Below are 112,870 nucleotides of genomic sequence, written 5' to 3'. Positions count from 1 at the left end.
AGGTCAAGTTCGCCGCCGGGCTGCAGGCCGAACTGGATGTCGTCGCGCACGGCGCAGGCGATCCATCGGGTGTCCGTCACCCGGGCGACGGCAGCAAAACCCATCCCGGTGACTTTGCATACGACCGACAGGATGGTGGGTACGCCATCGAGGCGGCCAATGGCCGCCACATCCGCCTGAAGCTCGCTATCGACTTCGTTGCCTGACACCGTGTCGCGCCTTCGCTGCTACGTAATTCACCATATTAGTGGATAACGTGAGTTTTTCGACCCAGGTATCTGTTTTGCGACGGCTTACCCCTCCACCCTCCCGGAGTACGGTCTGTGCCTTCAAAAACATCTTCCCGCAAGACCCGTAAGCCCGCTGCCGCGACGCGCGGCACTCGTAACGCCCGGTCCGGGCGCAAGCAACGCCACTCGACCGCGCATGCGGCCAGCCGGCGGACAGACGGCAAAGGACGATCCGCGACCAGATGGTCTCATCACGTGATGGAAACCAGCGACGCCATGGATCTGGAGCACGACATTTTCAAATCCGGTACGCCGGACGAGATTGCTGCTTCGCTCAAGAAGTCATCGAATGCCAGTCGCCGCCGCAAAGGCACGCCCTTCCAGTCAGCGATGTCCATGCTCAACTTCTACATCAATCGCGCCGGGCGCAACCTGCCCAAGACGCGGCGCGCAGAGCTGGACAAGGCCAAGGACAAGTTGCGCGAAGCGTTCGGCCGGCCACCCAGCCGGCCGCGCGCCAAGCCTCGCGCCAAACCGCAGGCCAAGGCCGCCGCGCATTAACGCACCGGCAGGAAGCGGAAGAACATGAAGTTCTGCGCGTAGTTGATGCCGATACGGCGGGTGTTCTCGCCCAGCAGGTTGGCGACCAGATCGAGCCGGCCGATCAGGGCGCCGAACTCCCGTTCGAAGCTCAGGTTCACGCCCCGGTCGGTCATTTCATTGGCCAGCAACAGCGGCTGCCCCGCGGCATCGCGCCGGGTGGCGAGCAGCCAGGCAGCAGCTTCGACGTTGCGCGCGGCGTTGGAGACACGATCGGCGTCAAGCAGGTCAAACGCGTAAAAGCGGGTCTTGCCATCGTGTGCGGCAATGATCGTGTCGGCCATGCCGTAGACGAACGCAGCCACCCGGTCGCCGGCATAATTCGGATCCAGCGCCGCCGCAAGCAGCTGGATGTCGCGCAGGCCTGCCACGCTGGGGGGCGGCGTGCGCGATTCGATCGAAAACCGCACGGCCGCGATCGCCTCTTCCAGACTGCCTTTGCCCGACTTTCGCCATTCGCGGGGATTTCTGCGATAGAGCTTGTTCATCAGGGTAACGAGACTGGACAGGTTGTCCCGCATCGCGATCGTCAAGGTGCGATTGAAATCCGTCTGCGCCATCTGATCCGAGCTCAGATCCTCGGCGCCGCGCACCGCCGGGTCGGACGGCAGGCTTGGGCGGGTCGACCCGCAGCCCGTGAGCAGATAAGCCGTCAGCACGCTGACGATCAGCGCACTGAAAGCCGGCAGCTGACGCGCACGCAAGCATCGCGTGGACGCGCGTCGCGGTGGTGGGCAGGACGCGCTATCGGACGAATCCGGTGCGGGGGTAAGCGTTAGCAAGGACGGGAACGTTCGGGTGGCGTGCAAAATTGCAGCCGTACGCTACAACAAAGCGCCCGGCGCGGGGCCGGCGCGGCAGAGCCGAGTTGTATCCAGGCGTTCCCGGCCCGGCGGCTCTCCTTTGCCAGGCCCGCGCCAGCGGCTTGGCCGCGACCGCTCAGTCTGTGTAGCGCTTGCCCAACGCCAGCAGTTCAGGCGTACCCAGCACCTCGTTCAGGCCATCGAAGTCCAGCATGCGCTCGCGAAACGGCGTGGTCGTCCGATGCGTTTTCAGGCTGCCGTAGTAGTCCTGCAGCGTGAAGGCCACCGCGCGCGCCGCGCCGCCCGGAAAGATGGCGATCCGGAAACCGTGGCGCTGCAACTGGTCCGCGTCCTGGATCGGGGTCTTGCCACCTTCGACCATATTCGCCAGCAGCGGCACGCGCGAAGCAAACCGGGCGCATGCGGCGTCCATCTGTTCCGGGGTGCGCAAGGCTTCAATGAACAAGGCGTCCACCCCGGCTTCCAGGTACTGTTCGGCCCGATCCAGCGCTGCGTCCAGCCCTTCGACCGCCACCGCATCAGTGCGCGCAAGGATCAGGGTGGACGCCGAATGGCGCGCGTCCACGGCGGCTTTCAGCTTGCCGACCATCTCGCCGGCCGGGATCACCGACTTGCCGTCCAGATGCCCGCAGCGTTTTGGAAAGCCCTGGTCTTCGATCTGGATGACCGCGGCGCCTGCGCGCTCGAAGCCCCGCACGGTGCGCATCACATTCAACGCGTTGCCAAAGCCCGTGTCGGCATCCACGATTACGGGCAACTCCACCCGTTCCGTAATACGCGCCAGGGTCTCCTCAACTTCGGAAAACGTGGTCAGGCCCACGTCCGACCGGCCCAGGCGCGTGTAGGCGACCGACGCGCCCGACAGGTACAGGGCCTCGAAGCCCGTCTGCGCGGCAATCAGGGCGGTAAACGCGTCGTAGACACCCGGCGCCAGCACGATATCGGGCGATGCCAGGCGGGTTTTCAGGTCATGAGGCATGACGGGCTGTCCTTGAAGAGTTGAGGCCTGCAACCACCTGGTCACAAGTCACGATGTCGGCCACGGTCGCCAGGTCGGTCAAGGAGGCGGCGTGCACCGGCTCCTTGAACGCCGCGCAGCCGTCCGACATGACCACCGTATGGAATTCGCGCATGTGGGCATCGCGCGCCGTGCTTGCGACCCCGCCGTTGGTCACGATGCCGCAAACGATCACGGTGTCGATGCCGGCATGCCGGAGCACCCACTCAAGCTGCGTGTTGAAAAAAGCCGAATACGCCACCTTGGCGAACGCCACATCCACCAGCCCGTCCAGTTCCGCCACATTGGCCTGCCCGTGGCTGCCGGGCGCGAAGTCGCCGCGCCGCAAGAAAGGCCGCAGGTGCAGCAGATGCGGCGCGATCATGGGTTCGCCGTGCGCGTCCGGCCACAAGGTGAACTGGCTGGCGACCACCATTCCGCCCGCGGCCTTGACGGCACGCGCCACCGTGGCGACCCGGGGGGGCAAGGCCGCCGCGGCGGCACTGGTCGCCCCACCGCGCGCGTAGGCGCCATCGGGAGCCAGGAAATCGTTTTGCAGATCCACGATCAGCAAGGCACTGCGGGCGCCGTTGAACGCGTGCGTGTCAGCCATGGGACGGCTCCTTGCCGTAACGGCGCGCCAATTGATTGAGGAGGCCACCGGCCTGGGCCATGTCCACCAGGAAAGACGGGATCGGTGCGCAGGCCAGACGGCGTCCGTCGGCGGCAATGATCTCGGGAAGGACCTGTCCGGAGGTCGCCGGCACCTGCAAGGCGATCGCTTCCCCCTCCTCCAGCACCATCGCGTCCTCACACGTCAGCAGCATCAACCCCAGGTTGAAAGCATTCCGGAAGAACAGCCCGCCGTACGACGGCGCGATCACCGCCGCCACGCCCAGGGTCACCAACGCACCCGCCGCCTGCTCGCGCGACGATCCGATCCCGAAGTTCGGCCCGGCGACCAGCACATCGCCGCGCTGCACGGTGCTTGCAAATTCGGGCCGCACCGACTCCAGGCAGTGGGTGGCGATTACGTCGATGCCGTGCTTCATCACATAGCCTGGCGCCAGCAGGTCCGTGTCGATGTCGGCGCCAAGCTTCCACACGCGGTGGCGCGCGCCGCGTGTCCTGACGTCGGCGCTTGCCGATACCGTCAATGATGGGGATGCGGAGGGTGATTCGGGGGTCATGCCAGCACCTCTCTCGGATCGGTCACCGTGCCACGCAGCGCCGATGCGGCCACGGTGTAAGGCGAAGCCAGATACACCTGCGCTGTCGCCGATCCCATGCGTCCCTTGAAGTTGCGCGCGGTAGTCGAGATCACCACATCGCCGTCATTCATCGGACTCCCATAGCCTGCACAGGCGCCGCACGAGGTCGGGTACAGCTCAGCCCCCGCGTCGCGCAAGATCTGCAGGTCGCCAGACGCCTGGGCCGCTTCCTGGTCGCGTTGGCTGGCCGGCGCCACGATCAGGCGCACGCCGCTGGCCACCTTGCGCCCGCGCAGCACGCGGGCCGCGGCCTGCATGTCTTCGCGTTTGGCGCCGGTGCAGGCGCCGATATAGGCGACCTGGATCGCCGTGCCGCGATGGGCCTCGACCGGATGGCTGTTGGCCGGACTGTGCGGCGCGGCCACCATCGGCGGCAAGGTCGACGCGTCAAAGTCGTGCCGCGTCACGCTTGCATTCGTATCGGTAAACCACGGACCGGTCTCGACACCCGGCGCGCCATGCGCCGCCAGCCAGTCCGCCGTGACGGCATCCGGCGCAATCAGCCCCACCTGCGAGCCCAGCTCGGCGCTCATGTTCGACAGCGTCATGCGTTCTTCCATCGACAGCGCAGTGACCGCGGGGCCGCAGAACTCGACCGCCTGGTAATCGCCGCCATTCATGCCGAAGCGGGCCAGCATATGCAGCATCATGTCCTTCGCAGTCACGCCCGCCGCCAGCGCGCCCGACCAGTGCATCTGGATCGTTTCGGGCACACGCAGCCAGATCTCGCCGGTCACCACGGCGCCCAGCATCTCGGTGCTCCCGACGCCGAACATATACGCGCCAAAAGCCCCGCCCGTAGGCGAATGGCTGTCACCCCCCACGCACATCATGCCGGGCCGGATGTGTCCGTGCTGTGGCACCACGACATGGCAGATGCCCATGCTGTCGTAGACATTGGGCAGGGCCTGCTCGATCGCCCACTCCCGCGCGATGCGCACGATGCGGCGCGAATCGTCATCGCGCTCGGGCACATAATGGTCCATGACCAGCACCACGCGCTGGGGATCCCAGATGCGGGCGCCCAGTTGTTCAAGCATGGGCTTGAGCCGCCGGGGGCCGGACGAATCATGGAACATGGCAAGGTCGACACGGCATGTGACGATGTCGCCGGGGACGACCCGATCGCTGTCGGCGGCGCGTGCAATCAGCTTCTGCGCCAGCGTTTGGCCGGCGGACGACGTGAGGGGCATGCTTGCCTCCTGGGAATCGCGGACGAGCCCGGTGCATTCCGGCGCACGCACGCAGGACCCGACCAGGCAACCGGCATGATGCCGGGCTGGTCATATTGTACTGTCAATAGAACAATTGTATTTCCGGACGGGGGCAGGGATTACCCCGCCCCGGGGTCGCGGATAACCGTGGCGCCTTGCTCAAGGCCTGTTTCGATCGCGCATGCGGTGCGCGGGCGTTCAATCCCGCCCGTTGGCCGGCGCCGACCGGTGATTCGCCACCCAGACCTTCGCGTCGATATCGCCCACGCGCGACAGGTCCATCTCGTATTCGTAGCGGTCCGGGCGGTACAAGCCCTGCAGCCACAACACGGGGCGCTCTTCATTGTCGAACACCACTCGGTTTACCGAGAGCAGCGCCGAGCCCAGGGGCACGTCCAGCGCCGCGGCAACGCCGGCATCGGCCTGCTTGGCAGAGATGCTCTGGGTTGCCCGGCCAATGTCCACCCCGCTTTCTTCCAGCAGCACCAGGATCGCCTTCTTTCCCAGTTGCTTGCGCCCCAGGCCGCGCGCCAGTGCATGCGGCACCCACGTCGTGATGTGGGACACGGGTCCGGCGCGTGTGCTGCGCACGCGCACGGCACGCAGCACCTGCGCCCGCGGCGGCACCTGCAGCGTCGACGCCACCGGGTCGCTGGCTTCCACGGTGTCGTGCTCCAGCACCTTGACCGTGGTGTCCAGGCTGGCCGCGACGATATTGTCGAGGAGCCCGGTCAGCCGGGACGTGCCGGCCTTGGTCGGCGCGGCGTCATCGGGCGCATGCACGCGCCGCGTGCCACGTCCCGCGGCCCGCTCGATCAAGCCTTCGGTGGACAGGTTTTCCAGCGCCTTGCGCATCGTGGCGCGGGATACGCCAAACTCTTCCATCAGTTCCATTTCGCCGGGCACGCGTGCGTCGTAGAGTCCGTCGCGCAGCCGTTCTTTCAACACGAGATACACGCTGTGGTACTTGGGGAGAGGCAGGGACTGCTGCATAGGAAATGGCACTCTGTCTTATTGTCTGTCTAATAGAACATTTGTCTTGACGCCGTGATGACACGTGGCCGACTATTTGCGTATTCCAAACAGCTGCGGGGCATCAGTCATGGGCAATCATAGTACAGGTGGGTGGGGCAAAATGGCGCTGACTGAACCCACGGCAAACGGCGCCCGACGCCGGGTATTCATGCTTTCAAGCCTGGCCATCACGGCGGCCATGACCCTGGGCGCAGGAACGGTTGCGCGCGGGGCCCAGCCCGTCTACCCGGACCGGCCCATCACCTTGATCGTGCCCTTCAGCCCCGGCGGGTCGACCGACATCATCGGCCGCCTGGTCGCGAATGGCCTGGGGGAAGCCCTTGGCAAGACCGTGGTGGTCGAGAACAAGGGCGGCGCCGCCTCCATCCTTGGGACCGACCTGGGCGCCAAGGCCGCGCCTAACGGGTACACCCTGGTCATGACCAATGGCGCAGCGATCACCACCGGCCCGCTGCTTGGCCAGAAGACGCCGTACAAGCCGATCGACGACTTCGCCCACATCATGCTGCTCGGCACGTTCCCGAACGGGCTGATCGTGCGGGCCAATCATCCGGCCAAGGACTTCAAGGAATTTCTGGACCTGGCCCGCAAGGCCGGCGGCAGCTACAACTACGGGTCGGCCGGAGTCGGGTCCGCCGGTTTCCTGACGGGCGAGCAGCTCAAGCAGCGCGCCAACATCCAGATGACGCACGTGCCGTACAAAGGCACCGGCCCGGCCATGAACGACCTGCTCGGCGGCCAGATCGATGCAATCTTCAACAACATTGCCGTGGCCTCGGTCCAGGCCCGCGCCGGCAATGTCCGGGTGCTGGCCGTCAGCGGCCCCAAGCGCGTGACGGCTTTTCCCGACGTGCCCACCATGGACGAAGTGGTTCCTGGCACGGTCGGTGAAGCCTGGTTCGGCGTCTCGGCGCCCGCCGGCACGCCGCAACCCGTCGTCGATACCTTGACGGCCGCGCTGACCAAGGTCATGGCCAACCCGGACTTCCGAGCCAAGCTGCTGGAACAGGGACTGGTGTCGGTGGCCGCGCCGCAAGCCGAATTTGTCCAATTCATCAAGGACGAAGAGCGCAAGTGGGCGCCCATCATCAAGTCCGCGAACATCAAGCTGGACTGATCGCCATGCCTGTCGAATACGCCCCCAAAGGCCTGATCGGGCTGCTGACGCCGCAGGCCAATACGACCGTCGAACCCGAATACGCGATCCTGCTGCCGGCCGGTTACGCGCACATCAACGCCCGCATGATGAGCGACAAGCCAAGCATCGAAGCGCGTCTGGTGGACTACGTGGACCAGCTCGACACGGCCTGCGACCAGTTCGCCAATGCGCCCATCGATGCGATTGCCGTCGGCACCACGGGCGCGTCGTACATGGTGGGCAAGGAACGCGAAGCCCGCGTGCTGGGCGAGATCGAAGCCAAACGGGGCGTGCATGCGTTCACCGCCGCCACGGCCGTGGTGGACGCGCTCAAGGAACTCGGCGCGACCCGCATCGCGCTGGCGTCGCCCTACCCCGCCACGCTGACGCAAGCCGGCGTGCGCTACTGGGAATCACGCGGCCTGACGGTGTCCAAGGTCGCATCAGGCGAACTGGATGACAGCCAGTTCCACCCGATCTATTCCATGAAAGCCGGCGCCGCGGGCGCCTTGCTGGACGGCCTGGCTGACGATGCCGATGCGGTGGTCATGCTCGGCACCGGCATGCCCACGCTCGGGCCGTTGCTGCAAGCCAATGCGCATTCCAAGGTGCCGGTACTGTCGTGCATGCTGTGCCTGGGCTGGAAGGCCGTGGCCGCACTGGCGCCCGAGCAGACCCGACTGGAAACGTGGATCCGCGGGGACCACTGGCGCGAGCGATTCGAGCGCCAGCAGGTGTCAGGCTGACCTGCAGCTGCGTTGGGCCTGGCCTGGCCTTTTTCACGCAGCCGGAATCATTCGATCGCGTTCGATTCCCTTAGCCCGGTAAGCATCGACGTCTCGAGCAGATACGCGCGCGCCTGCACCGGATCCGACGCCTTGCGCATCAGGCCGTGCAGCGTCTCGCGGCGCTTGTCTTCGCCCCGTTCCTGCATCCGCGCGCGGTTACGGCCTGATTGCTCCAGCACATGCTTGATCGCAATCGGGCGCCGCTGCCGTTGATACTGCTCCAGCAGGTCAGCCGACTCGCCTTCCAGAATGCGCTTGAGCTTCTCGCTCAGATTGAACGCATCGTGGATCCCGCCGTTCATGCCCATGCCGCCGCTCGGGCTGTTCACATGGGCGGCGTCGCCGGCAAGGATGATACGGCCATGCACATAGCGGTCCACCACACGCTGATGGATCCGGTAGGGGCGGATCTCCATCACGTTATACGGCACGTCGCGCGGGTAGATGTGCTGCAACTTGCGTTCGATCGAGGGCGGGGTGATTGCCTCTTCCAGCGTCTCGCCTTCCCACGGATACAGGCTGACGCGCCAGATGCCCGGCAGGCGAAGCAGACTGAACGTGCCCGTCTCGGCCCAGCAATAGTTGATGTAGGACAGCGTGGGAATGTGCTCGTGGAACGGGAAGTCCGTGGTGGCCAGCACCGTCGTTTCCGGAAAGGTATGCCCCTCGAACGACAGCGACAGCGCATCGCGCACCGTGCTGCGCGCCCCGTCGGCGCCCACCAGGTAGCCGCCGGTCAGCATACGCGGCGTGCCGTCTTCGGCCTGCACTTCGGCGGTGACCGACTCCGCATCCTGCGCCACCGACAGCAGCTTGCATCCCATCAGCAACTCGACGTTCGGCAGCGTCTCGCGGATGTGCTCGATCAGGAACTCGGCCAGCTTCCACTGCTCTGTCTGCAGCCGGTACGGGTGCGCCGTGTCGTCCTTCAACACCGACAAGTCGAACTCCGCGTACTCGCCGGTTGCATGCATGCGCACTTGCCAGGTCGGCGCCACCAGACCCGCTTCGATCAGGCGCGGCGTGATGCCATAGGCATCGAGCATGTCGAGCGTGGGCGGATGAAAGGTCGATGCCTTCAATGCCCGCGATACCGTCGCATCGGACTCGACCACCACCACGTCGATGCCAAAGTGCCCCAGCCGCATCGCCGTGACCAGCCCCACCGGGCCGCCCCCGACAACAATCACCTTGGGTCGGTTGGCCCCGCTCACGCCATGCCTCGGATCATCAGATTCTTCCTTGAAGCGGGCGCCCCGCCCATGCAGGATCACCCTGTCACGGCACTGCCATGACAGGGGCATTTCACATGCTTTTCAATTGACCTGTCAATAGGACAATTGCCCCCCCCTGGGCGCTGCGCGCCTCCCCCAGGGGCGACACTGGCGGACCGGCAAAGCCGGATCCGCCGTGTCCTTGCTTACACATGCGCTCCTGCGCGCGGTGATCGCCGGGCTAGACCGCGTATGGCAGGCCGGTAAAGTTTTCGGAGAAGGCCAGGCGGCCGGCATGGGTGCCGGTCAGGGTGTCCAGGTCGGCGCGTTGCAGGCGGCGTTCAAAGGCGCTCTGGCCGGGGAACTGGTGGACCATGGTGCACAGGCCGGCCGAGAAGCGCTGGACCAGCCACATGCGATGCAGGCAAAGCGCGGAGTATTGTTCGAGCAGGTCCGATGAAGAGCGGCGGTAGAAGTCGATAATGCCGCGGCTCAGGACGCGGATGTCGGCGACTGCGGCGTTGAGTCCTTTGGCGCCGGTGGGTGGGACGATGTGCGCAGCGTCGCCTGCCAGGAACAGGCGGCCGTGCTGCATGGGCTCGGACAAGAAACTGCGCATGCCCGTTACTCCCTTCTGGATGATGCGGCCCTCGATCAGCGGTGGCATGTCGTCGACATCCAGGCGCTCGTGCAGGGTGCTCCAGATCCGGTCATCGGACCAGTTTTCCGGCTTGTCATCGGGTACGCACTGAAGATAGAGGCGGCTGACCGTCGACGAACGGAAACTCAGCATGGCAAACCCCGATTCGTGGCAGCCCCACGTTACCGTGGGCGCGGCGGGTGGAACTTCTGCAAGGATGCCCAGCCACGCAAAGGGGTAGATACGATCGTAGCTGGTGCGCGCATCTGCCGGCATGGCTTCACGACTCAGTCCGCGAAAGCCATCGCAGCCCGCCACGATATCGCAGTGAAGAGCGCGCGGCTCGCCATCGACTTCATAGTGCACCACGGGCCGACTCGTCATCAGGTCGGCCACCCGTGTCACGGGCGTGTCGAACCAGATCTGGCCACCTGCCTCGAGCCGTGCACGGATCAAATCAGTGACCACCTCGTGCTGGGGATACACCATGACCTGCCTGCCGCCCGTCTCGTGCGTGAAGTCGACAGGATGTGATCGACGGCCGAACCGGAAGTCGATGGCCGTCTGCGGCATGCCACGCGCCGCCATCCCAGCGCCCAGTCCGGCATCGCGCAAGGTGTCCACCGTGCCCTGCTCCAGGACCCCGGCGCGCAACCGGCTTTGCACATGGTCCTGGCTCCGGTGTTCAAGCACCACCGACTCGATGCCGTCCAGATGCAGCAAGTGAGACAACAACAGACCCGCCGGGCCTGCCCCGACAATGGCGACCTGGGTCCGGTCTGTCCGCGCTGGCGTCATGGCCGATCCTCCAGCGTGATGAGGCCCATGCCGGTCGTCATTGGCGCGTAGTAGTTGCGGTGCACGCGCGAGGCGCCTGGCGACATCGCGCCGCGCATGACGAGCCACATGATGAGCTCGATGCCCTCGGCACCGAACCGCTCCATGAATTCCTGATGGGTCAACGCCGCCAGGCTGTCTGGATCGCTTTCGATGCGTTCCAGAAAGTCCCGGTCCCAGGCTTCGTTCATCTCGCCAAAGTGCTTTCCCGTCAGTTGATGGGACATGCCGCCCGTACCAAGGATTACAACCTTGATGTCCTTGGGGTAGGCTTCGACCGCCCGACGGATGGCTTGGCCAAGGCGCAGGCATCGTCGCGCAGTCGGCAGCGGGTGCTGAAGTACGTTGACCGCGATCGGCACCGACGCAACAGGCCAGCTGTCGTCGTGATCGAAACACAGATGCATCGGTACCAGAAAGCCATGCTCGACCCGCATTTCCTGGCATACCGTGATATCGAACTCGTCGTACACCAGCGACTCGCACAGGTGCTGCGAAAATTCCAGATCGCCGCGGATGGCAGGAAACGGCCGGGTGCCGAAGCCCTCGTCGGCAATGGCGTAGCTGTCTGCGGCGCCGACGGCAAACGTCGGATACTTGTCAAAAAAGAAGTCGGCGCCGTGGTCGTTGTAGACCATGATGGCGACGTCGGGTTTGAGTTCTCTCAGCCATTCCCGCACGGGCACGTAGGCGTCGAACAACGGTCGCCACGCAGGGGTGGCTTGTTTGCCACGATCATGCGCGCCGCCGATCGACGGGACGTGCGAGGTACCGATTCCAGCAATGAGGGTGCCCATGTCAGACCGCTCCGTGATCGTTGCGCGTGGCAAGAAACTGCTCGTAGGTTTCACCGCGCATGGACGCGCCCATGCGGTAAAGCCCGTTACCGGTAACGACGCCAAGCTTGAGCAGAAAGTAGATGTTGGCGCCCGCGTCGAGCAGCCCGCCGAAGTCGCGGGCCAGCACGAGCGCCTTCTGTTCCGGGCTCAGTCCGTAGGCCTCCAGATAGGCGTCTTCGTCGGCTTGGTACGTCGCCCGATTTTCTGGCGACGTCAGCGAGTTGCACATCTTGTTGATGCGATAGCCCGCCCACGACAGAGGCAGGTCGAACACCAGCGACTCGTTGATGGGCCGCGATCGATCACGTTGCGGTGTAGTCATGAAGCGCATTCTCCAGTGAAGGGCAAACAGCATCGTTTCAACAGGCAGGCAAGTGTCCGGATGGCGTTGTGCAAGGCGCGATCACGTCTTGCTGCTGCCAGGCTTTTTATGGAGAATGACTCTAGCGCCCTACCCATTGATTGTTCTATACAACTTCCGCCAGTCGGGGTCATGACCATGTCCTTCAAGCACCCCACCGTCTGCAATGATCTCTTGAACTATCGTTTGGCCCGCCTGCTCGGCAGCAGCGGCGCTCCGATCATCCGCATCTGCGAAGGGCGCTATGGCATCACACGCAGGGAATGGCGGCTGATTGCGATGCTTGCGGACTTCGGTCCGTTATCCCCTTCCGCATTGGCCGACCACGCGCACACCGATCGCCCGCTGGTGTCGCGCGCGATTAACGATCTGGTCGACAAGGGGCTGGTGTCACGCATCGTGGCACCCGACGACAAACGCCGTGCCAGCGTCGCGCTGACCGATAAGGGGCGCGAGCTACACGGCGAACTGTTTCCTCAAACGGCGAACATCAATGCAAGCGTGCTCGCCTCATTGAGCGAAGAGGAACTGCGAGTCTTCGACCACGCGCTCGATGTGCTGACCGAGGCGGCATCGCGCCTGAACCAGGAATACGCATTGACAGAGAAAGCCGACCGCCATCGCGGCGGCAGCCGCCGCCACCAGCACAATCACGCCACCGGGACCACCCTCAGCGACCTGTGGTAAGTCCTCGGACGGCGTTGCTCCTCGCTTCGTTGGCCGGTCATTTACCGGCGCCGGTTGCCTTGATCAAACGTCCCCATTTGTTTCCCTCATCCTTCTGAAACAGAGCCAGTTCGTCGGGCGTGGTCGCGGTCAACGTGACGCCGTCCTGGATGAAAGTATCGCGAATGGCCGGCTGCGCCAGCGCGCGCCGCATCTCCTGGTTGAGCTTCGCAACAATCGCATCGGGCGTTCCTTTGGGCGTGTACAGCGCAAACCACAGGGCGATCTCGTACCCTGGCACACCGGCCTCACCCATTGTCGGCAAGTCGGGCGCCGACGGCGAACGCTCCCGGCTGGTCACGGCCAAGCCCTTCAGCTTGCCTGACCGCACCAGGGGCATACCGATTGCCACCGAGTCGAACACCATATCCACATGGTTGCCCATGACATCGGCCAATGCTTGCGCCGGGCCCTTTGCAGGAACGTGGACCATATCGATACCCGCCAGCATCTTGAAGTATTCACCCGCCATGTGACCGGACGTCCCGACCCCTTGCGAACTGTAGTTGAGGGTTCCCGGGCGGCTCTTGGCCAGCTTGACCAGATCCTGCACCGAGTTCACCGGCACCGCGGGATTCACCAGCAGGACACTGGGCACGGTCGCAAGCAGCGTGACGGGCTTGAAGTCCTTTACGGCGTCGTACGGTAGCGGTTCAAGCAGGGTGACGTTGATGGCGTGCGTTGCGTGCGTGCCCATCAGTACCGTGTAGCCGTCGCCGGGAGCCTTGGCGGCAAGGTCGGCACCGATGGTGCCGCCTGCCCCGCCGCGATTTTCGACCACGACAGGCTGCTTCCACGACTCGGTCATCTCGTGCGCCAGGGCTCGGGCCAACTTGTCAGTCAGGCCACCCGCGGTGAAAGGCACGATGAACCGGATCGGCCGGGACGGATATTGGTCCGCCGTTTCTGCGTAGGCCTGTGGACAGGCCAAGGCCGCAACGATGGCGAGAGGCGTCAGCCAGCGCCGGGCGCGCGCCTGCAGTGCGACGTTCATAGGACAATGCGACATGATCTGCTCCTTGGATGAAACGACGAAAAATTGCGGACGTCGGGCAAATCAGGCCGGAACGCGCCGGGCCAGGCCAGCCTTGGCTTCGGCGTTGGCCCCAAGCTCGGCTTCGGCCAGCTGTTCGATCTTGCGGCGGGCACGCGTTGGTCCGGTATCGATGGCCAGCCAGGTGTGCTGACGCTTTCCGGTTGCGTCCTGCTCGCGCTGGATGGCGGACACGACGACGTTGTCTTCCTCGAATGTCGTGCTCATGGCGGCAACGAGCCGGGCCTCCAGCGCAGCATCCCCCACTCCGAAGTTCCGGACATGCATCCAGAAGAAGTGGGTCGACTGGTCGGACTCGGGGGTCAGAAATTTGTAGCTGTAGGCACGCAGCCCGCGGTCCATGTTCGACTCGGTATGCTGCTGTCCGGCATCCATCGTGACGACGTCTACCCTCGACACACATGGCGGATAGAAGATGTAGCGCTGGCAACGATCCGTCAGGCCGGCGAAGTGGCCGTTAGCGCGGTCCGCAGGCGGCGGCTCGGCGTCGACAGTCCAGCGATACGCAACGATGAAGTCGTCTTCTTCCTCGATCAGGATGGGGACGTCGCTTGAGGCCGGGTTGCCGATGGTGCGAGGGTGCACGAAGGTAGTGTGCGCAGGGTCCTGCAGGTTTTCTACGATGTTCAGGTAGTGCGATCCATGTCGTTGGTACTCGCCCCACACCACCGCCCATCCGTCTTCCTCGAAGCGCTGAACGGGAATGATGCGGTCAGAGTCCGCCAGATCCGGCTGGCCCATCCAGATCCATGTGGCTCCATAGCGTTCGACCAAAGGGAAGTGGCGTACACAGGCGGTTGCCGGAATACGCGACTGCCCGGGCACGTGCACACAGGCGCCCGTCGCGTCGTAGCGCAGACCGTGATATCCGCATTGAAGCGTATCGCCCACCACCTTTCCCATCGACAACGGAAGCAGCCGGTGCGCGCACCGGTCGAGCAGTGCGACGGGTGATCCGTCCTCTTTTCGAAACGCGACGATCGGCTCGTCGAGCACCCGGCGTGCCAGTGGCGTACGGCCAAGCTCGCTGGACCAAGCCAGCACATACCACGCATGTCTTACAACGCTCTCCACTTTCCCGCCCTCCCGATCTCTTCAGGTTCATCGGGCTGCCTCGCGGCGCTGGCAACCTTGAATGGCCGGACTCTAGCTCGTGGCTCGACGATTGTTCTATACAACTATCCGGCGCAGGAAAGCCGCGTTACGCAGGGGTGCATCAACGCACCAAAGATGTTCTAGGGCGCGCCGCAATTGGGCAGAAAAAGGCATCACTGACTGCAGTTGACCGGCATGCGCACCAGTGGCGTGCTCGACGCTGCGACCTCAACACATTGCTTGCCTGTGCGCCGGCAATGATCCTGCGCGCGCCAGTAGCTGCCGTGGCCGATGCAGCCGGTCTGGCAGATGACGAGGTCGGCCTGGATGAGGCTGGCTTCCAGCACGGCGGGGTCGGCGTCGTCGACGCCGTCGTGCTGCAGGAAGCGGCCGCCTGACGTTTCGATCCAGTGGCGGGTGGCCACGCCGTCGGCGGGGTCCTGGCCTATCCACAGCACGGCACGGCGGCGGACATTGAGGGCGGGCAGTGGCAGCGCCGGCCCGGACGCGCCGCGCGCGGCGCCCCTGGGTTGGCCCCATGCTCGCCCGCGTTCGCGAGTCAGAGCCTGGATGCGGTGCACGAGCATGTCGATGTGCCTTGCCAGCGCCAGGCGGCGCGGCAGGCCCGGGATGCTGTTGGCAAGCGCGGCGTGATCTTCGCGCGCAAAGGCCAGCGCCGTGTCGCGCGCGATCACGGCGGCGCGCAGTCGCATGATCTCGGCTTCACGATCTTCGATGGCCCGTTGCCGTTCCTGCAGCAGGCGCGAGCAGCGCTTTTGCACGCGGCCGTAATGCCGCAGCAGCCGCGCGTGTTCATCGATGATCCGTTCCATGTCGACGGTGATTGGCATGGTGCGCTCCCCAGGGTCAAGCCGCAAAGTATAAATGAGAATCATTATCTACACGGACCTGACGGACGCACCCCTAGTATCATCGCGGCTTACCCCGCTCTCCTCCTGGCACTGATACGTGGACACCCTGACCCAATTGCGCGCCGGCCAGCTTGCCGGCATCCAGCGTCTGAGCCTGTCGGCCGGCCTGACCGAGATCCCTGGCGAGGTCTTTGGCCTGGCCGACAGTCTGGAGATCCTGGACCTGTCGAACAACGCCCTGCGCGACCTGCCGCACGACCTGGCGCGCCTGACCCGGCTGCGGGTGATCTTCCTGTCGAACAACGCGTTCGAGCATGTGCCCGAAATTCTTGGGTCCATGCCTTCCTTGACCATGGTGGGCTTCAAGGCCAACCAAATCCGCCATCTGCCGGCCGCGTCCCTGCCGCCGCATCTGCGCTGGCTGATCCTGACCGACAACGAACTTGAAACCCTGCCCGACGCGCTGGGCACCTGCACCGACATGCAAAAGCTGATGTTGGCCGGCAACCGCCTGTCGGCCCTGCCGGACAGCATGGCCGCCTGCCACAAACTGGAACTGCTGCGCATTGCCGCGAACCGGTTTGAATCGCTGCCCGACTGGTTGTTCGACCTGCCGCGTCTGTCGTGGCTGGCGTACGCCGGCAACCCGTGCTGCCAGATGGATGATGCCGCCGTGGCGGCGCAGGCGCGGGTCGGTACGGTGTCCTGGCACCGCCTTGCCCTGAAGCAGATGCTGGGCCAGGGGGCATCGGGCGTGATCCATCAGGCCGACCTTCTGGCTGACGGCGGCTCGCCTGACAACACCGCGGGCGCCCTTCGCGACGTGGCCGTCAAGATCTACAAGGGTGCGGTCACGAGCGACGGCTCACCCGAAAGCGAAATGGCCGCCTGCGTCGCCGCGGGCGCCCATCCCCACCTGATTCCGCTCGAAGCGACGCTGGCGGATCACCCCGCCGGCACGCCGGGGCTGGTCATGTCCTTGATCGATCCAGGCTTTACCGACATGGCCGGCCCACCCAGCCTGGCCAGTTGCACCCGCGACGTGTACGCGCCCGGCACCGTGTTCAGTGCGGAAACCGCCCGCCGTATCGCCGCGGGCATTGCCTCGGCCGCTGCGCACCTGCATGCGCTCGGCATCATGCACGGTGACCTGTACGGTCACAACATCCTGCGCAACGCCAGCGGTGACAGCCTGCTCGGTGACTTCGGCGCGGCGTCGTTCTATGCCTTGACCGACACGGCGCGGGCCGGTGCCCTGCAACGCCTGGAGGTCCGCGCCTTCGGCTGCCTGCTCGAAGAACTGATCGCGCATGTCGACGATTCGGCCGCCGGGCAAGACGACGGCGGGTCCTCGCCACTCGCACGCATGGCCGCCCTGCGCGATGCCTGCCTGTCGCCGGTGCCCTCTGCGCGCCCCTTGTTTCCGGAAATCGCGGCGGCGCTGGCCGGGTAAATCGCAAGGCGGTGCGCGACGGGGCCGCGTCGTCACCGCTTGACGTGGCCTGCGTCTCGTCACGCGATCTCACCCTCCATAGCGTGCGGTCCGCGTGGGTTCAGCTCTTCATCTTGCATAGTCCCTGATAGGCGTCCTGATAGTCCTTCAGGGGCGTCGCCAGGGTCTTCAGTGAATTGCGGCCCTGGGCATCCTTGGCCACTTGCACGACGTGCATGGACTGCACCGGAAAGTGGTTGGCGCCGAAGCGGAAGTCGCCGCGCACAGACTTGAAGTCCGCCGCCTTCAGTGCCGCCGCAAAGGCCTTCTTGTCGTCCACCCTTCCGTTGACCTTCGCGATTGCCGAATCCAGCAGTTGCGCAGCGTCGTAACTCTGCGCCGCATAGTTCGACGGAATACGTTTGTACTTTGCCTCGAAGGCCTGCACGAAGGACTTGCTTGCAGCATTGTCGAAGTCCGGCGCCCAAAAAGTGCCGCTGACCATGCCCACTGCCGCGTCCCCGATCGCGGGCAAGGACAACGCATCTACCGTGAACACTGACAACAAGGGCAAGGTCTTCATGAGTCCCGCCTGCGAGTATTGCTTTGCGAACGCAATGCCCAGGCCACCGGGAAAGAACGCGAACACCGCATCGGGCTTGGCCGCTGCGACCTGCGACAGCTCGGCCGCAAAGTCGAGCTGCGACAACGAGGTATAGACCTCGTCGACGACGGGCGTGGTGTAGAAGCGTTTGAAGCCGGCCACGGTGTCCTTCCCGGCCTGGTAATTCGGAGCCATGGTCACCACCCGCTTGTAGCCCTTTTCTTGCGCGTACTTGCCGATGGCCTCGGCCGCCTGGTCGCCCTGCCACGACGTGATGAATTGATAAGGCGAGCACTGCGCCCCCGCAATCTGCGACGGCCCGGCGTTCGACCCGATCAGGAACACTTCCTTGTCGGTGATCGTTTTGTGCACCGCCATCATCACGTTCGAGAACGACACGCCCGTAATGATCGACACCCTCTCGCGCTCGATCAGCCGGCGCGCTACCTGGTTGGCGACTTCCGGCTTCATCTGGCTGTCTTCCTTGATCAGCTGGATCGGGTAGCCGCCCAGCTTGCCGCCATTGCGTTCCACCAGCAGGTTGAAACCATCCAGCTGGTCCTGGCCGACGCCTGCCGTCGAGCCCGACAGCTCGCCAATGAACCCGATGCGGATGGGCGCCGCAGCCGCGGACGGCGCCGGGGCTTGCGCCCATGACGCCGATGCCACACAGCCCATGCCTGCCATCGCGACAGCACCGATCGCCTTGTTCCACGTAATTTTCATACCTGTCTCCTGCCTGCCTGGTTGGCGTATTGCCGCTCGGTGGCGGTCATTGTTGTGATGTCGTGAAGTCGTGAAGAAACCGGTCAGGCGGTCTGTGCCTGCTTGGCGGACCCGCCTGATGTTGCCGGCTCACCGCTGGCAGCTGCTTCAGCCTGCAGCCTTCGCGTGATTGCGCGGCGCATGCGCACCGGGCCAAGGTCGATGCTGAGCAGCACCGGCTTCAACGACCAGAAGTCGGCATCGCCGATCGCTTCCTGCTGCGCATCGATGATGGGCTTGTCCTGCATCTCGAAGGCATAGCGGCGCAGCGCCCGGAACTTCTCTTCCGTTTCCGGGGACATGCGCGTGCCTATCGGCATGGCCGCTGCAAAGTGATAGTGAGTGGTGCGTTCGGTTTCGGGGGTCAGGATGTGGACGCCGTAATACCAGCCGTGGTCTTCGCGCTGCCCTGCGCCCGCTTCGTGCACACCCGAATCCAGCAGGAAACAGCTGGGCGGCATCCACCGCATGCGTGTCCACATGTCGACTGGCTTGCCGTCCTGCCGGTAAAGCATGTTGAAGATGCCAGGCGGCGTGACCGACGGCATCCAGCGATTGCACAGGATGTGGTCGCCCTCTTCTTCCACGACCTGGTCCGCGCCTGCCTGCTCGGGGCTGCCCAGGTAGCCGTCGTGCAGGTAGGTAATGTGGCTCAGGTCGAGCAAGTTCTCGCCCATCAGCTCGTAGTTGGCCTGGATGTGCAGATAGCCGCGGCTGGTGGTGAACGACCCCGTATCGTCCAGGACGCCATAGTCGGGAATCGTGCAGGCATCGGCCGGCGCATCGCCCATCCAGATCCACATCATTCCGTGCCGCTCGTGTACCGGGTACGCAGCGACCCGCGCCGCTTCGGGCACGCGCCCGTCGCCATGCGGATTCTTGACGCAACGGCCTGAACAGTCGAACTGCAGGCCGTGATACAGGCATTCGATACGATCGTCCACGATCTTGCCCAGGTGCAGCGGAATGAAGCGGTGGGCGCAGCGATCTTGCAGGGCGACGGGCGTGCCGTCGGCTTTGCGATAGAACACGACGCGTTCGCCAAGCAATTGCCGGTGGAACATTTCGCCGGCCTTGACCTCGTCGGCCCAGCCTGCCACATACCAGGCGTTCCGGATGAAAGCCATGTGTCACCTCCAGTAGAAGCTCCGGTCAACCGGAGCAATATCGTTATGTGCGGAAATCCTATCACATACAGAGTGCACGGTTTGTTATTTTGCGCATGAATCACGCGGTAGATACCCGAAGCCCTGCGGCTATACTCGCCGCATGCCCGCACAGCCTCAGCCCGCCCCCGCCACGCCCCCTCGCCGCAAGCAGGAAGACCGCACGCGCGAGGCCAAGGAAAAGTTGCTGACAGCAACCATCGACGTGTTCATGCGGTCAGGCTACAGCGGCCTGACCACCAAGGAAGTGGCGCGCACCGCGGGTCTGTCGAACGGCGCCTTGATGCATCACTACGCCAACAAGGCGGAACTGGTGGTGGCGGCCACCGCAGCGATCTATGACGAAGCGATCGTGCGCGGCCAGCGGGTGGCACGCAGCGCCGAAGCCGGCCGCAAGCCGATCGAGGGCTTCATTGCCGATTGCCTGAGCGTGTATTTCGACTGGCCCTTCATTGCCGCGCTGGAAGCCATCGTGGCGGCGCGGACCGACCCGGAACTGATGGCGCGCATTCTTCCGGTCATGGACAACTACCGCCAGTCCACCAACGCCTTGTGGCTCGAGGTGTTTCGCGAGGCGGGACTGACGCCGAAAGAAGCGCGGCTGGTGCTGAACCTGACGCTGAACATGATTCGCGGCATGGCCGTGAATCGCATGTGGCAACAGGACGAATCACACTACCGCGCCTACCTGAAGGACTGGGTCAAGCTGGTGCACGAGCGCTACCCGACGCTCGCCGCCAAGGATTCCTGAACGCGTCCCGCCCCGGAGCCCGAGGGCGTCCCGCAACAAAAGTCTCAACGCGCCCTACCCTTACTCCGCGTCGGGCTGGCGTGATGGATGGGCCTGCTGGAATGCCGGCACGGCCTCGCAGGCATCCACGATGGCCGTCACGGTGGGATACGGCGCCAGGTCCAGCGCAAACCGCTTCGCATTGAAGACCTGCGGCACCAGGCAGCAGTCGGCCAGGGTCGGGGTATCGCCAAAGCAGAAACGCCCGCGACGTGGGGATGCAGACAGTTCCGCTTCCAGCCCCGCCAGACCCAGACCCAGCCAATGATGGATCCACGCCGTCTTGGCCGCCTCGTCCAGCCCCAGCGTTCCGGTCAGGTACTTCAGCACCCGCAGGTTGTTGATCGGATGCATCTCGCATGCGATCAACATGGCCAGCTGGCGGACATAGGCGCGGTCGCCCAGGTCCGCCGGCAGCAGGGGCGGCTGCGGGTAGGCTTCTTCCAGGTATTCGAGCATGGCCATTGACTGATGGATCTCGTGCCCCTGATCGTTCAGCACCGGCACCAGCGCGTGCGGGTTCTTCGCCCGAAAGGCCGGCGCAAACTGTTCGCCGCCATTGCGGGTCAGGTGCACGGGCACGTAGTCGTAGGGCAGGCCCTTCAGGTTCAGCGCGATGCGGACGCGGTACGCCGACGAGCTTCGGAAGTAGTTGTGCAGCACACGGTCAGTGGCTGGCGTGGCGTTCGCCATGGTCAGACTCCAGAATGTTGGCGTGGTTTTTGGTCAGGGCAGCTCGACGAGCACCCTGCCGTCTTCGACCTTGATCGGATAGATCTTGACGTCTTCCGTCAGCGGCGCGCACATGGCCTTGCCGGTGCGGATGTCGAAGCGGCCCTGGTGCAACGGGCATTCGATCTCGTGACCTTCCAGGAAGCCATCGCACAGGCGTGCGTGGCCGTGCGTACAGATGTTGTCGGTGGCGTAGACCTCGCCGTCGACCCGGTACAGCGCCAGGCTCTTACCGCCCAGGTCGACGCCGATCACGTCGTCGTCGGGTATGTCGTCGCGTGCCGCGACATCCAGCCATTGCGTCATGAAAGCGTCCTCAAATGGGATAGATCAACGAGTTTGGAATCATTTCCGAGTCGTAGATGCAGAAGCGTTGTTCAAAGCGCAGACCGTCTTCGGTCGTGCGCAGGCGATCCAGGTAGCGGCCGACGTTGAAGACCGTCGACTCGCCATCGAGCTTGGTGCGGAACACGGCGTAGTTGGCTTCGCTGACGATCACGCCGTCTTCGGCGCTCAGGATCCGCGGCGCGGACACGATGTGCCGCTGGTAGTACGGGTCATGGAACAAGGTTTCCTTGATCCCGTAGCCGCGGTCGCGCAGCATGCCCCGGCTCAGGAACCACATGGTCGCCAGCGGAAATCCGCGCTCGAAATTTTCCCGCGGCTGCACCTTGTATTCGCAGGTTTCCAGGAACAGGTCGGCCCACGCGTCCCAGTCGTTGTTGTCGACGGCCGCGGTGTAATCGGTGTAGATATCCTGCACCGCAAGGAAGGTGTGCATCGGGTCCATCGTCATACCTCCATCACGCCGCGCCAGTAGCCATACATGCCGCGGATCAGCGTCTCGGTCACCATGTGGTCGGTGTTGCCCACCTCGGTGCCGCCCAGTTCGGCCAGCGCGCGGTGATAGGGCTTTTGCTCGAAGCCGCTTTGCGAGAACTCGATCACCTCGCCGTCATCGGCCGACACGAAGCCGGCCGGACCGAACAGGTTCGACTGGATCAGGCGGCGCTGGGTCATCTCGGCGGTGTCGTCTTCAAAACCGAAATGGGTCCAGACGAAGTCGAAGGCGCCGGTGCCGCTCGGCTGGATATGCCGGGTGGATACGCTGTTGACCTGCTGCTGGAAGATCACACTCGGGAACACGGTCATCATCACGGCGGTGGGCCCCTTCCACCAGTCTTCCTGCACGATGTCCAGCAGCCGCTTGTCGTTGATCTCCATGCTTTCCTTGAAGCTGGTGACCCCGCTCGTGACTTCGTTCTTGGCGCCGCTGTTGCCCCGGGTGGAAATCATCGCCGCATGGCGGTGGCGGCTGTCCATCTTGAGTTCGGACTTGTTGTCGGCGCGCCAGAGGCCATAGGTAATGAACCAGGTATGCAGCAGACCGGGGTGATACGGGTCCTTGATGTTTTCCTGCATCAGCTTCCAGTTGCCCGGAATGCGTTGGCGGTTGTAGCCAAGAATGGTCAGCTTGCGGCCGTTGAACAGGCGGTCGAAGTAGCCCAGGATATCGGGCCCCAGAAAGTCTTCCAGGCTTTCGACGTCGTGGTCGAACGACGCAAACACCACGCCGCCACGGGTGGCGACCTTGAGCTTGTTCAGGCCGTTGTCTTCGGTACGAAAGTCTTTTGGCATGCCGCCATTGACCTTGCCGTCCTGCTTGACCCCGCGCCGAAACGGCACGCCCTGCAGGTCGCCCTTCAGGGAATAGTTCCACTGGTGGTAAGGACAGACCAGGTCCTTCTTGTTGCCGTTGCGCTCGCGGCAGAACTGCATGCCGCGGTGCGCGCAAACGTTCTCGACCACGTTGATGCCGCCTTCCATATCGCGCGTCATCAACACCGAACGTTCACCCACAACCGTGCGCTTGAAGTCGCCCGGGTTCGGGATCTCGGCTTCCAGGCCGACGTAGCACCAGTGCTTGCCATAGAAGAAGCGTTCCAGCTCCTTCTTGTAGAGCGCCTCGTCGGTATAGGCCCAGAACGGGATGCGGCTCGACCCGTCGCCCTGCCAGGCCGGATCGGTCGGGAAAACAGGCGCGTTCGCTGTTGTGGTTTCCATGGCGGTCTCCTCCATTGGTGTCACGCTGTCATTAAGAAGGCGGTGCCGGGATCAGCCCGCGACGCGGACGGTGATGGGCGTCAGGCCTTCGATCGTGCCGCGCATGACCTGCCCTGGCTTGACCGCGCCGACGCCTTCGGGCGTGCCGGTCATAATCACGTCACCGGGTTCCAGGGTTTCGTACTGCGACAGGTAGGCGATCGACTCGGCCACCGACCAGATCAGCATGTCGATGTCGGAACTCTGCTTGGTCTGGCCATCGACTGTGACAGCAATGGCTGCCTTGTCCGGATGGCCAACTTCGCTCACGCGCGAAATCGGACCGATGGGTGCCGACTTCGAAAACGACTTGCCGAATTCCCACGGACGGCCCTTGTCGCGGGCGTCCAGCTGCAGGTCGCGGCGCGTCATGTCCAGACCCACGGCGTAGCCATACACATGTTCAAGTGCCTGGTCGATCGAGATGTCCTTGCCGCCTGTGCCGATCACCGCCACCAGTTCGATCTCGTGATGGAAGTTGCTGGTCTGCGGGGGATACGGAATGGTGATCTCTGTCTCGCCGGCCTGCACCACGGCGTTGGCGGGCTTCATGAAAAAGAAAGGCTTTTCACGGTCCGGGTCCCGGCCCATTTCCCGGGCGTGCGCGGCATAGTTGCGGCCGACACAGAACACGCGGTTGACGGGAAACTGGTCGTCGGTGCCGACGATGTCGAGCGCGACTTGGGCGGGTTGGGCAATGGCGTAGGTCATGAGAACTCCTTGATCGAATCAAACGAATGTCGATGGTCGCGGGCGTGATGCCGCGCGGCCAATATCACAACTTCTGTTCGCGCCACAGGCCGAGCGACTGCTGGGCCGGGCGATCGGAATAGCTGAAAAGGATCGTGTCCTGGCGCGACTGCAGGCGCAGGGTGTGCCAGGATGGGACCACGAACACATCATTGGGCTGGAAGGCAAAGGCCTCGCCATTGATCTCGGCCACGCCTTCGCCTTCCAGGCAGGCATACACGGTGCCATCGGTGGACCGGTAGGGCTGTGTCTCGAAGCCGGCAGGCAAATGCTGGGCAAACGCGCCCATGGTGGGCATGGGCGATGCGCCCGTGGCCGGATTCACAAAGCGCAGCTTGTGGCCCATGTGCGGGTCGGCCGCGGTGCGCGCGATAGACAGCAGCGATTCGCGGGTGCGGGCAAACGGGTACACGAACACCTTGGTGGGCTGGGCCGAGGTCTGCTGGAAGTCCATGGGCAGCATGTTGTTGCCGTAGCGGGCCAGCGCGTCGCCTTCGGGCCGCAGTTCGGACTGCGCCAGGGTGTGGCCGTGTTCGGCAAAGCCGGCGTCAAAGAAACGCAGCAGTGGGATGTCCAGGCCATCCAGCCACACCACTGGGGTGTCGCCCAGATTGCCGTGGTCGTGATAGGTCCAGGCCGGCGTGATGATGAAGTCGCCCCGTTTCATGGTGGTGCGTTCGCCATCAACGGCGGTATAGGCGCCCTCTCCGTCCAGCACCAGGCGCAGCGCGCTCTGGGTGTGGCGATGGGCGGGCGCGATTTCGCCCGGCAGGATCAGTTGCAGGCCGGCGTACAGGGTCTGCGTGATCGACGAATTGCCGCGCATGGCGGGGTTTTCAAGGATGAGCACGCGGCGCTCGGCTTCCTCGGCGGTGATGAGGCGGCCAGCTTCCATCACGTAATCGCGGATGTCGGCGTACTTCCACAGCGCGCCGACGGCCGGCGAATTCGGCTGCCTGGGCACCAGGGCGCCCAGCACTTCCCAGAGCGGCGTCAGGCTGCTTTGGGAGATGCGGTCGTAGTAGGCGGCGCGCTGGCGCGCGGTGTCGTTGCTGGTGTCAACGTTGTGGGTATCAACGTTGCGGTCAACAACATTCTGGTCGTCAATCTGTACTTGCGCATTCATGATCGTGTCTCCTGGTGATTCCAAGCCGCCGCGTAGAACGCGTCGTGCATGTGTCTAAGCCGCCGCGTAGAACGCGTCGTGCATGTGTCTAAGCCGCCGCGTAAAACGCGTCGGCGTGGATATGTTCCGGCGCGGCGCCCTTGCGCGCGGCCAGCAAGGCGGCAGCTTCGACCATGGGCGGCGCGCCGCACAGATAGACCCGCCAGCCGCTCAGGTCGTGCCAGTCCTGGTCGACGGCGTCGGTCACCCACCCACCGCGCATGCCCGCCGCGGGCGCGCCCGCCGCCACCACAATGTGCGTACGCAGGTTGGGATGCCGCGCGGCAAGGTCGCTCAGGCGCTCGGCGCAATACACGTCCTGCACCGAGCGTACGCCGAAGTAGACATGAATGGGGTTGGTCATGCCACCGGCCAGGGCGCCGCGCACGATGGACAGGACTGGCGCCAGGCCGGTGCCTCCCGCCACGCAGAGCATGGGACCTTCATGGCGGCGTCGCAGGTAGGCGGTGCCCAGGGGACCGCTTACCCGCACGGCGTCGCCCACTTTCAGGTCGGTGTGCACGTAGCCGGTCACGCGGCCATCGGGCACCTTGCGGACATGGAACTCGAGCAGCTCGTCGCCCGCCACGCCCGCCATGGAATACGGGCGGATATGGTCGGGACTGAACTGCAGCGTGGCGTACTGGCCCGGCGAAAAGGCTAGCGGCTTGGCGGCCTTCAGGCGCAGGCCGACGATGTCGTGGGCCAGCAGGTCGATATGGGCCACCGTGGCCTTCAGGATGCGGGCCGGATGGGTCACCACCTCGTCTGCCTCGGGCACTTCGATCCGACAGGGCTGCGTCAGCACGCTCATGCAGGCCAGCACGTAGCGGCCTTGCGTGTCGCCGCGCGGGCGGGTGTAAGTGATCTCGCGTCCGGACTCCAGCACGTCGCCTTCCAGCACCTTGCAGCGGCAGGTGCCGCAGCGGCCGCTCATGCAGCTGTACGAGACCGGCACGTCATTGGCGCGCAGCGTGTCCAGCAGGTTGGCGCCTGCCTCGAAGGTCAGGGATCGGCCCTGGGGCTCTACGTGAAGTTCCATGAAGCTGTCTCGGCTTGCATTGTTGTGTTTATGGACGCAGTGTAGAGAGCCGACGAAAATTAATATATAGAATGTCGTGAATCTTGATAATCACGGCCGTGAATACTGCACCGCGGCTGCTACGCGCGGGGCCGCACCCGGGAACGCCTATGGACCTGAAGGATATCGACCTGAATCTGCTGGTGGTCTTCCAGCGTCTGGTAATCGAACGGCGCGTGTCGGCCGCGGCGGCATCGCTCGGCCTGACCCAGCCCGCGGTCAGCAATGCATTGAAGCGCCTGCGGCTGCTGCTGGATGACGAACTCTTCATACGCACCGCGCGCGGCATGGAACCGACGCCCTACGCGGCGCAACTGGTCGAACCCATCGCCTATGCGCTCAATGCGATTCACAGCAGCCTGAACCAGCGCAGCACCTTCGATCCGGGCACCAGCACGCGCAAGTTCACGATCAGCATGACCGACCTGGGCGAGATCGACCTGATGCCGCGATTGATGGACCGGCTGGCCACCGAAGCGCCCTTCGTGACGCTCAGCACCGTGCGCAACACGCTGGACCACCTGGCCGACGCGATGGAAGCCGGTCAGGTCGACGTGGCGGTCGGGCTGATTCCGCAGCTCAAGACCGGCTTTTTCCAGCGCCGGCTATTCCTGCAGCGCTATGTGTGCATGTTCCGCGCGGGGCACGAGGTGGACGGCAAGAAGCTGACCGCCAAGCGCTTCTTTGACGCGGACCACGTGGTGGTCGTGTCGCAAGGCACCGGGCATGCGCGCATGGACGAGATCATCGAGTCCAAGGGTACGCGCCGCGCCCTGCTCACGGTGCCGCACTTCGTGGCGGTAGGGCACATTCTGAGCACCACCAACATGCTGGCCACGGTGCCCGAGCGGTATGCCCTGCGGTCGGCCGGCCCGTTCGGGCTCAAGCATGTGCCCCATCCCTTGCCGCTGCCGCCCATCGGCATCAACCTGTTCTGGCACGCCAAGTTCCACAAGGATCCCGCAAACCAGTGGTTACGCAACATCGTGTTCGAATCCTTCGTGGGCTGAAGGCGGTCGCCACCCGCGGCTGCTATTCTTGGCCTCTCTTTTTTCGATGACCGGAGCCCGCGTGCAGCCCGTCGTATCCGTCAAGAACCTGTCGAAGACCTACGCCTCGGGCTTCCAGGCGCTCAAACACATCGACCTCGACATCCGCCAGGGCGAAATCTTTGCCCTGCTCGGACCGAACGGGGCCGGCAAGACCACCCTCATCAGCATCATCTGCGGCATCGTCAATGCCAGCGAGGGCACCGTCATGGCCGATGGCCACGACATCCGCACTGACTATCGCGCGGCGCGCGGCAAGATCGGCCTGGTGCCGCAGGAGATCTCGACCGACATGTTCGAGAGCGTGTGGAGCAGCGTCAACTTCAGCCGCGGACTGTTTGGCAAGCCGGCCAATCCGGCCTATGTCGAGAAGATCCTGCGCGACCTGTCCCTCTGGGAAAAGCGCGACAGCCGGATCATGGCGCTGTCAGGCGGCATGAAGCGGCGGGTCATGATCGCGAAGGCGCTATCGCATGAACCGCGCATCCTGTTCCTGGATGAGCCCACCGCCGGCGTGGACGTGGACCTGCGGCGCGGCATGTGGGAAATGGTGCGCCAGCTGCGCGAGAACGGCGTCACCATCATCCTGACCACCCATTACATCGAAGAAGCCGAAGAGATGGCCGACCGCATCGGCGTCATCAACCGCGGCGAGATCGTGTTGATCGAAGACAAGACGGCGCTGATGGAAAAGCTGGGCAAGAAGCAGCTGACGCTGGAATTGCAGCACCCGCTGACCGAGGTACCCGCCGCGCTGGCCCATTACCGGCTCGACCTCTCGCCCGATGGCTGCAAGCTGATCTACACATTCGACAACGAAGGCCAACGCAGCGAGATCGCCGGGCTGCTTCGCCTGCTGAGCGAAAACGGCATCGACTTCAAGGACCTGCAGACCTCGCAGAGTTCGCTTGAAGACATCTTCGTCAGCCTGGTCCGGGGGAACCCATGAATCTGTACGCCATCCGCGCCATCTACCGCTTCGAAATGGCGCGCACCTTCCGCACCCTGATGCAGAGCATTGCATCACCGGTCATTTCGACGTCGCTGTACTTTGTCGTGTTCGGATCGGCCATCGGCTCGCGCATGGTGGCCATCGACGGGATCAGCTACGGGGCCTTCATCATCCCGGGCCTGATCATGTTGTCCTTGCTGAATGAAAGCATCTCGAATGCGTCGTTCGGCATCTACATGCCCAAGTATTCCGGGACCATCTACGAAGTCCTGTCCGCCCCGCTGTCCTATGTCGAGATCGTGATCGGCCACGTGGGCGCGGCGGCGACCAAGTCGATCGTGCTCGGACTCATCATGCTGGTGACGGCCAGGCTGTTCATCCCGTTCGAGATCGTGCACCCGGTCTGGATGGTGACCTTCCTGGTGCTGACCGCGGTCACTTTCAGCCTGTTCGGCTTCATCATCGGCATCTGGGCCGACGGCTTCGAAAAGCTGCAGATCATTCCGATGATGATCGTCACCCCGCTGACCTTCCTGGGTGGCAGCTTCTATTCGATCGACATGCTGCCGCCCTTCTGGCAAAAGGTGACGCTGTTCAATCCGGTGGTGTATCTGGTCAGCGGCTTCCGGTGGGCCTTTTATGGCGTCGCCGATGTCAGCCTGTTTGCCAGTGTCGGCATGACCCTGGTCTTCCTGATCCTGTGCATGCTGGGCGTGCGGTGGATTTTCCGCACGGGATACCGGCTCAAGAACTGAGCGCGAACGGTTGAGCATGGAGCGCTCGTCCGGCAACGATCACACGGCCGGCGGGCGCAGATTTTATCCACAGATCATGTGGATAAAAACGCCCGGACCGGGCTGCGAGGCCCGGCCCCACGTAAGGCCATCGGGCCGCCGCGAAAACGGGCACCGATTGTAAAAATGACGAGCCGATTTCATGACCTCCCCTTCCGCAACGATCTCTTCCTCAACTTCTACGGTGGTTGACGCCGCCATCACCAGCCGCCGATCGGTCCGCGCGTTCCTGCCAACGCCGGTGCCCGAAGCGGACGTGCGAGCGATTCTGCAGGTGGCCTCCCGCGCGCCGTCGGGGAGCAACGTGCAGCCCTGGAAGGTATATGTGCTGACCGGTGACCGGCTGACGGCGCTGTCGGACGCCATCGTTGCGGTCTACAGCGACCCGGCGCAGGCGGCAGCGCAGTCCGAGCCTTACGCCTATTACCCACGGCAATGGATCGAGCCCTACCTGGCCCGGCGCCGCAAGGTCGGCTGGGATCTGTATGGCCTGCTCGGCATCGGCAAGGCCGACAAGGCTGCGATGCATGCCCAGCACGGACGCAATTACCGGTTCTTTGATGCGCCGGTGGGCCTGCTCTTTACGATCGACACCACGATGGAGCAAGGCAGCTGGCTCGATTACGGCATGTTCCTGCAGTCGATCATGGTGGCGGCGCGCGGGCGCGGGCTGGACACCTGCCCGCAGGCGGCATTCAACGGCTTTCATCAGGTGATTCGTGACCAGTTGGCCTTGCCCGACAACGAGACGTTTGTTTGCGGCATGGCCCTGGGCCACGCGGACCCGGACGCGATCGCCAACCGCCTGACGACCGAGCGCGCCGCAATCGATGACTTTGTCACCTTTCTGTCCTGACTTGTATTGCACTGGGAGCACCTGATCCATGAGCCTGGCTTCGGTCCGCCGTTTCCTTGACGAGCACGCGCCCGATATCGATCTGATTGAACTGGATACCAGCACGGCCACCGTGCCGCTGGCAGCTGCCGCGCACGGCGTTGCCCCCGGCCAGATCGCCAAGACCCTGTCCTTGCGGATCGGCGAGCGGGTCGTGCTGGTGGTGACCCCAGGTGACCGGCGCCTGGACAGCAAGAAGATGAAGGCCGCATTCGGGGGCAAGCCCCGCTTTCTGGACGCCGACGACGTCGTGCGGCTGACGGGCCACCCGGTGGGCGGGGTATGTCCTTTTGGCCTGGCGACACCGCTCGATGTGGTGTGCGACGTGGCCCTGCAGGCCTACGACGTTGTGCTGCCGGCCGCTGGCGACATCCATTCGGCCGTGCGTATCGGCCCCCAGCGCATGGCGGACCTTACCGGTGCGACCTGGGTGGACGTGTGCGCCGATCCCGCCTGAAGGAAAAGCCGGAGCACGCCTGTCGGACCTGGCCTGACAAATAGCTGACGGCATTCACAGAACCGTCACATTGCCTCATTAAGCTTGCGGTCAGTTTCAGCCGGATGCATCGCATCGGATGAAGCCTACCCCACCAAATTAAGAGGTTTGCATGTCCTATTTGACAGACGAGTTCCGCGCCAAGACACGCGCCGAGCAAGGCGTGGTGACCGTTGAAGGTCAGATGCTGGAAGATATCGTGGCGGCCAACCCCAGCCGTCGCACCATGCTGAAGAGCGGCTTTGGCCTGTCGATGCTGTCGGTGTTCGGCGTCACGAGCCTGGCAGCCTGTGGTGGCAGCGACGACGACGACAATGGTTCGTCGACGCCTACCACTCCGGCCCTGAACTACGGCGTGACCTTCACGCCAATTACCAAGGTCACCGACCGCAATGCCCCGGCATTCGACGCCGTGATCGTTCCGAACGGCTACGTGGCAGAAGTCCTGTTCGCGGCGGGCGACCCTGTCGTCGCCGGCTCGAGCGGCTACAAGGGCGCCTTCCAGACCTCGGCCGAAACCGAGCGTCAGGCCGGCGGCCAGCACGACGGCATGCACTATTACACGATCCCGAACGTGGACCCGCAAAAGGGTGGCCTGCTCGCCATCAACCACGAATCGCTGGATACCGCGATCCTGTTCGCTGGCAGCTACAACGCCGCCACCGCAACGGCCGAACAGAAGAAGATCGCCCTGTCGAACGTCGGCGTGTCGGTCATTGAAGTGCAGCGCGCCGATGACGGCAAGTGGTCGGTCAAGCAGAACTCGCCCTACAACAAGCGCTACACCGGCAACACGGTGTACCAGGTCGGCGGTCCGGCCAAGTCGGTTGTGGGCAACACGGTCGTCGGTACGCTGAACAACTGCGCCAGCGGCCCGACGCCCTGGGGCACGTACCTGACCTGTGAAGAGACCACCGACAACTACCTGGACCCGACACAACCGGAAGTCGGTTACGGCTGGGTCGTGGAAATCGATCCGCTCGGCACGCTGGCACCCGCCACCAAGCGCACCGCGATGGGCCGCTTCGACCACGAAAACACCGCCTACATGACCAACGCCGCCAACCGCGTCGCGTTCTACATGGGCGATGACAGCACGCCAGGCTGCATCTACAAGTTCGTCCCGAGCAAGGCTTTTGATCCGGTCAATCGTGCCGCCAACGCCAACCTGCTCGACGAAGGCATTCTGTATGTCGCACGCTTCAACGGCGACGGTTCGGGCAACTGGGTCGAACTGACCCAAGGCAAGAACGGTCTGGTCGTCGGTGCAACCGATCCAGGCAACTTCACGCAGGTCGCTCCGGGCACGGTCGCCCCGTCGACGGTCGTCAACTTCAACACGCAAGCCGACGTCCTGCTGAACACGAAGTCCGCAGCCCGTGTGGCCGGCGGCACGCTGATGGATCGTCCGGAGTGGATCACGGTGGGCCGCGATGGCCTCGTGCTGTGCACGCTCACTAACAACGGCAGCCGTCGTCGCACCAGCGAAACGAATCCCCGCGCGACGAACCCGCACGGTCACATCATTCGCTGGACGGAAACCGGCGCCTCGCCGCTGGCCACGACCTTCACCTGGGACCTGCTGCTGCTGGCAGGCGATCCGGCCATCGCCGCGGCAAACGAGAAAGGCAACATCAAGGGCGACACGTTCTCGAGCCCGGACGGCATCCGCATCGATCCGCAGAACCGTCTTTGGGTGCAGACCGACGCCGGTACCGGCGCAAGCACGACCGATGTCTTCGGCAACAACTCGCAGTACTACATTGACCAGCAGACGGGTCAATCCAAGCGTTTCCTGGCTGGCCCGACCGGTTGTGAAATCACCGGTATCGCGTACACGCCAGACCTGACGACGATGTTCATCAACATCCAGCACCCGACTGGCAAGTGGCCTTCGGCCAACCTGCCGGCACGGTCCGCTACCGTGGTGGTGCGTCGCACGGACGGCAAGCCCGTCGGCGCGTAAGCAAACGGCTTCGGCCGGCTGCGGTGCCGCCTTTCGGGGCACCGTGAAGTGCTGCTGACAGCGGCGCCACCTTCGGGTGGCGCCGTTTTTTTTTGCCGGGCGGGCACAATGGCGAACGTCCAGTCCCCATGCGCAAGCTACACGCCGCCCGATGCCCCATCTGCCCCTGACCCCTGCCCGACTTTCCGCCTTTCGCGGCGCGGCCGCCGACCTGCCCGGCATCGACGTTGACGCGTATACCGCCTGTGGCAAGGATCCGCTTGACCCGATCCTGGGGCTGGGCGCGCCGACCCGGCGCATTGCCTTCTTTGGGCGAGACCCCGGGCGCGACGAAGTCCGCCGTGGCGAACCCTTCATTGGCGCCGGAGGCCAGCTGGTCCGACGAGTCATTTACGAACACCTGACCGGGCAAGCCGCCGCCGATGTGGGGTCATTGAGCGCGCTCACGGGGGATTTCTTCTGGATCAACACGGTGCCCTACAAGCCGGTTGGCAACAAGGCGTGGTCGATGGCGGCCAAGCGGCGCTTTCAGCCCTTGATCGCCGACCTGCTGCTGAACGCGTGGCGCGGCGACACCGTCATCACCCTGGGACGGGAAGCCTTTCTGTGGTTTGGCATCAATCAATCGGCGAACGTGCGCGCGGCACTCGATGGGTTCTGGGCGTCCGATGACCGCTTTGTGCGCACCCTGACGATCCCGATGCAGTCGGCAGGCGGATCGCCGCGGCTCTTGACGCTGTGCCCCCTGCCCCATCCGTCGCCGCTGAACGCCGCCTGGTATGCGCGCTTTCCAGGCCTGCTGCGCGATCGGCTGGTGGCGCTGGATGTCCGGCGCGACACCCTGGACATTGGCCCGGCCTGAACGCCCCTGGCGCCGGGAGTCAGGCTCCCGCCTTCATTGCCTGCGCCACCACCATATAGCCGCCCAGCAGGATCAGGCTGCCCAGGAAACATCGGCGGAACACCGTGGGCGACAAGGCATGACGGATGCGCTGACCGATCGCCATCCCGACCAGGGCGGGCAGCAGCAACAGGGCCGATGCTCCGGCCACACCCAGCGAGATGTCTGCGCTGCGCGCCAGCACTACCGCCAGCGCCGCCACCGAAATCATGAAGCTGATCGCCATGGCCTGGACCAGTTCATCACGTGACAAGCCCAGCGACTGCAGGTAAGGCACGGCCGGTATCACGAACACGCCCGTGATGGCCGCAATGGCGCCGGTGAGGGCACCTGCCAGAGGCCCCACCCAACGCTCCGCCTGGCGGGACAGGTGCAGCGGGCGCGCGAGCAGGCCCCAGGCGCCATAGGCCATCAGGGCCCCGCCAAGCAGGTAGGCCGCGCCAGCCCCCGACGGCGCGCCCCATTTCCAGGCGGCCAGCCAGGTGCCTGCACACACGCCGACCTGCATGCCCGCCAGGCGGCGGAGCACCCGCCACGCCGACTGCCACGGCAAGGCCTGCCATACGTTGGTCAGGAAGGCGGGGATGATCAGCAAGGCGGCCGCCTGGGCAGGCGGCATGACCAGCGCCAGCAAACCCATGGCCACCGTTGGCAGCCCGAGGCCGACAATGCCCTTCACACAGCCTGCCACCGTGAAGATGGCGATGGTAGCGAGGCCGACCGGGGAAAGCAGCAACGTCATCAGCGCAGGCAAGGAGAAGGACATGGTGAAGGGGCTCGCGGAGGGTGGCAGGAACGGTGGGAGGGGAAGCGAGCCATTGTGCGCCCCCCGCAGGCAAGCCTCCATCGGGAAATGGCGCAAGGTGACTCAGGCGGGGCCTGAGCCATTCCAGGGACCTCAACGTGCCCGAGGCGAGAGCGCCTCGCTGCCTGCCCTGCTACGATGCCCTCATGCGCTTCGATTTGACCGACCTGCAACTGTTTCTTCACATTCGTGACGCCGGGTCCATTACGGGCGGCGCGCGCCGTTCCCACATGACTCTGGCATCGGCCAGCGAGCGCATCCGCGGCATGGAAGACGCGCTGGGGGAACCGCTCCTGATCCGCAACCGGCGCGGCGTCGTCGAAACGCCTGCGGGCCGCACCCTGGCCCACCACGCACGGCTTGTGACCCAGCAGATCGAACATCTGAAAGGCGAACTCGGCCAGTATGGCAAGGGGGTCCGTGGGCATGTGCGGCTGCGATCGAACGCCGCGGCATTGAGCGAACATCTGCCAGAAGTCCTGGCGGATTTCCTGGTGTGGCATCCCCTGGTGTCGCTCGACATTCATGAGCACACCAGCGCCGATATCGCGCACGGCGTGCGCACCGGCATGTGCGACATCGGGGTGGCGTCCGACGCCGCAGATTTGCAGGGGCTGGTCGTCATGCCGTTCCAGGCCGACCAGCTCGTGCTCATTGTGCCTAAGGATCATCCGCTGGCTGGACGAGCTTCGGCATCGTTCGTCGACGTGATCGATGAAGATTTCATTGGCCAGGCCGAGCAAGGGGCCATGGCCGCCCTGCTGACGCATCATGCGCGGCTGGCCGGCAAGACATTGGCGTACCGCGTGCGGCTGGGCAGCATGGACGCCATCTGCCGCATGGTGGGACGCGGCGCGGGCGTGGCCGTCGTGCCGGTGGCGGCCGCGCGCCGGATGGGCCGCGCGGCAGGCATCGGGCGGGTCCGGTTGACCGATGCCTGGACGCACCGGCAGGTAGTGCTGTGCGTGCGCGACCCGGACCACTTGCCCCTGCCTGCCCGGCAACTGCTCGACCATCTGCTTGCGCATGCCGGGCAAGGCGGCGCGCCAACGCGTGCTACTCGGGCTTGATGCCGGCCTTTTTGGCGACCTCGCCAAACACCTTCAGTTCACGCTGGATCCGGGCCCTGAACTGTCCGGCGTTTTCGCTATTGGGCTCGAAGCCGGCCGTGCGCAGCTTTTCGACGTATTCGGGATTGGCGGCCACTTCATTGACCGCGGTTTCCAGCTTCTTGCGAATCGCCGGATCGGTACCCGACGCCACCATCAGGCCAAACCAGATGCTCAGGACAACATCGGGGTATTTTTCTGCCGCGGCCGGCACGTTGGGCAGGCTGGCCAGGCGCTTGGGTTCCATCACCACCAGCGGGCGCAGCCGTTCGGTGCGAATGAATTCGGCCGATGGCGCCGGTGTGGCCGACGCCAGGTCGACCTGCCCGCCGACGGCATCGGTCACCACCGCCGCGGCGCCCTTGTAGGGCACATGCGTGATGTCGATGCCGCTGGCTGCCTTGAGCAGTTCGACCGCGAAGTGCTGCGGCGTGCCGTTGCCCGAACTGCCGTAGTTCAGCTTGCCCGGATTGGCCTTGGCGTAGGTAATCAATTCCGCAAAGGACTTGACCGGGATGTTCGGGTTGGCCAGCAGCAGCAAGGGCGTCCCGGCGATCAGGCCCAGGGGCTCCAGGTCTTTCGAGATGTCAAAGGCCAGGTCCTTCTGCATGTAGGGGCCGATAGTCCGCGCCGTGTCCGTGAACAGCAGGGTGTAGCCATCGGGCGCCCCCTTGGCCACCATGTTGGACCCGATGGCGCCGCCCGCGCCCGCGCGGTTTTCGACGATGACCTGCTGGCCCAGCTTGGCCGACAGGTAAGGCGCGACCAGCCGGCCGACGATGTCGGTCCCGCCGCCCGGACCGAACGGCACGACCAGGCGGATGGGTTTCGTGGGATAGGCATCGGCGGCCGCGGCGGCAAGCGGGCTGGCCAGGACGGCCGTGCCCATGGCCGCGCCAAGCAGGGTGCGAATGAAAGTCATGATGTCTCCTCGGTGGCCCCAGGGGGGGGCCGGCGCTGTGCGCTCGTTGTGATGACTGCGGTATTGCCATAAGTCCGGCTGACCGGGCCGCGGCTCCGTCAGGCTCAGGGTGCCAGGTTCACGTTCACGTTCTTGATCTGCGAGAACTCCAGCAGTTCTTCAAAGCATTCTTCGCGTCCGATGCCCGACTGCTTGTAGCCGCCGAAGGGTGCGCCCAGGAAATGCTTGCTGGTGTCATTGATCCAGACGTAGCCCGCTTCCACCCGCTGCGCGGCACGATGGGCCGTGACCAGGTCGCGGGTCCAGATCGATGCGGTCAGGCCAAGCTCGACCCGGTTCACCATCTCGAACAGTTCGTCTTCGTCTTCCCACTTGAACATCGACAGCACCGGGCCAAAGATTTCTTCGCGCGCGATAGTCATGTCGGGGTTCACATCGGCAAAGATCGTGGGCTCGATGAAGAAGCCATCCGCCAGCCCTTCGGTGTCCGGATGCTTGCCGCCAATCACCAGCCGCGCGCCTTCGTCCTTGCCCGAGTTGATGTACTTCATGATCTTGTCGTACTGGGTCTGGTTGATGACGCAGCCCATGGTCGTGGACCAGTCCGTCGCCATGCCCGGCTTGTGCCGTTCGCGCGTCAGCTTCGCGGCGCCTTCCACCACCTGGTCGTAGATCGATGCGTGGATGAACGCGCGGCTGGTCGACCCGCAGGATTGCCCTGCCCACGTGAAGTTCATGCCGCGCACCAGGCCGTCAGTCAGGGCCTTGACGTCGGCATCGGGAAAGCCGATCAGGGCATTCTTGCCGCCCAATTCCAGCAGCACGGGTTTGAGCGAGTCGGCCGCGCTGCGCATGATGGCCTTGCCGGTTGGCACGCTGCCGATCAACGTGATCTTCTTGACCAGGGGATGCACCGTCAACGCCTGGCCGCATTCCTTGCCGCCGCTCAGGATGTTGAGCACTCCCGGCGGAAAGATCGGACCGATCAGTTCGGCCAGGCGAATGCCCGACAGCGGAGCCGGTTCGGCTGACTTCATGACGACCGTGTTGCCTGCCGCCAGGGGCGCGGCGATCTTGGCGCCCACGAACATGAAGGGATGGTTGTAGGCCACGATGCGGGCCACCACGCCGAGCGGTTCGCGCAGCGTGTAGTTCAACCGGTCATCGCCCATCGGGATCGTCGATCCCTTCAGTTCCATGACCACGCCGGCAAAGTAATCGAGACTGGCGGCTGCGATATTGGCGTCCGAGATCATTTCGGACACCGGGTTGCCGGTGTTGATGGCGTCGATCAGCGCCAGTTCTTCGGCATGCTCGCGCAGCACGTTGGCGGCGCGGCGCATGATGGTCGCGCGCTCCATGGGCTTCATGCGGCGCCACGCCGGATAGGCGGCATGGGCCGCTTTGACGGCCGCATCCACGTCTTGGGCGCTGGCGTCGGCGGCTTCGCCGACCTGCCGGTTCAGGCCCGGATTGAGTGTCGGGACATAGCGGCCGCCGACGGGCGCGTGCCATTCGCCGCCGTAGTACAGGTCGCGATGGGTCGGGATGACGCTGGCCGGGTCGATACGGCCCGTCTGGGTCGGGCTGGAAACTGAGCTGCTCATGGAAGGCCTCGTTCGTGTCGGTTCATTCGTCGTGGCTGCGGGTCATGCCGGCGGCCATGGAGGGGCTGTAGCCCGCGGTCACGTGCACGTCCACCACCACGGCGGCGCCGTCACGCACCGCGGCAATGGCTTCGCGCAGCACGTCCGCCAGCTTGGCCGGATCGGTCACCGGGCCGATGCCTTTGAGCCCCTGCGCACGCGCCATCATGGCGAGGTCGGGCGCCGGATCATCGATACGCTGGCCGATCCAGCGGTTTTCGACCGGCCGGCTGCGTTCCTTGGCGACACGTTCCTGGTGGACTTCGTCATTGAAGAAGGATCGGTTGTTGGCGGTGATGATCAGCATCGGGATGACGGCGTTGGCGGCCGTCCAGAGGCCGGCATTGCCCATCATGAAGTCGCCGTCACCCAGGATCGACACGGGCAGGCGGCCTGTGTCTTTCAGTGCCAGCGCCGATCCGACCGACATGCCCGGTCCGGAACCGATGCCGCCACCGCCGTCCCCACCCAGGTAGTCGAGCGGATGACGAAAGTGCCACATGTCGCCGGCCCAGCCCAACGGCAGGCGCATCAGGCAGATGTCGTCGTCACCCACGACGTCCTTCAAGGTGGCGGCCAGCGCGTGGATGCTGATGGAACCATCGGGCGCCTCGGCCGGCTTGACCCATTCGGACGGCGTGTAGTCGGTGGTCGGTTTGACATCCAGCCGCGCCAGCAGCTCTTCCACCACGGGTTCGATGCCGCAGGCCAGATAGATGTCGGCGGGCGGCAGGCCCTGATGGTCCATGCTCCAGCCGTTGTGGATGTATTGATCGACCGATACCTGGATGACCTTGCAGCCCGCCGGCGCATTGCCCCAGCCCTGCTTGAGCGTACCGGCCAGGTCCACCCAGTCCAGGCTCAGCACCACGTCGGCCTGCTTGAGCAACGCGCCCGTATCGCCCGACAGGAAGACGCCCGGGGGCGCCAGATGCAGCGGGTGGTCGGTCGGGAAGGCAGCGCCCGTCTTCAGGTCGGTCAGCACTTTGGCGTTCAGCGCCTCGGCCAGTTGCACGCGGCGGTCCCAGGCGGCTTTGTCGCGGCTGGCGCGGCCCATCAGGATCATGGGGTTCTTCGCGCCCTTGAGCAGCGCCAGCGCCTGGTCCACCAGCCTGGGATCCGGATAGGTGGTGGGCGGCGGGGCGTAACGCGAGGCATCGGGCAACGGCGGGATCGCATCCAGCTTCTGTTCCTGCATCGCAGCGTCGAAGCAGACGTAGGTGGGTCCGGGCGGCGCGGTTTCGGCGATCTGCTTGGCGCGCAGCAAGGCTTCGTACGAGGCGCCCACCGAAGCCGGCTGGCAGTCCCACTTGGTGTAATGGCGCACCAGCGCGCCCTGGTCCTGGGCGGTGTGCAGCCAGTCGATCCAGGGGCGGCGGCGGGCGGCATCGACCGGGCCGGTCGCGCCCATGATGACGACGGGCAGACGATCACACCAGATATCGTAGATGGCCATGGTGGCGTGCATCAGGCCCACGTTGCTGTGCACGATCGCGCCCAGCGGCTTGCCGGTGACCTTGGCATAGCCGTGCGCCATGGCGACGGCGTGCTCTTCATGCAGGCACAGCAGCATCTGCGGCTTTTCGTTGCCCAGGTGATTGACCAGGCTGTCGTGCAGGCCGCGAAAGCTCGAGCCGGGATTCAGGCAGACGTACGGAATGTCGAGGCTGCGGATCATTTCGGCGAGCGCATCGCTGCCCCAGATGCCCTCGCTGCTGGAAGGCTGCGGAATGTCGCGCCGGACTTGGGGTGCGGGGCTGGGCACGGGAAGGGTCATGCGGGTCTCCGATCTTGTGGGTATGCGCTGGCGGGCGGAAAAATGTCGGTGACACCAACGCACGGCAGCAAGTGAACGCACTGTAAGATTGAACTTCACATTGATCAATCTTGATTGCACGTTCAACCTATGCCGCCTGATGACGCTGTCCGGATCTACCTGACTTCGGCCGAAGCCACGACGCTGCTCGGCATCCGTATCCAGACGCTGTACGCCTACGTCAGCAAGGGTCTGATCCGCAGCGTGAAACAGGTCGGCACCAAGGAACGTCTCTACCGGCGAGACGACATCCTGCGCGTGCAGGCGCGGTCAATGGCGCGGTCCGGGCATGGCGCCGTGGCTGGCGCCGCGCTGCAGTGGGGCGAGCCGGTGGTGCCGACATCGATCACCGAACTCACGCCGGAAGGACCGCGCTACCGGGGCCGTCCGGCCCTGGATCTGGCGATCAGCGGCGGCAGCTTCGAAGCGGTGGCCGAGCTGCTGTGGACGGGACTGTGGCACCCGGACATTGTGTGGCCGCGGCGCGCCCTGCCCCCGTCGGTGGCGCAGGCCATCGCGCCGGTGCTTAGCGTGCCGCAAGGCAATGGCGAACTGGCCGAGATCCTGGCCATGGTAGTGCTGCGGCTCGGGCTGGCGCGCGGTACGGTCGAAGAGCGCATCGTTGGCGGCCAGACGCAGGACGCCGCGCGCGAAATCATTACCGCCATGACGGGCTGCTTCGGCATGATCGGTCCGGCACGCAGCTTTCATCGGGGCGGACGGGGATCCGTGGCGCTGCGGCTGCTTGAAGCCATGGGTGTCGATACCCATGCCGCGAATGTGTATGCGCTGCAGGTCGTGCTGGTGCTGTTTGCCGACCATGAGCTGTCCTCCAGCACCTTCGTGGCGCGCGTCGCGGCATCCGTGGGCGCGTCGTTGCACAGCTGTGTGTCGGCCGCGCTGTGCAGTGCGTCGGGCGTCGAGCTGTCCCGCAACTACGACCGCATTGAAGACTTCCTGCATGCCGGCACGTCGCGCCCCGCGCTCCTGAAACGTGCCGTGGCCTTGCATCAGCAAGGGCTGGGCGTGCCGGGCTTCAGCCATCCCCTCTACCCTGAAGGCGATGCCCGTGCCGTCGGCCTGCTGGCGATCGCGAGGGAACGATCCGACGGCAACAAGCGCCTGCGCATGCTGCTCGATTTTGTCGACCAGGTGTCGCAGGAACTGGGCTTGCCGCCCCGGCATGAACTGGGCGCGCTGGCCGTTGCGCAAGCGATCGGGCTGCCTCGTTACAGCACCGGGGCCGTCTTCATGCTGGCGCGCACGGCGGGCTGGGTCGCTCACGTTCAAGAGCAGCGCCGCGCTGGACAGATGATCCGGCCCCGTGCCAAGTTCGTTGCAGCCGGGGCCTGAGGACGATCCCGTCCGCGTTGGTGACCAGCGGCAACAAAGCCGCAACAACACGTCCGCCTTCCCTGCGGCTGCCCTGCGCGCGATTGAATCGATGGCACACCGCGCGCGTCAACACACGCTAGCTCGACAGACTTTCATCGCGCGGGCTTAGCGTCGCGCCGTCGGCCGGGTTCGGACGGTCGTGATAGGCAGCCTGCTTCGCAAAGCCGCTTACAAACCGACATACAAAGATCTTCCATTGCCCCGAATAACGCATATTGTCAGCGCAAGGGCAGACCGGGTTGCCCACTGATGGCTCGCGTTTGCGCCACCATTGCGAGCCGTAACGGAACCTATATGACCGATGCATACCCTGTGATCGTTGTAGGCGCATCCCTTGGCGGTCTTGACGCCCTGAGCCGTATCGCCAATCGGCTACAACCCGATTTTCCGGCACCGATTGTTGCGGTCCTGCACACAGGCTCGCAGGACCCGCGGCGCATTGCGGACCGTCTGGGCAGCCGCACCACCCTGCGCGTGACCTGTGCGCAGGACGGCGAACGGCTGGTGCCTGGCACCATCTACCTGTCGATTCCAAACCACCGGCTGACGATTCTGCCGCCGGGGACTTTCAGGCTGACGCCGACCACAGCCATCAATGGCGCAACCGCCGATGCGCTGTTCCTGTCGGCGGCCCGCACCTTTGGCGACCGGGTCATCGGTGTGGTGTTGAGCGGCGCTGGCGCCGATGGCACGGCCGGCATGGCCGCCGTGCATGCCGCAGGCGGCATCGGCATCGTGCAGCGGCCGGATGAGGCCGAGAGCAACGGCATGCCGATCAGCGCCATCCAGGGCGACCATCCGGACTACACGGCGTCGATCGAAAAGATTGCGGAGCTTTTGCAAACGCTGGTGCAGGAAGGCAGCGCCCGTGTCGGGCCCGCCGCCCTTCCCCGCGAGGACCTGTTGAAGGCGGACACAGGCAGGGCCCAGGCGGCTGCCGTATTGAAACTGCCCACCGACCTGGGCGTCTGATTCGGCGGTGCTGCGCCGACGTCAGCAGTGCTGAGCAGACGTCAGCGGTGCTGCTCCGACGTCAGCGGTGCTGCGCCGACGTCAACGGTGCTGCGCTGGCGACTGGTGGGTCGCCACCAGCCGCAAGGCCGTCAGATCGGCGCCCGACAACACGCCGCCGCGGCCCAGCAGACGGCCGTTTTCCCAGTTCGACAGACCCAGTTCGGGCAGGCCCAGGGCGTACTGGCCGTCGACCCACCGCGTGAACCCATCCCCCACGAACGGCGCATCGATCTCGGCGCGAAAGCGTGCATGCGCCTCGGGTTCGGTCGCGATCAGGCTTGCCACGAAACGCGGGCTCCACCGGTTGAAAAGCGCCACGGCTTCGTCCACGTCCTGCACGATGGCCAGCGTGACTTCCGGCGTGGCTTCCCATTCCCATTCCTGGCCCAGCGCATCTTCCGGCAGCAGCGTGGCGAACGGTTCCTGCGACGGACCGTCGGCCCGGAGCACCTTGACCTGCTGGGTGAAGGCTTCATGCGGCAGATAGGCTTCGCTGCCTGCGAGCACATGCAGCCGCGCGTCCTGCCCGCGTGCCGACCCGGCAAGGCGCAAGGCATCCAGAAAGACCGGCACGAGCTCGGCCGCACGCGAAACCGGAATGCAGCACACGTTCAAGGTGTTGCAGACCTTGCGATCGAGCGAATTCTGCACGACCGCGCCGAAGCGCGCCGTGTCGGCGGTGGGGTCGGCCACCATCCAGGCGCCGCCCGTGCCGTGCGCGCTGACCGGAATGCCGGCCTGGCGGGCCACGCTGCCCAGCTCCAGCACCGCATGGCCCGATCCGCGTGCCACGGCCAGCGCCAGCCGGCGGTCGCTGAACAAGGCCCAGCCAGCGGCGCGGTCTTCGGCGTCCAGCAGGGTCACGGCGCCGGTGGGCAGACCGGCCGCCGCCAGTGCGGGGTGCAGGGCGTGCCGCACGATGGCGCGGGCCGTGCCCAGGGCGTCGCTGCCGATGCGCAGCACCGCGGTGTTGCCGGTGGCAAGCACGCCTGCTGCGTCGGCAAAGACATTGGGCCGGCCCTCGAACACAAAGCCGATCACCCCCAGCGGCACTCGCACCGACTCGACCGTCCAGGTCGGGTGTTCGACCTTGCCGACGGTGGGCGCCATCCCGGTCATGGACACCCAGCTGCGCAGGCCGGCGATCATGTCGGCGCGCATGCGGTCCGACACGGTGAGGCGGGTCGTGGAACGGCCGCGGTCCTGCGCGCGGCGCACATCGGCCGCATTGGCGTCGACGATGGACTGCCAGCAGGCGTGGTTGTCGAGCGCATCGGCAAAGCGGTCGTAGAACGCGGCGACGGCGCCGGGCGCGGCGCGCGGCAGTTCGCGAAAGGCGTCGACCGCGGCAGACACGGCATCTTCGACCAGGTGCTGGACGGCTGCCGGGATGTGCAGCAGCGCACCGGTGCGCTGGACGACTTGCAGGCGATCGCCGGGTTGGAACGCGGTGGCGAGTGCATCGGACACCGTGGTATAGCGGTCGCCGCCGTAAGGGATGACCATGCCCGCTTCAAGGCGGGTCAATCGGGAATCTGCTGTCATGATGTGCGCATTCAAGAAAAATCCGGCGCGCCGACGCGCCGTCAACCCCATAGGGTAACGCGTCGCGGCGTGCGGCGCCCTGCTGCTACCATCGAGACGGGCTTTTCCCGCCCGCTTTTTCCTGACACGAGACCGACACGATGACCGAAGACGACGCCCGCCAGCTTGCCACCCACCGTCACTACAAGGGCGGCCTGTACCGCGTGGTCGGCAGCGCCCGCCATTCCGAAACCCTGGAAACCATGACCGTGTATGAGCACCTGTGGCCCCATGAACGCGGTCTGTGGGTGCGGCCCCAGGCCATGTTCGAAGGCACGCTGGATGATGGGCGCATCCGCTTCGAGCCGCTGGCCCGCTGACCGATGGCGACCACCAGCGCCGGCATCCTGATGTACCACGTGCGCGACGGGCGGCTGCAGGTGCTGCTGGTGCACCCGGGCGGTCCGTTCTGGCGCAACAAGGATGCAGGCGCCTGGTCGATCCCCAAAGGCGAAGTCGACGAAGGCGAGGATCATGCCGCCGCGGCGCGCCGCGAGTTCGAAGAGGAATTGGGTACCCGGCCCGCCGGCGACCTGATTGCGCTGGGCGAAGTGCGGCAGCGCAGCGGCAAACGGGTGCAGGCGTTCGCGCTGGAAGGCGACCTGGACGCCGACGCGGCGCGCAGTATGACCTTCGAGATGGAATGGCCGCCCCGCAGTGGCCGGATGGCGACCTTTCCTGAAGTGGACCGGGCCGCCTGGTTCGAGCTGGACGCTGCGCGCGACAAGCTGATCGCCGGGCAACGCCCGCTGCTGGACCGCCTCGTTGAGTACCTGGGCGGGGTCCGTGCGGACGAGCAAGCCACGTGATACATGAGCAGGTCTTGCCGATGCCGCCAGTCGCGAACCGTTCGATTCAAGCGGACCCTGCCAATGACCGGATTCTTGCCGCCGTTGCATGACAGGTCATCCCTGATTCGCCGGGCACACGGCCTGCTGAACGGCCATGCGCCTGAACAGCGCCTGAATCAGACCAAGGAGACCCGATATCGTGAATTCATGTGACGCGACTGCCAACTACATGCGCCGCCACGGCCTCGTGCTCGTGACGGCAGAATCCTGCACCGCCGGCCTGATTGCCGCGAATCTTGCCGACATTCCGGGCGCGGGCGCCACGTTGGACTGCGCTTACATCACGTACTCGCCGGATGCCAAACGCGAGGTCCTGGGCGTGCCGCCCGAAATCCTGCGCCGCCACAACCTGACCAGCGAGCCGGTTGCCGAGGCCATGGTGCGGGGCGCCCTGGCGCGCAGCCGTGCTAACGTGGCCATCGCGGACACGGGGGTGGTGGATGACTCGGACCCCGCGATTCCCGCCGGCACGCAGTGCCTGGCCTGGGCGTTCCAGCTCAGCGGCGGTGATGTCGCGGTATTCACGGCCACCTGCCGCTTTGACGGGGACCGCCGCGAGATCCGCGAAGCCACCGCCGAATATGCGCTCGAGCGCCTGCCGCATTACCACCGGCAGGCGCTGCAGCAGCGGGATGAGGCGGTCGCCAGCGCGGGCTGATCAGCGCCAGCCGGCCTTGTCCCGGCGCATCATGCTAAGGGCCGTCAGACAGGCCAGACCGGCGATGCCACCCAGCAGGTACACCGGAGTCGGAATCGACCGCGCCATGTCGGACGCGATCTCGCCGGACCGGGGCAGGACCAGTTGCATCCGGCGCTTGGTCATGGCGGCGCCGAGTTCACCCAGCCGGTCCGCCAGCACCCGCTCGGCTTCCGGCAGCAGGATGGTCTCTTCATCGGCCACATGGTGCAGCACGTCGCGCATCAGCTCCATGACGGTGTCGTCGTAAGCCGGATCGGTGGCTTCCATCCCGCGTAGTTGCGCGATCAGGCGGCGCATTTCATCGTGTTCCGGCACGCTCTTGCGGATGGCTTCGTTGTCGGTCACCTCGCGAAGGGCCGGATAGAAGATTTCTTCTTCAAGCTGCGCGTGAATTTCCAGCGCCGTGCAGATCGTATCGACCAGACCCTGCTTGACACGGGGATTGGTGTCGATCTTGTAGCGGTGGAAGGTCACGAGGACGTGGCTATGGTCCAGCCGGATCATGCGCGTGGCGCCGGGGGAAATGGTCGAAAGTGCGAGGTCCATGAGTCACCTGTCTGGGTTGGGGAAGCCTATGCTTCAGCAACTGCTGTGCCGTCGCAGCGGCGCGCCGGCTGCGGCACGGTCCTTGCACCCGTCAAGACCGCCCCGCCGCGCAGCCAGATGCTGGGCGGCTCTTTCCGCTGGAGTGTGCATGTCCGCTGCATCACCATCTTCCGTACCGCCTGCTGGCGGGCCTTGCGCTGCTCCACCCATCCGCAAGGGCGCCTTCCTGCTCGGCTTTGCGCTGGCCGGTTTTTTCGACGGCATCCTGCTGCATCAGATCCTGCAATGGCATCACCTGCTGAGCGGCCTTGACGGCGCGCGGTTCGCCGCCATCGGGACGCAAGTCCTTGCCGACGGCATCTTCCACGCGGTGATGTATGTCATCGCCATCGTTGGGCTGTGGCTGCTGCTGCGGCACCGGGGACAGCTGGGCCAGACCCGGGCGACCGCCCTGGCGGGGCATGCGCTCATCGGCTTTGCCGCGTGGCAGGTGCTCGACGTGGTGGCCGTGCATTGGGTGCTGGGCCTGCATCGGGTCAGGATGGATGCGTCGATGCCCCTGGTCTGGGACATCGGCTGGCTGGTAATGTTCGGAGTTGCTACAGGCGCCTGGGGAAGGTGGCTCCTGTCGCGCACCCCACCCGCGGGGAACCCTCCAGGGACGCCATGGCGCGGCGCTGCGGCGGGCGGCACCCTGGGCGCCGTGGTGCTCGCCGCCGCGGTGCTCAACCTGGCCCCGGTTGCCCCCATCGGGGCCACCGGCGCGGGCGATGGCGCCGGCCAGGTCACGCTGGTCACGCTGCCTGGCGATGGCGCGCGGTCTGCGTACGCTTTTGCACAGCGTTACGGCGCGGCGATCATCGAGGCCAGCAGCGATGGCACCGTCTGGCTCATGAACGTGCCGGCGGGCGCTAGCCGGATGCCACGTTATGCGGACGGCGCGTGGGTCGTGGCAGCGGGCGGATGGGGTGGCTGCGCGTCGTGGATGGCGGCCCGCTAGCCTTGCCCTGCCCTGTCCTGCGCAGGACGGCACGCCGCTTGCGAAACCTGTCACGCGGCGCTCGGGCCGCGATCACGCAAGGAGAAGGATGATGCAGATTCGTGTCGAACCGGCGCAATTGCCGTCGGCTTATCGCGCCCACCGCACGGCGCGCGGACTGGGCTGGTTCAGCCTGGCGCTTGGGTTGGCTGAGATCATCATGCCGCGCACCATGGCCCGGTTGTGCGGGGTGCATGTCAATCCGTCGTTGATGCGGTGCTATGGGGTCCGCGAAGTCCTGTGCGGCGTGGGCCTGCTGACCTCACGCAACGCACGCCCCTGGCTGTGGGCACGTCTGGGCGGCGATGTCCTCGACGTGGGCACCCTGCTGACGCAGGCCGACGCCCATGGCGCCGCCGCTGGCCGGCCCCAGAGCGCATTGTTGAATGTCGCCACCATTACCGCGCTGGACCTGCGTACCGCCATTGACTACGAGCCGATGGGCAAGGGACGCACGGTGGATTATTCGACGCGCTCGGGCTTTCCGTCGGATCCCGACAGCATGCGTGGAGGGGCGCGAGGCCTGCGCGGCACGCCCATGGGGGCCACCGGCGCGGCCAGCGCAATGACGGAGCAGGCGCGCCCTGAAAGTCTGAAAACCGGAAACATGAGTACCGGAAGCATGAACAGCGGCGGCCTCGGCACTGCGGGCAGCACCACCAATGCGGGCGCCACCACGCCAATGGCACTGGCGCCCGATATCGAGTAGCCCGGATCAGCGGGTCGGCACCGCCGTCCCGCGCTCGCGGTCCTGCCGCGGGCGTTCGCTGGGCGGCGCCGACTCATTGGGTGCGGTCGTGCGTGGCACGGGGTTGCGCGCCTCGCCCAGGCCTTGGTGGCGGCTGCCGGTGGGCTGTCCGCCACCGGGCTGCGCGACCTTCTCGGCCATCTCCAGGTGCCGCCGCATCATCGGCAAACCACGCTCGATCACGGACCGGATATCGGCATCCTTGGCGCCAGGCTGGGCTTTTTCGAGTTGGGCGATGCCTTGCCGATGCTGAGCGATTCCGGCCTCGCGCACATAGGCGTCGTCAAATTCCTTGCCGTTCTTCTGACCCAGCGAGGTCAGCAGTTTTTTCTGGGCAGCGGACGGTTCTGTCGGCAGCGCCATCTTGCGCACCGACGCCAGCGCCTTCAGTTCGGTTTCGGCCTGCAGGTGTTCACGGGTCACCGTCCGCGCGAACTCGCGCACCGGGTCGGTCGACGCACGCGCGCTGGCCATCTGGCCCGCCTCGATTTCAAAACGGCCGAACTGCGCGGCAGCCTGCAGCAGATTGGCATCTTCCTTGGCCATGTCAGCGGCCGTCGCGGCCAGGGCAGGCGCGAACAGGCAGACTGCGCTGGTCATCAGGCGCAGGGTGAAGCGGGGCAATGCGGTCATCGCGGGTCTCCTTTGGGTAAGTTCATACAAGAGCCCGCAAGCGCCATGCCGTGCCTGTCATGCAGGAATGACGCTTGCGAACCGTGCGCGTCCATAGCCACCTCGGCATCCCTTCTTGCACCAGGAGCGATTCAATGATTCCTCGCCACACCACCATCGTGATCACCGGCGCATCGAGCGGTATCGGCCGCGCGACTGCCGAACTGCTTGCGGCCCCCGGCGTCAAGCTCGTTCTGGCGGCGCGGCGCCGCAGCGCCCTCGATGCCGTCGCCAGCGAGTGCCGACGCTTTGGCGCGCTGACACGCGTGGTGCCCACCGATGTGACCGATGCCGAAGCCGTGCGCGATCTTGCCGAGGCCGCCGCGTCGTTCGGCAACGGCGAGATCGATGTCTGGATCAACAATGCGGGCATTGGCGCTGTCGGCGAATTCGACCGTACGCCGGTCACCGCCCACGACCAGGTGGTGCAGGTCAATCTGCTGGGCTACCTGCATGGCGCGCATGCCGTCCTGCCCTATTTCAAGCAGCAGGGCACGGGCATCCTGATCAACGTGGTGTCGTTCGGCGCGTGGTCGCCTGCACCCTACGCCGTGTCGTACAGCGCGAGCAAGTATGGGCTGCGCGGCTATTCGGAGGCCCTGCGTGCCGAGCTGTCGCGTTATACAGGCATCCGCATCTGCGACGTCTTTCCCTCGGTCATCGATACCCCGGGATTTGCCCATGGCGCCAACTACACCGGCAAGAAGCTGAAGGCACCGAAGCCCGTGTACGATCCGCGGCGGGTGGCATCGGCCATCGCGCGGGCGATCGCCGATCCGACGTGCACCCGGATGACGGTGGGCAGCGTGGCCACGGCGGCCCGCTTTGCCAATGGACTGTTGCCCGCGCTGACCCGCCGCATCACCAGCGCCCTGTTCGAGTACTACTTTGGCCGCGCGGCGCCCGCCCCCATTACCTACGGAACGCTGTTCGCATCGACAGCGCCCGACAGTCCGATCGACGGCGGCTGGCGCGCGGCGGGCGGGATGTCACGCACGGCAGCGGCGGTCGGGGTCGTCGCTGTTGTGGGTGTGCTGGGCGCCCTGTGGTACGCCCAGCGCCAGGACGACTAGGCCCGGCCCGATCAGGGCGCTACCGGCAGCGCCCGTTTATGCGCGGTGCCGCGATACACGCGGATCAGCTTTTCGCTGGCCGCGGCGTCGACCGGCTTGCCTTCCAGGAAGTCGTCGATCTGCTCGTACGACAGCCCAAATGCGGCCTCGTCGGGCTTCTGCGGCGAGTTGGTCTCTAGGTCGGCAGTCGGCACTTTCATGACCAGTTCGTCGGGCGCGCCAAGCTTGCGCGCCAGACTGCGCACGGCGCGCTTGGTCAGTCCGCTCAACGGAATGATGTCGGCCGCTCCATCCCCGAACTTGGTGAAAAAGCCCATCAGGGCTTCGGCTGCCTGATCGGTGCCGATCACCAGGCCTTCCTGCGCGCCGGCCACGGCGTATTGCGCAATCATGCGCTGGCGCGCCTTGGTGTTGCCGGTCACGAAGTCGGCATGCGCTTCGTCGCGATACACCAGGCCACCGGCTTCCAGTGCCGCGCGCATGGCGTCGGTGGCCGGCTTGATGTCCACCGTCAACCGCTTGTCGGGACGGATGAAATCCAGGCTGGCCTGCGCGGCCGCTTCGTCGTGCTGCGTGCCGTAGGGCAGGCGCATGGCGTAGAACGTCGCCTGGTGTCCCGCAGCGCGGGCGCGCTCAACGGCCAGTTGCGCCAGCCGCCCGGCCAGCAGCGAGTCGACCCCGCCGCTGATGCCCAGCACATAACAACGCGCACGCGCATTGACCAGGTAATCGCATAGAAAGGCCACACGCCGCTCGATCTCGTGATCCACATCGACGGGATTGACGACGCCGAGTTCGGCAATGATGTCGCGTGCTTCGGGGCTCGTTGGGTTCATGGTGTCATTCCTCGTCAAGACTGTCCTCGTTCAAAAAAATAGCTTAGGGCTGCAAACCATAGTAGTCGGCCAGCGACGCAATGTCCTCATCACTCAGGCGAGACGCAAAGGATCGCATCTCGCCCTGGTCGTCGTTGGCGCGCTGGTTGCCGCGAAACGCATTGAGCTGCGCGGCGATGTAGGCCGAGGGCTGCGCGAACAGCCCCGGCATCAGGGGTCCGGCGCCCCGCGCGTCCATGCCATGGCAGTTCGCGCACGCAGGCAAGGCCCGCTCCATGTCGCCTGCGGTATGCAGGCGCGCGCCGGCCGACGGCGTGCCGCCCGGCGCGGCGGCCTTGGCGGCCGGCGCCGGCTGCGCGCCGTAGTAGGTCGCGACCGCCGCGATGTCCGCTTCCGACAGCGTCTTGGCGATGCCCGACATGATCGGATGCGCCCGCGCCCCGTCCTGGTAATCCGTCAGCTGCTTGGCAATGTACTCGGCCGACAGTCCGGCCAGGCGCGGGAACGACGATCCCGCCGTGGCCGCCTGCGCGCCATGGCAAGTCACACAGGCTGCCGCGCCGGTGCTGCTGCCTGCGCTTGCAATCTTTTCTCCCTGGTCGGCCGCGCCCCCCTTGTCCAGCGCCGTTTCCCACCTTGCTTTGGCAGCGACGAAGTCGGTGCCGGTGCGCTCGCGCGGCGCAGGGGGTTTGGCCTGCGCGGCCGACGGGTCAGGCGCGGGCGGGGGTGGCGAGCCAGCCGGCGCATTGGCCGCGGCCGTGGCGGGCGTGGCAGGCGCATCGCCCGCGCGCGGGTTGCCGTCGATCAGGCTGGTGGAGAAACCCAGGTGCATGATGCCCACGAAGACCGCGGTCGCGGCCAGCGCACTGCCAACGCCAATGCCGAGCGGCTTGAGAGGATTGCTCATGTCTTCACCAGCGGTCCGGGTTGCGGCAGGTACTGCTTCTTGACGGCGTCGACGGTCCAGTAGGCCATCGCGCCAACAGTGCCGGTCGGGTTGTAGCCCGAGTTCTGCGGGAACAGGGCCGCGCCGGTCACGAAGACATTCGGCACGTCCCAGCACTGGCCATACCGGTTCACCACACTGGTGGCCGGATCGCTGCCGATGGGTGCGCCGCCGGTCAGGTGGGTCGACTGGTAGGTGGTTGCGCCATAGGGCCGCACGCGGGGATTGGCCTCGGCCAGCGTCACGCCGCGAATCGCCTTGCCGATCTCGAATGCCTTGTCGGTCAGGAACGCCGACATCTTGATGTCGTTGTCCGGGAACTCATACGTGATGCGCAGCAGCGGCAGGCCCCAGGCATCCTTGTAGGTCGGGTCCAGGCTCAGGTAACCGGTGGGCGTGGACATGGCCGCGCCGGTGATCGTGATGGGCATGGAATGGTTGTAGTAGCGCTTGGCCGCCTGCTTCCATTCGCTACCCCACCCTGCCGTCCCCTTGGGCACCGGCCGGTAGCCGATGGGCGCGCCACCCACCACCTGGATCTGGATGTAGCCGCCGCCCACGAAGCCCAGCGGTCCGTGATCGAAGTTGTCGGAATTGAAGTCATCCATGGTCACGGCGGCCGCCCCGGCGCCCATGAAGGGATTGATGTTGACCTTCTCACCAAAGAACAGATTCACGCTGGACGTGGTCTGGTGCGTATAAGCGCGGCCCACGGCGCCTTCGCGGGTGGCCGGATCGTAGGGCTTGCCGATGCCCGACAGCAGCAACAGCCGCACATTGTGGATGCCGAAGGCACACAGGAACACCATCTCGGCCGGCTGGAAACATTCTTCGCCCGATGCATCCACATAGGTCACGCCGCGCGCCTTTTTCTTGTCGGGCGTCAGCTCGACGCGCAACACGTGGGCGTTGGCCCGCAATTCGAAGTTCGACAGCTTCATCGCCGCCGGCAGCACACACACCTGTGGCGACGCCTTCGCAAAATGCTCGCACCCGTAGTTCGAACAGAAGCCGCAGTACACGCAGGCGTTCATGTTCAGCCCTTCCGTATTCTTGTAGGGACGGCTGACCAGCGCGGACGGCTGCACATAGGGGTGATAGCCCATCTTGGCCGCCGCTTCGCCGAACAGGGCCGATGCATACGGCACTTTCAGCGGCGGATTCGGATACTGGCGCGAGCGCCACGGATCAAAAGGATTGCCGTTGGGCTGCAGCTTCTTGTTGAGGTTGCCCGCGTAGCCCGATGCCCCGATCAGGTAATCGAAGCGATCGTAATAGGGCTCCAGTTCGTCATAGGTCAGAGGCCAGTCCTGCGGCGTGATGTCCGGCGAGATTATCTTGGCGCCGTACTTTTCCGTGTAGTGACTGCGGAACTTGAACTCGGTTTCGTCGAAGCGGTAATACGCGCCCGACCAGTGATTGCCGGCGCCGCCCACATGCGTTGCGGGAAAGGCGAACTGCCAGCGGCGCATGGGCAGCGCCTGCTCGCTGGGCGTATTGCGAAACGTGAAGGTTTCGACCGCGGTGTTCTGGTGCAGCTCGTGGCGGCGCGTGTATTTGAGCTCGTCGTGCACGGTCGGCGCCTGGAAGTCGGGCGATGGCCAGCGCGGCTGTCCGCGTTCCAGCACCACCACGCTCTGGCCGTTGGCCGCCAGTTCCTTGCCGATGATGGACCCGGTCCACCCTCCTCCCACGATCACCACATCCTTGGCTGGCAGCGTCTTGCTCAACGCATGTGTCCTCCGTGGCCACCGTGCGCGGCGTCCGCAATCGATATCGGGGGGCGGGTCCAGGCCACGCCGTGGCGCTCGACGTCGCTCATGTAGCTCGCGTAGGCACCCGGAAAGCCCACCAGCTTCCACGACGCCATGTCGCGGTTGCCGCCATACACCGGATCGGCGAAATAGCCTTCCATGGTGGCGTCGAGCAAGGCCGCGAAGAAGACGGCCGACGGCAGGGGCGTCGATGGGATCTCGCCTGCCTGCATGCGCTTGAGCAACTGGTCCTGCGCGCCGGCGTCCAGGTCGGCAAAGGCGCCCTTCCCGCTGCCCGACGCGGCCTGGTCCAGGCTTGCCAGACCGGCGCGGAACATCTGCGCGGGCGTGAACGACAACTGGTAGCCCTGCTGCGGTTTGCCGGCGATAAACGGCCCCTGCTTGTAGAAGTGGTCTCCGCTGCCCCACGCGCCCGCCAGTTGCTGGTCCAGGAACACGGCCACCCCGGCGTCTTTGGCCCCGGGTCCCAGCCCGTCGGTCGGGATCAGCCGGTCGATCGCGGCTTCGACCGCGCGGACTTCCTTGGCATTGAAGAAGCGCCAGACGTAAGGGGTCGTGGCGGCGGCGGGTCTGGCGTCCGCAGCGGACGCCGCGGCAGCGCCATTGGCGGGCGCCTGGGCGGCGGACGATGCCGCCGGCAAGCCTGCGGCGGCCGCGGCCGGACCGCCTGCGAGCAAGGCCTTCAGGACCTCGCGGCGCGTGAATCGAAGGGGGTGTTCCAAACATGGCTCCTCGGAAGCGGCGGGCGCTGCCGCCAATGACCCGGCGCGCCTCCCGGGCGCGCCGGCGCAAGGCGCACGCTTAACGCGTGGGCGAAGATGCAGGGGTATCGCGAGGGGTAGTGGCGGGGTTGCCAGTGCCCGACGCCGGCTTGGCCGATGAAGAATTCGCGGTGTTGGCCGGATTGGTCATGGTCGCCCCCGATTGCGGACGATTGGCCGGATCTGCGTCAGTGCGGGGTGTGGGCATGGGACGCCGCGGCGCGGACGTGGCGGCGGGCGGCTCGGGCGTCTGGCCCATGATCCCGCTGCTGCCGTTGACACCGGACCCGGGGTCGGACGACCCGTGGTGCGACGGCCCGTGTTGGGCCGACGAGGCGGCAGCGGCAGCCGACACCGGTACGACAGAGAACGCCATGATGGCAAGGGGGGTGGCGGCCAAGGCGCCGTTGGCAAGCATGCGGAGCACCTTCATGGTGTCCTCCCTCTGGATGACTGACGGTCACGGTCAGCAACATTCATACCGTCTGGTGCTTACGCCCCGCGCCGTCCGGCCCAGCCGCTACTGCAAGTGTTCCAGCACCGCCGCAACCACCCGATCCACCGACACTGGCTTGCAGAGCCAGGCGTCAAAGCCTTCCAGCGTGCCCGGCTCGGCACTGCCATGCGCGCCCAGACCCGTCATCGCGATCGCCGGGATGCCTGCGTTGCGCGGCGCCTTCCTCAACCTGCGGATGAGTTCGGTGCCATCCATGCCGGGCATCCGGATATCGGCGATCAGGACGTCGATATCATCGTTCTGCAGCAGGTCGAGCGCCGCTTGTCCGGTGGTGGCGGCCAGGACCTTCGCGCCTTCGTCTTCCAGCAACAGGCTCAATGCCTCGAGGGCGTCGCGCGAGTCCTCGGCCAGCACGATCCGCACGCCCTGCAGCCGTTGCAGCGCATGCGTGGCGGCAGCCTCAAGCGCCACCGGGTCTTCGGACAGCCGCAACCGGATCGTGAAGGTGGCGCCTTTGCCTGGCCCGTCGGACCGCACCTGCAACCGTCCGCTGTGAGCTTCGACAAAGTGCCGCGACAGCGCCAGCCCGACTCCCAGCCCAGACGTTGTTCGCGTGGCATGCTGCGGGTCAAGCTGACTCAACAACGTAAAGATGGAATCGACGCTTTCTGGCGGAATACCGATGCCGGTATCCGCAATGTCGAGCCGGGCTTCGTTGCCATCGTCAACCAACGTGACAAAAACGTGGCCGCCGCGAGGCGTGAACTTGATGGCATTGGCAAGGAGGTTGCCGACGGCTTGTTCGATCCGCGTGCGATCGGCCGACAGCACCAGCGGTGCGTTGATGCCCGATACCGAGATCAGAATGCCTTTGGACGACGCGTCGGCCGATACCGCGCTGACGCAGCGCGCCACCAACGCGGCAAAGTCGACCGGCGTGCACGTGATCTTGAGTTTGCCCGTCGAAATCCGTGCAATATCCAGCAGCTCGTCAATGATGCGCGCCTGATCCCGCACGGCCCGTTTCACGGCATCCACCGCGCGGCCCGCCGTGGGCACGCCCATCACGTCGGGGCCGCGTCCCAGCAATTCCATGTTGAGCTGGATCAGGTTCAGCGGGTGCCGCAATTCGTGCGACATCATTGCGAAGAACACGTCCTTCATTTCATTGGACGCCAGGGTGCGCTGCAACGCCTGTTCGCGCGCAGTCTGCTCTCGATGTTGGATGGTCAGGTCGCGCGAAATCTTGGCGAAGCCCGGCACGCCCTGCCCGGTCAGCGGGTACAGCACACCGCTGCAATAAAAGCGGCTGCCATCCTTGCGATAGCGCCAGCGATCGTCGGATGAATGACCGGTGCGGCTGGCCTGCGACAGCTCGCGCTCAGGGATCTGCAGTTCCTGTTCATCCCGCGTAAAGATCGATCCGTAGGGCTTGCCATGCATCTCGGCGGCGGTGAAACCGAAGATCCGTTCGGCGCCCACGTTCCAGCTGGTGATGATGCCCGCCTCGTTCATGGCGATGAATGCATATTCCTGCGTGGTCTCCGCAACCAGCCGCATCCGCGCCTGCGCTGCGCTGACCCGGGCCTCGACCAGGCGGCGCTCGGTGATATCGACAAAGATGATCACCGCGCCATCGACCTGGTTGTTGAAGGTACGGTAAGGCACCACCCGCGTCAGGAACCATGAACCGTCGGTGCTGCGGACTTCGCGCTCGATGCGGGATGTCGATGCCACGGTGCGGGCGACGTCGGCCACCAGCTCCGGATACTGCAGCCGATGGCTCATCTGCACGAGCGGCCGACCCCGGTCCGACAGCGCCACGTCCATGATGCGCCGCGCATGCGGCGTGAACCATTGGACGGCCAGCGACCGGTCGACCCGGACGGCCGACAGGTCGCTGGACCGGATCAGGTTCTGCAAATCGTCATGGATGTCGGACGTTTCGTCGGCGGCTTCCCGCAACGCCACGTTCACCGTGGTCAACTCTTCGTTGATGGCATGAAGCTTGTCCTTGCCCGCGACCAAAGCGGCCGTCGACATCCGCAGCTCGTCGTTGGCCGCTTCCAGCGCCTCATTGGACATGAGCAGCCGTTCGTTGGACCGGCGGGCACGGCGCGATTCGTCGGCCAGCCGTTCCTGCAGCTGCGCGATCTCGGCTTCCAGCGCGGCAACGCCGTCCGCCCGTTTGAGCGACACGACAGCGCCGCTGGGCGCCGCAGGAGCCGCATCCGCCACTTCATGGAAGACGACAAGCAGCAGATCCTGGCGGCTCTGGTCATCGTGGAAGGGACGGACCGTGACGCGGACCACCAGGCCGGGCGCATCATCGCCCAGCGCTACCCGCCGCGATTGCGCGGGCTGCCCGGTCGCGACGACGCGGGTCAGCGCCTGGATCAGTTCGCGGCGCAGCGACGCGCTCACCATGGCGAGCAGGTGCCGCGGACCGGCTTCGGCGTCGGCGTCGGCGTCGCGCAGATAGCGTCCCGCGCCGGCCGACTTGTGGACGACCTCGTAGTCGGCGGTGACGACCACGCTGGGGGGCGAGTAACGTTCGATGGCGCGCCGATGCACTTCGGCGTACACGACCTTGCGCGCGCCTTCGGTTGCGTCGGCGACCGATTCAAGAGGGTTCACGCGTGCGTTCACCAGCGCCAGCGTCGGGGACCGCTGACCGGGCACGTTCACGCGCGCGCGGTACAGACCATGCGTGCCGTCGACAGGACGAAACCAGGCTTCGCCGGTCTCACCTACGCCGTCGGGTCCCACGAACAGATAGCCTTCGGGCACGAGCGACCGGTGGAAGGAGCGCAGCAGCGCATCACGCGCGGCTTCCTTGAGCTCGGACAGCAGCGATCGGCAAACAATCAGATGCAGGCCGGCGAACGGAGGGTCGCGAAAGATATCGTGCACGGCAAACACCACGAGTTCACGCACGACTTTCTTGACTTGATACTTGTCGCCCTGCTCGTGCAGAAAACGCCGCAGCCGCGAGCGACCCAGATCGGCAGCGACCGACAAGGGATAGGTTGCCGCACGCGCCGTCGCGATCGATGCCGGGTCCCCGTCGCTTGCAAAAATGCGCAGCCGATCGGACGCATCGGTGCCCGCGGCATCTGCCAGGGCAATGGCCAGCGAATAGGTTTCTTCACCGGTCGAGCAGCCGACGCACCATGCCCTTAGCGTCATGTCGGGCGCCGCGCGCAGCATATTGGTCAGCCCGCGCAGCGCGGTCGATTCGAGCACGGCATACGCGGCCGGGTCGCGGAAAAACCCGGTGCCCGTCGACTGGATATCGTGCGCCAGCGCGGCGGCCTCTTCCGATTCGGTATCCAGCACGCGCGCGTAAGAAGCCAGGTCTGTCACGCCATGCAGGCGGGCGCGCCGCTGGATACGCCGCAGCACGGCAGCCGTCCGATAGTGGCTGAAATCGCGGCCGGTCCGTTGCGTGACCGTGCGCAGGATTTCGCGATAGCCCGGCAGTGGAAACGCCGTTGCTGGCGCGCGCGAGGCGTCACTTGCGGCATCACGCGCACCATCGCGATTCGCCCCGTCGTTCCGCCCCCCGTCGCTGCGAACAGCGGCAGGCAACAGAATGCCGGGGGCGGCCGAGGCAAACCGCTGCATCGATGCCGGCAATTCTGCGGCGGGCAGCACGATGTCGACCGCGCCCGCGACAATCGCATGGCGTGGCATCTCGTCGCAGCCCGCTTCGAAAGGGGCTTGCGCCAACGTCAGGCCGCCTACATGCCGGATGTGCGCCAGTCCAGCCGCCCCATCATTGCCCTCACCCGCGAGCAGCACGCCAATGGCCTGATCGCCGAACACCGAGGCCAGGTTGCGGAACAGCAGATCGACCGCCACGCGGCGCCTGCGTGTGCGAGCCACCGGCCGAACGTGCAACGTGGTGGAGGTCAGCGTACCGACGCTATCGGTGGGCACCAGCAGCACGCGGCCCGCTTCGAACTGACGGCTTTCCGATACCAGCTCGATGGGCAATGCGGTCAAGGCCCTAAGCGTATCGACGCCAGGCTCCCCCTCCCATTCGGCCGGCACGTCGAGCACGACGACCACACAGAAATCGGTATCGGAAGGGAGCGCGTGCAGGAAGCCTGCCAGCGCATGCAGGCCAAGGACGGACGCGGCGACACCTGCGACACGAAACGGCCGGCCGCTGGGGGCAACAATCCGCGGTTGCTCTGCAGTCTCGGCAAGGCTGGCGCTGCCTGGGGTCATCGAGCATCTCGGCAATGCGCATACCTGTAATTCAACAGGCGCGCGGGTAAACGATTCACGAATTCTCACACATATGAGACCAATTCGGGCCTGGAAGAGCACCCTATTTCCAAGCTTGCGAGTTGCCCACTTCACTTACACACAGTGACACGCATGCTCAGCATGGTTTCCCTCGAGGTTATGGGTGCGGCGCGCAAGTTGCTGCTCATGCGGAATCTGACAAGGAATTCACATGGCGAGAATACGTGTCGGTCTATCGGGATGGCGCTATGGTGGATGGCGTGGGGTGTTCTATCCGCCTGGCCTTGTCCAGCGCCGGGAACTGGCGTTTGCGTCCCGCCATGTGCCCACCATAGAGATCAACGGGTCGCACTATTCCCTGCAGAGCCCGGCCAGTTACGCGACCTGGCATGACGAGACGCCCGACGACTTCATCTTTGCGGTCAAGGGCCCCCGCTACCTGACGCACATGCTGCGGTTCCGGGACGACAAGGCGATCGTTGCGACTGCCAACTTTTTTGCATCCGGCCTGCTGCGGCTTGGCGCCAAGCTTGGGCCGATCCTGTGGCAGTTTCCGCCGACCTACCCCTTCGATGCCGCCGCCTTCGACAGCTTCCTGCAGTTGCTCCCGACTGATACGGATGAAGCGCTGGCCTTTGCCCACCGGCACGATACGCGGGTGAAAGTGCCTTGGCTCGAACCCATGCCACGCCGACGCCTTCGTCACGCCATCGAAGTGCGTCACCCGAGTTTTCTCAACCCGGCCTTCATGCGTCTGTTGAGGCGCCATCACGTGGCATGGGTCATCTCCGACGCGGTGGCCGACTGGCCCTATGCCGAAGACGTGACCACGGATTTCCTGTACCTGCGTCTGCATGGGACGGAAACCCTGTATGGCGGCGCGTATCGCGATGAAGCGCTTGACCGATGGGCAGAGAAGCTGGCGGCCTGGGGCGCGGGCCAGGAGCCCGACGACCCGGTGCGTATCGGGCCGAAAGCCACACGCCGCGTCAGCGGCCGTGACGTCTACTGTTATTTCGACAACGACAAGAAAGTGCAGGCGCCCTACGATGCCCGCCGCCTGATGGACAGGCTGGCGGCCAACGGCGCCGCGCCCGGCATCGACACCCACGCCCCATCCATCGAGGAAATCGCATGACCGCTACCCACACCGCCGACCCGTATGACCTGCAGCGCTTTGTCGATGCGCAGCGCCCGGTCATGGAGACGGTCATGGCCGAGCTGCGCGCCGGCCGCAAACGCACCCATTGGATGTGGTTCGTGTTCCCGCAACTGGCGGGGCTGGGCCGAAGCAACATGGCGCAGCACTACGCGATCACGGATCTGGACATGGCGGCCGCGTATCTTGCACACCCTGTGCTTGGCCCGCGCCTGGTGGCAGCGGTGAAGACCGTGCATGCCTTGGAAGAAACGACCGCTCACGCCGTGTTCGGCGACCCCGACACACTCAAGCTGCATTCCAGCCTGACGCTGTTCGCGCGGGTGCCCGATGCCGACCCAATGTTTCGCGCCTGTCTGGACCGATATTTCAATGGGAAGGAGGACGCTGGAACGGTGTCGCTGTTGCCGCGCTAGATCAGTCAGCTGGCAGTCTGAAACACGCCCGCTCGGTAATCGAGACCGGGCGTTTCTTTCATGGAGTCAGGCCCGTCATGGCTGCGTCCACCGCGTCGGCCAGGCGCACCACGATGTCATCGAGGTCGGCGTCCTGCACAGTAAAAGGGGGCGCCAGCAGGACATGGTCTCCGTGTTGACCATCGACCGTTCCGCCCATGGCGTACACCATCAGGCCGCGGGCCAGCGCCGCGTCGCGCACGCGTGCATGCACTTTCGCGTCGGGCGCGAAAGGTGTCTTGTCGCCTTTGTCCTGCACGAACTCAACGCCCTGGAACAGCCCGCGTCCACGCACGTCACCCACATGGGGATGATGGCCAAAGGCCGCCTGCAGGCGTCGCGCCAATCCGGCGCCCTGGACGCGGGACGCTTCCACCAGCCCGTCGCGCTCCAGCACGCGTTGAACAGCCAGTGCCGCGGCGCACGCCACCGGATGCCCGAGATACGTATGGCCGTGCATGAACTGCCCGGACCCTTGTGTGAAGGCATCGTAGATCCGCCCTCGCACGAGTACCGCGCCGATCGGCTGGTAGCCGCCGCCCAGGCCCTTGGCGACCGCCATCAGGTCGGGAACGATCCCTTCCTGGTCGATCGCATGCAAGGAGCCGGTGCGGCCCATGCCGCACATGACTTCATCGGCAATAAGCAGGATGCCGTACCGATCGCACAGCGCGCGCATGCCCTTGAAATAGCCGGGCACTGCCGGAACGGCGCCCAGCGTGGCGCCCACCACGGGTTCGGCGCAAATGCCGATCACGGTGTCCGGGCCGAGCCTCAGGATTTCCGCTTCCAGTTCCCGCACCAGGCGCTGGCCGTAGCTCTCGGGTGTCTCGCCGGGCTGCTGGTCGCGATAGGCATAACAGGGCGCGACATGCGTCACGTCCATCAGCAGGGGCGCGAACTGGGCGCGCCGCCAGGCATTGCCGCCGACCGCGAGCGCCCCCAGGGTGTTGCCGTGATAGCTCTGGCGGCGCGCAATGAAATGGCTGCGTTGCGGCTGGCCGTTCTCGACGAAGTACTGGCGCGCCATCTTCAACGCGGCTTCCATCGCTTCGGATCCGCCGCTCACCAGATAGACCTGCGACATGCCGTTGGGCGCGCGGGCGATCAGGGTGTCCGCCAGGTCTTCGGCCACGCGCGTGGTGAAAAAGCTGGTGTGTGCGTAATCCAGGCGGTCCATCTGCTCGCGCATGGCGGCAATCACATTGGGATGGCCATGCCCCAGGCACGAGACGGCTGCGCCGCCAGAAGCATCGAGGTAGATCTTGCCGTTCCGGTCGGTAATCGTCAGGCCGCGCGCGGACACGGCTTCGGGCAGGGGGTGACGCAGTTGGCGGTGGAAAACGTGGGTCATCGGTGGATTCTTGGTTGATGAGGCAACAGACGCCATGCTACCCCTGCCCGCCGATCGAAGGCGATACTCGTTACTCTCCGGAAAGCCAGGCATCGGGCATGCTGTCCGACAGGCGATCCCACCTTTGCCGCGCAGCGGCGGAACCCCCTCATGAAGCTCTTGCAATCGCTGGCGCAACCCACATTCGCTGCCGTCGTGTCCCTGGTCCTTGCAGGGTGCGGCATCCGACCGGGCGACGTGCCGCAGATCGTCGATGCCGACGATGTCCAGGCCGTCACGGTCCTGACCCGATCGGGCCCGGTTGTTGGCGCGTCGGCTACGGCCGGAACCGCGTTCCTGGGCATTCCCTATGCCGCGCCGCCGCTGGGCGACCTGCGCTGGAAGCCGCCGCAGCCTGTCACGCCGTGGTTCGCGCCGCGCGATGCGCGCAAGCTGGGGTCGGCCTGCACGCAGGCCATCGGCATGAACGCGGGCGCGGGCGAAGGCGGCGGCCTGCCCTTTGGCGATGAGGACTGCCTGTACCTGAACGTCTATACCCCCGCGGCGCCGCCTGCGGCTGGCGCCCGCTGGCCGGTCATGACCTATCTGCCAGGCGGCGCCTTTGTTTTGGGCGCGGGCGACAACTACGATCCCAGCCGCCTTGCCGTCGAACAGAACGTGATCGTTGTCACGGTCAACTATCGGCTGGGGGCGGTCGGGTTTCTGGCCCATCCGGCGCTGACCGCCGAAACGCCGTCTGGCGCATCCGGCAATGCCGGGCTGCTGGACCAGCAGGCTGCCTTGCGGTGGGTGCGCGACAACATTGCGTCGTTCGGGGGCGATCCGGGCCAGGTCACGCTGTTTGGCGAGTCGGCGGGCGCATGGAGCGCCTGCTACCAGCTGGCATCGCCAGGCGCGGCCGGCCTGTTCCACCGCGCCATTCTGCAAAGCGGGTCCTGCGTCGATCCGGTGTCGCTGGTGCCTGTCGCGCAGGCCGATGCCGATGGCGTGTCCTATGCCGCAGAAGTCGGTTGCAAGGATCCGTCCACCACCCTTGCCTGCCTGCGCGAGGTGCCGGCGCGGACACTGGTGCGGGCGGCGTCGACCCGGCGCGGCATTGTCGGGCCGGCCAGCTGGGGGCCGGTATGGGGCGACGGTGTCGTACCGCTGCGCCCCGACATCGCGTTCGAACAGGGCCGATACGCCCAGGTGCCGGTGATCATCGGCAGCAACCGCGATGAAGGCCGTCTGTTCGCCGTCACGACGCGCAGCCAGGAAGCGTTCGAGACACGCATCCGCCAGCAATTCGGTCCCAAGGCGCCGCAGGTGCTGGCGCGCTACACCGAAGCCACCCACGGGTCGGTGCGCCTGGCATTTGCCGGCGTGTGGACCGACGCCCGGCTGGCCTGTCCGTCGGACGCGCTGCGTCAGGCACTGCGGCCGCGCAGTGAAGTCTTCGGCTATGAGTTCGCTGACGATCGCGCCCCGATCCGCCTGCCCGCCCTGATGCAGGGCGGCCCGATGGGCGCCTATCATGCCGGCGAGCTGGCCTATGTGTTCGGCACACGGTGGGCGCTGGCTGATCCGGCCCGATTCGACGCCGGGCAGGCCGCCCTGGCCGCGGCCATGCGAACAGCATGGGGCCGCTTCGCCCACGGCCACGCGCCGGCGGCCGACTGGCCCGCGTTCGGTGAAGAAGGCCTGGTGCGCATCCTGGCACCGGGCCCTGCCCGCCACGGTGCGGACTTTGCGCAGCGGCACGACTGCGCCTTCTGGTCCGGATTGTTGGACGCCCCGTTGGATACGCCCCCAACCGGCGGCAATTGACGCCTGCGCCGGCCGGACAGTGTCAGATGAGCAAGCACGGTGGCGACTTGCAAGCCATGGTCAGCCGTGGCGTGCACGAGTAAGGCGCGGGGAACGGCATGCCACCTGCAAGCCATCCCGTCCGCCCTGACCTACCCCACCGGGAACATCGATTGCGCTGCGCCCTGAGTCTGTCTTTTTCAGGAGCGACCCTTGAGATCCCTGTTCCGGAGCTTTTTCCAGGGCGGATTCGAGTGTTCGACGCATCGTCTACCGGAAGGTGGAGGGCTCGACCTGCTCGAGACCACCGGCCACGCCCGTCACCCCCTGGCCGACTATGACGCCGCCGCGCGGCATGGGCTAAGAACCGTCCGTGACGGACTGCGGTGGCACCTGATCGAGCCACGGCCTGGCGAATACGACTGGTCCAGTCTGTTGCCGCAGTTGCAAGCGGCACGCTTGCAGGGCACCCAGGTGATCTGGGATCTGTGCCATTACGGTTACCCCACCCACATCGATCCCTTCAGCCCGGTTTTTCCTCAACGTTTCGCGCGCTTTGCCGCTGCCGCTGCCGCGGTCATCCGTGATGAAACGGGTGACGTGCCGTGGTTTTGCCCCGTCAACGAAATTTCCTACTGGTCCTGGGCAGGCGGTGACATGGGTCTCTTCGGTCCGGCCGCAACCGAGCGCGGGGGCGAGCTCAAGCGCCAGCTGGTGCGCGCCGCCATCGCGGCCATGGACGCCATTCGTACGGTCGATGGCCGCGCAAGATTCGTGGCCGTCGATCCCATGGTCCACGTAACAGCGCTAGACCCGGCGGAACGCCCACTGGCCGAAGCGGCGACGCTGGCGCAATTCGAAGCCTGGGACATGCTGGCCGGACGGGTCTGCCCGGAACTGGGCGGCCGCCCCGACTTCCTGGATGTTGTCGGCGTCAACTATTACCCGCACAACCAATGGTCGCTGCACGAAGGCACGATCTGGCAAGGGCAGCCTTACTACCGCCCGATGCGTGAGCTGCTGGCGGGTGTTCATGCAAGGTACGCCCGTCCGGTGCTGGTGGCCGAAACCGGCGCCGAGGGCGATGCCCGCGCGCCGTGGCTGCGGTATGTGTGCGACGAGGTGATGGCCGCTATGCAGGCCGGCGTCGAGATCGAAGGCATCTGCCTGTACCCCATCACCGACTACCCGGGATGGTTCGACGACCGTCATTGCCCGACCGGGCTCTTTGGCGCGCCGGACCCGTCTTTCCTGCGGCCGCTCGACTTCCCGCTGGCGCATGAACTTGCCGTGCAGCGGGCCCGCTTTGCCGATCTTGCCGACCCGGCCCTTCGACGCCGCGCCGACGCGGCAGGCACCTACTGAGTTCACCAGGAAAACTCATGTCCGACTCAAGCATTGCGCAGGTCCAGCTTGCGCAGACCCCCGCCGCCTTCCTTATGACCTACGTCAAGGCGCGGCGGGCAAGCTTCCTGACGCTGGGCGCCCTGGTCGTGGCCGCCGGCTCGTGCGCGGTCGCCGTCCAGTACGGCATGAAATTGATCGTCGATGCCATGTCCGCGACGGACCGCCAGGCCGCCGACGTCTGGCATCCGCTGTTCCTGTTCCTGACGCTGATCGGGGTCGAAAGCATCCTGTGGCGGCTGAGCGGCTGGCTGGGCTGCCGCACCATCATCGCGTCATGCGTCGACATGCGGGTGGACCTGTTCAAGCACCTGACCGGCCACTCGATGAAGTACTTCCGGCAGCATCTGTCGGGGGCACTGGGCAACCGCATCACGTCCACCTCGCAGGCGTCCGGCTCCATTCTGGGCACCCTGACGTGGAACATTGTCCCGCCCTGCGTCGATTTTCTTGGCGCCGTAGTGGTGCTGTTGACGATCGACTGGCGGATGGCGGCGGCGCTGACCGGGTTCGTTGCCCTGGTGGCGGGCGTCATTTTTACCTTCGGCAGCCGCGGTCGTGTACTGCACCAGGAGTTCGGTGAACAGGCGTCGCGTGTCGGCGGCGAGATCGTCGATGCGGTGTCCAACATCTGGGTCGTGCAGGCCTTCTCGGCCCGGCACCGCGAAACCGAAAGATTGCAGAAGGAACTGGGTGTCGAAGCCCGTGCGCAGCGCCGCAGCTGGATGTACCTGGAAAAGGCGCGCGTGCTGCATGACATCTGCCTGTGGATTATGGCCGGCACCATGCTGACGTGGGCGCTGCGGTCCTGGCAGGCCGGCACCGTGACGGCGGGCGACGTGGTGGTCATCAGTGCACTGGCATTCCGGATCCTTCATGGGTCGCGCGACCTGGCCCTTGCCCTGGTCGGCACGGCACAGCAATTCGGCGTGATTGCCGAGATGCTGAACGTGGTGGCCCAGCCGCACGACCAGCCCGATCTGCCTGAACTGTCGGACAAGCCCATCGCCCGCGGCACCATTGAACTTCGCAACGTCAACTATGCGTACGCCGACGGCCGGCAGGTGTTCAACAACCTGAGCCTGACGATACCGGCCGGCCAGAAGGTCGGCATCGTCGGGCCGTCCGGCGCGGGTAAATCCACGTTGTTGTCCTTGCTGCAGCGGGTGGACGACGTGGGCGGCGGGTGCATTCTGATCGACGGCGAGCGGATCAACGAGATGTCGCGCGACAGCCTGCGCCAGGCCATCGGCGTGGTTCCCCAAGACATCAGCCTGTTCCGCCGCAGCGTGCTCGAAAACATCCGCTATGGCCGCCCCGACGCCACCAAGGAAGAAGTCATTGCCTGCGCCAAAAAAACGCATTGCGATGAATTCATCCGCGCGCTCAAGCATGGCTACAAGACCATCGTCGGCGAACGCGGCGCGTCGCTGTCGGGCGGGCAGCGTCAACGGATCGGCATTGCACGCGCGCTGCTCAAGGACGCACCCATCCTGCTGCTGGACGAAGCCACCTCCGCCCTCGACAGCCAGTCCGAAGCGCTGATCAACAGTGCACTGATCGACCTGATGAAGGACCGCACGGTGGTTGCAGCCGCGCACCGGCTGTCTACCTTGTCGCGCTACGACCGGATTGTCGTGCTGGCCGACGGCCACGTGATCGAAGACGGCACGCTTGAAGAATTGCGCAATGCCGGGGGCATGTTCAGCCAGCTGTGGGCCTTGCAGACGATCGAGGGCGATTGCCCGCCCGTGCCCGAGATCGCCGCGGAGGCAGCCGCGTCAGCGCCCATCGCGGCGCGCCCTGACGTGATGCCTGACGTCTTGCCAGAACCTTCGCCTCGCGCGGCCTGACGGCGACGCAGCCATGACGGCCCGTGTCACGCTCCGGCCCCAGTCCGCGGTCGACGCAGCGCAACTGGCAGACGGCAAGCGCGCCCTGGTGCAGGACGCCGCATGGGCCAGCGTCACGGGCGCGCTGTCAGGCGGTGTGGTCCTGGTGGCGTTTGCGCTGTCCCTGGGCGCGGGCCCGCTCACCATCGGACTTCTGGCGGCGATCCCCTTCCTGGCCCAGGCAGCGCAGCTGCCCGCCATCCTCCTGACCGAGCGGCTGCGCGAACGCAAGCGTATCGGCGTGCCCTTGTTGATGGTCGCCAGATCCTTGATCATGTTGCTCGCCCTGCTGCCTTTCCTGCCGGTGCAATGGCCCCGGCTTGCCGTCCTGGTTGCCTTCCAGCTCGGCATCTCGTTGCTCGGGTCGATGGCGGCGTGCGCGATCAATTCCTGGTTCCACCAGCTGTTGCCCGCAGAAGGCCTGGGCGCCTTCTTCGCGAAGCGGTTGATCGTCGCCAGTGTGCTGGCCTGCGCCGGCACGCTGGGCGTGGGATTGCTCGTGGACCATCCGCCGCTGGGCGATGCGCGGGTTGCGTACGCGCTGGCATTTGTCGGTGCCGCACTGGCCGGCTATGCCAGTTGCTATTTCCTGGCACGCACGCCCGAGCCGCGCATGCCCGATCACGGCACGCCCGGGTCGCTGATCGCGATGCTGCGCCGTCCGTTTCATGACCCGAATTTTCGCCGCTTGCTGACCGTATTGGGCGCATGGAACCTGGCGACCAACCTTGCAGCGCCCTTCCTGACGGTCTACCTGATCCAGCAGCTGGGGTATGGATTGACCACCGTCACCGCGCTGTGGGTGGCCAGCCAGCTGGCCAATGCGCTGACGCTGTATATCTGGGGCCGCCTGTCGGACCGGCTGTCCAACAAGGCGATTCTGGCCGTTGCCCTGCCAACGTATTTCCTGTGCACGCTTGGTCTGGTGTTCAGCGACATGAGCGCACGCTACGACGTGCAGCTCACCTTGATCTGCCTGCTGCATGTGGTCATGGGGGCGGCGTCGGGGGGCATCGGTCTGGCGACCGGCAACCTGGGCCTGAAGCTCGCGCCACGGGATCAGGGCACGGCCTATCTGGCTGCCATCGGACTGGTATCGGCAGCGGCGGGCGGCGTTGCGCCGATTGCGGGCGGCGCGCTGGCGCAGGCGTTCTCGGCGAATGAGCTGTCGGTGATCGTGCGATGGGTATCCCTGGCGGGCACGAGCGACGTATCGGTCGTGCGCTTTGCGCATTGGGAATTCCTGTTTGCGCTCTCGGCGATGCTGGGCATCTATGTGATGCACGCCCTGTCGCGCATCCAGGAAGGTGACGAATACAGCGAACGCCGGGTGATCCAGGAACTGGGACTCGAAGCGCTGCGCACCGTCAATCACCTGTCCTCTATCGGCGGCGTGCTGGGCGGCGTCTTTCCGTTCGAACGGATCTCGCAGGGTCTGGCGAAGCTGCCGCGGCGCCGTCGCGTGATGGTGCACCGGCCGGTCCAGCAACTGGCTCGGCGGCTGTTCTTTCGCCGGCGCACCGGCACGCGTGGGGGTAGCCGCGGCAGGCCGTGACGGCTGCCGCGGCTAAGGGCCAGGCAGCGTTAAAACAGGTCAGGCGCCTGCGCCCGATGCGTCGGCAAAGAAGCGTTGCGTCAGTTCGTCGTTCTGCGCGTGCACCAGGTCCTTGTTCAGTTCATTGGTGACCACGCCCGACACCTGCGGCGACAGCGCCTTGCGCAGCACGCCCAGAAAGCGCGGGGCCGCGGCGATGCGCAGTTCTTCAAAGCGCTTCTGCTGGAACGCCTTGTTCAAATGCTCGGCCAGATGGCCCGCAAACTGTTCGGCTTCCAGATGCTGCTCCGCTTCGCCTGCCGACGACGTCACGCTCGATACCGCCTGCAGTCGATGGGGCGTGTTCTGCCGCGACTGATGCGTTGCGCTACCCGACCGGCGCCCATAGGCATCCCGCCGCAAGTCAGACCCGGACGCGTGCGCCGTGGGATCGGTCAACTCTTCGACCGGTTCGAGCTGGCCGCCTTTCTGAGGCATGCACAAGATCCGCGCAATGGCCTCGTCGGCCACGACTACCCAGATTGTCTTCATCGTTTTCTCCTGGTGAACATACGCCTGCGTCGCAGCAACGCGCATGCCCGGCAGTAGTCCGCGGCACAGGCATTGCGAAGTTTCTGGTCTCTGTGTCTGCAAAAGCCCAAAACGCTCCGCAGGCCGGCGACTTCTACTGTTCCAGGGGATTCCACTACTCATGCAACACCGTCATCTTGTCATCGCCCGCGTCGGCCAGAACTCGCTTCATCCCACCTGGCTCGGCGACCCCGCCACCCGCAACTGGGACCTCTACCTGTGTCCCTTCCAGGCCTTGCTGCCGCACGCTGCGGCGCAAGCCACGTTGGGTGAAGTGATCGTCGGACCCAAGTGGACAGGCTTGCGCGAACTGCTCAACGCCTGGCCCGGCTGGCGCGACTACGACTACGTCTGGTTGCCCGACGACGACATCTTCGCGAGCCAGGACACCATCACGCGCATGTTCGAAACGGCGGCCGCGCTCAAGTTCGACCTGTGCGCGCCCGCGCTGCATGAAGCTTCGTACTATGCGCACTTCACCACGATGCGCAACCGCAACACCTTTGCGCGCATGACCGGCTTTGTCGAGATCATGGTGCCCTGCTTCAGCACCCGCGCGCTGGACGTGCTGCTGCCGACGCTGGACCTGACCACCACAGGCTGGGGCTGGGGGCTCGATTCCTTGTGGCCCAAGCTGCTGGAGTACCGCAACACCGGCATCATCGATGGCACGCCCGTGCTGCATACGCGGCCCGTCGGCGCATTCCGGGACGCCGAGCTTGGACAGCGCGTAATGGACGAGTCGGATCGGATCATGCATGTGCATGAATGTCGTCAGGTGCACACCACCTGGTCGGCCTTCGGTCCCGATCTGCAACCCCTTGGGCTGGTTGAAGACGAACTGACCGTCAAACTGCTCGATGGATGGCGCTACCTGCTCGATGGCAGCCCGTCGCTGGTGCGCTGGATCGTCGCGGCGCAGTATCCCTCCATCGTTGCGCGCGACTACCCGGTAGCCGGCCTGCCCGCGTCCGGCGCGGCCTTCTGACGCGGGACGACGGCACGACCGATCATGACTTCGTTCACATCCCCCAGCCTCTTGATGAGGCTGCCCACCCGCGACCCCCATACGGGGCTGCCGCCGCTGTCGCTGGCAACGCTGCCCGACGTGCCGGCCAGCATCACCCAGCCCACGTTCTCGGTGGGTGACCTGCGACCCGGCATTGTCCATATCGGGTGCGGCGCCTTCCACCGTGCCCATCAGGCACTCCTGACGCAGCGGGCCATCGAGGTTGAACTGGCCGAGGCGGCAACGCCGGTCCCGCCGTCGTGGGGCATCGTCGGCGTCTCGTTGCGCACGCCGGGCACCCTGCGCGCGCTGCAACAACAGGACGGCCTCTACACCGTGCTTGAACGCGGGCCCGACCGGACCGCGCTCGAACTGGTCGGCACGGTGCGCGACCTGGTGTACGCGCCAGATGCGCCCGCGCAACTGTTTGCGTACCTGCGCGATCCGGCCATCCGCATCGTCAGCCTGACCGTGACCGCGAGCGGATACAGCCTCGATGCGCAAAGCCAGCGGCTCGATGCGCAGCACCCTGACATCCAGGACGACCTGCGCCGTTCGTGCCCCCGCACAGCCATCGGCGTACTCGTGCGATGCCTGGCGCTGCGCCGCGCGCGCGGACTGGCGCCGCCGGTGATCCTTTCGTGTGACAACCTGCCCGGCAACGGCCACGCCCTGCGGCAGGCCTGCGTCGACTTCGCCAGCCTGCAGGACGACAGCCTGGGGGAATGGATCGCCCGTCACGTGCAGTTCCCCTGCACCATGGTCGACCGCATTGTCCCGGTCACTACGGACATCGATCGCCATGATGTGGCGGTGGCGACCGGCCTGTGCGATGCCGCGCCGGTGTCTGCGGAGCCGTTTCGGCAATGGGTGATCGAAACCTTCGACGGCCCGCGGCCGCGCTGGGAGGCGACCGGCGCCGAATTCGTGCCCGACGTCGCGCCCTGGGAAGCCTCCAAACTGCGGCTGCTCAACGGCGGGCACCTGGTGGTGGCCTATCTGGGCCTGCTGGCCGGCCATGAGACGGTCGCCGCGGCCGTCAACGATCCGCCCATCGGCGCGCTGGCGCTGCGTTTCATGCTGGACGAGCAGATGCCGACCCTGCCCCCCAGCGACCACGACATCCGCGCGTACGCCGGCCAGCTGATCGTGCGCTGGCGTAACCCAGGCATTGCCCACCGCCTGGACGGTGTCGGCCGGGACGGATCAACCAAGCTGGCGGGCCGCCTACTCGCGTCACTTGGTGACAATCTTCGCGACGGCCGGCCGGCGCCCTGTACCCTGTTGGCTATCGCTGCGTGGATGCGCTGCGCGACCGGACTGGTGGACCGTGGCCGCCCCCTTCCGCTGCCCTTGCAGGACCGTCAGTCGGCCCTGTTGCGACGGGTTGGCGGCGCCGCGGCAACCGACCCAGGGCGTCTGGTCGACGCCTTCCTGGGCTTGCCCGAGGTCTTCGACCCCGCCTGGGGCGCCATCCCGCAGGTGCGTCAGGGCCTGATCCGAGCCATGACTGCCCTGCACCGCGGCGGCGTCTACGCCGCCATTGCCGACTGCCATCCAGGAGAATGTTCTTGACCGTGTATCTGCCCAATCCGCCGTTTGCGGCCGCATCGTCCGCCGGCCTGGCGATCGATGCCTTCGTGTTCGACATGGACGGCCTGCTGCTCAACACCGAAACCCTCGCGCGGCGCGCGTTGATGCGGGCCGGCAAAGCCCTTGGCCTGCCCATGACCGACGCCTTCTGCGCCTCGTTGATCGGGATTTCGGCGGACGGCTCACGCAAGCTGCTGCTCGACCGGTATGGCGACGACGCGCCGGCCGACGACTTCTTTTCGTCCGCGACACGTGAGCTGACCGCGCAGATCGACGCGGGCGATCTTGCGCTGCAGCCGGGCGTGGAAGCCCTGCTCGACGGATTGGACCGCTGCAGCGTTCCCCGGTCGGTCGCGACCTCATCGGGCGGCGACAAGGCACGCCATCACCTGGCCGCGGCCGGCATTCTTGATCGGTTTGACCACGTCGTCACCCGGGATGATGTCGCGGCGGGCAAACCACGGCCTGACCTGTTTCTTGAGGCCGCGCGGCGGTTGCGCAAGACGCCACGGCGGTGCCTTGCGCTGGAAGACTCCTACAACGGCGTGCGGGCGGCCCACGCTGCCGGCATGCCCGTCGTGATGGTGCCCGATCTGTTGACCCCCACCGACGAGATGCGAGAAAAATGCCTGGCGGTCCTGGACAGCCTGCAGCAGGTCGCCGACCTGTTCGTGCGACCGGCGGGCTTCGGCCCGCTGGCCGAAGCGCCGCTGGCGGCGACGATCACATGCCCATGAAGTGCAGGCGTTCGTAGCGGGGATCCGGACCGGGATGGAAGCGGGTAACCCGCCCGTCCGGCGCCACGTACACATACATCAGGGAATTCCACACGCCGTCCTGGCGGAACCGGTAGCCCCAGATCGCCTGATCGGGCTGCATGGCCACTCGGGTGATCTCGGCCGGCGGCCCGAATTCCAGCAGCAGCCGGTCGCGGGTCCACCGGCCTTCCGCCAGGCCGTCATTGATCATGTTGAACCGTTCGGACGTCAGCGCCTGGGTGGTGGACACCACCCTGCCACTGGCATCGATGTCCGTCAGCCACGCGAACTGGCCCATGGGCTGCCCGCTATAGATCAGCCGCTTGCCGCCACCGGGCAGGTCGCGTTCGACATTGGGTGTGCCCATCTGGCGAACCACCTCGGCTTCGGTCGTGCCCGGCGGAATGCTTGCCGGGCTGGCGCATGCCCCCAGCAAGGCGGCCACGCCAATAATCAGTGCGGTCCTTGGCAGGCCGGCCCTGAACGACATCGGCAAGGACCACGGTAACGACAGTGGCATGGGGTCTCCCTTCGTTAGGAACGCATCAGGTCACAGGATAGGCTTGCCGCCCGTAACGGCATAGCGCGCGCCACTGACATAGCTTGCCTCGTCGGATGCGAGGAACACATACACCGGCGCCACTTCGCGCGGCTGGCCGGGCCTCCCCAACGGTACCTCGGAACCGAAGCTCTTGACCTGATCCGGCGGCATCGTTGACGGAATCAACGGTGTCCAGATGGGCCCGGGCGCCACCGAGTTCACGCGAATGCCTTTGTCGGCCAGCAACTGCGCCAGCCCGCCCGTAAAGTTGGCGATAGCCCCTTTGGTGGCGGCATAGGCCAGCAGCGTCGGTTTGGGCATGTCCGAGTTCACCGAGGTGGTATTGATGATGGCCGATCCGGACTTCATGTGCGGAACGGCCGCCTTGCACAGGTGGAACATCGCGGTGATGTTGGTCTTGAACGTGTAATCCCACTCGTCGTCGGGAATGTCTTCGAGCGACTCATGCGACATCTGGAACGCGGCATTGTTGACCAGGATGTCGATGCGTCCAAAGGCGTCCACCGCCTGCCGGATGATGCTGCGGCAATGTTCGGCCACCGCGATGTCGCCAGGGACCAGCACGCACTTGCGCCCGGCTTCCTCGACCCACCGCTGCGTTTCGCGGGCATCTTCCTCTTCGTCCAGAAAACTGATCAACACGTCGGCGCCTTCGCGTGCGAACGCAATGGCGACCGCGCGGCCGATGCCACTGTCGCCGCCGGTGATCACGGCGATCTTGTTCTCGAGCTTGCCGCTGCCGCGGTAACTGCTTTCGCCGTGGTCCGCCTGGGGCGTCAATTCGGCTTCGACGCCGGGTGGGTTCTGCTGTTGTTCAGGTTGGGTGCTCATGGTGTGCTCCGATGGGGTGGGAGTAAATGGGACGAGGTGGCACTGGGGGATCGCATGGCCTTGCATGCCGCCAGCACGAATGCGCGGTCGTGGATGCCGAGCACGCGGGCAAGCCGCTGCACGCCACCGAGTTCGGGCACGCCGTCGACGCATCCCCTCACCCAGTCCGTGTAGCGATGCCCGAGGCCTGCGGCGTCCAGCGCGCCCGCCAAGGTCTGGCCGGTTTCTTCGCAGCGGCGCACCACGTAGTGATGCAGGTCCGCCATGTCGTCGAATGCGGTGCGTTCGAAACGCGTCTCGCCCGGGCTTAGCATGACCGTCCGCTGGTAACCGGGCTGGGTGGTGAGCCAGGCAACGGCGTCCACCTTGGCGACCTGGTAGTAGCCCTCGACGTCGCGGTAGGCGCACAACGGCATGGCGCTGCGCGTGCTGATGGCGGCCAAAGCATCGGATTCTTCGATGCCCGCCAGTGCCGCAAGCTCGGCGATTCCGAAAACATGGTCGTCGACGAAGTCCATCGCCCACCGCGAGATCGCGGCAAACACGACCCAGGCGCAGAAGCCCCTGACCGGCCGGGCAGCGTAGGCATCGATCAGCGCGCTACGTGCAACGTTCTCCAGAAAGTAGTCGTTGAGCTCATCAAGTATCTGATTCAAGGCGAAATCCGCGGCAAGGCGTCCCTCGACGGCATACCCGTACAAGCCGTCCAGCTTGCGCCAGATGGGCAATCGCTCGACGTGCACGTCATGCAGTGGCTCGGGAAGCACCCCGTAGACGGCAATCAGGCGCGCCGCGTCCGCGGTGACGATGACGGCAAGTTCATCGCGCACCTGGGCGCGGGTGGGAGCAATGGACATGGGCGGCTCGGCGCGATCGCGCGTCAGCGCTTTTCGCTCAATCCGGGTGTGTCGGCATGCTGCAGGAAGCGCTTGACCAGGATCGGCATGTTGTCCGCCAGCCATTTGGCCATGGCCTCTTCCTCGACCAGGATCGCCTGGCAGACACGCTGGGTCTCGGTATCGCCGGCCACTTCAGCGGCGACGATCAGGGACTTGTAGCTCGCGATCTCGAAATGTTCGAAGGCGTAGCTGGCCATGGACCCCTTGATGATTTCATCGGACGACATGGCTGCCGTGAAGCTGTGCATCATGGCCATCGCCTTGCCGGTCACATCCTTGACCGTGGACGTGTCCCCGCCCCGGCGCTGGATGCACTGCGCAATCAGCGCGGCCTGGTTGCGGGTTTCCTCGATGTGCTGGTCCAGGCGCTGCTTGACCTCGGGATAGGTTTCGATGCGGGCGGACATCGCCGTCAGCATTTGCTCGGCCTGCTCTTCCATTGCGTGGGCATCGCGCAGCCAGTCCATGAAGTGGTCGTTTGAATCGGGCATCAGTGTTCTCCATCGGCGGGAAGCTTCCTGGGAAGCGGGGCCCCGGCGCGCGGCCAGGGAAGTCCACGGCATCTTGCAAGCCCTATTCCCGGCGGGTTTCCGGCGCCGCTACCGGTACGTTAGCGGGTACGCGACTTGCAGCAGTCGAGCAAGAGCGCGCATTCGTTGCGCCCCGAATCCCCCTATTTACTGGAGAGCAGCATGCCAGCCGATCAAGACAAACCCGCCAGCAACCCGCCCGCGCAAGATGCCGGCCAGACAACCGCGCCCGCCGCGCGTGCTGGGGAAAGCACCGCACGCCAGGACAACGCCCCCGCCGACAACGGCATGGACGATCCGCGCAAATCGCCAGTCGCGGGCAGCGGCAATTCGCTCGGATCGGGCAAGACCGCCAACAACACCGCCGGCAAGAGCGAGTAGTTGTCGTTGCCAACCATTGCACGCCTTACGCGCTGAATCCGTAGTTCCAACAGGAGTACCGACATGACCAAAGAAACCAAAGACCCGCACAATCCGCATCGCGACTATGCCAATCCGACCGAATCGGTCGATCAGCAGGACGCCTTTCCGGAGTCCAAGGGCACGACCGGCGGCCGTCCGGGGTCCCAGCAGCCTGACAGCAAGAAGGCCACGCAGTACAACGGATCGACCGAAGCCGACCCGCGCGAGGACGCCCCCGAACTGTTCAGCCCGCAGGACGATTCCCCCAACGTGCTGAAGGAAAAGGACGGCGGGCTGATCAAGTCGTCGGGCCGCACCCTGTAATAACAAGGTCGCCGCTCGGGTCAGTCGACCCTGGCAGCGCCTTTGACCTGCCATTCCTGCAGATCGCCGGTTTCCACCGTGATCCTGGATAGGCTGTCGCCCACGGATTTTTGTTGGGCGACTGCATGGATCGCACGAAAGTTGGCGCGATACGACTCGAGCAAGCCTTGAGGCGAGCCCGCCGCGCCAAAGTATTCCTTCAAGGCCTGGGCAGTGACCCGTGCCTCGCCAGGGCCGTCAGGAAAGTGCATCCGGAAGCTGACGCCGTCCGCATCCGGACGGGCAGTGGCATCGAACGTCATGGCGTGAATCCTTCTAGAAGTGGTGAAGCCCCTCTTCAGCAAGGATCTTGCCGCGCCTGCCGCTCTACTTCGTAATTTCTTCCCCGATTCAGCAAACGCTTACCGAACAGCAAGCCCTGCGCACGTAGAGCAAGCAGTACGACCTTCCTGGGCCGGGTAACCCGCAGCACTGCAGGCAGATGAACCGTCACTCTCTTGAAGGCGGGCCTGCCGAACGCGGAACGAAGCTTGCGAGAATGCGTGAGCATCTTTCATCACCGCATCTTCATCAGTATTCGACAGGGCAATCATGGCTGACGACAAAACGCAAAAATCATCGAAGCCGCGGGGCTTCGCCGCAATGGACGCCAAACGGCAACGCGAAATCGCATCGCTGGGAGGACAGACTGCCCATCGCCTGGGCAAGGCGCATCGCTTCAGCGTGGAAGAGGCGCGCGCTGCCGGCGCTGCCGGGCATCGCACCCGCCGCCAGCAGCAAGAGAAGGCGGCCGGCGGACTGTCTGCTTCCCCAGCAGGCGCGGATGCGGAGACGGACGACGAGACCGAGTCGTCCGACGAGGCTGAACATGCCACGAAGTGATGCCCCTGCTCCGCCCGGCAAGCGTGCCGCCGCGCAGGTGATCCTGCAGGCGACGGCCAAGCTGGGGCGGCGTGAGGTCGCTTATCGCGGCTATTGGATCGATGCGTGGGCCCAGGCCGTCGCGGCTGCGCGCGACGCCTTCCTGCCCCGCTTCATGTTGAGCAGCGATCCGCCGGGCACGGCCGGGCGGATCTGGCTGCTGCAATCCCTTCCTTCGAGCGGCGTGCTTGGCGACAGCCAGCGCGCGGCCGACCATGCACTGGCGCTTGGCCGCGCTTATGTGGATGCCATCCGCGGCCCCGGCACGACCGACTGACTTCCTCCCGAGACTTTTACCGTGAAACTGTCCAGCCTTTCCTTCATGGACGGCGAACCGATGCCCGATCGGTATGCGTTCGCCAAGAACCTGAGTTCCCAGTCGCTGATTCCGGGCGACAACATCAATCCGCAGTTCACGCTCATTGACGTGCCAGACGACGCGCGCTCGCTCGTCATGCTGTGCGCCGACCTGGATGCACCCGAAGACCTGTCGCTGGCCGACAAGGAAGGGGTGACCCTGGATGGAGACGTGCCGCGCCGTCCCTTCTACCATTGGGTCCTGATCGACCTGCCGCCCGACACCGAGGACATTGAAGAAGGCGCCTATGCAATCGGGGTGTACCGCCGCGGCAAGAGCCAGCTGTCGGACGAGATGGCGGCGCGTGAGGGGCTCAACGACCTGACGCACCGCTTCGCCAACGACCCCGAGATGGCAGGCTACTACTACGGCTACGACGGACCCTGCCCGCCGTGGAATGATCCCAAGCCGCATCGTTACTGCTTTACGCTCTACGCGCTCGATGTCGAATCGTTGACGGTGCCAACCATGTTCTATGGCAACGATGTGGTGGCGGCCATGGAAGGGCATGTCCTCGCCGCCGCGTCGCTCACCGGCGTCTACACGCTGGACCCCTCGGTTGCGCCCGTGCAGGTGGGCTCGACCACAGCCACCTGACGGCACCTTCACGGTGCCGACGTTCGTCCCACACCAGCGGGGGCGCTGCCGTCGCGCGAGGTGCGGCGTGGCCAGAAGCGGCGCAGCAGGCCCGCCAGTCCACGCGTTTCGGGAACGGGGCAGGCAATGCGGGCGCGCACGCCGGCAGCCGCCAGCACCGCTTCAGCGGCAAGCGCGCCCGACCGCGTCGCCCCTTCCATGCAGGACGGAAGCCCCGTATGTGTCCAGTCGCCGGCCAGATACAGGCCGGGCACGGCTTGCGTCTCGGGCCGCTGCCGTTCCGTGCCGGGATACGGGCACGGCACCGCCATCGGAATGCGATGCACGCTGGCCGACAGCAGGCGCGCCTGCGCGGCGTCGGGCGTGAAGTCCGTAAGTTCGCGCAGCGTCGCGGCGACGATCTCGTCGTCGCTCACGTCGAACGCACGATGACTCCAGATCAGGTTGGCCGCGATCACCGAACCCGCGGCGTTCCGAGCCCCGTCGGTGTCGCGCGGGCCGTTGCCGCCTGACCGGATGTTGGTCAGGTCATAGAAGTCGGTATTGAATTCCCGGGGCGACCAGGGCCGCGCCCAGAAGCGCTCGCGCGTGATGCGTCGGTCGAACCACAGATAGGTGCTGACATAAGGCGACGGCTGCATCCGTGCGGCCGCCATGCGCGCGGGCGCCTCGCCCGGCAGCAGGCGGGCCGCAGCAGACGGCGGCGCTGCCAGGACACAGGCGCGAGCGTGCAGCACCCTGCCGCGATGCGTACGCACACCCGTCACGCGCCCGTCGCGCCACTGCAGCTGGTCTGCACCGCAGGCCAGCATGACCTGGCCGCCGCCGCGTTCGATGATGTCGATGGCTTGCGGCACGTACAGATCGCTCAGCCCCACTTTGGGAAAACCAAAGGCCGCGTCGTTGTGGCCGATCATTTGCGCGAACACGCGCATCAATGCTGCTGCGGAGCATTGCTCGACCGGCACGTTCAGAAGCGCGATCGATGCCGAGGCCCAGAACCAATCGATGAAGTCGCGATGCACACCCATGGATTCAAGATGGTGGCGCGCGCTGATGCCGTCGAGCGCCAGCATCTCGGTCTCGGTCCGCGTCATGGCATCCCAGGCCACGCGCAGGTTCGACGCCATCACATGCAAAGGCACAGTGGGCAGCATGCGCAGGAGATTGCGCGCGCCGTGAAACGGTGGCGGCAGGCGCCATTGCTGGATGGGTATGCGCCGTCCCTTGTCCAGCACCGTCAGCAGCTTGCGCGTTTCCCACTGGATGTGATGGCGGGTGCCGAGCCGCTGGAGAAGCCCCAGCATGTTGGCGTATTTGTTCAGGATGACATGCGGTCCGATGTCGACGGTGTCGCCGGTCTTGGCGTCCGCCCAGCTGCGCGCGCGGCCCCCGGCAACGTCGCTGCTTTCGAGGACGCCTACCCGCAAGCCGCGGTCGGTCAGTCGCACACCGCAGGACAGCCCGGCCAGGCCGGCGCCGATGACAAGGACGTCGTAGTCAAGGGTCTGAATCGAAGAAGACATGCAGCGGCTCCAAGGGAAGAGCCGCAGGTCTCGCAAGTTTCAGACCGACCGGTTGCCGACGATCAGCCGAGTCATTTTTTTCATTGCTTCCGTGCCCTCTACTCAACTTGAGAACAACGCGGCGCCACGCGTGCCAGGGAGGACAGGCAATGCTTGGGCCGGGTACACCGTTTGCTTAATCCTTGGTGCGGCAAGAGCCGCCCTGAAGTCAACCTTGGAGACAGACCATGACGCAACAAAACGAGCAAAACCGCAACCAGCAAAACCAGAACGAACAGAACCGCAACCAGCAGAACCAGAACAACGAACAGAACCGCAACCAGCAGAACCAGAACAACGAACAGAACCGGAATCAGGAAAATCAGAACAACGAGCAAAACCGGAATCAGGAAAATCAGAACAACGAGCAAAACCGGAATCAGGAAAATCAGCAGAACCGGAATAACGAACAGAACCGGAATAACGAACAGAACCGGAACAACGAACAGAACCGCAACAACGAACAGAACCGCAACAACGAACAGAACCGCAACAATCAGCAGGATCGTTGATTCGCATCAACGCTATCGCTTGTGACAACCGCCCTGACCGGGCGGTTTTTTTTATGGCGGTTTTCATGAAGCAGCAATGCCGAGGCGCTCACCGTGCCCCGGCTCTCCCACCTTACGTCTCAGCGGTATTCTTCATCCGTTGTTCGCCGGTGCGCTGTTCATCACCCGGCCGCTGCGGATCGCCTTCAATGACCCACTGCATCGCCCATGACGCGATGCGAGACATCACATCCTTGCGATGCGACAGCTTGCCTGACGCGGTGAACTTGTGGCTGGCCCCCGGGTACAGGACCAGCTCGGCCGCGCAGGCCGCATCCCGCCGTAACGTCACGAACAGCTCTTCGGCCTGGCATTTTGGGCAGCGCTCGTCGTCGGTACCTTGAAGAATCAGCGTGGGCGTCGACGCGTGTTCGACATGCTGCATCGGCGACAGCCGACGCATGGTCTCGCGATGGTGCCGGCGATCGCCTCGCATGGCGTAAGGGTCCGAATAGAAGCCACTGTCGGACGTGCCATAGTGAGTTTCGATGTTCGTCACAGGCGCCATCACCACGGCTGCCTGGAAGAGATCGGTATCGCCGATCGCCCACGAGGTCAAATACCCACCATACGATTTGCCCGCAAGCATCAATCGGTCGTCTGCCAAGCCTTCGTCCTGCAACGTGCGAATCGCAGCTAGATGCTGCGGCAGATCGAGCTCGCCCCAATGCCCGCGCAGCCTGTCTGCGAATGCGCGCCCGAAGCTGGCCGACCCCACCGCGTTGAGTGCGAGGATGGACCATCCTTGCGACCAGAGCAGCGACCAGTACGCGGTGGGGTTGTAGTCGAAAAGAACGTAGCTGGCCGGGCCGCCGTGCACGTCCACCAGCAAAGGCGTCGGGCCCGTTGCGTCGGCAGGCCGCAGGAACCAGCCATCGATCGTCTCGGTGCCGCCCTCGCCGTCGGGCACCGTGAACGTGCGGCGCTCGAAGTGCGGCAGGGTACGGTCCTGCCACCAGGTGTTGAGCGCGCTCACTACTGATTCACCACTGCCGTCATAGGAGCACTTGTATAGCTCCACCGCGGCAACAGGCGAGTGTGCCGTATAAGCCAGATGGTCCCGCGTCACGGTGACTTTGGACAGGTGGCGTTCGCCTTGAACGAGCGGCGTCACCTGCCCTTCCGGCACGCTGACACTCACCAGTTCCACAACGCCGCGTCTTGCCACGAGCGCCAATACACGGCTGGCATCACCGCGCAGGAACTGCACGCTGTCGCTCTCGGTCGACAACTCGATATCGGGGTCCCCCAGCGGTCGCACGTCGCCTGACGCCACGTCGATGATCCACAGACCCACCTGCGCGTCGCCGTCTTCTGCCGTCCCAGAAAAAACAATCCACTTGCCGTCCGGCGACCACGTCGGATACAGCACCTGCGATAGCGCAGTCAGACACCGCGCATCCCCGGACTCCACGTCGCACACCCAAACGTCGGTGCGATGCGCCTCGTCGCCTTCGCGCGTGCGGACGAACACGATCTGCTGGCCATCGGGCGACCAGCTCGCGCTGCGCACGTCGAATGGCCCATCGGTCATCCGCCTGGCCTCGCCGCTCGCCGCGTCGATAATGTACAGGTGCATCTCGACATTCAGCAGATAGCCTATCCCGTCGCTTTTGTACGGTAGCTTCCATGCAACCTGCGGCGCATCGGGTCCCGGCAGTTCAGCGTCCGCTGGCGTGCGCTCGCCGCGCAGGCGTGGGTCGACAGATATCGCGCATACGGCCGCGACGTGTGTCCCGTCCGGGCTCCATTCGAATGCAGACACAGTCCCCGACAGATGACTCAACTGCGTGGCTTCGCCGCCATGGCGCGGCAGGACAAAGATCTGTGCCGCACCTGCCCGGTCCGACACAAAGCCCAGCGCCTCGCCGTCGGGCCGCCACCGCGGCATGGTGTCGGTCGAGTCGCCCGTCGTCAGCGGCGATGGCGCGCTGCCGTCCAGAGGGAACAGCCACAGCTTGCTCGTCGTGCTGTCGTTGTCGGGATCGGGAGTCGAGACGGCGCAGGCCACCAGGTTGGCGTCCCAGGCGGCGTCGGTTTCGGATATCTCCTGATGCAGGATCAAGTCTTCATGGGAAAAAGGGGTACTCATGAGGTCTCCTCGGTCGTGTCCGTCGCCGCGAGCATGGCAACGACTTTTTCGCTCAGTGCATGCATGGCAAAGGGTTTGGTAATGAGTTCAGTGTGCGGCCCCAGCTGCTGCTTGGCCGCCACCGCGCTTTCCGCATAGCCCGTCATCAGGAGGGCCTTGAGTTCCGGACGACGCGTGCGGGCCGCGTCGATCATCTGCCGGCCGTTCAGGCCGGGCAGTCCGATATCGGTCACGACCAGGTCGAGCTTGGGCGCGGCCTCGATCATTGCGAGCCCGGCCGTGCCGTCGTCGGCGCGCAGCACTTCCAGGCCCATGTCGGTCAGCACATCGACGACGAGCACACGCACCTCGGGATTGTCTTCCACCACCAGGACCGTCGCGGGCGCGGTGGCGCGCGCCTCGATCGTGATCGGCCCTTCGACGGCAGGCTCCTCCTCGTCGTCGTCACACCGCGGCAGATACAGCCGCACCGACGTGCCCTTGCCAGGCTCGCTGAAGATCTTGATGTAGCCGTTCGACTGCCGCGTAAAGCCGTAGATCATCGATAGCCCGAGGCCCGTGCCCTGACCGAAGGGCTTGGTGGTAAAGAATGGTTCGAAAGCTTTGGAGGCGACTTCGGCCGTCATGCCGACCCCCGTATCCGACACCGTCAACGACACATACCGGCCAGCGGGCACCGCCGGATACCAGCTGTAGTCGTCGGCTTGCAGATCCAGGTTCTCGGTAATGATGGTGACGGTGCCGCCTTCCGGCATCGCGTCCCGCGCATTGATCGCCAGATTCAGGATCGCGTTTTCCAGCTGGTGCGGGTCGCACCGGGTGCTCCACAGATCGCGCGCGGTCGCCAGTTCCAGGCGCACGTTTTCGCCCAGCGTGCGGATCAGCAGCTCCGACAGCCCCTGCACCAGCGCGGTCGCGTTCAGGCTCTTGGGCGCAAGGGGCTGCCGCCTTGAGAACGCAAGCAACCGATGCGTTAGGGCCGCGGCGCGATTGGCCGACGCCATCGCCATGCGCACGTATCGGTCGATGTCATGCACCCCCCGCGCGGTCTGGCGCTGGATGACTTCCAGCGCGCCCAGAATGCCGGCAAGCAGGTTGTTGAAGTCATGGGCAATGCCCCCGGTCAATTGCCCGACCGCCTCCATCTTCTGCGCCTGCCGCAGCGCGTCCTGCGCGACTTCAAGCTCGGCCAGGGCCTGCGTCTCGGCAGTCAGGTCAAGCCCCAGCCCGTGGATGACACCTTCGCCCGGCAACGCCGTCCAGGCCAGCGTCCGATAAGTGCCGTCCTTGTGACGGCAGCGGCACACGAAGCGCGGCGCCGGAAAGCCCTTGCGCAAGCGGGCCAGCACCGCGGCCGCCACGCCGATATCGTCCGGATGCGCAAGGCGCAGCATGTCCCGCCCGACCAGCTCCTCGCTCGCCCAGCCCAGCTGACGCGTCCACGCCGGGTTGACCGACTGCACGTGGCCATCAAAATTCATGACGAACATCAGGTCGTTCGACAGGCGCCACAGCCGGTCCCGTTCGGCCGTGCGTTCCGCGACCGCGCTTTCCAGGCGGCGCTGGCTGCGCGACAGGTCGTTGCGCGCCGCAACGACCAGATCGATGTCAAACGCAATCACCAGCCAGCTTTCGATCACCCCATCATCATCCCGCAGCGGCGCGGCCTGCGCCTTGAACCAGCGCCAGCTGCGGTCCGATGCCCGCAGAAAGCGCAGCTCCAGCTCGCAGCCTGCGCCCGTTGCCAGCGCCCGCTGCCAGGTATCCACCACCGTTGCGCGGTCGGCGGGATGCACGGCTTCGATCCAGTCATCGACGGCCATGGCGGCACGAGGCCGGCCGGTGTAGTCATACCAGTAGGGATTGATATAGGTGAAGTCGCCGCTGGCGTTCGCAAAGAAGGTCATCTGCGGCGATTTCTCGACCAGCGCGCGAAACTGGGCTTCGCGTGCATGGGCCCGTGCTTCGGCTTCGTGCTGCGCGGTGTGGTCGCGGAGGATCTTGAGGTAGCCGATGTGCTCGCCGGTCGCCTCGTCCTCGAAGCGCATCATGATGCCCGAGCCCCAATACAAGGACCCGTCGGCCTTGCGATGCCAGCGCTCGTCTTCCGACCGTCCGGTCTTGCGGGCTTGTGCGGCCTCCTGCTCCGGCACATGGCGCGCGTTGTCCTCATCGGTGAACATGCGCTCGGTCGTCTGCCCCAGCATCTCGCGCTCGGTCCATCCCATCAGGGCGACGGCGCCGTCGTTCCAGCTCGTCACGCGCATGTCCAGGCCCTGCGTGATGATGGCAAAGTCCGTGGCGCTCTTTAGCACCGCGCGAGCGATGCGATCGTCCGCCGATCCGCCAGTCGCGCGTGCCGTGTCGTTGCCTCCATCCATCGTGCTGTCCTTCCAAACCGCTGTCGACAGGTTGCCGCAAGCCCCATGCCTACAAGGCAGAGCAGCGTCGACCACGGGGCGTGGCGGTCGGCACACGGCTTGCTTCAAGCGTCGGCCCCATCCAGGCTTGCCAACATGAGTCACCGCAACACGATTACCCAACCTTCCCGCCATCGCCTTTCGGTTCCCGATCCCGATCCTGATCCCGATGCGATCAGTCTTGCCTTCGATACGGAACCGGTTCGCAAGGCCTATGCGCAGGGCCGGCTCATCCTCTTTGCGGGCGCCGGCGTGTCGGCGGGACTGGGCCTGCCGACCTTTGCGCAACTGGTGGCCGAGATGGCGCGCCAGCTCGACATCGACCCGACGCAGTTCCAGAGCTACGGCGAGTTCCGGCAGCTGGCCGAGTACTACAAGATCAAGAAAGGCAGCCAGGCGTTGACCGCCTGGATGGCGCGCGAATGGCACGACCCCGCGATTGACGTGGCCAGGTCACCGGTCCACCGGCTGATCGCCGGCGGCCGGTTCGCCCACATCTACACGACCAACTACGACCGCTGGCTTGAAGCAGCCCACGACGCCTACCCGACGCCCTATACCAAGATCGCCAGCGCCGATGATCTGGCGCGCGCGGAGGACGGTGTGCGCCAGATCGTCAAGCTGCACGGCGATCTGGATAACGGCGCGCCCATCGTGCTGGACGAAAGCAGCTATTTCGAACGACTGAGCTTCGAGACGCCGCTCGACATCAAGCTGCGCGCCGACGTCCTGGGCAAGTCCGTGCTGTTCATCGGCTACAGCATTTCGGACATCAACATCCGCCTGCTGTTCTATAAGCTGTCGAAGATCTGGGCGCACTACGCTGACCCCAGCGCGCGGCCGCCGTCTTACCTGTTCACCCACCGCGCGAATCCGGTGGCGCGCGACGTGCTCGCGCAGTGGGGCATCCAAATGCTGTCGGTGGAAGACGACCACCCGGACGCCGGCGCCGCCTTGTGCCGCTTCATGCGCGAGCTGACCCGTCAGGATGATGCGGCAGAGGACAAGACAGAAGAGGACAAGGTAGAAGGCGCTGTTGAACCCGACACCGCCCTTTCCAATGACGGTTTCAGCCGCTCGCCGAACACATCGATGAATTCGCGCTGATTGCGGCCCACATTGTGGAGCAGGATTTCCTCGAAGCCGAGCGCAGCGTACTCTGCCAGCCACTCTGCCAGCCGCTCGACGTCCGCCGAGATCAGCACGTGATCGTCAAGATCTTCGGGACGCACGTAGCGGCTCGCGGCGTCGAACTCGTCTGGCGTGCGCAGCGTCTCGGACGCTGCTGCACCCAGCGTGTTGGACCGCCATTGGTCGAAGGCATGCTCACGCGCCAGATCGTCGGTACGTGCATAGGACACATGCACCTGCAGCGCCATCGGCTTGCCCGCACCGCCTCCTTCCCGGAAGGCCTGCACGATCGCCGCCACGTCTTCCAGCGGCTGATTGACGGTGATCAGGCCATCGGCCCATGCGGCCACCCGGCGTGCAGTGGCCGGCGTCAATGCGGCGCCCATCAGGCTCGGCGGCGTCTTGGGCAAGGTGTATAGCGTGGCTTCATCCACCCGGATCGGACCGTCGCGGCTGACCGTTGCGCCTGTCCACAACTCACGGATGATGCCAGCCGCGGCTTCAAGCCGAGCGTTGCGTTCCGCTTTCGCAGGCCAACGTTCCCCGGTGATGTGCTCGCCCAGCGCCTGGCCGCTGCCCAGGGCCATCCAGCGAAAGCGATCCGGAAACATCGACGCCAGGGTGGCCGACGCCTGCGCCGTAATGGCCGGATGGTAACGCCAGCCGCCCGGCACCGTGATCATGCCGAACGGCAATGTCGTGGCCTGCATCGCGGCGCCCAGCCAGGCCCAGGCAAAACCGGATTGGCCCTGCCGCCGGCTCCAGGGCGCGATGTGATCAGAAGACATGACGCAATTGAAGCCGGCGGCTTCGGCCTGGACGGCGTGCGCCAACAAGTCTTGCGGGCTGAACTGCTCGTGCGATGCGTGATAACCAAACTTCATTGCCTGCGCTCCATCGAAGCGTGACGGCGTGGGGGCGCCCGATGCGACCGCATCCACTGCCAACCCGTGGTGACATTGACGAGCAGGCACTGCCGCTCGGTGTCGTGCTTGAGCACGAGCGGCCAGGGGCGCGCCACGGCCAGGCCGCGGTTGACCGCTTCTCGGTGCACGGGATTGCGGGGATCGAAAACGACGGGCCCGAACGACGACGTTTCGTTGTGCGTCAGGGATTCCAGCAGACGAAGCAGGTCCTCGTCCGTTACAGGGGGATTGCGAGTTTCAAACATGGCGTGACTGTCCTTATGCGGTGCTGCGCCCCGCTGCGCTCACACTCGAGCGGCGGGCAGGCAACGACGAGCAAGTGCCGTGCCGCTAGCGCCGATGCAGCAGCCAGCTCGCCAGACCCAGCCCGACGCCAAACGCCGCATAGACGCCCGCCATCGACCGACGTGGCAAATGGGCATCGAAACCGGGTTGCAGACGCCTGGGTGTCATTCGGTAATCGACGAAGCAGGCCAGCGCCGCAGCCGCGCAGCCGGCAGCGAGTTCGGCGGGCAGCCCGCGGGTCCCGAGCGCGCCGCGCGCATATCTTGCGTACAGCACCGCCCAGAATACCGACGTGGCGTGATGGATCGCGTACCCGGTTGCGGTATGCCGCAAAGTGGTTGCCTCCACCTGCCGGGCTTCTTCGCCCCAGAGCCACTGGCTGGGAGTGTTGACCGTCGCCGCCCAGCGGCGCCCTTCCCGCTTGCCGCTGGCGATCAGCGCCGCCGTCGACAGCACGCTCGCGGCCGCGCCCATGACCGCGCCGTCCTTCAGTGCGTCTTTCCAGTCTGCTCGGCTGCCTTGCGTTGTGTTCGTCCTAGTCATCGTGCCTCCTTGCTGCTCATCGTGGTTGATCCGTTCTTGTGGGTATGAAGGTTGCTCAGCAACAAGCGCGCCGCGTGTTCCCCTTCGGCCGAACCTCGTACTTTCCCAAGGATTCTGCGCTTGCACATTCTTTTGACCGGCGCCAATGGCTTCATCGGCAGCGCCCTGGCTGCCGCCCTGCTCGCTCGCGGCCATACGCTCATCTGTCCCAGGCGCGGACCGGTTCGCGCCAGCCCGTCGCATGGCGCAACCGACGCCAACATGCGCACCTTCGCCCTCGACTTCGCGGACCGGCCGCCGCCGCAGGCCTGGCGTGCCGCGCTGGACGGTGTCGACATCGTCGTGAATACGGTCGGCATCTTGCAGGAGCGCGGCAGGCAAACCTTCAGTGCACTGCATGTCGATGCCCCCATCGCGCTGTTCGACGCGTGCGTGCTGGCGGGTGTGCGCCGGGTGATCCAGGTGTCCGCCCTGGGTGCGGACGAGGACGCGCAAAGCGCCTATCACCTGAGCAAGCGCACCGCCGACGCCTATCTGATGGGCCTGCCGACCGAAAGCGTGGTCGTCCAGCCCTCGCTGGTGTATGGCCCCGGCGGCGCCAGTGCGCGGCTCTTTGATACGCTGGCGAGCCTTCCCGTGCTGGCGCTACCCGGCGGCGGCAGGCAGCGGATCCAGCCTGTCTTTATCGACGACGCCATCGATGCCATGGTGGCGCTGATCGAGATGCCCGCCGGCGCCCAGCCGCCGGGTGCGCAAGTCGTTCCGCTGGTCGGACCGCAGGCGATGTCGCTCAAAGACTATCTGGCGACGCTGCGTCGTGGCATGGCCATGACACCGGCCGCCCCGGTCGTGCCATTGCCGGTTGCTGCGCTGCGTGCCGTGGCGGGCGTGGCGGGGCGCTTGCCCGGCAGCCTGTTCGATGCCGACACGCTGGACATGCTCGAAAGGGGCAACGTGGGCGATCCCGCGGACATCACCCGACTGCTGGGCCGCGCGCCGCGGGGCGCCGACCGGTTCATCGCGCCGCAGGCAGCAACCGCGGCACGCATCCAGTCGTCGCTCAACTGGGCCCTGCCTTGCCTGCGCATCGCCATGGCGCTGGTCTGGATCTGGACCGGCATCGTGTCGTTCGGGCTCTATCCCGAAGCCGACAGCCTGGCGCTGCTGGCACGGCTGGGCGCCGAAGGCGACTTTGCCCGGGTGCTGCTGTATGGCGCAGCCTTGCTCGACCTAATCCTCGGTGTACTGATCATCACCCTGCGCGGTGGCAAGCGGCAGGCGCTGTGGCTGATGCAGTTCGGCCTGATCGCGTTCTACACGGTGGCCATCACGATCTGGCTCCCCGAGTTCTGGCTCCACCCCTACGGCCCCATCCTCAAGAACCTGCCAATGCTCGCGGCACTATTGCTGCTGTATCAGCTGGAAGACTCCTCTCCTGGACAAGGCGCGACCCGATGGACTACCTGATCGTCAAATGGCTGCATATCGTGTCGTCCACCTTCCTGTTCGGCACGGGCGTCGGATCGGCCTTCTATCTCTTTTTCGTCACCCTGCACCGGGACGTGCGCGCGATCGCGGTCGTTACGCGCTATGTGGTGATCGCCGACTGGCTCTTTACCGCGACGACCGCGATCCTGCAGCCGGTGACCGGCTTCTATCTGCTGCACATCATGGGCATACCGATATCGACCCATTGGGTCGCGGTATCGTTGGTGCTGTATGTGATCGCGATCGGCTGCTGGCTGCCCGTGGTGCGCATCCAGATGCGTCTGCGCGACCTGTCGCAACTGGCTTACCGTGCCGGTGTGCCGCTGCCCGCCGCATACTGGAGGGCGTTCAGGTGGTGGGTGGCGCTGGGCGTGCCGGCCCTGTTCGCCTTCCTGGCGATATTCTGGCTGATGGTCGCAAAGCCCGCATGATCAGTGCAGCTTGACCCGCGGCTGCGACCGCCGGTTCAAGGTGCGCGCCAGGCCGCGCAGCAGGGCATGCCACAGGCCGAGGACGGTCACGTAATGCGACCAGTGCGATGACGCGTACATGACCCGGGCGATCCACCCCTCCACCTGCATCTTCGGTCCGGACAGGCCGCCCATCAGGCTGCCCACGCCCTCGGTGTGGCCGATCGAAACCAGTGAACCAAAGTCGCGGAACCGGAAGGGCTTGTCCGACACCGGCCGTCCACGCATTCGATCGCTCAGCAGGCCATACAGATAGGAGGACTGCTGGTGCGCGGCCTGCGCGCGTGGCGGCACGGTCTTGGTGCTTCCTTCCCAGGGCGCCGCCGCGCAATCGCCAAAGGCAAAGATCGCCGGGTCTTCCGTTCGCAGCTGCCCGTTCACGACCAGCTGGTTCAAGGGCGTCACGGCCAGCCCCAGCGTCGCCAGAAAGGACGGCGCCTTGATCCCCGCGGCCCACACGACCAGGTCCGCGGGAAAGACCTTGTCGCCCGCCATGACGGCGTCGCGCTGCACCTCGGACACCCGACAGCCGGTATGGATCGCAACGCCGCGTTCGCACAGCAACTGGGTGGCGGCCGCCGCCACCCGCTCCGGCAACGGACCCAGAATGCGGGGCCCGCCTTCAATCACCGTCAGATGCAGTTCGGCCTGCTGGTCCGGCCGCGACGATCCGTAGTCGGACAGTGTCTGCCCTGCTTCATGCAGTTCGGCGGCCAGTTCGACGCCTGTTGCGCCGCCTCCGACGATCACCACCTGCACGGTGGCCGCCTTGCCGTCGACGGCCTTCGTATCCGCGCGGGCAACGGCCTTCAACAGTTCGACGCGGAACTGCTCGGCGGACGCCGTGGAATCGAGCGACAACGCAAACCGCTCCGCGCCGGGCGTGTTGAAAAAGTTGCCGTGGCTGCCCACCGCCAGGACCAGCGTGTCGTAGGGCAGTTGCCGTTCCGGCAGGACCTGCGCTCCCGACGCATCGTTCAATGCCGCGACGGTAATCGTGCGCCGGGCGCGATCGAGTCCGCTGAACGCGCCGAACACAAATCGAAAGCCGTTGTTCTGGCCGAGCATGGCATACGACAGTCCTTCACGATGGATGTCGAGCGTCCCCGCCGCCGCCTCATGCAGCGACGGCTTCCAGATGTGTGAGGGCGTGCGATCGACCAATGTCACCTGGTCCCTGCCAAAACGGCGGCCCAGGCGGACGGCCAGTTCCAGCCCGCCCGCGCCACCGCCAATGATCACCACACGATGGAGAGTTGCGCTCATGCATGTCCTTGAAAAGTCGCTGCGGCCCGCGCCGCTTGGCGGTCTTCTCAAGCAAGCGCCGTACCGCTGCGCCAGCGATCAGCAGAGGATGCTGCGGATGAACACCCCTCGCTCATGTGCAACGCATACGGCCGGGCCAGGAATGCACAGGGGCATGCCGTGGAGCGCTGCGGCACAGGCATTGCTAAATACGCCCGACGCGATCCGACCACCCACCCCCCTGCAAGAGGCAATCCATGAGCGCGAGCCTTCCCCACTCAGGCGCTGGCCATCCGGCCGGCACTGCCCACGACCCTGCGCACGCGCACGACCATGACCATGACGTGCCGACCGGCTGGCGGCGGTGGCTGGCAGCGACCAATCACAAAGACATCGGGACGATGTATCTCATCTTCTCGTTCGTGTCCCTGCTCGAAGGCGGCGTACTTGCCCTCTTCATCCGCACGGAGCTGTTTCAGCCCGGCCTGCAATTCTTCAGCCCTGAGCTCTTTAACCAGTTTGTGACCATGCACGGGCTGATCATGATCTTCGGTGCGATCATGCCGGCCTTCGTGGGCTTCGCGAACTGGATGATTCCCCTGCAGATCGGCGCATCGGACATGGCGTTCGCCCGCATGAACAACTTCAGCTTCTGGCTGCTGGTGGCGGGCGGCATGCTGATGGCGGCCTCGTTCTTTTCACCCGGCGGGGCAACTGCCGCGGGCTGGACGATGTACGCACCGCTCTCGACGCAGATGGGACCCGGGATGGATCTGGCGATCTTTGCGATCCACATCATGGGCGCCTCGTCCATCATGGGCGCGATCAACATCATCGTCACGGTGCTGAACATGCGCGCGCCGGGCCTGACTCTGATGAAAATGCCCTTGTTCTGCTGGACCTGGCTGATCACGGCCTTCCTGCTGATCGCGGTGATGCCCGTGCTGGCCGCCGCAGTCACCATGCTGCTGACCGACCGCCATTTCGGCACGTCCTTCTACAACGCGGCAGGCGGCGGCGACCCTGTTCTGTATCAGCACATCTTCTGGTTCTTTGGTCATCCAGAGGTCTACATCATGATCCTGCCGGCGTTCGGGATCATTTCGGCCGTGGTACCGGCCTTCAGCCGCAAGGAATTGTTCGGCTATGCGTCCATGGTCTATGCCGTCGCGGCCATTGCCGTGCTGTCCTTCATCGTGTGGGCGCACCACATGTTCGCGACCGGCATGCCCATCACGGGCCAGCTCTACTTCATGTATGCGACGGCTGTCATTTCGGTGCCCACCGGCGTGAAGATCTTCAACTGGACGGCCACCATGTGGCGCGGGTCACTCACGTTCGAGACGCCCATGCTGTTTGCGATCGGCTTCATCTTCGTGTTCACCATCGGCGGCTTTACCGGACTGATCCTGTCGATTTCGCCCATCGACATCCAGGTGCACGACACCTACTACGTCGTTGCGCATTTTCACTATGTGCTCGTTGCCGGGTCCTTGTTCGCGCTGTTCGCGGGCACCTATTATTGGCTGCCCAAGTGGACGGGGCGCATGTACAACGAGCGGCTCGGCAAGGTCCACTTCTGGTTTTCGATCATCGCGTTCAACGTCAGCTTCTTCCCCATGCACTTCCTGGGTCTGGCTGGCATGCCGCGCCGCTACGTCGACTACGCGGTGCAATTTACCGACTTCCATCAGATCGCCTCCATCGGCGCATACTGGTTCGGCCTGTCCCAGTTGCTGTTCCTGTACGTGGTGCTGCGGTGCTATGCGGGCAAGGGTGAGCCGGCTTCTGCCAGCCCATGGGAAGGCGCCCAGGGACTGGAGTGGACGATTCCGTCGCCCGCGCCCCACCATTCCTTCGCCACGCCGCCCACGGTAAAGTGATCGAAGCCCACGCTCTGCTGACCCACTCTGAACGGAAGCCGTCCGCCATGCCGCCCAGTTCCCCCACGCAGGCCCGTGTCGAACGCAGCTGGACGCTGCGCCGCAACTGCTGTGTCTCTCCGGGCCAATGCCTGGCGGGCATTGCGAGCCTGGACGGCGTGCTTGCCGTGCTGGGCCTTGGCGCCTTGGCCTATGGCTTGTGGGTGATCACGGTGTTCTGCATCGTCGACGTGCTCGCCGTATCGCTGGCGGGCCTGTGCTACATGCGCCATGCACGCGACGGCGAAACCTTGCATCTGCTGGACGATGGCAGTCTGGTGGTCGAAGCCGAACGCGGCGGCGATGTCACCCGGCAAGTGTTCAACCGCAACTGGGTCAACGTGGACCTGGAACGCACCAGTGACCCGCAAAGCGCCACGCTCTGGCTGCGGCAAGGCGCGTCCCGCATGCGCATTGGCGAGTTCGTTCCGCGCCATCGGCTGGGTGCATTGCAACGCGACTTGCGGCGCGCCCTGCCCTGGCAAGGGGCAGTCCAAACCGCCCCTGCCAGCGCGTTACATCCACTTACAACCACATGAGTTCAGGGGCCGTTTCGCCCTCTTGAAAGCCATCGCACAGCCAATAGATTTTGCACTGACGACGTCACCGGCCCCGCCGCCTGAATCACCGCGGCGCGGCAGCCAGGATGTCCGCCGTGAACTTATCTATAGGAGAACGACGATGGCCACTCTGACTTCCGCACGGGATTTCGCCTCTGACTTCGAGGCGATCCGTTCGCAAATGGACGACATTTTCCGCAGCCTTGGTGTCTCGTCCGACATCCGGGCCTATAGTCGCGGCTTTCCCTCGCTGAACATCGGCAGCACGCCCGACGCGGTCGAACTGGTCGCCTTCGTGCCCGGTATCGACGCGGCCAGCCTGCAGGTCACCATCGACAAAGGACTGCTGACCATCGCAGGCGAGCGCCACAATGCCATTCCGCGCGACGTGGCCGGCCTGAACGTGTACGCACAGGAACGCCGCCACGGGACCTTCCGCCGCGTAGTCGAACTGCCGCAGGACGCCGACCCCGATGCCGTCGACGCAAGCTATGTGGATGGTTGCTTGCGAATCACGGTTCGCAAGCGTGAATCGTCCAAGCCGCGCCTGATTCCGGTGCAGTGATCCCGGCAGGCAACGCATCGTACCGTGCAACACCCTTTCTCGAATCCAGGAGCCGCTGGCCCCTTTTCTTCTGACCTTGTTTTCCAGGAGATGATCATGACCCAGACCACCGATATCGCCGTCGCCAAGAACACCCAGGGCAGCAACGTCAGCAACGATGCCCGCCGGTCCAGCCAGGTGCAGGCCCCGTCGCGTCCCCGCTCGACGGTCATGCCCCATATGGACATCTACGAAACCGCCGACGGCGTGACGCTGATTGCCGACCTGCCTGGCGTGTCGGCCGACCGCCTGCAGATCCGCACCGAATCCGATCGCCTGTTCATCGAGGGCGAGGCCCGCATCGATGTGCCGGAAGGGTTCACCATCCTGCACACCGAACTGCGTGAGCCGGTCTATCAACGCAGCTTCAGCCTCAGCCGCGAGATGGACGCGTCCCGGATCTCGGCGCAACTCAAAGACGGCGTGCTAACCCTGACCATCCCGCGTTCGGAAGCCGCCAAGCCGCGCAAGATCGAGGTGCGCACCGCCTGATCGGTCGCCGGATGCAACAACGCCGCCTGGCACAGCGCCAGGCGGCGTTTTTTTTGCCGCTGCTTGGAGCCTGCGTGGGCTCGCTGGCAGCGTTTTTTACTTCACCGTCTTTTCAAGTTGCTCTGCCATTTGCAGGTGATGTTGCAGAGAAGGCAGCGTGCGGGTCGCGAACGAACGCAGCGCCGGGTTAGAGCCTTTCGCCGCTTCCTGCTTGAACAGCGTGACCGCCTCGGTGTGCGCCTGCACACCCACCACTTTCACGTAGGCCTTGTCGAAGGCTTCGCCCTGCGCGGCCGACAGCGCGGTCATTTTCTTTTCGTCCATTTCGGTCGGACGCGCGTCCACCGGCATGCCGATCTGCGACGCGATCTGCTGCAGCTCGGTGCTGGTGCGGGTGTGATCGCTGATCATGCTCTGCGCATACTGGCGCACTTCCGGACGCGTGGCGCGTTGCAGCGCCATCCGGCTGGCCGTGACTTCCATCACGTCGGTCTGGGCAGCGCGGCTGACGAACAGTGCGTCCAGATCCGGACCCGACGCGCTGGCCGGCACGGCCATCTGCGAAGGAAGCATTGCGCACGCCGACATCAGCGCGCCCACCGCCGCGGCGGAAGCAAGCGTACGAGCGACGCGGGAAAAACGGGGAAGAGTCATGACCATGGATCACCTGTGCAATGGTGGGGTGGAACAAAGAAGGAAGGGTGTGCAGTGCAATATGGGTGCAGGGCGCGGCGCCCCGGAAACCCGGCAAGCGCCGCGGGTGACGACACGCGGATCCATGCGGATGCATGGACCCGCGCGCCATCAGGACTTCAGCAGCGGATCGACCGTGCCGGTCACCGTCGCCGATGCACCCAACTCGGCGCCCGTGGTCGGGTTGCTGGTGGGATCGGACTTGGTGCGCAGGGCCATCGCCGTCACGGCGGCTTCTTCGTCTGCGGTCAAGGTCGTGGTGGACGTGCCGCCACCGTCAAAGCCACCCTGGTCTTCCCAGTTGGAGACCACGTTGAAGTTCTCGGGACTGTTCCAGGGACCGCTGGCATCGCCTTCACCCTGCGACAGGTTGAAGTAGGTGCGCGCAAAGCGCGGGTCGCCCGGCAGCTTGCCCGGCGGATAGTTCGGTTCCATCGCATACAGCGCTTTTTCGAACGACAGCTGGTGCGCGACTTCGCGGGTCATCAGAAAGCCCAGCGCATCTTTCACGCCCGGGTCATCGGTCAGATTGATCAGGCGTTCATATATGATCTTGGCGCGCGCTTCGGCGGCAATGTTGGAACGCAGGTCGGCCGACGGATCACCGATGGAATCGATATACCCGGCATTCCAGAGTTGACCGCCCGAGTTGATGTAGGCCGGGCCGCCGCCGTACAGCACTTGCGTTACGTGTGAGTCGTTGCCCGCACCTTGCAGGGAGCGATACAGGTCCGCTTCCGCATCGATACCCTCGGCCAGCTTGCCCTTCGCCCCCTTGTTCAACATGGCGATCAGGTTGCCGATTACTTCCAGGTGACTGAGTTCTTCGGTCGCAATGTCCATCAACATATCCTTGCGGCCAGGATCGTCTTCCGCGATCGACTGGTTGAAGTACCGACATGCCGCGGCCAACTCACCTTGCGGGCCGCCGAATTGTTCCAGCAGCAGGTTGGCCAGACCGGGATTGCTACCCGATACGCGAACGGTGTATTGCAGACGCTTGTTATGGGCGAACATGCTTTCTCCTTGAGTTGCGGGTTTGGGTAGCGATGATTTCGCAACTGTCATTCCCGGTATCGCAGAGATCGCGCTGGTGCGCCGTAGCAAGGCTTTGGCCAGGCGGCAGTGCGGAATCGGACAAGAATTCAGCGCCGCTCAATGCTGAGCGTGCTCATGCATTCGGCATCCTGCTCGTCCGTGATGCGCCGCGGCGCAGGATCAGCCAAGCGCCGTATCGAGCAGCATCATGACCACGAAGCCGACCATCAGGCCGATCGATGCCGACGTTTCATGCCCCTGGCGATGCGACTCGGGGATGATCTCATGGCTGATGACGAACAGCATGGCGCCGGCGGCAATCGCCAGGCCCCAAGGCAGCAGGCCCGCCGAGATGCCGATGGCAGCCGCCCCGAAGACCGCGGCGATCGGTTCGATCAACCCCGACGCAATGCCCAAGGCCACTGCGCTCCACTTGCCATAGCCCACTCCCCGCAGCGCGGTCGCGACCACCAGGCCTTCCGGCATGTCCTGGATCGAGATGCCGGTTGCCAGTGCCTGCGCGCCCACAGCGTCGGTGCCGCCAAAGGCCACGCCGATCGCCATGCCTTCCGGCAGGTTGTGCAGGGTGATGGCCAGCACGAAAAGCCACACCCGTTTCATCGCCCGGCCGCTGGGGCCTTCCAGGCCTTTCACGAAATGTTCATGCGGCACGGCGCGGTCCAGCAGCAGGAGCATCAGGGCCCCGAGCAGGATGCCCGCGCCGACGATGCTGCCGGCGCCCCAGGGGCCGGCGCCTAGTTCCTGTGCCGAAGCCAGTGCTGGAATGACCAGGGAAAAGGCACAGGCGGCCAGCATGACCCCTGCGCCAAAACCCATGATGGTGTCCGAAATACGCTGCGAAAAGGTCTGTGACAACAAGACCGGCACCGTCCCCAGGGCGGTCGCGAAGGCCGCGACGCTGCCGGCCAGAAGTGCGTCATGGACACGCGGATTCTGGTCGACAAGGAATTGATAGAGGTCGTTGAGCAGGACCGCGAGACCCGCCAGGATGATCAGTGAGCCCAGCGCACGCCGTGGCGTGATGGCCAGCGCGCGGCCGGAAGATTTGTGCATGCGGTCGAGAGCCGGGTTAGGCATCGAAGGTCCTGGTGCTGCGTGGGTAGAAAGCGCTAGGGGTGAACGTGGTAAGCATGAAACCGAATGCGGAGGATGCGAGGCCGCTGATGTCACGCTTGTGTCAATGCTTCATCCGGCTAATGCAAGAACTGTTCCGTGAGCTTCCATCGGCCGGAACGCACGGTGGGCTGCCGTTTTCGGCATTCCAGCACGGTGATGGCAATCGCATTGGCAAGGCATGGCTTGCAAGGCTGAGCAAAAAACGCCACGCACGCTCAGCCGCAATTTCCACCGCGCCCAGCCCGTGCCGCATCGTTTCTGCGTACCTGGCTCAACCGTAACTTGGCATGAAACTCGCTTCAATCTCACCCACCCGAAGACGCTGCCTTGGCTGCGTCGGCCGGGCAATCGGTGCACTGCGGTCCCCAAGACATGGGATCCGGTGCGCCACGTCCCTGTCAACCTACCGTCGAGTCGCATCATTCGCCCCGCTGCGCTGCCTCTGTTGCTGACGCCATTCGCGGCCCACGCTGCGCCGGCCATGCAGGCCCTGGAACCCGCCGGGGTCCAGGCCACGCGTATTGCCGACCTCTGGCACCTGACCCTGCTCGTCTGCGGGGGCGTCTTTGCCTGTGTCCTGGCAGTCCTGATCATCGCCCTGCTTCGGGCCCCCCGCGCAAGTGCGGACACCCGGCCCCTCGTCGTCCATGGCGATGCCAGCGAAAAACGGCCGACCCGCGCCGTCCTCTGGGCGACCGCCGTCTCGACGGTGCTGCTGATCGGACTCGTCGTCGCGGACGTGGTCACGGAACGGGCGCTGTCGCGCCTGCCAGTCGCCAATGCCCTGCATGTCGAGATGATCGGGCACCAGTGGTGGTGGGAAACCCGCTACGCCGCCGATGGCGACCGTCCGGCATTCACGGGCGCCAACGAACTGCGCGTTCCGGTTGGCCGTCCGGTGATCGTGTCATTGCGGTCCGCCGACGTCATCCACACCTTCTGGGTGCCCAGCCTGCATGGCAAGAAAGACATGATCCCGGGCCGCCCGACCACGATCGAGTTTCGCGCGGATGCGCCCGGGGAGTTCCGCGGGCTGTGCGCCGAGTTCTGCGGCGAGCAGCACGCCATGATGGCGTTTTCGGTCAAGGCCGATGCGCCCGACGCGTTCGCGGCCTGGGCGGACCGGCAAGCCCTGCCGGCTCCGGATCCACGCAAGGCTGCTGCGGCAGCCGCGCCGTCCTTGCCGGGCGCGGCGCCTGCCGCAGTGCCGGCATCCGACCCCAGGCTGGCCGACACGGCCCGCGGCCTTGCCGTTTTTTTCGATAAAGGGTGCGCGCAATGCCACACCATTCGCGGCACCCACGCAAACGGCACGCTGGGCCCGGATCTGACCCATCTGGCCAGCCGCCCCACCCTGGCCGCCGGCACCCTGGCCAATAACCGCGGCAACCTGGCCGGATGGATCGTTGATGCCAATTCCTTGAAGCCGGGCGTGATGATGCCAATCAATCGCCTGCCCCCTGACGACCTGCAAGCCCTGCTCGGCTACCTGGAGACCCTGCAATGAAGGCCTCTCCGATCCCGTCATTGCAGGACGGCCCAAACGCCCCGGCCGCGATCCGGCGCAGCCTGGCCGGCACCTGGGAAGATCCGCCCGGCGTCCGCGGATTTTTTGCCGCGATCAATCACAAGACGATTGCTCGCCGCTTCATGCTGGCAACCTTCGTGTTTTTCGTGCTTGGCGGCCTGATCGCACTGGCCATGCGCATCCAGCTGGCGCGGCCGGATCTGCGACTGGTCGACCCCGATCTGTACAACCAGATGTTCACGCTGCATGGCACCACCATGATGTTCCTGTTCGCCGTGCCGGTCATGCAGGCCATTGCAACCTACCTGGTGCCCTTGATGATCGGCGCGCGCAGCGTGGCCTTTCCGCGCATGAATGCCTATGCCTTCTGGGTGTTCGTGCTGGGCGGCGCCTTTCTGTATGGGTCCTTCCTGCTCGGGTCGGCTTCCAGCGCCGGCTGGTTCAGCTATGTGCCGCTTGCCGGGCCCGACTACTCGCCCGGCAAGGGCGTCGACATCTGGGCGCAGATGATCACCTTTACCGAGACCGCCGCCCTGCTCGAAGCCATCGTCCTCATCACCACCATCTTCAAGATGCGGGCGCCCGGGATGTCGCTCAACCGCATGCCTCTGTTCGTGTGGGCAACGCTCATCACCCAGTTCATGGTGCTCTTCGCCATGCCTGCCGTCATGCTTGGCAGCACGTCCCTGATCCTGGACCGGCTGGTCAGCACCCAGTTCTTCAATCCTGCACGCGGTGGCGACGCGTTGCTCTGGCAGCACCTCTTCTGGTTCTTCGGTCATCCAGAGGTCTATCTGATCTTCATCCCGCCGCTCGGCATGATCTCGGCCATCATTCCAACCTTTGCGCGCCGCACCTTGTTCGGCTATCCGGCCATGGTGCTGGCCCTGTTCGCCACCGCCTTCCTTGCGTTCGGCCTGTGGGTGCACCACATGTACGCCACCGACATTCCGCAACTGGGCAAGAGCTTCTTTACCGCCGCCAGCTTGATGATCGCTATTCCGTCGGGCATCCAGATCTTCTGCTGGCTGGCCACGCTGGCCACCGGCCGTCTCAACTTCAAGACCCCGCTCTGGTTCGTGCTGGCCTTTTTCGTGATTTTGGTCATGGGCGGTTTGACGGGCGTCATGCTTGGATCGGTGTCCCTGGACCTGCAGGTCCACGACACCTATTTTGTCGTTGCGCATCTCCACTATGTGCTGCTGGGCGGCGCCGTGTTCCCGCTGTTCGGCGCCTTCTATTACTGGTTCCCGAAGTTCACCGGCCGCATGCTGAACGAGACTCTGGGCCGCTGGAATTTCTGGCTGATGTTCGTTGGCTTCAACGTCGCGTTCTTTCCGATGCATCTGCTGGGTCTGCAAGGCATGCCCCGCCGTGTGTGGACCTACGCGCCCGACATGGGCTGGGATGGCATGAATCTGCTGGCCACGGCAGGCGCATGGACGCTCGCCGCCGGCATCCTGGTCTTCATCGTCAACGTGCTGCGCAGCCGACGTCACGGCGCCCTTGCTGGCGACAATCCCTGGGGCGCTGCCAGCCTGGAATGGAGCACGTCCAGCCCGCCGCCACCGCACAACTTTGATGTGATGCCTGTCGTGCATGGCCGCAATCCCTTGTGGGAACCCGCCGGCAGTCCGCGCTGGGTCGCGGGCCTGGCCGCCAACGCGCGGCAGGTGCTCATCACCAGCGTCATCGACGCGCGGCCGGACTCCTGCCCGGTGTTCCCGTCGCCGTCGATCTGGCCCTTCGTCAGCGCGCTGGCCACCACGGTGCTGTTCGTCGGGTCGGTGTACACCCCATGGGCCGTGGTGTGGGGCACGATTCCCACGGCCATTGCGATGACGGTCTGGTTCTGGCCGAACCGGCTGAATACCGAACGCGCCGTGTTCCTGGAACGCAAGCCATGACCGCCGAAGCCACGCCCGCAGCCGATTCGTCTCACTGGGCGCCGGATGGCCTGCCCGCCAGCGAGGTGCTCGACGTCCGCCATCTGCCCACCTACGCGTTCAGCCATCGCAGCATCATGTGGTGGGCCACGCTGGGCCTGATGGTGATCGAAAGCACGGTGTTCGCGCTGGCGGTCATGATGTATTTCTACCTTCGCAGCCTGTCTGCCACCTGGCCGATCAACGCCATCCCGCCAGACTTGCTGTGGGGCACGGTCAACACGGTCATCCTGCTGCTCAGCGCCATTCCTAACCACATGGCCAAACGCGAAGCCGAACGCCTGAACCGGGTGCGGGCGCGCAACTGGCTGCTGGTATGCCTGCTGTCGGCGATCCTGTTCCTGGCGATACGAGCCTTCGAGTTCGCCACCCTGAATGTCAGCTGGACCCTCAATGCCTACGGTTCCATCGTGTGGCTGCTGCTGGGGCTGCACACCGTGCACCTGATCACCGACACCATCGATACGTCGGTGCTGACCGTTCTGCTTTACACCGGCCCGCTTGAAGGCAAGCGCTATGTCGACGTCAGCGAAAACGCCGCGTACTGGTACTTCGTGGTTGTCAGCTGGTTGCCGATCTATGCCGTCATTTACTGGGCGCCGAGGTGGTAGGAGACGATGATGCCAACTGTCCTCGCCCTGCTGGGGGCGCCCACCGCGGCACTGACCGCGCTGACCATCATGTATGCACTGGTGCCCGTGTCGTGCGGCTGGCAGACCAATGCGGCGCTGCTGGCATGCAGCCTGATCGGGTTCGTGTTCTCGGTGGTCGTGACGGTGATGGCGTGGCGCCAATGGCGGGCGCGCGCCCCGTCCAGCGCCAACGTGGCGGGCAACCGGCGCTTCCTGGCGTTGGTCGGCACGTGCGTCGGCGCCATGTCGGCGTTGTCGCTGCTGGCCCTGTCCATTCCGCCGTTGTTGCTGTCGGCGTGCCGATGATGACGCGGTGGCCTGCCCCCCTTCTGCGGACCGGATCGATCGCAGCGCTGACGCTGCCGTGCGTTGCCTCGGCCCACACCCTGTCACCGGATGCCACCGGCATGCCGGACATCGGCTGGACCTTCGAGCCCTGGGTCGTCGTGCTGCTCGGGGTCACGCTGGGGCTTTACGGCATCGGCCATGCACGGCTGCGGGCGCGCAGCCGCCGGGCGCGCGGCATCCGCCTGCGCCAGCTCGGTGCCTTTCTGGCAGGCTGGGCCATGACCGTGGTGGCGCTGGTCTCGCCGCTCGACGCCCTGGGCGCCGCAATGTTCTCGGCCCACATGGTGCAGCACGAGGTGCTGATGCTGCTGGCGGCGCCGTTGCTGGTCCTGGGCCGGCCGCTGGCGGTCTGGATGTGGGCGCTGCCAGCGTCCTGGCGCCCGGCCGTCGGCCGTGGCCTGCATGCGCCCGGCGTGCGTGGCAGCTGGCGATGGCTGACGTCCCCTGCGGTTGCGTGGGTCTTCCATGCCCTTGCCTTGTGGGCCTGGCATGCACCGCCGCTGTTCGAAGCGGCCTTGACCCGGCCTGGCATCCACACGCTGCAGCACGCCAGCTTTTTCATCAGTGCACTGTTCTTCTGGTGGACGGTGCTGGCGGGCCGCCATCGCCAGGCAGGCGACGGCCACGCCATGCTCTCGGTCTTTACCACCATGATGCACACCGGTGCCCTGGGCGCCCTGCTCACGCTGGCGCCAGGCCTGTGGTACCCGATCTATGTCACCCCCACGACCGCGCTGGGCTTCGATCCGCTGCAGGACCAGCAACTGGGCGGCCTGATCATGTGGGTGCCGGGCGGTCTGGCCTACTTCCTGGCCGGCCTGGCCATTGCGCTGCGCTGGGTGCTGGACCGGCGCCCGCCCGACCTGGCCGCGGGCGCGGCGGCGCCGCTGGCGCGACCGACGGCAGGCACACGATGACCCGGCGCCGGTCCTTGACCTTCGGAAGTATCGCGGCAACCCTTGCCGCGTGCCTGCTGTGTACGGGGTGCCAGCCGCGCCTGCCCGAACGCGACATTGCGACCCATGGTTTTCCGCAGGCCGGGCGGGACGCCATCGCGCGCTACGGCTGCGGCGCGTGCCACGCTATCGGCGGGGTGCCGGGCGCACATGGCACCGTCGGTCCGACCCTCAAGGGCCTGGGGGACCGCGCCTATCTCGCGGGGCATGTGCCCAACACGCCAGACGGCCTGATTGCGTGGATCCAGCATCCGCAGGCGCTGGATCCGCGGACCGCCATGCCCGACCTTGGCGTCAACGAGACCGATGCCCGAAACATCGCCGCCTACCTGTTGAATGCGCCGCGCTGACGTCACGATGCCGCAACGATCCGATATGACTGCCCGCTTCCCCTTACTGCGTCCGCCCCGACCCGCCAGGACACCGCTGCCTGGCGTGCCCTCCCCGGTCGATCGAACTCGGGTGCCCGGACGGATGCCTTGGATGAGCTGGTGGCGGTGGGTGCGGGTCGTGATGCTCTGCCTGGTGGCGGGCGCCGGTCCGGCAATCGGGGCGTTCGCGGCGGAGCCCGCGGCGAGGTCTTCACCGCGGTCTTCGGCGGGGTCTTCGGCTGTGTCCCCGGCGGACGCCGGACTGGTTGCGCGCGGCAAGTATCTGGCGATCGTTGCCGATTGCGGCGCCTGCCACACCGCCCGGGATGGCGGCCAGCCCTTCGCGGGCGGCCGCACCCTTAGTACGCCGTTCGGCGACATCGTCAGCAGCAACGTCACGCCGGACCCGGCATACGGTATCGGTCGCTATAGCTACGAGGACTTCGCCAGGGTTATGCGCCGCGGCATCGCGCCGGGCAACAAGCGGCTCTATCCCGCCATGCCCTACACGGCCTACAGCAAGATCACCGATGACGACATGCGCGCCTTGTACGCTTATATGATGCACGGCGTCGCACCGGTCGCCCTGCCAGCGCCCCAGACCGCGCTGGCCTTCCCCATGAACCAGCGCCCGCTGATTGCCTTGTGGCAGTGGGCTTTTGCGCCGACCGAGGTCTACCGGCCCAAGCCGGATCGCGATGCGACATGGAACCGCGGCGCTTACCTGGTACAGGGCCTGGGGCACTGCGGCACGTGCCACACCCCGCGCGGCGCGGCCTTCCAGGAACGCGGCAGCGACGAGTCGTCCTGGCGCTACCTGACCGGCGCCGTCAACGAGCACTGGTATGCCTCGAACCTGACCGGCGATCCGGGATCCGGCCTGGGCCGGGTCAGCGAAGAAGCGTTGGTCCGCTTCTTTCGCACGGGCCACGGCGATGGCAGCGCGGCCTACGGCAGCATGGTCGAGACCATTGAACAAAGCCTGCAGCACTGGACCGACGAGGACCTCCGGGCCGTTGCCACCTACCTGAAGAGCCTGCCCCCCAAACGCCCGTCGGGTGCGTTCGATGCCACGCGGACCGCCGCGCGCGGGCCGGCTGACGGCGACCGTGCGGCCGACCGCGAAACAATCGGTGCATCCGTTTATCGTACTTTCTGCGCGCAATGCCATCAGGAAGATGGACGCGGCGTGCCCGAGCGCTATCCCAGATTGGCAGGCAATCCGTCGGTGCTGGCCAAGGACCCGACGTCCCTGATCCGCCTGAGCCTGGAAGGCGGCGGCAGCCCCGTCACCCGGACCGGCCCGCCGCGACAGGACATGCCCGGCTTCGGGCAACGGCTGACCGACCTGCAGATCGCGCAGGCCCTGACCTATGTGCGAGGCGCCTGGGGCAACGAGGCCAAGCCGATCACGACCAGCGACGTGGCCAAGCTGCGGCAGGCCCTGCAGAAAGACAAGGCCAAGCGATGACGTCGTCATCCTTCTATCAGTTAATCACTTAATCGCCGGTTCATCAGGTCAATTGCGCGCCGCAGGCACGGCGCCCCGTCTGGCCAAAGTCTCGGACTCCGCCAGCCCGCGCTTGCTAGAATCGACCGCTTGCCAGGCAGCGACCCTGTGTCCGAGGTCGAACGTCTGTAGCCCCGCCTGCCCGACCCTTGATGGAAACCTTCGATGCGCCCTCTTTCCGTTCTGCTGCCCGCGCTGCGCAGCATCTTCATGGTTCCGGAAAGCCCCGGGGCCGTGATGCCGCGCGTCGTCTTCATGGCCACCGGCGGCACCATCGCCATGAAGATCGATCCGGCCACCGGCGGCATCCTGCCAGCCATCACGGGCGACGACCTGCTGCTGACCATCCCCGACGTCGCCAGCCATGCCGAGATCGAGGTGGACAACGTCGCCAACATGTCGGCCAACTACTTCAATGCGGAATGGTGGGGCGGGCTCACCCGCCGCGTGCAGGACACGCTGGACCGTCCGGATGTGACCGGCGTCGTGCTCGCGCAAGGCACCGACACCATGGAAGAAACGGCCTGGTGGCTGGACCTGACCGTGGTATCGGACAAGCCGGTGGTCCTGGTCGGAGCGCAGCGCAATGCGTCGGCGGCCGACTTCGACGGCCCCCGCAACCTGCTCAACGCCATCCGCGTCGCCGTTGACCCGGAAGCCCGCGGCAAGGGCGTCATGGTCGTGATGAATCAGCAGATCAACGCCGCCCGCTCCGTGACCAAGACACATACCGGCAACGTCGAAACCTTCAAGTCAGGCGACGCAGGTTTTCTGGGCGAAGTGTGGGACGACCGCGTGGTGTTCTCGCGCGCACCGCTGCGGCGCATGACGGTGCCCGTGACGGCCACCACCTTTCCCAAGGTCGACATCTTCCCGATGTATGGCGGCGCTGACGGCACCTACATCCGCTACGCCGTTGAACGCGGCGTGCACGGCATCGTGGTCGATGCAGTCGGCATGGGGAACATGAACGTGTCGATGTATGAAGCCGTCAAGCATGCGATCCAGCGTGGCGTGCCGGTCGTGATCACGTCGCGCGTCCCCAATGGACGGGTGCGGCCCCTGTACGGTTTTGTCGGAGGTGGCAAGACCACATTCGACGCGGGCGCGATCCCGGGTGGCGACCTGAGCGCGCACAAGGCGCGGCTGCTGCTCATCCTGCTGCTGCAGGCCGGCCCGCAAGACACTGCGTCATTGCGGGCCGCGTTCGATCGTTAGACCCCTGATTATTTGCGGTCCACCCACACTGTCTGCGCATTCAGGAATTCGGTCATGCCGAAGTGCGACAGCTCGCGCCCATAGCCGCTGTGCTTGATGCCGCCAATCGGAATGCGGGGGTCGGATGCTGGAAAGCCGTTCACGAACACGCCGCCGGTTTCCAGACGCCGCGCAAAGGCCTTGCCCTTCTCGCGGTCGGTGGTCCAGATGGCGCCGCTCAGTCCGAATTCGCTGTGGTTGGCCAGGGCCAAAGCGTCCTTCTCGTCTTCGGCAACGATCAACGATGCCACCGGGCCGAACAGCTCCTGGTCGAAAGCGACCATGCCCGGACGCACATCCGACAGGATCACCGGCGCGAAGTAGTTGCCTTTGCCTTCTTGTTTGCCGCCATCCAGCAGCAGGGTCGCGCCGCCCTCGACCGACGCCTGCACCTGCCCGGCCAGTTCGTCCCGCAGGTCAAAGCGCGCCATCGGTCCGACATACGTGTCCGGATCCATGGGGTTGCCGACCTGCAGGGCCTTGACCGCCGCCACGAATTTCTCGGTAAAGGCCTGCGCAATCGGCTTTTCAAGAATGATGCGTTTGGCAGCGATGCAGATCTGACCATTGTTCTGAAAGCGCCCTGTCACCGCGGCCTTGACGGCGCCATCCAGGTCCGCATCCGCCAATACGATAAAGGGATCGGCGCCGCCCAACTCCAGCACGGACTTTTTCAGCGCAGCCCCTGCCTGCGAGGCAATCGCGGACCCCGCACGCACGCTGCCCGTGACGGCAACCGCGGCAATACGCCGGTCGGCAATCGCCATCGACACGCCATCATTCGATGCGTTCAGTACGCTGAAGGCTCCGTCGGGCAGGCCCGCTTCTTTCAGGGCGGACTGCAATGCGTAGGCGCAGCCCATCACGTTGGGCGCATGCTTGAGCACATAGGCGTTGCCACCCAGCAGGATGGGCACCGCGCCACGCAGCACCTGCCAGAAGGGAAAGTTCCAGGGCATCACGGCCAGGACGGCGCCGATTGGCAGGTAGGACACATAGGCGTCCTTGCCGATCGCGGTGCTCTCGTCGTTCAGCATGGCGGGGCCCTGCTCGGCATACCAATCGCACAGACCGGCACACTTTTCGACTTCGGCCTTCGCTTGCGCAATCGGCTTGCCCATCTCATTGGTGGCCAGCGCCGCCAGGGCGTCGATGTCCGCGCGCAGCACCTTGGCCAGGCGGCGCAGGACCTCGGCCCGGTCGCTGACCGGCATTGCGCTCCATGTCCGGTACCCCGCCACGGCGAGGTTCAAGGACGCATCGATTTTTTCATGGGACTCGATCGGGTACCTGGCAAACTCTTCGCCGGTCGCGGGGTTGATGGACAAGGCAAAAGCGGGTGTCGACGACATGCGAAAGCTCCGGATCAGGGGTCAGCCTCCACAATAGGCTTGTGCAACCTTCCTGAAAATTGAAAAATAAGGAAAGAAACGTTCTCTCCGGAAGAATATGGACCTGGCTCAACTCGAAGTGTTCCGCGCCGTGGCGGAAGAAGGCGGCATCAGCGCGGCGGCCAAACGGCTGCATCGCGTGCCGTCCAACGTGACCACGCGCCTCAAGCAGCTCGAAGAAGAACTGGGCGTCGATCTGTTCATCCGGGAAAAGCTGCGGCTGCGCCTGTCTTCGGTCGGGCACACCTTCCTGGACTACACCCGCCGCATCCTGGACCTGACAGAAGAAGCCCGCCAGGCCGCGATGGGGAGCGAGCCGCGCGGCACGTTCACGCTGGGCGCCATGGAGAGCACGGCCGCCGTGCGGATTCCGCCCGTCCTGGCCGCCTTTCATCAAGGGTATCCCAAGGTCGAACTGGACCTGTCCACCGGACCATCGGGCGACATGATCGATGGCGTCCTGGCGGGCCGCCTGTCCGCGGCGTTTACCGATGGGCCCGTCGGCCACCCGCTGCTCGATGGCATGGCGGTCTATCCGGAGGAAATGGTCGTCATCTCGCCCAAGCAGCATGCGCCCATCGCGCGCGCCAGCGATGTGGCCGGGGCGACGCTGTATGCCTTTCGTCCCAACTGCTCGTATCGCCGCCACTTCGAAAACTGGTTTGCGGCCGACGGCGTGCGCCCCGGCAAGATCTTTGAAATGGAGTCGTACCACGGCATGCTGGCCTGCGTCACCGCGGGTGGCGGACTGGCCCTGGTCCCGTTGAGCATGCTCAATACCATGTACGGCAGCCAGAACGTCATTGCCCATCGATTGGCAGCGCCGTTTCGGGAAGCGCAGACCTGGCTGGTCTGGCGGCGCGGCGCGCGGACCCCGAACGTCGATGCGCTGATCGGACTGCTCGGGGATCCGGCGACGCCTACGACCTGATTGGCATGGCGTGCTCGTCCAGCGTGGCCAGATAGGCATGGATCTGCGCCACCACGCCAGCGCCCTCACCCACCGCGGCGGCTACCCGCTTGGTCGATCCCGCGCGCGCGTCGCCCACCGCAAAGATGCCCGGCAGGTTGGTCTCGAGCGGTAGCGGCGTGCGTGCCGTTGGATCTTCCGAAGGCGCGCCCGTCAAGATAAAGCCTTTGCTGTCGCGAGCCACTGGGCACTCCTTCAGCCAATCGGTGTTCGGGTCCGCGCCAATGAACAGGAACAGACGCCGCACCGGGGTGTGCCGCTCTTCGCCGGTATCGCGATGCCGGCACGTGACCGCGGTCAGTTCGCCGTCTTCGCCGGTCAGGCCGACCACCTCGGTGCGCAGGTGCACTTCCACATTTTTCAGTCCGCGGATACGTTCGACCAGATAGCTGGACATGGTCGCTTCCATGGACGCGCCCCGCACCAGCACATGCACCTTGGTGGCCTGGCTCGACAGGTACACGATGGCCTGGCCCGCCGAATTGCCGGCGCCCACCACCATGACTTCCGACGCGCGGCACAACTTGCCTTCGATTGGCGATGCCCAGTAATGCACCCCCGCGTTGTCGTAACGGGCGAAATCCGCAACGGCCAGGTGCCGATACTTGGCGCCGCTGGCGATCACGACGGCCTTGGCCTGCACCGTCGGGTTGCCCTCGATAAGGATGCGGCGCGGGCAGGCGCTGCAATCGAGCCCTTCCACCACCGCCGGCACGGCGATCCGCGCGCCGAATTTTTCGGCCTGCACGAACGCCCGGCCCGCCAGTGCCTGGCCCGAAATGCCGGTCGGAAAACCGAGGTAGTTTTCGATACGCGCACTGGCGCCGGCCTGGCCGCCAAAGGCATACGCATCGAGCACCAGGACGGACAGCCCTTCTGACGCGGCATACACGGCGGTCGCCAGCCCGGCCGGTCCGGCGCCGATCACGGCGATGTCATAGACCTTGTCTCCCGACAGATCAGGCAGCAGCCCCAGACAGCGGCCCAGTTCGGCCTCCGACGGGTTGAGCTTGACGGTTCCATCCGGACACACAACGAGCGGCAACTGGTCGGCAGTCGGCCCGTACTCCTTCAGCAGCGCCAGCGCCGTCACGTCATCCATGGCCAGTTCGGCATGCGGATGCGCATTGCGCGCAAGGAAGCCTTGCAAGCGGACCATGTTGGCGTGCCCCGGCGGCCCGACCAGCACGGGCGCCGCGGTATTGGTTTCGAGCAGCGCCACCCGGCGCAGGATCAGCGCGCGCATGATGCGCTCGCCCAGGTCGGCTTCGGCCACGACTAGCGCGCGCAGGCTTTCCGGATCGATCACCAGGGCTTCAACGTCACCAATGGCGCGCCCGGACACCAGCGACGGATGTCCGGCCAGTTGGCCGATCTCGGCCAGGAACTGTCCCGGGCCCTGCTCGACCACATCGGCGTAGTGCCCGAGGCCGTCGTATTGCGTGATCTGCACGCTGCCTTCCAGCAGCACGAGCATGCCGGTCGCGGCACTGCCGGCCTCGAACATGCTGGCGCGATCGGGCCAGCGTTGCTTATGGCCGAAGCGGCACAAGCGGCCGATGTCGGCGGGCGACAGGATCGGGAACATCTGCGGCCGTCGCGACGCACTTGTCGACGTCTTGACGGGCTCGGCCAACGGAACGGCATCGGCAAGCGAAAAGTCGGAACCTGGTGTAAGACCCATGCGTGGCGTGTCCTGGTGTGGGTGTCCTGGTGCTGGCGTGTGTGCCCTGCTGTGTGTGCGCTGGTTCTGGTGCGTGGCCTGGCTTGTCAGCGCGACGCGGCCAGCGCGGCGTCAATGGCGCGCTCGAGGCGTTCCATGCCGAAGGACACGTCGACCAGCACGCCGTTCACGTAGAACGTTGGCGTGGCGCGTACCCGCAGCGCCGTGCCCAAGGCGATGTGTTCCTGCACACGCTGCAAATAGACGTGGTCGTCGAGCTCGCTCTTGAATCGGAGCATGTCCAGTTCCAGCTTTTCGGCGTAGGTGACCAGATGCGCATGGTCCAGATGCGATTGATGCTCGAACAGCAGATCGACATAGGGCCAGAACTTGCCTTGGGCGCCAGCAACTTCTGCGGCCTCGGCAGCCAGTTCGGCGTGGTGATGGACTTCCAGCAGCGGAAAGTGCCGGAACACGTAACGGACATCGTCGGCGCGGCGCTTGAGCAGCTGGTGGACTGCGCCATGTGCTGTCCGGCAGTTCGGACATTCAAGGTCACCGTATTCGATGATCACGACGGGCGCGGACGCGGGACCGATAATGTGATCGATGGCCTTGTCAGGTATGAGTGCGGTGCGGTCTGGCATGTGGAGCCCCCCTAGGCGCTTCGCGCCTCCCCCAGGGGCGACACTGGCGGACCGGCGAAGCCGGATCCGCGGTGTCCCTGGTGGGAGTGTGTGCTTGCGTATCGTTGTTCGAGAATAGCCGCAATGTCCGGTTTCGTTAACCCCCCGATTGGTGGTGCCCTGGGTCGGCGCGTCGATGCATGGGGTAACACGTTGCTGTGCTACGGGTGCGGGGGTGGCGGCACAATCGTATTGTCCTATTTTCATCTGGCGCCTTCATGAAGATTGCTACGTTCAATATCAACGGGATCCGGGCCCGCCTGCCGGCGCTGCTGGAGTGGCTGGCGCGAGAGGCGCCTGATGTGGCGTGTCTGCAGGAATTGAAGACGACGGACGCAACGTTTCCGGCGGACGAGATCCGGGCCGCCGGGTACGGGGTGATCTGGCATGGGCAGAAGTCGTGGAACGGCGTGGCCATTCTGGCGCGCGACAGCAACCCGGTGGAAACGCGGCGGGGCCTGCCGGGTTTCGAGAATGACGAGCACAGCCGCTACCTTGAGGCGGCGGTGGATGGCGTGTTGATCGGATGCTTGTATTTGCCCAATGGCAACCCGCAGCCCGGGCCCAAGTTCGAGTACAAGCTGGCCTGGTTCGAGCACTTCATCAACCACGCGCAAGCGTTGTTCGACAGCGGCCACCCTGTCGTGCTGGCGGGCGATTACAACGTCGTGCCCACCGACGAAGACATCTACAACCCCAAGTCATGGCTCAAGGACGCGCTGCTGCAACCGGAAAGCCGCGAATGCTTCAGGCGGCTGGTGGACCAGGGCTGGACCGACGCCCTGCGTGCGCAGTATCCCGATGAACGCATTTACACGTTCTGGGATTACTTCCGTCAACATTGGCAAAAGAATTCAGGCCTGCGCATCGACCATTTGCTGTTGAGCAAGGACCTTGCGCCGCGCCTGCAATCGGCCGGGGTCGATCGATGGGTGCGGGACCTGCCGCATGCCAGCGACCACGCGCCGACTTGGATCGTGCTGGGTGAGGACAAGGCGGCGGTGAAGAAGGCGGCGGTAAAGAAGACAGCAGTGAAGAAGACAGCAGCGAAGAAGGCCGGGGTGAAGAAGGCTCCTGCAAAAACCTCGGCTGCAGACGACGCGCCCGCCAAAAAGACGCCCGCAAGGAAAACGTCAGCCGAAAAAGCGTCTGCCGGAAGAACGTCTGCAACGAAGACGGCGGTCAAGAAGCCGGCAGCGACGAACCCTTCCGCGAACAAGGCGCCATCCAGAAGAACCGCAGCGCGGAAGACGTCGGACTGACGGCGCTCGCCGCCACCGGCCCGTTCGTCAGCCTGCTGACCGTCCCGGCCTGCGGCCTGCGTCATCACGGCGTACACTACCGCCCTTTCCGGACCGGCCCTGCTGCCGTCCGTTCATCCCGGACCTGCGTGCCCGGCATCCCCTGCCGCGCCACGCGTCTGCCCGTCACAGGAATCATCCATGCAGGCCCTCGCCCGCCTCAGCCGTTTTGTCGGCAACACCTTCGCCATCTGGGTATTGCTGTTTGCCATCATCGCCTTCTTTGCGCCCGCGCAGTTCACGTGGCTGGGCAAGTACATCGTGCCGCTGCTTGGCGTGATCATGTTCGGCATGGGCCTGACGTTGTCGAAGGAAGACTTCCGCGAAGTCGTGCGTCGCCCGCGCGACGTCGCCATTGGCGTGGCGGGCCAGTTCATCATCATGCCGGGGCTGGCGTTCATCCTGACGCAGGTCCTGGACCTGCCGCCCGAAGTCGCGGTGGGCGTGATCCTGGTGGGCTGCTGCCCGGGCGGCACGGCGTCGAACGTCATGACCTTCCTGGCCCGCGGTGACGTCGCGCTGTCGGTAGCGATCACGTCGGTCACCACCCTGCTTGCTCCCATTGTCACGCCCGCACTGATCTACTTCCTGGCCAGCCAGTGGATCGAGGTCAGCGCTTCGGCCATGTTCTGGTCCATCGTGCAGGTCGTCGTGCTGCCGATCGCCCTTGGGGTCGCCGCCCAGTACCTGCTGGGCAAGCGGGTCCAGCACGGTGTGGCGGTGCTGCCGCTGATCTCGGTGGTTGCCATCGTCGCCATCGTCGCGGCCGTGGTGGCTGGCAACCAGGCGCGCATCGCCAGCAGCGGGCTGATGATTTTTGCGGTCGTTGTGTTGCACAACGGTCTGGGTCTGTTGATCGGCTACGGTCTGGCCAAGGCCTTTGGCATGAGCGTCGCCAAGCGCAAGGCCATCTCGATCGAAGTCGGCATGCAGAACTCGGGCCTGGGCGTGGCTTTGGCGACCGCGCACTTCTCGCCGCTGGCAGCGGTCCCGAGCGCGATCTTCAGTGTCTGGCACAACATCTCGGGCCCTTTGGCCGCGACGGTGTTCCGCCGCTTCAAGGACGAACCGCGCCAGGACGCTACACCGCGGGCGTAACGTCAGGGCTGCGCGTCGGGCGGGAATCTGCAAGAATCGGGTCCCGCCCTGCTGCCGAGCACGCCGCCATGCCCTACATGCTTCTGATCGTCGAACCTGTCGAACAACGCAGTGAACGGACCGAGGCAGAAGGTCGTGCCCTGTACGACCGCATGCTTGGCTTCGGCGCCGATCTGCACGGCCGTGGCCTGCTGGTCGCGGGCGAGTCGCTCGTCTCCCAACACAAAGCCGTCCGGGTCCAGAAACGGGGCGGCCGTCAGCGCCTGATCGACGGCCCCTTTGCCGAAGCCAAGGAAATGGTCGGCGGCTTTTTCCTGCTCAACTGCGCCACCCGCGACGAAGCGGTCGAGATTGCCGGCACCTGCCCCGCGGCCGAATGGTGCACGGTCGAAGTCCGCGAAGTCGCGCCCTGCTACTTCTGAGCCGCCGCGACCAGGGCCTACCGGTTTTTTTTCTGGTCACGCAGCTTTCCTGTCGAGCCCCTGTCGATTTCGGGCCCACCCGATCGTCGTGGCAGTAGAGGCGACCCTTTCCGCCTTGCAGGAGACCCCGATGCGTTTCATGATCCTGGTCCGGGCCACGCCCGAGACCGAAGCCAGCGCCCTGTTTGGCGATACGGCCCTGATGGCGGCCATGACCGACTACCACGACGCCCTTGCCAAGGCGGGCGTCCTGCTCGATGCAGGAGGCCTCAAGCCCAGTGCGTCCGGCTGGCGCATCCGCTACGCGGGTGATCGCCGCACCGTCATGGACGGCCCGTTTGCC

Annotated in this window: 111 protein-coding genes and 2 pseudogenes (2 of these 113 running past the window's edge); 57 read left to right on the top strand and 56 right to left on the bottom strand. The window is 65.4% G+C overall.

Annotated elements, in window-relative coordinates:
• On the bottom strand, positions 1-209 hold the beginning of the coding sequence (locus tag IE116_RS03455) for a GAF domain-containing sensor histidine kinase (RefSeq protein WP_189609790.1). It extends 991 nt beyond the left edge of the window; the window shows 209 of its 1,200 coding nt (coding positions 1-209); its start codon is at positions 207-209; its stop codon lies beyond the left edge, outside the window.
• A gap of 114 nt (positions 210-323) precedes the next feature.
• On the opposite strand from IE116_RS03455, the gene IE116_RS03450 reads away from it, so the two are divergent.
• Positions 324-791 (top strand): DUF3175 domain-containing protein, encoded by a 468-nt coding sequence (locus IE116_RS03450; RefSeq protein ID WP_189609787.1) that lies wholly within the window; start codon positions 324-326, stop codon positions 789-791.
• On the opposite strand, the gene IE116_RS03445 is transcribed toward IE116_RS03450, so the two are convergent.
• From IE116_RS03445 to IE116_RS03420, 6 genes are all read right to left on the bottom strand, one after another.
• Positions 788-1,534 carry a hypothetical protein gene (locus tag IE116_RS03445; protein ID WP_373302936.1) on the bottom strand — a complete coding sequence of 249 codons (747 nt, stop codon included), beginning with the start codon at positions 1,532-1,534 and terminating at the stop codon, positions 788-790. The two genes, IE116_RS03450 and IE116_RS03445, sit on opposite strands and share 4 nt — an antisense overlap.
• Positions 1,535-1,769: 235 nt before the next feature.
• Positions 1,770-2,633 (bottom strand): isocitrate lyase/PEP mutase family protein, encoded by an 864-nt coding sequence (locus IE116_RS03440; RefSeq protein WP_189609786.1) that lies wholly within the window; start codon positions 2,631-2,633, stop codon positions 1,770-1,772.
• Positions 2,623-3,264 (bottom strand): cysteine hydrolase family protein, encoded by a 642-nt coding sequence (locus IE116_RS03435; RefSeq protein WP_189609784.1) that lies wholly within the window; start codon positions 3,262-3,264, stop codon positions 2,623-2,625. Before IE116_RS03435 ends, IE116_RS03440 begins: the two co-directional genes overlap by 11 nt.
• Positions 3,257-3,841: a LeuD/DmdB family oxidoreductase small subunit gene (locus IE116_RS03430; protein ID WP_189609782.1), complete on the bottom strand. Its 585-nt coding sequence runs from the start codon at positions 3,839-3,841 to the stop codon at positions 3,257-3,259. The genes IE116_RS03435 and IE116_RS03430 overlap by 8 nt, the downstream gene beginning before the upstream one ends.
• Positions 3,838-5,115 (bottom strand): 3-isopropylmalate dehydratase large subunit, encoded by a 1,278-nt coding sequence (locus IE116_RS03425; protein ID WP_189609780.1) that lies wholly within the window; start codon positions 5,113-5,115, stop codon positions 3,838-3,840. The genes IE116_RS03430 and IE116_RS03425 overlap by 4 nt, the downstream gene beginning before the upstream one ends.
• 219 nt (positions 5,116-5,334) lie before the next feature.
• Complete coding sequence (locus IE116_RS03420) at positions 5,335-6,129, bottom strand: GntR family transcriptional regulator (RefSeq protein ID WP_189609778.1); 795 nt, start codon at positions 6,127-6,129, stop codon at positions 5,335-5,337.
• Between the two features lie 190 nt (positions 6,130-6,319).
• Here IE116_RS03420 and IE116_RS03415 point away from each other — a divergent pair, with 190 nt between their 5' ends.
• Both IE116_RS03415 and IE116_RS03410 read left to right on the top strand, forming a co-directional pair.
• On the top strand, positions 6,320-7,288 hold the full coding sequence (locus IE116_RS03415; RefSeq protein ID WP_189609776.1) for a Bug family tripartite tricarboxylate transporter substrate binding protein: 969 nt from the start codon (positions 6,320-6,322) through the stop codon (positions 7,286-7,288).
• Positions 7,289-7,293: 5 nt separating this feature from the next.
• Positions 7,294-8,055, top strand: a complete 762-nt coding sequence (locus IE116_RS03410; RefSeq protein ID WP_189609775.1) for a maleate cis-trans isomerase family protein — start codon at positions 7,294-7,296, stop codon at positions 8,053-8,055.
• 47 nt (positions 8,056-8,102) lie between these two features.
• On the opposite strand, the gene IE116_RS03405 is transcribed toward IE116_RS03410, so the two are convergent.
• From IE116_RS03405 to IE116_RS03390, 4 genes are all read right to left on the bottom strand, one after another.
• Positions 8,103-9,311, bottom strand: coding sequence for an FAD-dependent oxidoreductase (locus IE116_RS03405; RefSeq protein ID WP_229827980.1), 1,209 nt, complete (start codon positions 9,309-9,311; stop codon positions 8,103-8,105).
• Between the two features lie 241 nt (positions 9,312-9,552).
• Positions 9,553-10,749, bottom strand: a complete 1,197-nt coding sequence (locus tag IE116_RS03400; RefSeq protein WP_189609771.1) for a 4-hydroxybenzoate 3-monooxygenase — start codon at positions 10,747-10,749, stop codon at positions 9,553-9,555.
• The gene (locus IE116_RS03395; protein ID WP_189609769.1) at positions 10,746-11,585 is read right to left on the bottom strand and encodes a class III extradiol dioxygenase family protein; all 840 of its coding nucleotides are present in this window, start codon (positions 11,583-11,585) and stop codon (positions 10,746-10,748) included. Before IE116_RS03395 ends, IE116_RS03400 begins: the two co-directional genes overlap by 4 nt.
• A 1-nt stretch (position 11,586) precedes the next feature.
• Entirely contained in the window at positions 11,587-11,949 is a 363-nt protein-coding gene (locus IE116_RS03390) for a protocatechuate 3,4-dioxygenase (RefSeq protein ID WP_189609768.1), read from the bottom strand.
• A gap of 177 nt (positions 11,950-12,126) precedes the next feature.
• On the opposite strand from IE116_RS03390, the gene IE116_RS03385 reads away from it, so the two are divergent.
• Positions 12,127-12,675 (top strand): MarR family winged helix-turn-helix transcriptional regulator, encoded by a 549-nt coding sequence (locus IE116_RS03385; RefSeq protein WP_189609766.1) that lies wholly within the window; start codon positions 12,127-12,129, stop codon positions 12,673-12,675.
• A 37-nt stretch (positions 12,676-12,712) separates the two neighbouring features.
• On the opposite strand, the gene IE116_RS03380 is transcribed toward IE116_RS03385, so the two are convergent.
• The 3 genes from IE116_RS03380 to IE116_RS03370 all read right to left on the bottom strand — a co-directional run bounded on the left by IE116_RS03380 (position 12,713) and on the right by IE116_RS03370 (position 15,714).
• Positions 12,713-13,723 carry a Bug family tripartite tricarboxylate transporter substrate binding protein gene (locus tag IE116_RS03380; protein ID WP_189609764.1) on the bottom strand — a complete coding sequence of 337 codons (1,011 nt, stop codon included), beginning with the start codon at positions 13,721-13,723 and terminating at the stop codon, positions 12,713-12,715.
• Positions 13,724-13,771: 48 nt separating this feature from the next.
• The gene (locus IE116_RS03375; protein WP_189609762.1) at positions 13,772-14,812 is read right to left on the bottom strand and encodes an aromatic ring-hydroxylating dioxygenase subunit alpha; all 1,041 of its coding nucleotides are present in this window, start codon (positions 14,810-14,812) and stop codon (positions 13,772-13,774) included.
• A gap of 224 nt (positions 14,813-15,036) precedes the next feature.
• On the bottom strand, positions 15,037-15,714 hold the full coding sequence (locus IE116_RS03370; RefSeq protein ID WP_189609760.1) for a DUF2325 domain-containing protein: 678 nt from the start codon (positions 15,712-15,714) through the stop codon (positions 15,037-15,039).
• 118 nt (positions 15,715-15,832) lie between these two features.
• Between IE116_RS03370 and IE116_RS03365 the strand changes: the two genes are divergently transcribed.
• A complete protein-coding gene (locus IE116_RS03365; protein WP_189609757.1) occupies positions 15,833-17,188 on the top strand; it encodes a leucine-rich repeat-containing protein kinase family protein in 1,356 nt (451 codons plus the stop codon).
• 100 nt (positions 17,189-17,288) lie between these two features.
• On the opposite strand, the gene IE116_RS03360 is transcribed toward IE116_RS03365, so the two are convergent.
• A complete protein-coding gene (locus IE116_RS03360; protein WP_189609755.1) occupies positions 17,289-18,497 on the bottom strand; it encodes an ABC transporter substrate-binding protein in 1,209 nt (402 codons plus the stop codon).
• A gap of 83 nt (positions 18,498-18,580) precedes the next feature.
• Complete coding sequence (locus tag IE116_RS03355; protein ID WP_189609752.1) at positions 18,581-19,663, bottom strand: Rieske 2Fe-2S domain-containing protein; 1,083 nt, start codon at positions 19,661-19,663, stop codon at positions 18,581-18,583.
• A gap of 142 nt (positions 19,664-19,805) precedes the next feature.
• On the opposite strand from IE116_RS03355, the gene IE116_RS03350 reads away from it, so the two are divergent.
• Positions 19,806-20,453 (top strand): TetR/AcrR family transcriptional regulator, encoded by a 648-nt coding sequence (locus IE116_RS03350; RefSeq protein ID WP_189609750.1) that lies wholly within the window; start codon positions 19,806-19,808, stop codon positions 20,451-20,453.
• Between the two features lie 60 nt (positions 20,454-20,513).
• Here the strand turns inward: IE116_RS03350 and maiA are convergent, their stop codons facing one another.
• From maiA to IE116_RS03315, 7 genes are all read right to left on the bottom strand, one after another.
• A complete protein-coding gene (gene maiA, locus IE116_RS03345) occupies positions 20,514-21,185 on the bottom strand; it encodes a maleylacetoacetate isomerase (RefSeq protein WP_189609748.1) in 672 nt (223 codons plus the stop codon).
• Between the two features lie 33 nt (positions 21,186-21,218).
• Positions 21,219-21,530, bottom strand: a complete 312-nt coding sequence (locus IE116_RS03340) for a non-heme iron oxygenase ferredoxin subunit (RefSeq protein WP_189609747.1) — start codon at positions 21,528-21,530, stop codon at positions 21,219-21,221.
• A 10-nt stretch (positions 21,531-21,540) separates the two neighbouring features.
• A complete protein-coding gene (locus tag IE116_RS03335; protein WP_189609745.1) occupies positions 21,541-22,014 on the bottom strand; it encodes an aromatic-ring-hydroxylating dioxygenase subunit beta in 474 nt (157 codons plus the stop codon).
• Positions 22,015-22,016: 2 nt separating this feature from the next.
• A complete protein-coding gene (locus IE116_RS03330) occupies positions 22,017-23,288 on the bottom strand; it encodes an aromatic ring-hydroxylating dioxygenase subunit alpha (protein WP_189609743.1) in 1,272 nt (423 codons plus the stop codon).
• A 51-nt stretch (positions 23,289-23,339) separates the two neighbouring features.
• On the bottom strand, positions 23,340-24,038 hold the full coding sequence (locus IE116_RS03325; protein ID WP_189609741.1) for a fumarylacetoacetate hydrolase family protein: 699 nt from the start codon (positions 24,036-24,038) through the stop codon (positions 23,340-23,342).
• A 64-nt stretch (positions 24,039-24,102) separates the two neighbouring features.
• Positions 24,103-25,203: a gentisate 1,2-dioxygenase gene (gtdA, locus tag IE116_RS03320; protein WP_189609740.1), complete on the bottom strand. Its 1,101-nt coding sequence runs from the start codon at positions 25,201-25,203 to the stop codon at positions 24,103-24,105.
• 88 nt (positions 25,204-25,291) lie between these two features.
• Positions 25,292-26,284 carry a 2Fe-2S iron-sulfur cluster-binding protein gene (locus IE116_RS03315; RefSeq protein WP_189609738.1) on the bottom strand — a complete coding sequence of 331 codons (993 nt, stop codon included), beginning with the start codon at positions 26,282-26,284 and terminating at the stop codon, positions 25,292-25,294.
• A 149-nt stretch (positions 26,285-26,433) separates the two neighbouring features.
• Between IE116_RS03315 and IE116_RS03310 the strand changes: the two genes are divergently transcribed.
• The 7 genes from IE116_RS03310 (at position 26,434) to IE116_RS03280 (ending at position 33,337) form a co-directional block, all read left to right on the top strand.
• Positions 26,434-27,333, top strand: a complete 900-nt coding sequence (locus IE116_RS03310) for a LysR family transcriptional regulator (protein ID WP_189609736.1) — start codon at positions 26,434-26,436, stop codon at positions 27,331-27,333.
• A gap of 61 nt (positions 27,334-27,394) precedes the next feature.
• Positions 27,395-28,321, top strand: a complete 927-nt coding sequence (locus tag IE116_RS03305; RefSeq protein WP_229827979.1) for an ABC transporter ATP-binding protein — start codon at positions 27,395-27,397, stop codon at positions 28,319-28,321.
• A complete protein-coding gene (locus tag IE116_RS03300; RefSeq protein ID WP_189609734.1) occupies positions 28,318-29,079 on the top strand; it encodes an ABC transporter permease in 762 nt (253 codons plus the stop codon). The genes IE116_RS03305 and IE116_RS03300 overlap by 4 nt, the downstream gene beginning before the upstream one ends.
• Before the next feature lie 181 nt (positions 29,080-29,260).
• Entirely contained in the window at positions 29,261-29,974 is a 714-nt protein-coding gene (locus IE116_RS03295; protein ID WP_189609732.1) for a nitroreductase, read from the top strand.
• 28 nt (positions 29,975-30,002) lie between these two features.
• Positions 30,003-30,470 (top strand): YbaK/EbsC family protein, encoded by a 468-nt coding sequence (locus tag IE116_RS03290; protein WP_189609731.1) that lies wholly within the window; start codon positions 30,003-30,005, stop codon positions 30,468-30,470.
• A gap of 151 nt (positions 30,471-30,621) precedes the next feature.
• On the top strand, positions 30,622-32,475 hold the full coding sequence (locus IE116_RS03285) for a PhoX family protein (protein WP_189609730.1): 1,854 nt from the start codon (positions 30,622-30,624) through the stop codon (positions 32,473-32,475).
• Positions 32,476-32,626: 151 nt separating this feature from the next.
• Positions 32,627-33,337: a uracil-DNA glycosylase family protein gene (locus tag IE116_RS03280; RefSeq protein WP_189609729.1), complete on the top strand. Its 711-nt coding sequence runs from the start codon at positions 32,627-32,629 to the stop codon at positions 33,335-33,337.
• A 19-nt stretch (positions 33,338-33,356) separates the two neighbouring features.
• On the opposite strand, the gene IE116_RS03275 is transcribed toward IE116_RS03280, so the two are convergent.
• Positions 33,357-34,142 carry a sulfite exporter TauE/SafE family protein gene (locus IE116_RS03275; RefSeq protein ID WP_373302935.1) on the bottom strand — a complete coding sequence of 262 codons (786 nt, stop codon included), beginning with the start codon at positions 34,140-34,142 and terminating at the stop codon, positions 33,357-33,359.
• A 185-nt stretch (positions 34,143-34,327) separates the two neighbouring features.
• Here IE116_RS03275 and IE116_RS03270 point away from each other — a divergent pair, with 185 nt between their 5' ends.
• Positions 34,328-35,251 carry a LysR substrate-binding domain-containing protein gene (locus IE116_RS03270; RefSeq protein ID WP_189609728.1) on the top strand — a complete coding sequence of 308 codons (924 nt, stop codon included), beginning with the start codon at positions 34,328-34,330 and terminating at the stop codon, positions 35,249-35,251.
• Here IE116_RS03270 and IE116_RS03265 read toward each other — a convergent pair.
• The 3 genes from IE116_RS03265 to IE116_RS03255 all read right to left on the bottom strand — a co-directional run bounded on the left by IE116_RS03265 (position 35,238) and on the right by IE116_RS03255 (position 39,635).
• Positions 35,238-36,212, bottom strand: a complete 975-nt coding sequence (locus tag IE116_RS03265; protein WP_189609727.1) for a Bug family tripartite tricarboxylate transporter substrate binding protein — start codon at positions 36,210-36,212, stop codon at positions 35,238-35,240. The two genes, IE116_RS03270 and IE116_RS03265, sit on opposite strands and share 14 nt — an antisense overlap.
• Positions 36,213-36,316: 104 nt before the next feature.
• Positions 36,317-37,819: an aldehyde dehydrogenase family protein gene (locus IE116_RS03260; RefSeq protein WP_189609726.1), complete on the bottom strand. Its 1,503-nt coding sequence runs from the start codon at positions 37,817-37,819 to the stop codon at positions 36,317-36,319.
• Positions 37,820-37,841: 22 nt separating this feature from the next.
• On the bottom strand, positions 37,842-39,635 hold the full coding sequence (locus tag IE116_RS03255; RefSeq protein WP_189609724.1) for a thiamine pyrophosphate-binding protein: 1,794 nt from the start codon (positions 39,633-39,635) through the stop codon (positions 37,842-37,844).
• A gap of 129 nt (positions 39,636-39,764) precedes the next feature.
• On the opposite strand from IE116_RS03255, the gene IE116_RS03250 reads away from it, so the two are divergent.
• Both IE116_RS03250 and IE116_RS03245 read left to right on the top strand, forming a co-directional pair.
• Entirely contained in the window at positions 39,765-41,027 is a 1,263-nt protein-coding gene (locus tag IE116_RS03250; RefSeq protein ID WP_189609723.1) for a citrate synthase, read from the top strand.
• A gap of 336 nt (positions 41,028-41,363) precedes the next feature.
• The gene (locus IE116_RS03245; RefSeq protein WP_189609722.1) at positions 41,364-42,041 is read left to right on the top strand and encodes a chemotaxis protein CheB; all 678 of its coding nucleotides are present in this window, start codon (positions 41,364-41,366) and stop codon (positions 42,039-42,041) included.
• Between the two features lie 81 nt (positions 42,042-42,122).
• Here the strand turns inward: IE116_RS03245 and IE116_RS03240 are convergent, their stop codons facing one another.
• Positions 42,123-43,628, bottom strand: coding sequence for an aldehyde dehydrogenase family protein (locus IE116_RS03240; protein ID WP_189609721.1), 1,506 nt, complete (start codon positions 43,626-43,628; stop codon positions 42,123-42,125).
• A gap of 140 nt (positions 43,629-43,768) precedes the next feature.
• Here IE116_RS03240 and IE116_RS03235 point away from each other — a divergent pair, with 140 nt between their 5' ends.
• From IE116_RS03235 to IE116_RS03225, 3 genes are all read left to right on the top strand, one after another.
• Positions 43,769-43,987 (top strand): DUF1653 domain-containing protein, encoded by a 219-nt coding sequence (locus IE116_RS03235; protein WP_189609720.1) that lies wholly within the window; start codon positions 43,769-43,771, stop codon positions 43,985-43,987.
• Positions 43,988-43,990: 3 nt separating this feature from the next.
• Positions 43,991-44,476, top strand: a complete 486-nt coding sequence (locus IE116_RS03230) for an NUDIX hydrolase (protein WP_189609719.1) — start codon at positions 43,991-43,993, stop codon at positions 44,474-44,476.
• 181 nt (positions 44,477-44,657) lie between these two features.
• Positions 44,658-45,176: a CinA family protein gene (locus tag IE116_RS03225; RefSeq protein WP_189609718.1), complete on the top strand. Its 519-nt coding sequence runs from the start codon at positions 44,658-44,660 to the stop codon at positions 45,174-45,176.
• On the opposite strand, the gene IE116_RS03220 is transcribed toward IE116_RS03225, so the two are convergent.
• Positions 45,177-45,764: a hemerythrin domain-containing protein gene (locus IE116_RS03220; protein WP_189609716.1), complete on the bottom strand. Its 588-nt coding sequence runs from the start codon at positions 45,762-45,764 to the stop codon at positions 45,177-45,179.
• Positions 45,765-45,912: 148 nt separating this feature from the next.
• Here IE116_RS03220 and IE116_RS03215 point away from each other — a divergent pair, with 148 nt between their 5' ends.
• Together IE116_RS03215 and IE116_RS03210 are read left to right on the top strand one after the other, a co-directional pair.
• Entirely contained in the window at positions 45,913-46,764 is an 852-nt protein-coding gene (locus IE116_RS03215; RefSeq protein ID WP_189609714.1) for a DUF2243 domain-containing protein, read from the top strand.
• Between the two features lie 88 nt (positions 46,765-46,852).
• On the top strand, positions 46,853-47,512 hold the full coding sequence (locus IE116_RS03210; protein ID WP_189609712.1) for a hypothetical protein: 660 nt from the start codon (positions 46,853-46,855) through the stop codon (positions 47,510-47,512).
• 6 nt (positions 47,513-47,518) lie between these two features.
• Here the strand turns inward: IE116_RS03210 and IE116_RS03205 are convergent, their stop codons facing one another.
• Positions 47,519-48,184, bottom strand: coding sequence for a DUF4142 domain-containing protein (locus IE116_RS03205; RefSeq protein ID WP_189609710.1), 666 nt, complete (start codon positions 48,182-48,184; stop codon positions 47,519-47,521).
• 134 nt (positions 48,185-48,318) lie between these two features.
• Between IE116_RS03205 and IE116_RS03200 the strand changes: the two genes are divergently transcribed.
• Complete coding sequence (locus tag IE116_RS03200; RefSeq protein WP_189609708.1) at positions 48,319-49,296, top strand: SDR family oxidoreductase; 978 nt, start codon at positions 48,319-48,321, stop codon at positions 49,294-49,296.
• Positions 49,297-49,307: 11 nt separating this feature from the next.
• On the opposite strand, the gene nadE is transcribed toward IE116_RS03200, so the two are convergent.
• The 6 genes from nadE to IE116_RS03170 form a co-directional block, all read right to left on the bottom strand.
• Positions 49,308-50,132: an NAD(+) synthase gene (gene nadE / locus IE116_RS03195; protein ID WP_189609706.1), complete on the bottom strand. Its 825-nt coding sequence runs from the start codon at positions 50,130-50,132 to the stop codon at positions 49,308-49,310.
• Positions 50,133-50,175: 43 nt separating this feature from the next.
• Positions 50,176-51,039, bottom strand: coding sequence for a c-type cytochrome (locus IE116_RS03190; protein ID WP_189609704.1), 864 nt, complete (start codon positions 51,037-51,039; stop codon positions 50,176-50,178).
• Positions 51,036-52,808, bottom strand: a complete 1,773-nt coding sequence (locus IE116_RS03185; protein WP_189609702.1) for a GMC family oxidoreductase — start codon at positions 52,806-52,808, stop codon at positions 51,036-51,038. Before IE116_RS03185 ends, IE116_RS03190 begins: the two co-directional genes overlap by 4 nt.
• Positions 52,805-53,575: a gluconate 2-dehydrogenase subunit 3 family protein gene (locus IE116_RS03180; RefSeq protein ID WP_189609700.1), complete on the bottom strand. Its 771-nt coding sequence runs from the start codon at positions 53,573-53,575 to the stop codon at positions 52,805-52,807. Before IE116_RS03180 ends, IE116_RS03185 begins: the two co-directional genes overlap by 4 nt.
• Positions 53,576-53,654: 79 nt before the next feature.
• On the bottom strand, positions 53,655-54,047 hold the full coding sequence (locus tag IE116_RS03175; RefSeq protein ID WP_189609699.1) for a hypothetical protein: 393 nt from the start codon (positions 54,045-54,047) through the stop codon (positions 53,655-53,657).
• A gap of 87 nt (positions 54,048-54,134) precedes the next feature.
• Entirely contained in the window at positions 54,135-58,307 is a 4,173-nt protein-coding gene (locus IE116_RS03170; RefSeq protein WP_189609697.1) for a CheR family methyltransferase, read from the bottom strand.
• A gap of 232 nt (positions 58,308-58,539) precedes the next feature.
• Here IE116_RS03170 and IE116_RS03165 point away from each other — a divergent pair, with 232 nt between their 5' ends.
• Both IE116_RS03165 and IE116_RS03160 read left to right on the top strand, forming a co-directional pair.
• Positions 58,540-59,466, top strand: coding sequence for a DUF72 domain-containing protein (locus tag IE116_RS03165; RefSeq protein ID WP_189609694.1), 927 nt, complete (start codon positions 58,540-58,542; stop codon positions 59,464-59,466).
• Complete coding sequence (locus IE116_RS03160) at positions 59,463-59,903, top strand: DUF1810 domain-containing protein (protein ID WP_189609691.1); 441 nt, start codon at positions 59,463-59,465, stop codon at positions 59,901-59,903. Before IE116_RS03165 ends, IE116_RS03160 begins: the two co-directional genes overlap by 4 nt.
• Positions 59,904-59,961: 58 nt before the next feature.
• Here IE116_RS03160 and IE116_RS03155 read toward each other — a convergent pair whose 3' ends face one another.
• On the bottom strand, positions 59,962-61,296 hold the full coding sequence (locus IE116_RS03155) for an aspartate aminotransferase family protein (protein WP_189609689.1): 1,335 nt from the start codon (positions 61,294-61,296) through the stop codon (positions 59,962-59,964).
• Positions 61,297-61,446: 150 nt separating this feature from the next.
• Between IE116_RS03155 and IE116_RS03150 the strand changes: the two genes are divergently transcribed.
• The 4 genes from IE116_RS03150 to IE116_RS03135 all read left to right on the top strand — a co-directional run bounded on the left by IE116_RS03150 (position 61,447) and on the right by IE116_RS03135 (position 67,932).
• Positions 61,447-63,102: a carboxylesterase/lipase family protein gene (locus tag IE116_RS03150; protein ID WP_189609687.1), complete on the top strand. Its 1,656-nt coding sequence runs from the start codon at positions 61,447-61,449 to the stop codon at positions 63,100-63,102.
• A gap of 192 nt (positions 63,103-63,294) precedes the next feature.
• Positions 63,295-64,446, top strand: a complete 1,152-nt coding sequence (locus IE116_RS03145; RefSeq protein ID WP_189609685.1) for a beta-glucosidase — start codon at positions 63,295-63,297, stop codon at positions 64,444-64,446.
• 17 nt (positions 64,447-64,463) lie between these two features.
• Positions 64,464-66,338, top strand: coding sequence for an ABC transporter ATP-binding protein (locus tag IE116_RS03140; protein WP_189609683.1), 1,875 nt, complete (start codon positions 64,464-64,466; stop codon positions 66,336-66,338).
• Between the two features lie 13 nt (positions 66,339-66,351).
• Entirely contained in the window at positions 66,352-67,932 is a 1,581-nt protein-coding gene (locus IE116_RS03135) for an MFS transporter (RefSeq protein ID WP_189609681.1), read from the top strand.
• A gap of 39 nt (positions 67,933-67,971) precedes the next feature.
• Here IE116_RS03135 and IE116_RS03130 read toward each other — a convergent pair whose 3' ends face one another.
• Entirely contained in the window at positions 67,972-68,463 is a 492-nt protein-coding gene (locus IE116_RS03130) for a host attachment protein (RefSeq protein WP_189609679.1), read from the bottom strand.
• A 160-nt stretch (positions 68,464-68,623) separates the two neighbouring features.
• Between IE116_RS03130 and IE116_RS03125 the strand changes: the two genes are divergently transcribed.
• The 3 genes from IE116_RS03125 to IE116_RS03115 are packed head-to-tail and all read left to right on the top strand — an operon-like array spanning position 68,624 to position 71,841.
• On the top strand, positions 68,624-69,490 hold the full coding sequence (locus IE116_RS03125; protein ID WP_189609677.1) for a hypothetical protein: 867 nt from the start codon (positions 68,624-68,626) through the stop codon (positions 69,488-69,490).
• A 24-nt stretch (positions 69,491-69,514) separates the two neighbouring features.
• Positions 69,515-71,086, top strand: coding sequence for a mannitol dehydrogenase family protein (locus IE116_RS03120; RefSeq protein WP_189609675.1), 1,572 nt, complete (start codon positions 69,515-69,517; stop codon positions 71,084-71,086).
• A 2-nt stretch (positions 71,087-71,088) separates the two neighbouring features.
• Positions 71,089-71,841 (top strand): HAD family hydrolase, encoded by a 753-nt coding sequence (locus tag IE116_RS03115; RefSeq protein ID WP_229828354.1) that lies wholly within the window; start codon positions 71,089-71,091, stop codon positions 71,839-71,841.
• Here IE116_RS03115 and IE116_RS03110 read toward each other — a convergent pair.
• From IE116_RS03110 to IE116_RS03095, 4 genes are read right to left on the bottom strand one after another with little or no spacing between them, the layout of a single operon-like run.
• Positions 71,828-72,382: a hypothetical protein gene (locus IE116_RS03110; protein ID WP_308428206.1), complete on the bottom strand. Its 555-nt coding sequence runs from the start codon at positions 72,380-72,382 to the stop codon at positions 71,828-71,830. The genes IE116_RS03115 and IE116_RS03110 overlap by 14 nt on opposite strands.
• A 30-nt stretch (positions 72,383-72,412) precedes the next feature.
• Positions 72,413-73,255 (bottom strand): SDR family oxidoreductase, encoded by an 843-nt coding sequence (locus IE116_RS03105; protein ID WP_189609671.1) that lies wholly within the window; start codon positions 73,253-73,255, stop codon positions 72,413-72,415.
• Entirely contained in the window at positions 73,252-74,112 is an 861-nt protein-coding gene (locus IE116_RS03100) for a hypothetical protein (protein ID WP_189609669.1), read from the bottom strand. Before IE116_RS03100 ends, IE116_RS03105 begins: the two co-directional genes overlap by 4 nt.
• A gap of 23 nt (positions 74,113-74,135) precedes the next feature.
• Positions 74,136-74,645: a ferritin-like domain-containing protein gene (locus tag IE116_RS03095; RefSeq protein ID WP_189609668.1), complete on the bottom strand. Its 510-nt coding sequence runs from the start codon at positions 74,643-74,645 to the stop codon at positions 74,136-74,138.
• A 201-nt stretch (positions 74,646-74,846) separates the two neighbouring features.
• Here IE116_RS03095 and IE116_RS03090 point away from each other — a divergent pair, with 201 nt between their 5' ends.
• Positions 74,847-75,065, top strand: a complete 219-nt coding sequence (locus tag IE116_RS03090) for a hypothetical protein (protein ID WP_189609666.1) — start codon at positions 74,847-74,849, stop codon at positions 75,063-75,065.
• Positions 75,066-75,128: 63 nt separating this feature from the next.
• The gene (locus tag IE116_RS03085) at positions 75,129-75,410 is read left to right on the top strand and encodes a hypothetical protein (RefSeq protein ID WP_189609664.1); all 282 of its coding nucleotides are present in this window, start codon (positions 75,129-75,131) and stop codon (positions 75,408-75,410) included.
• A gap of 20 nt (positions 75,411-75,430) precedes the next feature.
• Here IE116_RS03085 and IE116_RS03080 read toward each other — a convergent pair whose 3' ends face one another.
• Positions 75,431-75,712 carry a hypothetical protein gene (locus IE116_RS03080; protein ID WP_189609662.1) on the bottom strand — a complete coding sequence of 94 codons (282 nt, stop codon included), beginning with the start codon at positions 75,710-75,712 and terminating at the stop codon, positions 75,431-75,433.
• A gap of 289 nt (positions 75,713-76,001) precedes the next feature.
• On the opposite strand from IE116_RS03080, the gene IE116_RS03075 reads away from it, so the two are divergent.
• Genes IE116_RS03075 through IE116_RS03065 form a run of 3 tightly spaced genes read left to right on the top strand, consistent with a single transcriptional unit; the run spans position 76,002 to position 77,286 of the window.
• Positions 76,002-76,292 carry a KGG domain-containing protein gene (locus IE116_RS03075; RefSeq protein ID WP_189609659.1) on the top strand — a complete coding sequence of 97 codons (291 nt, stop codon included), beginning with the start codon at positions 76,002-76,004 and terminating at the stop codon, positions 76,290-76,292.
• A complete protein-coding gene (locus IE116_RS03070) occupies positions 76,279-76,608 on the top strand; it encodes a hypothetical protein (RefSeq protein WP_189609657.1) in 330 nt (109 codons plus the stop codon). Before IE116_RS03075 ends, IE116_RS03070 begins: the two co-directional genes overlap by 14 nt.
• Positions 76,609-76,629: 21 nt before the next feature.
• Positions 76,630-77,286: a YbhB/YbcL family Raf kinase inhibitor-like protein gene (locus IE116_RS03065; RefSeq protein ID WP_189609656.1), complete on the top strand. Its 657-nt coding sequence runs from the start codon at positions 76,630-76,632 to the stop codon at positions 77,284-77,286.
• 8 nt (positions 77,287-77,294) lie between these two features.
• Here IE116_RS03065 and IE116_RS03060 read toward each other — a convergent pair whose 3' ends face one another.
• Positions 77,295-78,812 carry a hydroxysqualene dehydroxylase gene (locus tag IE116_RS03060; RefSeq protein WP_189609653.1) on the bottom strand — a complete coding sequence of 506 codons (1,518 nt, stop codon included), beginning with the start codon at positions 78,810-78,812 and terminating at the stop codon, positions 77,295-77,297.
• A 227-nt stretch (positions 78,813-79,039) separates the two neighbouring features.
• Between IE116_RS03060 and IE116_RS03055 the strand changes: the two genes are divergently transcribed.
• The gene (locus tag IE116_RS03055; RefSeq protein WP_189609652.1) at positions 79,040-79,363 is read left to right on the top strand and encodes a hypothetical protein; all 324 of its coding nucleotides are present in this window, start codon (positions 79,040-79,042) and stop codon (positions 79,361-79,363) included.
• 112 nt (positions 79,364-79,475) lie between these two features.
• Here the strand turns inward: IE116_RS03055 and IE116_RS03050 are convergent, their stop codons facing one another.
• Together IE116_RS03050 and IE116_RS03045 are read right to left on the bottom strand one after the other, a co-directional pair.
• A complete protein-coding gene (locus tag IE116_RS03050; RefSeq protein WP_189609649.1) occupies positions 79,476-81,494 on the bottom strand; it encodes a S9 family peptidase in 2,019 nt (672 codons plus the stop codon).
• Positions 81,491-83,875: a hybrid sensor histidine kinase/response regulator gene (locus IE116_RS03045; protein WP_189609647.1), complete on the bottom strand. Its 2,385-nt coding sequence runs from the start codon at positions 83,873-83,875 to the stop codon at positions 81,491-81,493. Before IE116_RS03045 ends, IE116_RS03050 begins: the two co-directional genes overlap by 4 nt.
• A 135-nt stretch (positions 83,876-84,010) precedes the next feature.
• On the opposite strand from IE116_RS03045, the gene IE116_RS25805 reads away from it, so the two are divergent.
• The gene (locus IE116_RS25805) at positions 84,011-85,021 is read left to right on the top strand and encodes an SIR2 family protein (protein WP_229827978.1); all 1,011 of its coding nucleotides are present in this window, start codon (positions 84,011-84,013) and stop codon (positions 85,019-85,021) included.
• An 8-nt stretch (positions 85,022-85,029) separates the two neighbouring features.
• On the opposite strand, the pseudogene IE116_RS03040 reads toward IE116_RS25805, so the two are convergent.
• From IE116_RS03040 to IE116_RS03030, 3 genes and pseudogenes are all read right to left on the bottom strand, one after another.
• A pseudogene (locus IE116_RS03040) lies at positions 85,030-85,929 on the bottom strand (TIGR03885 family FMN-dependent LLM class oxidoreductase); the annotation flags it as partial.
• Positions 85,926-86,216, bottom strand: a complete 291-nt coding sequence (locus IE116_RS03035) for a hypothetical protein (RefSeq protein ID WP_189609643.1) — start codon at positions 86,214-86,216, stop codon at positions 85,926-85,928. The pseudogene IE116_RS03040 and the gene IE116_RS03035, both read right to left, overlap by 4 nt.
• Positions 86,217-86,301: 85 nt before the next feature.
• Positions 86,302-86,799 (bottom strand): hypothetical protein, encoded by a 498-nt coding sequence (locus IE116_RS03030; RefSeq protein WP_189609641.1) that lies wholly within the window; start codon positions 86,797-86,799, stop codon positions 86,302-86,304.
• A 120-nt stretch (positions 86,800-86,919) separates the two neighbouring features.
• Between IE116_RS03030 and IE116_RS03025 the strand changes: the two genes are divergently transcribed.
• Together IE116_RS03025 and IE116_RS03020 are read left to right on the top strand one after the other, a co-directional pair.
• Complete coding sequence (locus IE116_RS03025) at positions 86,920-88,266, top strand: SDR family oxidoreductase (RefSeq protein ID WP_189609639.1); 1,347 nt, start codon at positions 86,920-86,922, stop codon at positions 88,264-88,266.
• Positions 88,254-88,718, top strand: coding sequence for a DUF2269 family protein (locus IE116_RS03020; protein WP_189609637.1), 465 nt, complete (start codon positions 88,254-88,256; stop codon positions 88,716-88,718). Before IE116_RS03025 ends, IE116_RS03020 begins: the two co-directional genes overlap by 13 nt.
• On the opposite strand, the gene IE116_RS03015 is transcribed toward IE116_RS03020, so the two are convergent.
• On the bottom strand, positions 88,719-90,023 hold the full coding sequence (locus tag IE116_RS03015) for an NAD(P)/FAD-dependent oxidoreductase (RefSeq protein ID WP_189609635.1): 1,305 nt from the start codon (positions 90,021-90,023) through the stop codon (positions 88,719-88,721). It lies immediately after the preceding gene.
• Positions 90,024-90,259: 236 nt separating this feature from the next.
• Here IE116_RS03015 and ctaD (IE116_RS03010) point away from each other — a divergent pair, with 236 nt between their 5' ends.
• From ctaD (IE116_RS03010) to IE116_RS02995, 4 genes are all read left to right on the top strand, one after another.
• Positions 90,260-91,885, top strand: coding sequence for a cytochrome c oxidase subunit I (gene ctaD, locus IE116_RS03010; RefSeq protein ID WP_189609633.1), 1,626 nt, complete (start codon positions 90,260-90,262; stop codon positions 91,883-91,885).
• A 47-nt stretch (positions 91,886-91,932) separates the two neighbouring features.
• A complete protein-coding gene (locus IE116_RS03005) occupies positions 91,933-92,463 on the top strand; it encodes a DUF2244 domain-containing protein (protein WP_189609631.1) in 531 nt (176 codons plus the stop codon).
• 142 nt (positions 92,464-92,605) lie between these two features.
• On the top strand, positions 92,606-93,049 hold the full coding sequence (locus IE116_RS03000) for an Hsp20/alpha crystallin family protein (RefSeq protein WP_189609629.1): 444 nt from the start codon (positions 92,606-92,608) through the stop codon (positions 93,047-93,049).
• A gap of 96 nt (positions 93,050-93,145) precedes the next feature.
• A complete protein-coding gene (locus IE116_RS02995; protein WP_189609627.1) occupies positions 93,146-93,580 on the top strand; it encodes an Hsp20/alpha crystallin family protein in 435 nt (144 codons plus the stop codon).
• Positions 93,581-93,676: 96 nt separating this feature from the next.
• Here IE116_RS02995 and IE116_RS02990 read toward each other — a convergent pair whose 3' ends face one another.
• The 3 genes from IE116_RS02990 to IE116_RS02980 form a co-directional block, all read right to left on the bottom strand.
• Positions 93,677-94,234 carry a DUF4142 domain-containing protein gene (locus tag IE116_RS02990; RefSeq protein WP_189609625.1) on the bottom strand — a complete coding sequence of 186 codons (558 nt, stop codon included), beginning with the start codon at positions 94,232-94,234 and terminating at the stop codon, positions 93,677-93,679.
• A 150-nt stretch (positions 94,235-94,384) separates the two neighbouring features.
• Positions 94,385-95,290: a manganese catalase family protein gene (locus tag IE116_RS02985; protein ID WP_189609623.1), complete on the bottom strand. Its 906-nt coding sequence runs from the start codon at positions 95,288-95,290 to the stop codon at positions 94,385-94,387.
• Positions 95,291-95,491: 201 nt separating this feature from the next.
• Entirely contained in the window at positions 95,492-96,385 is an 894-nt protein-coding gene (locus IE116_RS02980; RefSeq protein ID WP_189609620.1) for a ZIP family metal transporter, read from the bottom strand.
• 508 nt (positions 96,386-96,893) lie between these two features.
• Between IE116_RS02980 and coxB the strand changes: the two genes are divergently transcribed.
• The 8 genes from coxB (at position 96,894) to IE116_RS02940 (ending at position 104,957) form a co-directional block, all read left to right on the top strand.
• Positions 96,894-97,955 (top strand): cytochrome c oxidase subunit II, encoded by a 1,062-nt coding sequence (gene coxB, locus IE116_RS02975; protein WP_229827977.1) that lies wholly within the window; start codon positions 96,894-96,896, stop codon positions 97,953-97,955.
• Positions 97,952-99,883: a cytochrome c oxidase subunit I gene (gene ctaD, locus IE116_RS02970; RefSeq protein ID WP_189609618.1), complete on the top strand. Its 1,932-nt coding sequence runs from the start codon at positions 97,952-97,954 to the stop codon at positions 99,881-99,883. Before coxB ends, ctaD (IE116_RS02970) begins: the two co-directional genes overlap by 4 nt.
• Entirely contained in the window at positions 99,880-100,533 is a 654-nt protein-coding gene (locus IE116_RS02965) for a cytochrome c oxidase subunit 3 (protein WP_229827976.1), read from the top strand. Before ctaD (IE116_RS02970) ends, IE116_RS02965 begins: the two co-directional genes overlap by 4 nt.
• A gap of 6 nt (positions 100,534-100,539) precedes the next feature.
• Positions 100,540-100,860, top strand: a complete 321-nt coding sequence (locus IE116_RS02960; RefSeq protein ID WP_189609616.1) for a hypothetical protein — start codon at positions 100,540-100,542, stop codon at positions 100,858-100,860.
• Entirely contained in the window at positions 100,857-101,819 is a 963-nt protein-coding gene (locus IE116_RS02955) for a cytochrome c oxidase assembly protein (protein WP_189609615.1), read from the top strand. The genes IE116_RS02960 and IE116_RS02955 overlap by 4 nt, the downstream gene beginning before the upstream one ends.
• A gap of 14 nt (positions 101,820-101,833) precedes the next feature.
• The gene (locus tag IE116_RS02950) at positions 101,834-102,208 is read left to right on the top strand and encodes a c-type cytochrome (RefSeq protein ID WP_229827975.1); all 375 of its coding nucleotides are present in this window, start codon (positions 101,834-101,836) and stop codon (positions 102,206-102,208) included.
• 262 nt (positions 102,209-102,470) lie between these two features.
• Complete coding sequence (locus IE116_RS02945; protein ID WP_308428204.1) at positions 102,471-103,700, top strand: cytochrome c; 1,230 nt, start codon at positions 102,471-102,473, stop codon at positions 103,698-103,700.
• Positions 103,701-103,949: 249 nt separating this feature from the next.
• Positions 103,950-104,957, top strand: a complete 1,008-nt coding sequence (locus IE116_RS02940; protein WP_229828352.1) for an asparaginase — start codon at positions 103,950-103,952, stop codon at positions 104,955-104,957.
• 8 nt (positions 104,958-104,965) lie between these two features.
• On the opposite strand, the gene IE116_RS02935 is transcribed toward IE116_RS02940, so the two are convergent.
• Positions 104,966-106,348, bottom strand: a complete 1,383-nt coding sequence (locus IE116_RS02935; RefSeq protein ID WP_189609607.1) for an NAD-dependent succinate-semialdehyde dehydrogenase — start codon at positions 106,346-106,348, stop codon at positions 104,966-104,968.
• Between the two features lie 97 nt (positions 106,349-106,445).
• Between IE116_RS02935 and ptrR the strand changes: the two genes are divergently transcribed.
• The gene (ptrR, locus tag IE116_RS02930; protein ID WP_189609605.1) at positions 106,446-107,318 is read left to right on the top strand and encodes a putrescine utilization regulator PtrR; all 873 of its coding nucleotides are present in this window, start codon (positions 106,446-106,448) and stop codon (positions 107,316-107,318) included.
• On the opposite strand, the gene IE116_RS02925 is transcribed toward ptrR, so the two are convergent.
• The gene (locus IE116_RS02925) at positions 107,308-109,041 is read right to left on the bottom strand and encodes an FAD-dependent oxidoreductase (protein WP_189609603.1); all 1,734 of its coding nucleotides are present in this window, start codon (positions 109,039-109,041) and stop codon (positions 107,308-107,310) included. The genes ptrR and IE116_RS02925 overlap by 11 nt on opposite strands.
• Before the next feature lie 86 nt (positions 109,042-109,127).
• Complete coding sequence (locus tag IE116_RS02920) at positions 109,128-109,667, bottom strand: DsbA family protein (RefSeq protein WP_189609601.1); 540 nt, start codon at positions 109,665-109,667, stop codon at positions 109,128-109,130.
• A gap of 257 nt (positions 109,668-109,924) precedes the next feature.
• Between IE116_RS02920 and IE116_RS02915 the strand changes: the two are divergent.
• The 4 genes and pseudogenes from IE116_RS02915 to IE116_RS02900 form a co-directional block, all read left to right on the top strand.
• A pseudogene (locus tag IE116_RS02915) lies at positions 109,925-110,692 on the top strand (exodeoxyribonuclease III); the annotation flags it as partial.
• 456 nt (positions 110,693-111,148) lie between these two features.
• Complete coding sequence (locus tag IE116_RS02910) at positions 111,149-112,105, top strand: bile acid:sodium symporter family protein (RefSeq protein WP_189609597.1); 957 nt, start codon at positions 111,149-111,151, stop codon at positions 112,103-112,105.
• Between the two features lie 68 nt (positions 112,106-112,173).
• Positions 112,174-112,527, top strand: a complete 354-nt coding sequence (locus tag IE116_RS02905; RefSeq protein ID WP_189609595.1) for a YciI family protein — start codon at positions 112,174-112,176, stop codon at positions 112,525-112,527.
• Between the two features lie 130 nt (positions 112,528-112,657).
• Positions 112,658-112,870 carry the 5' portion of a YciI family protein gene (locus tag IE116_RS02900; RefSeq protein ID WP_189609593.1) on the top strand. The gene runs 204 nt beyond the window's last position, so the window shows 213 of its 417 coding nt (coding positions 1-213); its start codon is at positions 112,658-112,660; the stop codon falls past the right edge of the window.

Origin of the sequence: Pigmentiphaga litoralis, assembly GCF_014651835.1 — a bacterium.
In the GTDB taxonomy this organism is placed as follows: Bacteria; Pseudomonadota; Gammaproteobacteria; order Burkholderiales; family Burkholderiaceae_B; genus Pigmentiphaga; species Pigmentiphaga litoralis.
This window is presented reverse-complemented; position numbering and strand designations above follow the sequence as displayed.

Bases quoted from the DNA above. Each gene is read 5' to 3' on its own strand.
- IE116_RS03440 (WP_189609786.1), bottom strand. From the start codon at position 2,633: ATGCCTCATGACCTGAAAACCCGCCTGGCATCGCCCGATATCGTGCTG.
- IE116_RS03435 (WP_189609784.1), bottom strand. From the start codon at position 3,264: ATGGCTGACACGCACGCGTTCAACGGCGCCCGCAGTGCCTTGCTGATC.
- IE116_RS03430 (WP_189609782.1), bottom strand. From the start codon at position 3,841: ATGACCCCCGAATCACCCTCCGCATCCCCATCATTGACGGTATCGGCA.
- IE116_RS03425 (WP_189609780.1), bottom strand. From the start codon at position 5,115: ATGCCCCTCACGTCGTCCGCCGGCCAAACGCTGGCGCAGAAGCTGATT.
- IE116_RS03420 (WP_189609778.1), bottom strand. From the start codon at position 6,129: ATGCAGCAGTCCCTGCCTCTCCCCAAGTACCACAGCGTGTATCTCGTG.
- IE116_RS03415 (WP_189609776.1), top strand. From the start codon at position 6,320: ATGCTTTCAAGCCTGGCCATCACGGCGGCCATGACCCTGGGCGCAGGA.
- IE116_RS03410 (WP_189609775.1), top strand. From the start codon at position 7,294: ATGCCTGTCGAATACGCCCCCAAAGGCCTGATCGGGCTGCTGACGCCG.
- IE116_RS03400 (WP_189609771.1), bottom strand. From the start codon at position 10,749: ATGACGCCAGCGCGGACAGACCGGACCCAGGTCGCCATTGTCGGGGCA.
- IE116_RS03395 (WP_189609769.1), bottom strand. From the start codon at position 11,585: ATGGGCACCCTCATTGCTGGAATCGGTACCTCGCACGTCCCGTCGATC.
- IE116_RS03390 (WP_189609768.1), bottom strand. From the start codon at position 11,949: ATGACTACACCGCAACGTGATCGATCGCGGCCCATCAACGAGTCGCTG.
- IE116_RS03385 (WP_189609766.1), top strand. From the start codon at position 12,127: ATGTCCTTCAAGCACCCCACCGTCTGCAATGATCTCTTGAACTATCGT.
- IE116_RS03380 (WP_189609764.1), bottom strand. From the start codon at position 13,723: ATGTCGCATTGTCCTATGAACGTCGCACTGCAGGCGCGCGCCCGGCGC.
- IE116_RS03370 (WP_189609760.1), bottom strand. From the start codon at position 15,714: ATGCCAATCACCGTCGACATGGAACGGATCATCGATGAACACGCGCGG.
- IE116_RS03360 (WP_189609755.1), bottom strand. From the start codon at position 18,497: ATGAAAATTACGTGGAACAAGGCGATCGGTGCTGTCGCGATGGCAGGC.
- IE116_RS03355 (WP_189609752.1), bottom strand. From the start codon at position 19,663: ATGGCTTTCATCCGGAACGCCTGGTATGTGGCAGGCTGGGCCGACGAG.
- IE116_RS03350 (WP_189609750.1), top strand. From the start codon at position 19,806: ATGCCCGCACAGCCTCAGCCCGCCCCCGCCACGCCCCCTCGCCGCAAG.
- maiA (WP_189609748.1), bottom strand. From the start codon at position 21,185: ATGGCGAACGCCACGCCAGCCACTGACCGTGTGCTGCACAACTACTTC.
- IE116_RS03340 (WP_189609747.1), bottom strand. From the start codon at position 21,530: ATGACGCAATGGCTGGATGTCGCGGCACGCGACGACATACCCGACGAC.
- IE116_RS03335 (WP_189609745.1), bottom strand. From the start codon at position 22,014: ATGGACCCGATGCACACCTTCCTTGCGGTGCAGGATATCTACACCGAT.
- IE116_RS03330 (WP_189609743.1), bottom strand. From the start codon at position 23,288: ATGGAAACCACAACAGCGAACGCGCCTGTTTTCCCGACCGATCCGGCC.
- IE116_RS03325 (WP_189609741.1), bottom strand. From the start codon at position 24,038: ATGACCTACGCCATTGCCCAACCCGCCCAAGTCGCGCTCGACATCGTC.
- gtdA (WP_189609740.1), bottom strand. From the start codon at position 25,203: ATGAATGCGCAAGTACAGATTGACGACCAGAATGTTGTTGACCGCAAC.
- IE116_RS03315 (WP_189609738.1), bottom strand. From the start codon at position 26,284: ATGGAACTTCACGTAGAGCCCCAGGGCCGATCCCTGACCTTCGAGGCA.
- IE116_RS03310 (WP_189609736.1), top strand. From the start codon at position 26,434: ATGGACCTGAAGGATATCGACCTGAATCTGCTGGTGGTCTTCCAGCGT.
- IE116_RS03300 (WP_189609734.1), top strand. From the start codon at position 28,318: ATGAATCTGTACGCCATCCGCGCCATCTACCGCTTCGAAATGGCGCGC.
- IE116_RS03295 (WP_189609732.1), top strand. From the start codon at position 29,261: ATGACCTCCCCTTCCGCAACGATCTCTTCCTCAACTTCTACGGTGGTT.
- IE116_RS03290 (WP_189609731.1), top strand. From the start codon at position 30,003: ATGAGCCTGGCTTCGGTCCGCCGTTTCCTTGACGAGCACGCGCCCGAT.
- IE116_RS03285 (WP_189609730.1), top strand. From the start codon at position 30,622: ATGTCCTATTTGACAGACGAGTTCCGCGCCAAGACACGCGCCGAGCAA.
- IE116_RS03280 (WP_189609729.1), top strand. From the start codon at position 32,627: ATGCCCCATCTGCCCCTGACCCCTGCCCGACTTTCCGCCTTTCGCGGC.
- IE116_RS03275 (WP_373302935.1), bottom strand. From the start codon at position 34,142: ATGTCCTTCTCCTTGCCTGCGCTGATGACGTTGCTGCTTTCCCCGGTC.
- IE116_RS03270 (WP_189609728.1), top strand. From the start codon at position 34,328: ATGCGCTTCGATTTGACCGACCTGCAACTGTTTCTTCACATTCGTGAC.
- IE116_RS03265 (WP_189609727.1), bottom strand. From the start codon at position 36,212: ATGACTTTCATTCGCACCCTGCTTGGCGCGGCCATGGGCACGGCCGTC.
- IE116_RS03260 (WP_189609726.1), bottom strand. From the start codon at position 37,819: ATGAGCAGCTCAGTTTCCAGCCCGACCCAGACGGGCCGTATCGACCCG.
- IE116_RS03255 (WP_189609724.1), bottom strand. From the start codon at position 39,635: ATGACCCTTCCCGTGCCCAGCCCCGCACCCCAAGTCCGGCGCGACATT.
- IE116_RS03250 (WP_189609723.1), top strand. From the start codon at position 39,765: ATGCCGCCTGATGACGCTGTCCGGATCTACCTGACTTCGGCCGAAGCC.
- IE116_RS03245 (WP_189609722.1), top strand. From the start codon at position 41,364: ATGACCGATGCATACCCTGTGATCGTTGTAGGCGCATCCCTTGGCGGT.
- IE116_RS03240 (WP_189609721.1), bottom strand. From the start codon at position 43,628: ATGACAGCAGATTCCCGATTGACCCGCCTTGAAGCGGGCATGGTCATC.
- IE116_RS03235 (WP_189609720.1), top strand. From the start codon at position 43,769: ATGACCGAAGACGACGCCCGCCAGCTTGCCACCCACCGTCACTACAAG.
- IE116_RS03230 (WP_189609719.1), top strand. From the start codon at position 43,991: ATGGCGACCACCAGCGCCGGCATCCTGATGTACCACGTGCGCGACGGG.
- IE116_RS03220 (WP_189609716.1), bottom strand. From the start codon at position 45,764: ATGGACCTCGCACTTTCGACCATTTCCCCCGGCGCCACGCGCATGATC.
- IE116_RS03215 (WP_189609714.1), top strand. From the start codon at position 45,913: ATGTCCGCTGCATCACCATCTTCCGTACCGCCTGCTGGCGGGCCTTGC.
- IE116_RS03210 (WP_189609712.1), top strand. From the start codon at position 46,853: ATGATGCAGATTCGTGTCGAACCGGCGCAATTGCCGTCGGCTTATCGC.
- IE116_RS03205 (WP_189609710.1), bottom strand. From the start codon at position 48,184: ATGACCGCATTGCCCCGCTTCACCCTGCGCCTGATGACCAGCGCAGTC.
- IE116_RS03200 (WP_189609708.1), top strand. From the start codon at position 48,319: ATGATTCCTCGCCACACCACCATCGTGATCACCGGCGCATCGAGCGGT.
- nadE (WP_189609706.1), bottom strand. From the start codon at position 50,132: ATGAACCCAACGAGCCCCGAAGCACGCGACATCATTGCCGAACTCGGC.
- IE116_RS03190 (WP_189609704.1), bottom strand. From the start codon at position 51,039: ATGAGCAATCCTCTCAAGCCGCTCGGCATTGGCGTTGGCAGTGCGCTG.
- IE116_RS03175 (WP_189609699.1), bottom strand. From the start codon at position 54,047: ATGAAGGTGCTCCGCATGCTTGCCAACGGCGCCTTGGCCGCCACCCCC.
- IE116_RS03170 (WP_189609697.1), bottom strand. From the start codon at position 58,307: ATGACCCCAGGCAGCGCCAGCCTTGCCGAGACTGCAGAGCAACCGCGG.
- IE116_RS03165 (WP_189609694.1), top strand. From the start codon at position 58,540: ATGGCGAGAATACGTGTCGGTCTATCGGGATGGCGCTATGGTGGATGG.
- IE116_RS03160 (WP_189609691.1), top strand. From the start codon at position 59,463: ATGACCGCTACCCACACCGCCGACCCGTATGACCTGCAGCGCTTTGTC.
- IE116_RS03155 (WP_189609689.1), bottom strand. From the start codon at position 61,296: ATGACCCACGTTTTCCACCGCCAACTGCGTCACCCCCTGCCCGAAGCC.
- IE116_RS03150 (WP_189609687.1), top strand. From the start codon at position 61,447: ATGAAGCTCTTGCAATCGCTGGCGCAACCCACATTCGCTGCCGTCGTG.
- IE116_RS03140 (WP_189609683.1), top strand. From the start codon at position 64,464: ATGTCCGACTCAAGCATTGCGCAGGTCCAGCTTGCGCAGACCCCCGCC.
- IE116_RS03135 (WP_189609681.1), top strand. From the start codon at position 66,352: ATGACGGCCCGTGTCACGCTCCGGCCCCAGTCCGCGGTCGACGCAGCG.
- IE116_RS03130 (WP_189609679.1), bottom strand. From the start codon at position 68,463: ATGAAGACAATCTGGGTAGTCGTGGCCGACGAGGCCATTGCGCGGATC.
- IE116_RS03125 (WP_189609677.1), top strand. From the start codon at position 68,624: ATGCAACACCGTCATCTTGTCATCGCCCGCGTCGGCCAGAACTCGCTT.
- IE116_RS03120 (WP_189609675.1), top strand. From the start codon at position 69,515: ATGACTTCGTTCACATCCCCCAGCCTCTTGATGAGGCTGCCCACCCGC.
- IE116_RS03110 (WP_308428206.1), bottom strand. From the start codon at position 72,382: ATGCCACTGTCGTTACCGTGGTCCTTGCCGATGTCGTTCAGGGCCGGC.
- IE116_RS03105 (WP_189609671.1), bottom strand. From the start codon at position 73,255: ATGAGCACCCAACCTGAACAACAGCAGAACCCACCCGGCGTCGAAGCC.
- IE116_RS03100 (WP_189609669.1), bottom strand. From the start codon at position 74,112: ATGTCCATTGCTCCCACCCGCGCCCAGGTGCGCGATGAACTTGCCGTC.
- IE116_RS03095 (WP_189609668.1), bottom strand. From the start codon at position 74,645: ATGCCCGATTCAAACGACCACTTCATGGACTGGCTGCGCGATGCCCAC.
- IE116_RS03090 (WP_189609666.1), top strand. From the start codon at position 74,847: ATGCCAGCCGATCAAGACAAACCCGCCAGCAACCCGCCCGCGCAAGAT.
- IE116_RS03085 (WP_189609664.1), top strand. From the start codon at position 75,129: ATGACCAAAGAAACCAAAGACCCGCACAATCCGCATCGCGACTATGCC.
- IE116_RS03080 (WP_189609662.1), bottom strand. From the start codon at position 75,712: ATGACGTTCGATGCCACTGCCCGTCCGGATGCGGACGGCGTCAGCTTC.
- IE116_RS03075 (WP_189609659.1), top strand. From the start codon at position 76,002: ATGGCTGACGACAAAACGCAAAAATCATCGAAGCCGCGGGGCTTCGCC.
- IE116_RS03070 (WP_189609657.1), top strand. From the start codon at position 76,279: ATGCCACGAAGTGATGCCCCTGCTCCGCCCGGCAAGCGTGCCGCCGCG.
- IE116_RS03060 (WP_189609653.1), bottom strand. From the start codon at position 78,812: ATGTCTTCTTCGATTCAGACCCTTGACTACGACGTCCTTGTCATCGGC.
- IE116_RS03055 (WP_189609652.1), top strand. From the start codon at position 79,040: ATGACGCAACAAAACGAGCAAAACCGCAACCAGCAAAACCAGAACGAA.
- IE116_RS03050 (WP_189609649.1), bottom strand. From the start codon at position 81,494: ATGAGTACCCCTTTTTCCCATGAAGACTTGATCCTGCATCAGGAGATA.
- IE116_RS03045 (WP_189609647.1), bottom strand. From the start codon at position 83,875: ATGGATGGAGGCAACGACACGGCACGCGCGACTGGCGGATCGGCGGAC.
- IE116_RS25805 (WP_229827978.1), top strand. From the start codon at position 84,011: ATGAGTCACCGCAACACGATTACCCAACCTTCCCGCCATCGCCTTTCG.
- IE116_RS03035 (WP_189609643.1), bottom strand. From the start codon at position 86,216: ATGTTTGAAACTCGCAATCCCCCTGTAACGGACGAGGACCTGCTTCGT.
- IE116_RS03030 (WP_189609641.1), bottom strand. From the start codon at position 86,799: ATGACTAGGACGAACACAACGCAAGGCAGCCGAGCAGACTGGAAAGAC.
- IE116_RS03020 (WP_189609637.1), top strand. From the start codon at position 88,254: ATGGACTACCTGATCGTCAAATGGCTGCATATCGTGTCGTCCACCTTC.
- IE116_RS03015 (WP_189609635.1), bottom strand. From the start codon at position 90,023: ATGAGCGCAACTCTCCATCGTGTGGTGATCATTGGCGGTGGCGCGGGC.
- ctaD (WP_189609633.1), top strand. From the start codon at position 90,260: ATGAGCGCGAGCCTTCCCCACTCAGGCGCTGGCCATCCGGCCGGCACT.
- IE116_RS03005 (WP_189609631.1), top strand. From the start codon at position 91,933: ATGCCGCCCAGTTCCCCCACGCAGGCCCGTGTCGAACGCAGCTGGACG.
- IE116_RS03000 (WP_189609629.1), top strand. From the start codon at position 92,606: ATGGCCACTCTGACTTCCGCACGGGATTTCGCCTCTGACTTCGAGGCG.
- IE116_RS02995 (WP_189609627.1), top strand. From the start codon at position 93,146: ATGACCCAGACCACCGATATCGCCGTCGCCAAGAACACCCAGGGCAGC.
- IE116_RS02990 (WP_189609625.1), bottom strand. From the start codon at position 94,234: ATGACTCTTCCCCGTTTTTCCCGCGTCGCTCGTACGCTTGCTTCCGCC.
- IE116_RS02985 (WP_189609623.1), bottom strand. From the start codon at position 95,290: ATGTTCGCCCATAACAAGCGTCTGCAATACACCGTTCGCGTATCGGGT.
- IE116_RS02980 (WP_189609620.1), bottom strand. From the start codon at position 96,385: ATGCACAAATCTTCCGGCCGCGCGCTGGCCATCACGCCACGGCGTGCG.
- ctaD (WP_189609618.1), top strand. From the start codon at position 97,952: ATGAAGGCCTCTCCGATCCCGTCATTGCAGGACGGCCCAAACGCCCCG.
- IE116_RS02965 (WP_229827976.1), top strand. From the start codon at position 99,880: ATGACCGCCGAAGCCACGCCCGCAGCCGATTCGTCTCACTGGGCGCCG.
- IE116_RS02960 (WP_189609616.1), top strand. From the start codon at position 100,540: ATGATGCCAACTGTCCTCGCCCTGCTGGGGGCGCCCACCGCGGCACTG.
- IE116_RS02955 (WP_189609615.1), top strand. From the start codon at position 100,857: ATGATGACGCGGTGGCCTGCCCCCCTTCTGCGGACCGGATCGATCGCA.
- IE116_RS02940 (WP_229828352.1), top strand. From the start codon at position 103,950: ATGGTTCCGGAAAGCCCCGGGGCCGTGATGCCGCGCGTCGTCTTCATG.
- IE116_RS02935 (WP_189609607.1), bottom strand. From the start codon at position 106,348: ATGTCGTCGACACCCGCTTTTGCCTTGTCCATCAACCCCGCGACCGGC.
- ptrR (WP_189609605.1), top strand. From the start codon at position 106,446: ATGGACCTGGCTCAACTCGAAGTGTTCCGCGCCGTGGCGGAAGAAGGC.
- IE116_RS02925 (WP_189609603.1), bottom strand. From the start codon at position 109,041: ATGGGTCTTACACCAGGTTCCGACTTTTCGCTTGCCGATGCCGTTCCG.
- IE116_RS02920 (WP_189609601.1), bottom strand. From the start codon at position 109,667: ATGCCAGACCGCACCGCACTCATACCTGACAAGGCCATCGATCACATT.
- IE116_RS02910 (WP_189609597.1), top strand. From the start codon at position 111,149: ATGCAGGCCCTCGCCCGCCTCAGCCGTTTTGTCGGCAACACCTTCGCC.
- IE116_RS02905 (WP_189609595.1), top strand. From the start codon at position 112,174: ATGCCCTACATGCTTCTGATCGTCGAACCTGTCGAACAACGCAGTGAA.